We start from the raw sequence: 106410 nt of genomic DNA, 5'->3' as shown, positions 1-106410 counted from the left end.
GTCAGTCGCCAGCTTGCCAGTGGTCGCAAAAACACGACATTTGTATCTTGCTAGAACACGACATTCTCATGTTGCTCCTACATCAAAAACGCCGATAATAAAGCTTATGTAAAGTCAGTTAGAAAGGCGGCAGACGAAAGCTGCCGCACACACCGCCGAGGCGCCATGAAGAAAACCGGGATGAGCAGCGACGCTCGCACGGCCCTGCGAGATCGATCCGCCGCCTAGTGCCCGAATCGTCGCACGAAACGATAGAAGATCCACGGATGAATCTTCAGCATCGCCATGACCAGCGACAGCTTCGGCCGATGGTCCGAAACCATGCCGAGCAAGTGCCTGAGACGAAGCCTCTGCGCGACGCTATCCAGAATAGGCTCGGCTGACCGATACGTCGGCGCCTTGATCGCTGCCTGAAACGCGATGGTCCGAAAGCCATAGACATATTTCAGCCTGAAGAAAAGCTTCCGGTAATTTCTTATCGGCATGGACGCCGTGCTCTTCTCTACCCGATCCATGATCGCAAAGATGTCAATGATCTTCGGATTGAATCGTGTCGAGATGCCCGATTCGCGATACATGTACGAATACAAGGTATCGGGCATGAGACGAACGACGCTGGCTTTACCGAGCGTCTGGACCGAAACACAAATATCCTCGTAGATCAGCCCCGTCGGATGCTCGATCGCGAGGAAGATCGAGCGGCGTACTAACTTGTTGAAGCAATACGCCTGCAACGTCAAGTCGAGAATTTTCTCTACGGCTTCAACACCGCTCATGACGGTATCGCCGGCTTCGACGCGATAATTGATCTTGCCGTCCGGGCTAATATTCTCGGCGGCAAAAATTACGATATCCGCATTGAGCTTCTCCGCTTCTTCGGCGACCCGGCGTATGAGATCGTGATGAACGTGGTCATCGCTGTCCACGCAGAGCACATATTCGCCGCTCGCGGCGAGTGCCGCAATCCTGCGAGTCTCTGCGAGCCCCTTGTTTTCAGCGTTTTTGATGAACTTCCAGCGAATTCTGCTTTGCTGTTCGAGGATGCGTAAGGTCATTTCCCCGGAGCGGTCAGGACTGCTGTCGTCGACGGCGATGATTTCGAAATCGGTGGAAGTCTGCGACAGTAGTGAGTCGAGGCATTCTTCGATATACGGCTCGACTTTGTACACGGGCACCAGCACACTGATTTTCGGCGGTTCTGACATGAAGTTTCGTCCCTATAACTGCACGTGAGTGCTTTATTCAGGAAAACGACTAGTGCCAGAGGAGTTTACCCGATGAGCGGCGTGAATGTGCGGCTTTGGGCGAAGACAGATCGGAGGCTCGAACGTCTCACGTGCCGAGAAGTCGCCTGCACCACGCGCGCGCATGATGTGAAAAAGGGCGCTTTCGCGCCCTTCTTATCCGATGAAGGGCAAATGCTCGCTTACTTCGCCCCCAGCAAATGCGGCAAAAACTGCGGGATATGCGGGAAGAAGATGATCAGCAGCAGGTCGATCACCAGCGCGAAGATGAAGGGAAGAATCGCGCGTGTCGCCTTCTCTACCGACACGCCGCCGATCGAAGCCGCCGTGAAGAGACAGAAACCTATCGGCGGCAGATTGATGCCGATGGCCGAGTTGATCAGCACGATCACGCCGAAGACGACCGGATCGATGTGCATCTGCACGACGAGCGGCAGGAACACCGGAATCACGACGGCAATGCTCGAGATCGTTTCCAGCACGGTATGCGCGGCGATGAGAAACAGGTTGATGAGGATCAGCAGCACGATCGCGCTCGTGGTGATCGCGAGAAAACTATTCGCGACGTGCAGCGGAATCTGCGCTTCGATCAGATAGCGCCCAAGCACGAACGCGAGCCCGAGCAGGAACGAGACACGCGTGGTGTTCACTGAAGTTCGCACCAGAATGTCCTTGAAATGCGAGAGCTTCAGCGTCTGAAAGATAAACGCGCTCACCAGCGTCACATAGACGGCCGCGACCACGCCCGCCTCCACCGGCGTGAAGATGCCGCCGAGGATGCCGCCCAGAATGATGACCGGCGTGAGCAGCGCCCAGAACGCTTCGCGGAAGGTCGTCCACAGCTTGCGCCTATCGAACGGCTCGACGGCGCTGTAGCCCTTCTTCACCGCGGTCACGTAATTGACGATCATGAACGACGCGACCACCAGCAGCATCGGAATGATACCGGCGATGAACATCGTGCCGACCGACACGTTGGCCGTATAGGCATAGACGAGCATGCTCATCGACACGGGCGAGAGCAGCCCGAGCGAGCCCGCCGCCGATTGCAGCGCCACCGCGAACGCGCGGTTATAGCCCTTCTTCACCATGCCGGGAATCATCACCGAGCCGATGGCTGCCGTGTCGGCCGTCGCCGAGCCGGAAAGGTCCGCGAAGAACATGCTCGCAACGATCGTCACCTGGCCGATGCCACCGCGCATGAAGCCCACCAGTGCCTGCGAAAATTCGATGATGCGCTTCGACACGCCGCCCGAATCCATGATCGCGCCCGTCAGCATGAAGAACGGAATGGCGAGCAGGCCGACGTTGTTGAGGTTCGAAAAAAGCTGCTGCGGAATCACGAGCAGCGACGTGCCGTTGATCGACAGCGCGAGCGTCGCCGCAATGCCGATGCAGATGGCCACCGGCACGCCGAGCCCGAGCAGCCCTGCTCCAAATGCGATTGCCCACATGATGTTTTTCCTAGAGATGTTCGGACACGCCCTCGACGAGCGTGGCGTCGGTCTGCGTCTGCGGCGCGAGATGCGAGACCGCGATCCGCACCAGCGAATGAAACGCGAGCAGCGCGCCGCACACCGGAATCGAGAGATACGGATAGACCATCGAGATCGGAATCGACGCGGCGGTTTCGGTGCCCATCAGCGCGAGCATGTCCGTGCCGTACAAGACGAACACCGCGCCGAGCGCCAGGATCGCGCAGTCGGTGAAGTCCTTGAGCAGCGGCGCGAACGCAGCCGGCACGCGATCGGCCAGCACGCGCACTTCCGGATGCGCGCGCAGCTTCACGCCGGCCGCGGCGCCGAGGCACGTCAGCCACACGAACAGATACGCCGACACTTCGTCGGACCACGACAGCGAATCGTGCAGCACGAAGCGGAAGATCACCCCGAGCCCCGCGACGATCACCGCCCCGAGCAAAAGGCAGCTACAGACGAACAGATTGATCTTCAGCACGATGCCGTCAACGAACATCAAGCCGCGCGCGAGCTTTTCCATGCGTGTCGCCTCCCGTGATGCCTGGGTTGTGCGGTGGCCGTCGTTCGCATCCGTCATTTCGATGCGACCGCCGGCGCCTGCTTGGCCGAATTGATCTCCTGATACAGCGCCGGGCCGTCCGGAATCTTGCCGATCAGTTCGTCGCGCGCGGTCTTGGTCGCTTGCGCCCACGGCGCGGTATCGACCGTCGTGACCTGAATGCCCTTCGCTTTCATCGCGGCGATCGCGGCGTCGTATTCGCGCTTGTACTCCTTGAGATCGAAGTCCGCCGCGATCTTCGCCGAGTCCTGGAACGCCTTCTGATCGGCGGGCGAAAGCTTGTCCCACGCGCTCTTGCTCATCGCCAGCACGACCGGCAGATAGTTCACATGCGTCACGTAGAAGTGCTTGGCGACGTCGGAGAACTTGTCCTGAACGAACTGCTCGGGCGAAGTATCGGCGCCATCGACGAGACCTTGCGACAGCGCGAGAAACAACTGGTTGTAGGCGAGCGGCGTCGGATTCGCGCCGAGTGCCTTGTAGCCCGCGATATAGCCGGGGCTCTGCATCACGCGCACCTTGAGGTCCTTCATGTCCGCGAGCGACGTGACCGGACGTTTGGTCGTGAACAGGTTGCGTTCGCCGACCGCGAGCCACGTCAGGCCGATCATGTTCACCGGCTTCATCATGTCGAGATACTTTCGCCCGACCGGGCCTTGCAGCACGCCGTTCGCCTCGTCCATGCTGGAGAAGAGATACGGCATATCGAAGATCTGCCATTGCTTGATCGTGTTGTCGATCGGCGCCTGCGCGGAGATCATCAACTCCTGCGTGCCGGTGCGCAGCGCCTGCGTCATCTGCACTTCGCCGCCGAGCTGCGATTGCGGGAACAGTTGAATCTCGATGTGACCGTGCGTGCGCGCGGCGACTTCCTTCGCGAAGACCTGCGCGGTCAACTGATAGTGATTGTCCGGCGCCAGCGTGTGACCGAGCTTCATCACGACCTTGTCCTGCGCGCTCGCGCCAGACGACGCCGCCACGCACATCGCGGCGAGCGCCGCGCTCATCGCCATGCGCAGCATGCTCTGCGCTCTGAAAAGCGAACTCATGTTGTCTCCTTGCTCGATATGGATACCGCCCGGCGAGTGCGCCGCATCGTTCGGTGCGAGTGCCCGGTGCGAATGCGGAGCCGGCGGGTTGACGCAAGTATTTGTGATCGCGGCGAGGGTGCGTTAGGACCAGTCGTCGAATTTCTTGGACTTTTTTACGCTGCCCTTTCGCATCGCCGGGTCCGATGCAAAAAAGTCCAAAAGATCGCGCGAACCGTCCTACCGGTTGCCTGTAACGCGTCTTTAAAGTGACTTCCAAGCCGGCGATGCAACATCAGCACGCATCGTTCAGGCGTTAACCCCAACTCATCCGAGAAGAAACATCGACATGGCCAAACGCCCTCATATGGATTGCTATGCAATCGGCGACACCGCCGATTTCGCCAAGACGGTCTCCGAATACGATATCTACGGCTTTGCCGGCATCGTCGGCGATTTCTACGCCGTGCATCTCAACGAGGAATACGCGAAGGGCACGCGCTTCGAAAAGCGCATCGCGCAGGGCTGCCTGTCGGTCGGCTTCCTTTCCACGGTGATGGGATACATGGCGGCGAAAGCGCCGAGCCCCGGCGCCGTATCGTATCGCTACGACATCACCTTTAACGCGCCGGTGTTCATCGGCGACACGGTGAGCGCGCGTCTCACGCTCGAAGAAAAGGATGAAGAGCGCAACGTGTGCATCTTCGCCGCCGACGTGACGCGCCAGGACGGCGTGGTCGTGGCATCGGGCAAGACCTATCTGAAAGTGCTGTGACGCCATGACGAACGACACGCTTCCCGTTCTCGCGTCGCAGCATGGCGCGCTGCGCCTCCTGACGCTCAATCGCGCCGACAAGCTCAACGCGTTCACGCCCGACATGCTCGCGGCGCTCGAAGCCGAAATCGCCGATGCGCTCGCCGACGACGCGACGCGCGTGATCGCGCTCACCGGCAGCGGCGCAAAGGCGTTCGCCGCGGGCAACGACATCGAGCGGCTCGTGTCGCTCGACGGCGTCTCGGCTTATCGCGACATGGTGGCCGGACAGCGCGCGCTGTTGCGTCTGCATGAAAGCGCGAAGCCGACCATCGCGATGGTCAACGGCTACGCGCTCGGCGGCGGCTTCGAACTGGCGCTCGCGTGCGACTTCATCGTGGCATCGAGCGAGGCGAGCTTCGCATTTCCCGAGATCACCCTGAACACCATGCCCGGCTGGGGCGGCACGCAACTCGCCGTCGCCAAGATGGGGCTCGCGTGCGCGAAACGCTTCGTGATGAGCGGCAGGCGCTTTTCCGCGCGCGAATGCGAGGCGTTCGGCTTCATCCACGAAATCGCCGCGCCCGCGAAACTGTTCGACGCCGTGCGCGCGCTGGCCGACACCCTCGCCTCCTACGATCCGTTCGCGGCCGAGATGGCGAAGCGCGCGCTGAATCGCGCGAGCGACATGCCCTTGTCCGCCGGACTCGACTTCGAGGCCGCGCAATACGCGGTGAATTTTTCGAGCGAAGGCGCGCGCGCGGGCCTGCGCCACTTCGTGGAACGCAAACGCGCACGCCGCGCCGCGCAAGCCGACACCGCACCGGTCACGCCATGACGACAACCTTCAATCAACCTCACTGGCTCGGCGAAGAGCACACGATGATGCGCGAGGCCGTGCGCCGTTTCGCCGAGAAGGAAATCGCACCGCAATCGGAGACGCTCTGGGAGCAGGAAGCGTTTCCCTACGCGATCTGGCGGCAGGCCGGCGAACTCGGCTTCACGGGCTTGCCGTATCCCGACGAATTCGGCGGCGGTGGCGGCGACTGGCTGTCGTTCGTGATCGTGCTCGAAGAACTCGCGCGCGTGGACTGCGCCGTCGCCAATGCGCTCATGGCGAACTCGACCGTCGCGAGCCTGTTGAACAACTACGGCACGCCGCAGCAGAAAGCGCGTTTCTTGCGCCCCATTCTCGACGGCACGCAGATCGGCGCGATCGGATTCTCCGAGCCCGACGCCGGTTCCGATGCGGCGAATATCGGCACGCGCGCGGTCTTCGACGGCGAACGCTGGATCATCGACGGTGCGAAGACGTTCATCAGCAATTCGGGTACGGAGATCGGCGGGCCGACCGTGATCGCGGCTGTCACCGGCACGCGACCCGACGGCCGCAAGGAGATCTCCAACTTCATCGTGCCGCAAGGAACGCCCGGCTATGGCAAGGGCAGAAAGCTGCGCAAGATCGGCTGGCGCGCATCGATCACGCACGAACTGTTCTTCGAGCAATGCGCGATTCCCGCCGATCAACTGCTGGGCGAACGCGGCGCGGGCTTGCGTCAGACGCTCGCGCAGATCAGCACGGGGCGCATTCTGATCGGCGCGCTCGCGCTCGGCATCCTGCAGGGCTCGCTGGATCGCTCGGTCGCGTACATGAAGGAGCGCCGCGCGTTCGGACGCGCGATCGCCGAGTTCCAGGCGCTGCAATTCAAGATCGCCGACATGGCGGCCGATGCGCACGCCGCGCGTCTGATGCTCTACGACGCCGCCGCGTCGAAAGATGCCGGCGCGCCCTTCGATGTGCAGGCGTCGCAAGCCAAGCTGTTCGCCACCGAGCACGCGATGAAAGCCGCGCATCAGGCATTGCAGATTCACGGCGGCTACGGCGTCATGGCCGAGTTTCCCGTCGCGCGCGCATTCGGCGATGCGAAGGTGCTGGAGATCGTCGAAGGCACGTCGGAGATCCAACGCATGATCATCGCGCGCACGCTGCTCGCGTGATCGCGCGCTGAAACCGAGAGGAGAATGTTCATGCTGGAAGGCATCAAGGTGCTGAGTTTCACGCATTTCCTGCAAGGCCCCGCCGCCGTGCAGATGCTCGCCGATGTCGGCGCGGATGTCATCAAGATCGAACCGCCCGGCGGCGCGTTCGAACGTAGCTGGACCGGCGCGGACGCGTTCATCGAAGGCGTGAGCGTGTTCTTTCTGCTCGGCAACCGCAATCAGCGCAGCATCTCGCTCGATCTGCGCGACGAAGCCGCGCGCGAGATCGTGTGGCGTCTGATACGCGAAGCCGACGTGCTCGTCGAGAACTATCGTCCCGGCGTGCTCGACAAGATGGGCTTCGGCTACGCGCAGGTGCACGAAGTCAATCCGCGTCTCGTGTATTGCTCGTGTACCGGCTACGGTTCGTCCGGGCCTTATCTGAAACGTCCGGGCCAGGATCTGCTCTTGCAGGCGATGAGCGGACTGACCATGCTGTCCGGCGATGCCGAATCGCCGCCCACGCCGGTCGGTTCCGCCATCGTCGATCAGCATGCCGCCGTGCTCGCCGCATTCGGCGTGGTGGCCGCGTTGCAGGCGCGCGAGCGCACGGGCGTCGGCACGCGCATCGAGAGCAATCTGCTCAACGCCGCGCTCGATCTGCAAATCGAGCCGTTCACGTATTACATGAACAAGGGGCCGTTGTGGGCACGCACGCATCCGCCGATGGGCAGCCGTTTTCATCCCGCGCCGTATGGCGTGTACCGGACGCGTGACGGTTATATCGCGATGTCGCTCACGCCGACGCAGAAGCTCGCGAATGCGCTGTCGTGTCCCGCGCTCGCCGAATTCACGCATCCGAAGGACAACGTGCGAAGGCGCGACGAGATCAATCGCCTTGTCTATGACACGCTGAAAACGCGCACGACCGAGGACTGGATGCGCACCTTCGAGGAACACGATATCTGGTTCGCGCCCGTCAACGACTACGAGCAGGTGGAGCAGGACCCGCAAGTCGCCCACAACGAAATGATCCTGTCGTTCGATCACGAGGAAGCGGGACCGGTGCGCGTGCTCGCGCATCCAGTGCGCTACGACGGCGCGGCGCCGCCCTTGCGGCGGCATCCGCCGAAACAGGGACAACATACCCGCGAAGTGCTCGCGGAACTGGGCTACACGCCGCAGGAAATCGACGGCTATGTCGAACGCGGCATCGCATTGACATCGAGGAGAGAAGCATGAGCGCACAACCGAACAACTGGCCGGCGCTCTTGCGCTTCGACGACGTCGAGATCGGCCGTACGCAGGTGAACGTGCACACGGTCACCGAGGCCGAAGTGGACGCGTTCGGGCACCTGTCCGGCGATCTGAACCCGCTGCACATGCAGCACGCCTTCGCCGAATGCTCGCCGTTCGGACGGCGCGTGGTGCATGGCCTGTTGACGGCCGCGCTGGTGTCGGCGGCGCACACCGAACTGACAGGGCCAGGCTTCGTGTATGTCGGACAGGAGCTGCGTTTTCTGGGGCCGGTGTATATCGGCGATACGGTGACGATCGGCGTATGCGTCGTCGAAAAGAAGCCCGCGAAACACATTCTCGTGATGGACACCACCGTGCGCAATCAACAAGGGCACGTCGTGCTGAGCGGACTTTCCGCGCTGAAGGAACTGCGCTTCGATCATGCGCTGATGGCGCGCAGCGCGGCGGCGTGACATCGCCGCGCGGGCCGCATGGTGTAAATGCCAGTTAACCGGCGGGCGCGGGCACGGCTACACTCGTGCAGTCGCCCGCGCAGCGCGGGCATGCAGGCGGGCGCGAAGACACTCGCCGCCGACGGAGGAGACAGTTGGATACCGCATGTTGCTGTCACGTTCCGGTGATCCGGATCGAGGACTACGAATACGGCGCACACGTCAAGACGCCGGACTTTCATCTCGCGCCGATCGAGGCGCTCAAGTCGACGCTGGTCTATCCGCATCGGCACGACTTCTATCACATGATGTGGGTGCTCGCGGGCAGCGGCTCGCATGTGATCGATTCGGTGCGCTACGACGTGCGTCCAAACACGCTCTACTTCATGGCGCCGGGACAGATTCACGATCTGGATCTTTCGGCCGATACGCTCGGCTATTCGCTCAGCTTTTCGTCGGAGTTTTTCGCGTTCCGCGTGCAGAACCGCCATACCGAAACCGAAGTGCCCGTCTACAACTTCGAGCAGCTCGCGCCGTGCGTCAATCTGAGCGACGCGCAGGTGCGCGAACTGGCGCGCGTGATGGACGGCATTCGCCATGAGTATCAGGAGGAACAGGTCGGCTACACCGACGCGATCTGGGCCTACTTGCACGTTTTCCTGATCAAGGTCGCGCGCATGTGCGACGCCGCCGCCATGCGAGATGCCGCCGCGACGCGCAGCGTGCTGCTGTCGCGCCGCTTCAAGAGTCTGCTGGAGAAGCATTTTCGCTCGGTCAACGAGGCGGCCGATTACGCGCGCCTGCTCAACGTCACGGAGCGCGCGCTCAACGAGGCGACGCGTCAGGCGCTCGGCAGCACCGCGCCCAAGCTGATCCGCGAGCGCGTGATGCTGGAGGCCAAACGGCTGCTGCTGCACTCCGAAGTGAATGTCGCGGAGATCGCCGCGATGCTCTCGTTCGACGATCCCGCCTACTTCAGCCGATGCTTTCGCAAGCACACGGGCCGCTCGCCGATCGACTATCGGCGCAGCCTCGACAAGCTGCACATCTGAGCGTCGTCATGTGCCGCTTCGGTGCGGAAATGTCCAACAGTTCATGCGTTTCATCCTAACGCGCTCGCGCGGGCGCTTCTTAGAATCGTCCTGCGAATGACGAACTCAAGGAGACGCCGTGTCGAACGCAATGAACCCGCTGTCACTCAGCGAGAACCAGGCAAAGCTGTTTCGCGAAACACTCGATAAAACCGCGCAGAAGGTCGCTTCCGACGAGCTGACCTTCGGCGTCGAATTCCCGCAAGTCACCGGTCCCGATGGTCAATGGGTGCGTCTGCCCGCGTCGCTCTCTGCGGGCTACGACGGCGACGCATGGAGCCACGGCAACTGGTTCTGCGGCTTCTGGGTCGGCTTGCTGCTGAGTTCGTATCTGCACACCGGCGAGGCGCGCTTTCTCGAATGGGCGCGTGCCCGCATGCTGCTCGTGCGCCAGCGCGCGCAGGATCCGAACACGCATGACATCGGCTTTATCTTCGATAGCAGCGCGGTGCCGGGGCATCACATCACCGGCGACGCGTGGTTCGCCGATATCGCGCTCGAAGCCGCGGACAAGCTGCGCGCCCGGCTCGTGACCACGCGCGGCGGCGCCTATCTCGCGTCCTGGGGGCCGATCTCCGATCCGCGCGGCCGCAGCGCCTCCGCGATCGACACGATGGCCAATCTGTCGCTGCTCTACTGGGCCGCCAATCACGCCGACGACGGCAGCTACCGGCACGCCGCGGACGCGCACGCCGAGATGACCGCGCGCGCCTTCGTGCGCGCCGACGACTCGACCTATCACGCCGTCGAATACGACGTGGAGAGCGGCGCGCGCAAACGCGGCTACACGTTCCAGGGCGCGTTCGACGAATCCGCATGGAGCCGCGGCCAGGCCTGGGCGATCTACGGATATGTGAACTCCGCGCGGGAAACCGGCAAGCGCGGCTATCTGGACCTCGCCGAGCGTCTCGCCGATTACTACCTGCGCCGCCTCGAAGGGCGTCAGGTGCCGCCGTGGGACTTCGATGCGACCGGCCGCGACGCCGAGATCAAGGACACGGCCGCTGCCGCCGTGGTGGCGTCGGCCTTGCTGGAGATGGCACGCGTGCATCCCGATGCGCACGCTGCGGGCAAATGGCAAGGCCACGGCCTCGCGATGCTCGAAGCGCTCTGCCGCGACGAATTCACACGCGACGGTCAGCACGGGCTGCTGCATAACTCGTGTTACTCGAAGCCGCACAATATCGGCGTCGACGGTGCGACCATGTTCGGCGACTTCTACTTCGTCGAGGCGCTATGCCGCGCCGTGCATCCCGGCAAGCTGCGCCCGCTCGACGACACGCGCATTGCGCTCGCCTGAGGGTGTCACGAAGCCATCGCCGGCAACGCGGCGCGCGCAATCGATAACCCGCGCGCGCCGGATTGCCGATCTGCGTGGGCAACTGCTCCTCACATTGCAAAGCTAGCGCGCATTTTCATCGAGCACGAGAAGGTTGTCGTGAGAAAACCCGAGCGCTACCGGCTGCCCGCGCTCCGGCAGGGTCCTGTTGGGATCGTTGAAGACATCGAGCGATACGACCGCGTTGCTGACCCGCGCACGAATGCGCACCACGGCGCCGAGAAAGCTGATCTGCTCGACGGTGGCCGCGAGCGAATTCCGTCCGTTCGACGGCGGCTCCAGGATGATCGCTTCGGGGCGCAGCGCCAGCAATCGTTCCTTGCCGGCATCATCCGGCGGCAGTGGGCGCGACGTCACGAGCTCCTGACCATCGACCGCGATGCGCCCGCTTCCGGGATCGATCACGCGCCCGGCGAGAATGTTCAGCGTCCCGACGAACGATGCGACGAAGCGCGTGCGCGGAAAATTGTAGATGTCGAGCGGCGAGCCGATCTGTTCCACGCGCCCGTCGTTCATCACGACGATGCGGTCGGAGATCGACAACGCCTCTTCCTGATCGTGCGTCACGAAAATCGATGTAATGCCGAGCTCGCGCTGCAGCGCCCGAATGTCCTCGCGTAATGACACGCGGATTTTCGCGTCGAGCGCGGACAGCGGTTCGTCGAGCAACAGCACCTGCGGCTTGCTCGCGAGCGCGCGCGCCAGCGCCACGCGCTGTTGCTGTCCGCCCGACAATTGCCACGGATAACGCGCGGCGAGTTGCGGCAGCTTGATGAGTTCGAGCATCTCGGCGACGCGCGCGTCGATCTCCTTCTGCGAACGCTTCGCGACCTTCAACGCGAAGCCGATGTTCTGCGCCACCGTCATGTTCGGGAAAAGCGCATAGGCCTGAAACACCATGCCGACGGCGCGGTCGCGCGTACGCATGTGCGTGACGTTGCGTCCATTCAGACGGATCGTGCCGCGCGTGGGCGTTTCGAATCCGGCGATCATGCGCAGCACCGTCGTCTTGCCGCAACCCGACGGACCGAGAAACGTGATGAATTCGCCCTGCTCGATCGTCATGTCGAACCGATGCAGCGCGACGTTCGGCCCGAACGTTTTGTGAAGATCGTCGATTTCGAGAAATGGCATAAGTCGCGGCCTCGTCGGCTCAGGTTTTATGGCCGGCCAGTGCGCGCGCCGATCCGAACACCTGGATCAGGCCCATCGATGCCCATGTGACGACGAACGCGATGATCGCCAGCGCCGAGGGCTCGTATGCGCGATTCGCGCCGATCAGTTGCAGATAAGGTCCGAACGCCGGACGGTCCAGCAGGCTCGCGATCGTGAATTCGCCGATCACGACGGCGAACGTCAGGAACGCGCCGGACAGAATGCCCGAGCGCACGTTGGGAAAGATCACGCGGAAAAGGATCGTCGTCCAGCCGGCGCCGAGACATTCGGCGGCTTCGGTCAGCGAGCGGACGTCGACGGCGCGCATGCCCGCATCGACGGCGCGGTACATGTACGGTAACGACAGCGTGACGTAGCCGAAGACGAGCAGCAGATCGGTCGCGCGCTCGTTGCCGGTGAGCGGCAGGATGGAACTGCTGTTATAGATGCGCAGATAACCGAACACGATCACGATGGCCGGTATCACGAGCGGCAGCAAAGTGATGAACTCTACGACGGGCCGCAGCTTCGGCAGACGCAATTGCACCCAGTACGCGGTCGGCACGACGAGCAGCACGCCGATCACGATGGTGAGCAGGCCCATGAGCACCGAGTAGCCGAACGAAGCCTGAAAACGCGGATCGCCGAGAACGACGCGATACGCGTCGAAGCTGTAAGCGTCGCGGCGCATCCGCAGGCTGAATTCGAAGGTGGCGGCGAGCGGAATCACAAAATACATCGTGCCGACGATCATCGCGATCCAGGCGCCCGCGCGCGATTGCGTCTTCATGCGCGTCTTCATGCGCGTCCCCTTTCGGCCCTCGCGCGCAACCAGATGTAGCCGCCGTTCGACAAGCCCGTGACCACGATCATGCCGAGCGCGAGCGCATAGCCGAGGTTCTGGTTATGCAGCACGTCGCCGCGAATCTGCGCATACAGCAGAATCGGCACGATGTTGAGCGAGCTGCCCGTCAGCGCATAGGCCGTGGCCACTGCGCCGAACGCGTTGGCGAAGAGCAGCAGCGCCGCGCCGAGCACGCTCGGCCACAGGACCGGCAAACCGACGTATCGCCAGTACTGCGCGGCCGTGCCGCCGAGACAGTCGCACGCTTCGCGCCACTCGCGCTTGAGACCGTCGAGCGCGGGCGTGATGATGAGGACCATCAACGGAATCTGGAAGTACAGGTAGGTAATGGTCAGCCCGACGAAGCTGAGGATGCTGAAGCCGGTGGAATACAGATTGACGCCGAGGTATTTGCGCGCCAGCACCGTGACGAGGCCCACGCGTCCCAACGTGCAGATGAATGCGAACGCGAGCGGCACGCCCGCGAAGTTGGACGCGACGCCCGAGAACGTCATGAGCGTCGGACGGATCCACGCCGGCAGCCGGCCATGCACCGCTGCCCAGGCGAGCAACGCGCCGAACAGCGTCCCGCCGGCGGCGGATGCCACGCTCACCTTCACGCTGATCCAGTAGGCATCGAGCACGGCGGGCTGAAACAGTTCGCGAAGATTCGCCAGCGTGAAGCGTCCCTGCGCATCCTGAAACGCGCCGATCATCAGAAAGGCGGTGGGCAACAACAGAAACAGCAGCGCGAACGCAAAGAATGGCGCGACGCCCGCATACGTGAGCCAGCCCGCGCCGCGGCTCGCGCGGGCGGGGCCGGACTGCGGCGCGGGCGCGGCCGGCGTCAGCAGATCCGGGCCCGAAGCGCCTGGCTGCGGAGATGCGCTCATTCCGGCGAACTCGCGGCTACTTCACGTTCGCGCCGACGACCTGATCCCAGCCTTTGGTGACGGCGTCCTTCGTGGCGTTTTGCTGTTCGAGCGTCGGGAACACGGCGTTGCTGTAAGCCGATGCCGGCGGCAGTTTGGCAAGCAGCGCCTGCGGCACTTTCTTCTGCGCGACCAGCTCGTTATAGCGCATCGGATGGCAGTATCCGGCCAGCCAGCCGAGTTGCCCTTCGTCGGAGTAAAGGAATTCCATCCACAATTTCGCGGCGTTCGGATGCGGTGCGTAGGCGCTGATCGCCTGCACATAGACGCCCGCGACGACGCCCGTCTTCGGCACGATCACCTGCACTTTCGGATTGCCTTTGAGCGTGTCGCGATCGGCAAGCGCGTTGTAATCCCAGCGCACGATGATCGGCGTCGTCCCCTGCGCGAGCGACGCGGCCTTGCCGATCACCGGCACGAAGTTGCCGCTCTTGTTCAGATCGGCGAAGAACTTGAGGCCCGCCTGGTCGGCCTTCGACGCGTCACCCTTCGTCTGCGAAAGGCCCGCCGCATGGACAGCCTGAATCGCCTGATTGGCCGAACGCGGGTCGCCCGCGAGCGAGACCGCGTTGCGATAGTCGGACTTGAGCAGATCGCCCCAATCGGACGGCGGCTTGTCGATCATGTCCGCGTTGACTTCGAACGCGAGCACGCCGTAGTAGTCGCCGTACCAGTAGCCTTCCGCATCCTTCGACGCAGCCGGGATCGAATCCCACGTCGACACCTTGTAAGGCTGCAACAAGCCTTCCTTCTTCGCGGACGGACCGAACGACAGGCCGACATCGATCACATCCGGCGCTTGCGGACCCTTGTTGCCCTTGTTGGCCTTGATCGCTTCGATCTCGTCGCCCGAGCCCGCATCCGGATTCAGCTCGTTGACGTGGATGCCGTACTTCTTCTGGAACGTGTCGATCAGCGCGCCGTATCCGCACCAGTCGTGCGGCAACGCGATCGTGGTCAACTGTCCTTCCTGCTTCGCGGCGGCCACGAGCGCCTCGGATGGCGCGGCCGATGCGGCGTCGATGCCGCCCGCCGCGAGTCCCGCTGCCGTGGAGATCGAAAGGAGACGGCCCGCCCAGATACGCTTCATCGTCATCGCTGTTCCCGAAAGGAAGGTAGTGCGTTGAAGAGAACCGCCGATTGCTGATGCAGGCTAGTTTCAAATCCTCAAATTTGCAAGCTGCCAAAAAAGTACAACTTTCGCTTATGACGGATGTAAGCTGAACAACAGCGTGCCAGCGCAATTCTCATTGTTGCTTCCACCATCGAGCATTCCCTATGTGGCAGAAAGACCGTCATCAGCGCATACGCGCGCTCCTGTCGATGCTCGGCCGTGTCTCGAACGAGAGGATCATGGCGGAGCTTTCCGTGTCGCGCGAAACGGTGCGCCGCGACTTGCTCGATCTGGAGCAGGCGGGTGCGCTGCGGCGCGTGCATGGCGGCGCCGTCCCGTCGAGCGACGAGGCGCCCATCGCCGAACGCGCCCGCGCGAACGTGCGCGCGAAGTCGGCCATCGCGCGGGCGGCAATCGGCATCGTTCACGCCGGGCAAACCGTATTCGTCGATGCCGGAACCACGACCGCCATCCTCGCGGACGAGCTTGCGAAGCTCGCCAATCTCACCATCGTCACGAATTCGGTCGATGTCGCGCTGCGGTTGCGCGGCACATCGGGACCGCATGAGCGCGTGCGCGCGATGAACGAGGTCATCCTGCTCGGCGGCATGCTCAGCGAGCGCGCGGCGGCCACGACGGGCGCGACGACCGTGCTCGACATCCGGCGATACCGCGCCGATCTGGCGATGCTCTCGCCCGTCGGCATCGATCAGCGGCACGGGGCGAGCAACTTCGATCGTGCAGAAGCCGAGATTGCCCGGGCGATGGTCGAGAATGCGGACCGCGTCGCGATCCTCGCCGATCACAGCAAGATCGGCCAGCGCAGCCGCATCACGTTTTGCGCGCCTCGCGACATCGACGTTCTCGTGACCGATCGCAAGTCCGGCGAGGCCGCGGATTTGCGCGCGCTCAAGAAGACAGTGGGCGACCTGGTGCTTGCGTGAGCTGCGTCATTCCTTGACGTGCAGCGTGTCGAGCGAGCGCTTGCGCAGACGCGTGTCATGCAGCGCGCCCGCCGCATCGAGCACGGGATACGCCGTCGAACAGAAGAGCGAGTTCAGCCGTTTCATATTGCCGATGAGATCCAGGTGCAGCGCGCTGGTTTCCACGCTGCGCGAGCTTTGTCCCGCCAGCCGGTCCAGATGCTTGTGCGAGTAGGCGCGCTCCAGATCGCGAAAGCGTTCCTTCTCGGCCAGCAACTGCTCGGCGCATCGCAGATCGTTGTTGAGAAACACCGACAATCCGAGCCGCAGGTTACTGATGAGCCGCGCATGCAGATCGTCGAGTTCGCCCAGGCCCTGTTCCGAGAACGCGAGCCGTTGCGAGATTTTCTTCTCTTCGATATCACTGACGATTCGCTCGATGATGTCTCCCGCATGCTCGAGATTGATCGTCAGCGAAATGATGTCCGTCCAGCGACGGCTTTCCGCCTCGTCGAGCTGCTCGCGGGAGATCAGCGTCAGATAGCTTTTCACTTCCGCGTAGAGCTGGTCGACGTCGTCGTCCATGCGCATGGTTTCGCGGGCGACGGCGAGATCATTGCGTCTCAGCAGATCGGCGACGTTATCGAGCATGACGCGCACGATGTCGCCGATGCGAAGCACTTCACGCGAAGCATTCGCCAGCGCGAGGCTCGGCGTCACGAGGCCTGCCGGATCGAGGTACAGCGGGCGCAACTCGCCGGTCGCGACCGTGCGATCCGGCAGCAAACGCCGGCTGATCGCAGCGACCCGTTCGACGAGGGCGAGACACGCGCAGCAGCGCACGGTGTTGTAGATCACATGGAAACCGACTACGGCTTCGCGCGGATTGGCGATCAGAACCGGCAATCCGCGTGCGAGCAGCGATGCGAAAGGCAGAATGATGATCGCGCCGGCCAGTTTGAATGCGAAGCTGCCAGCGGAAAGACGCCGTGCTGCCGCGTTCTGCGGCAGCGCGTTCAAGAGCGCCAGGAGCCCGCTGCCCAGATTCGCGCCGACGACGAGGCACAAGGCGACCTTCAGCGAGATGACGCCCGACGACGCCAGTGTCGCCGTCAACAGGACTGCGGCGAGGCTCGAATACGAGAGCATCGCGAAGCCCGCGCCCACGAGGGCGTCGAGCATCGTGTCGCCTGTGAGCGCGCCGAACATGACCCTGACGCCGGCGCCCTGCATCATCGGCTGAGCCGCTTCGACGATGAGATGCAGCGCCAGCAGAATCAATCCGAGTCCGATGATGGTTCGGCCCACCTGCCCCGCCCGCGTCTGCTTGCGGGTCAGGAAAAGCGGCACGCCGAACAGGATCAGGATCGGCGAAAGCCATGACAGGTCGAGCGTCAGCACTCGCGCCATTAACGCGGTGCCGACATCCGCGCCGAGCAGAACCGTTAGCCCGGCCGCGAGCGGCACCAGTCCCTGCGCGGCGAACGATGTAATGATGACGGCTGTGGCGTTGCTACTCTGCACGAGGCTCGTCACGCCGATGCCCGCCAGAAATGCGCGCGTCTTGCTGCCGGTGCTACGGCCCAAAATGGCGCGGAGATCGGCGCCGAGCACGCGGAGAATGCCGGTGCGAACGATATGAGAGCCCCAAACCAGGAGGGCGACGCCAGAGAGCAGATTGAGAAGAACCAGCACGGCGAATCGATTTCCCTTTGAATGGACGTGACGCTGACGCCAGGCTGTCGAAAATTGGATTGTGACAATAGTGTTACACAGTTCCCACGGCAATTGAGTGAAGTCAATCTTCCATGCAATGCGGCGTTGCGTGCATGCCGCAACTCGCGCATCCGCTTGGAACCAGCGTCTCGCGGGTTTCGCGTCCGCGGCTAGAATCGGCGCTGGCGCATGGAGACCTCGATGGGATACCTGATCGTATTGAGCGTGGGTTGGATGGCGGGTGTTTTGAGCGGCGTGATCGGCACCGGCTCGTCGATGCTGTTGATGCCCGTGCTCGTGCTCATCTACGGCCCGCAGCAGGCCGTTCCGATCATGGCCATCGCCGCGATCATGGGCAATCTCGGCAAGGTCCTGTCCTGGTGGCGCGAGATCGACTGGAAAGCTTCCATTGCCTATGGCGCGACAGCCGCGCCCGGCGCGATATTAGGGGTTCACACGCTGCTTGCGCTCCCGCCGCACGCGGTCGAGCTAGCGCTTGGTCTCTTCTTTATCGCGATGGTGCCCACGCGCCGATGGCTCGCCCGCCGGGCCATGCGCCTCTCGCTCTTCCAGCTCGCGCTGATTGGCGCACCGGTCGGCTTCCTGACGGGCATCGTCGTTTCGACCGGACCGATCACCGTGCCGGTTTTCATGAACTACGGCCTTGTGAAGGGCGCGTTTCTCGCGACCGAAGCTACCGGTTCGCTGATCGTCTACGGAGCGAAAGTCGCGGCCTTTCAGCAGTTCGGCGCCCTGCCCGCTCAGGTGGTCGCTCAAGGGTTGATTACCGGCGCGGCGATCATGGCAGGCACGTTTTGCGCGCGCGGGATCGTCGCGCGCATGTCCGCTAACACCTTCCGGTTCATCGTCGATGCGCTGATGGTGTCGTCGGGTGTGTCATTGCTATGGGCCGCAGTCCGCTGAAGTGAAGTGCGTCGCTGTGAACCAGCGCCTGCGCCCGATGCAAATCCCATCGCATTCCCGCAAGTCATACGTCTCTCGTGCTCTGCTCCACTGACGCACGCTTCCCTCCCGCCGCGAAGTGACGCCCCGAGCAGGCGGATCCATCGATCAGATGGCGTCTGAATCACTCGCATTTACGCGCCGATTCAAAACTTGCGCGCGGCACAGCGCTTGCGCATCAGTGCCGCGCGCATCGACGCCGCAACTCTTCCTGGAGACATCATGAAACTGCTTACTACTCAAGAAGGCCTGCCGCGCCTGTCGTGGGGTTCGATCATCGCGGGCGTCATCCTTTCGATGATCGTCTATCTCATCATGAGCGTGCTCGGCACGGCGATCGGCGCATCGCTCCTCTCGCCGTTGTCGAAGCCCGATACGTTGCACGGCTTCGGTTTCGGCTCGGGCGTATGGGTAATCGTCACGACCGTGCTCGCGGTTTTCGTCGGCTCCTATTACGCCGGACGCTGCGCGCCCGTCCTCGGATGGCTCCACGGTCTGCTGTCATGGGCGGTGATGACGCTGCTCGTCGTGTTCGGCATGACCTCGCTGATTACGGGCGCGGTGAGCACGGCCGGCAGCATCGTCGCAACCACCGCGCAAGTCGGCGCACAAGCCGGCGCGACCGCCGCGAATCAGGCGGGCGGGAACAATCAGCTCATCGACTCCGCGAAGCAGCAAGTGCAGGCGGCGATGGCATCGGCGGCGTCGGCTGCATCCTCTCCGGATGCCGAACAGAACGCGCGCCAGGCCGCCGACACCGCCGCGCGTGGCGTCGCTCGCGCAAGCTGGTTCTCGTTCGCGGCGCTCGTCGTCGGCGCGATCATCGCGATCGTTTCGGGCGGCGCGGGCTTTCGTCATCAGCCGCCGGTCGAGGAAGGCGGCGGCTCCGCGCTGGATCGCAAGAACGCGGCCCCTCGCAATCGCACCGTGCAGGCAGGCGCCCGCCTTTGAGCGCGCCCGGCCGACGACCTGACCACGCTTCAACGGAGACGCCGATGAGCGCCGATGACAAGCCCACGACCCCGAACGCGACGAACGCGGACTCGTCCGGCACGTCCGACGAGCTCCGGCTTTCCGCCGTGCAGGAAGAATTGTCCGTCGACGTGAAGCGGACGGAGACCGGCGCCGTGCGCGTTCGCAAGGTGGTGCATGAAGAGATGCAGCCGGTCAGCATGCGCCTGAGCGCCGAAAAGGTGGAAGTCAGGCGCGTGGCCGTGAATCGTCCGGTCGAGGAACGTGCCGAGCCGCGTCGCGAAGGCGACACGCTCATCATTCCTGTGTACGAATACGTGCCGGTCGTTCGCATGCAGCTCACGTTGAAAGAAGAGGTGCATGTGACGACGCGAGAGACGCAACAGGACGTCGTCCACCAGGTTCTTCTGAACTCCGAAGAATTGGTGGTCGAACGTCGCGAAGGCACGAGCGGCAAGTGGAAGCCCGATCCGGATGCCGGCTAGATTCACCCGCACCCGAGGCGGGAACGGCCGTTGCGCATATGGACCGGCGCACCTCTCGATACCCGAATCACTCTCACGGAGATAATGCAATGAGCCAGACCATCATCGGTGTATTCAATACGCTTCAGGACGCGGAACTTGCTCAGACGCGCCTCGAAACGGAAGGCGTCGCCCGCACGAATATGAACGTGCATGCGAACGATATGAGCGCGTCCACGTCCGTGTCCGGCGATGCCACCGACCGTCCCGCCGGCGAGCATCACGAAGGCGCGATGGCGCGCATCGAGCACTTCTTCAAGAACCTGTTCGGCGATCACGATCAGCCCGAGGAAATCGGCCACTATCACGAAGCGGTCCGTCGCGGCGGCGCGCTGTTGACGGTGGATGTGATCGACGAATCGTCGATCGAACGCGTGCGCGACGCGCTCTATGCAGCCGGCGCCATCGACATCGACACGCGCGTCGAGCAATGGCGCAGCACGGGCTATAGCGGCTATGACCGCAATGCGCCGGCTTATACGGCCGATGAGATCGCCGCTGAACGGCAGGCCTTTCCCGTCGTGAAGGAATCCGTCGAAGTCGGCAAGCGCGAAGTGCAGACGGGCGGCGTGCGCGTCTATTCGCGGGTGACCGAAACGCCGGTGAGCGAATCGGTGAATCTGCGTGAAGAACACGCGAACATCGAGCGTCGGCCGGTGGATCGTCCGGCGACGGTGGCGGATCTGAAGGAAGGCTTCGTCGAGATCAGGGAAACGGCCGAGCAGCCCGTCGTGGCGAAGACGGCGCGCGTGGTCGAGGAAGTGGTCGTCGGCAAGGAAGAAACGAACCGCACCGAAACCATTCACGACACGGTGCGCGGTACCGAAGTGGAAGTCGAGCGGACGGCGGGCAACCGGGACGTCGCCGACGGCGCGGTTCCGCCGGCGAAAAAGACGCCGCTGTAACGCGTAGCGAGATCGGCCGCTCCCTGCGGAGCGGCTGATTCCGCACGTCTGCGTCCGCTACATTCCCGTTCGCTCAGTCGACGAAAGGCAGCTTGCGGTCGCGCGCTTCCGTCAGCATGGAAACGGTGATCTTGCGCACTTCCAGCTTGCTTTGCGTGATATGTGCGCGCAGCAGCATCGCCGCTTCGCCGCACTTGCCGCGATCGATGAAGCGCAGCATTTTCGCGTGCTCGTCGTAAGTTGCGCTAGTGCGATGCGGCTTCAAGAAATCCAGCCGCCGCACGATGCGGATGCGCTCCGTCACTTCGTTATGCACGCGCAGCATCTCGCCGTTGCCGCTTGCGCGCACGAGTCCGCGGTGAAAGTCCTCGTCCAGGCGAAACATCGCGACCGGATCGCTTTCCTGCGCATCGGGCGAAACGCACCACACCGACTTGAGCGCATCCACTTCCGGATGCGGTGGCGCGCTGCTCGCGAGTTTGTCGAGCGATGCGGTCTCCAGCACGATTCGCAAGTCATACAACTGATCCAGCCGCGCGAAGTTGATCTCCGACACCTTCCAGCCACGCCTGAAACCGACTTCGAGATAGCCTTCGCGCAGCAGGCGGAACAGCGCGTCGCGCATCGGCGTACGCGACACCCCGTAGTATTGCGCGATGTCGGTCTCCGAGAAGCGGTCGCCGGGAAACAGGCGAAAGCTGAAGATGTCCTGCTTCAACTGCTGATAAACCTGCTCGGCAAGCGGATTGGCGCTCTGAATGGCGCGCACGGCACTGCGCTCCGTGAGTTTGGGCGAGTTGATTCGATGTCTCCGTGTAATGCCTCTTCAGGGCGTTTCGATCAGGCTCACGTGCGCCGCGACGATGGTCCACCCCGCGAACGCATTCGATGCATGGCCGATGCGCGCCCACGTCTGCATCTGACGTCCGAGCAAAGGCGTGGCATCGCTCGTGAATTCGGTGCTGACCGAAGCGTAATCCGTGCCGAAAGTCGTCACCACCGTTCGATGCAAACGCCGCGAACGCGGCACCGGCGCGCACGTCTCGCGCCAGCGGCGAATTTCATCGCCGCCATGCTGCACTTCGGCGATGCCGTATCGTACCGTTTCCGGCGCGTGCCAGAAGAGCGCGTTCATGGTAGCCACATCGTTATCGACGAGCGCCTTCTCATAGGCGATGAACGCGCGCTCGACTTCAGCCACCGTTTCCGGACGATTCAGTTCCATCAATTCTCCAGCACATCGGCGAGCGTGGCCGTCCATCCGACGATGCCGCCCTGCGAGCGAATCATCTCGATGGTCGCAGTCTTGAACGACGGTATGTAGCTCGCCGTCGCGTCTTCTATCAGCACGCATTCGTAGCCGCGATCGTTCGCTTCGCGCATGCTCGTCTGCACGCATACTTCGGTCGTGACGCCTGCGAACACGAGATGCGTGATGCCGCATCGCGCAAGCTCTTCGCCGAGGCGCGTTGCGTAAAAGGCGCCTTTGCCGGGCTTGTCGATGACGATCTCGCCCGTAATGGGCGCGACCGCATCGACGATGGCGTTGCCCGGTTCGCCGCGAACGAGAATGCGGCCCATCGGTCCCATATCGCCGATGCGCGCTCGTGGCGCGCCGCGCAGCCGCTTCGCATCCGGACAATCGGAGAGATCGGGCGCGTGCGATTCGCGCGTATGCACGACGAGCCAGCCGCGATCGCGCGCATGTTCGATCAGCTGCGCGACGGTCGGCACGATCGACGTCAGCAGCGACACATCGTTGCCGAGCGCTTCGCCGAAGCCGCCCGGCTCCACGAAGTCGCGCTGCATGTCGATGACGATCAACGCCGTATGCGCTACATCGAACGTGAACGGAGACGGCCGGGCGCGGGTCAGGGTAGGCATGGCGTCAGCCCTCGTATCGGCGTTCGGGTTTCGAAAAACCGCATGACGTCCCGTCTTTCACGACGACTTCGTCCTCCCACGTCAGACGATATTCGCCACGCACCATGTCCTGCATGAACGTGTACGGACAATCCTGCGCGCCGCCCTTCACGGCGACATAGCCGCGATGTCCGAACTGATAGATGTTGTTTTCGACGCCCCAGTGAATGCGGGCTTCGCGCACGAGATCGGGGCGCATTTCACAGGTGATGATCTCATCCGGGCGATGACTGCCTTCGACCAACACCGTGCCGTCGAAATCGCAGAACATGCCTTCGCCCATCGAGTCGAACGTGCCGTCGCTGCCGCACAGACACACGCTCGCGGTCTGCGCGAGATTCTGGAATGCGTTCGACTGATTGGTGATTTGCCAGGCATGGCGAATGGGCGCGGTATAGCCCGCCGTGCGCAAGATGATTTCCGCGCCCTTGTAAGCGGCTTCGCGCGCCATCTCCGGAAACATGCCGTCATGACAGATGATGAGCGAGAGCTTCGCGCCCTTCGGCCCGATGCACACCGGCACGCCGAGATTGCCCGGCTCCCACGGCTCGACGGGCACCCACGGATGCATCTTGCGATAGTAGAGTCGCACCTCGCCCCGATCGTCGATGATGATCCCGCTGTTATAGGGATTGCCGCCTGGATTGCGCTCCATGATGGAGAAGCATCCCCAGATGCGATGCTCGATGCACGCCGCCTTGAACGCGGCCACTTCGGGACCGTCGAGCGAGCACATGATGGCATCGTTCGTATCCATCGACAGGCCGTGCAGCATGTATTCGGGAAACACGACCAGATCCATCGACGGATTGTTGCGGCGCGCCTTGCCGATCAGTTCGACGATGCGCCGTGTCTGCGCGGCCAGTTGCTCCGGGGTGGCGACAGCCGGATTCTGCAACTGCACGAGACCCACGACGATGCCTTGCGGCGACTTGTTCAATCCACCGAGACCGCTCGAACTCATTCTTCCTTGCTCCTTTATGCGTGAACGGCGAGCGGCTCCGACGCAGCGCGCGTGGCGCTTTCGACATGACCCGCCATGTGTCTTCCCAACGCGACGCGATCCGCGCCGCTCGCAGCCGTTTCGTGTACCAGCCGCCCTTCCGCGATCACCGCGATGCGATCCGCCAGTTCCAGCAGTTCATCGAGGTCTTCGCTGACGAGCAGCACTGCGGCGCCTGCATCGCGTGCGGCGAGAATGCGCGCGTGGATGTCCGCGACCGATGCGAAGTCCAGTCCGAATACGGGATTCGCGACGATCAGCACATCCACCGCTTGCCCGAGCTCGCGCGCGAGCACGGCGCGCTGCACGTTGCCGCCCGACAACGTGCCGATGGCGCGCGCCGGCACCGGCGGTTTGACGTTGAATTCGGCGATGAGACGTTCGGCGCGTTCGCGCATCGCACGGCGATCGAGACGCCAGCCGTGACGCTTCATCGGCGCACGGTCGAAGTCGCGCAAGGCGAGGTTGTCCGCGATGCTCATGTTCGCGACGCACGCATTGCGCAGCGGTTCTTCGGGGAGCGCAAATACGCGCAGCCGCGTCATCTCTTCACGCGTCGCGCGGTATGGCTCGCCATGCATGCGCATTTCACCGCTTTGCACGCGGCGCTGGCCGACGAGCGCTTCGATCAGTTCCTTCTGCCCGTTGCCCGATACGCCCGCGATGCCGAGTATCTCGCCCGACTTCACGCTGAGCGAAACATCGCGCACCGCCCGATGTCCACGATCATCGACGACGTTGAGACTGGACAGCGCGAGACGCACGGGCGAAGCCGCATCGAGCGGCTTGCGTCCGGGCTGCATTCCGGCGAGTTCGGGATCGTCCTGCTTCGCGGATTCACCGCCCATCATCCACGCGGCGAGCTTGTCGCGGCTCGTATCCGCGACCGCGCTCGTCCCGACGAGCCTGCCCTTGCGCAACACGGTCACGTCGTTGGCATACGCCATCACTTCGCGGAACTTGTGCGTGATCATCAACACGGTCAGCTCGCCGCGCGTGGCGAGATCGCGCATCAGGCCGAGCACTTCGTCTGCTTCCTGCGGCGTGAGCACGGACGTGGGTTCATCGAGAATGAGGAAACGCTGCTGCAAATAAAGCTGTTTCAGAATCTCGAGCTTCTGCTTTTCTCCTGCGGCGAGACCGGCGACGGGCGCATCGAGAGGCAGACGAAAGGGCATCGAACGCATGAAGGCATCGAGCGCGGCACGTTCCTTCGGCCAGTCGATCTTCCACGGCAATCGCCCGCGCGCGAGCAGCAAATTCTCTTCGACCGACAAGCCCGCCGCCAGCGTGAAATGCTGATACACCATGCCGATGCCGAGCGCCTGTGCATCGCGCGGCGACGCGATTCTCACCTGCCGCGCATCCGCGATGATCTCGCCGTGATCGAGCACGCCATAACCGACGAGCCCTTTCACGAGCGTACTCTTGCCCGCGCCGTTTTCGCCGAGCAGCGCATGCACGGTGCCCGCGCGCACTTTGAGCGTCACGTCGTCGAGCGCGGTGAAAGCGCCGAAACGCTTCGTCGCGCCGAGCACTTCCACGCTCATCGCTTTGGTCGGTGCGTTCATGGTCAGCGTCCCAGCGTCGCGAGCAAAGCCTTCGAATCCGATACCGTGCCGAATACGCCGCCCTGCATCAGCACCATGTTGAGCGCGGCGTCGTGATTGCCCTGATCGGTCGCGCCGCAACAATCCGCGAGAATGGTGCATTCGAAGCCGCGATCGTTCGCTTCGCGCATCGTCGTGTGAACGCAGACATCGGTCGTGATGCCCGTGAGCACCAGATTCACGATGCCGCGCGTGCGCAATACCATTTCGAGGTCCGTTGCGCAGAACGAGCCTTTGCCTGGCTTGTCGATGACGATCTCGCCTTCGATCGGCTTCAGTTCATCGATGATTTCCCAGCCCGGTTCGCCGCGCACGAGTATCTTGCCGCAGGGTCCTTCATCGCCGATGCCGATGCCGTTCGTGCCCGCGCGACGGCTTCTCCATCGCTTGTTGGCGGGCAAATCCGACAGATCGGGCCGGTGCCCTTCGCGCGTATGAATGATCGTGAAGCCTTGCTCGCGCATCAGCGTGAGTACGTTCCTGATCGGTTCGATGGGCGCGCGCGTCATCGAGAGGTCATAGCCCATCTTGTCGACATAACCGCCGATGCCGCAAAAGTCCGTCTGCATGTCGATGATGACGAGCGCGGTGTTCTCCGGCCGCAGATTGCCGTCGTAGGGCCACGGATAGGGACGTGCTTCGATGAAGCGGCTCATGTGTTCGACTCCATGAAAATAGGGTTCAACGCGTGAGACTCAGTTCGCCGGGCGCACCCGCGAGCGTGCGGTCGGGACGGCAATTGACGATCATGATGACGAGGGTGAGGACGTAAGGCGCCGCATTGAAAAGGTAGTAACCGCTCGTCACGCCGATGGCCTGCAACGCGGGTCCGAGCGCGCCCGCTGCGCCGAAGATCAGCGCGGCCCACAGGCATCGCAACGGCTGCCAGCGCGCGAAGATGACGAGCGCGACGGCCATCAGGCCTTGTCCGCTCGACAAGCCTTCGTTCCAGCTTCCCGGATACACCAGCGACAGATACGCGCCGCCTACGCCCGCGAAGAAGCCGCCGACCGTCGTCGCGAGAATGCGAACGCGCGTGATCGGATAACCCATCGCGCGGGCGCTTTCCGCGTTCTCGCCGACGAGACGCAAAGCCATGCCCCAACGCGTATGTCGCAAGCCCCATTGCAACGCGAACGCCAGCGCGACGCCGATGATGAAGAGCGGATTGACATGCAACGCGTTATGCAACTGCGGCGACGAAGCCCAAGCACCGAGATCGATCGATGACAACATCGGCGCTTGCGGCTCGATGAACGGCTTGCCGAGATAGAACGCGAGGCCGGTGCCGACCAGCATCAGCGCGATGCCGAACGCGATGTCCGACACGCGCGGCAACGAGCACACGAGACCGTGCAGGCAGCCGAGCAGCAACCCCGCGCAGCCGGCCGCGAGCACGCCGAGCCACGGCGAGCCGGACAGATACGCGGCCGCATAACCGGTCATCGCGCCGGATACGAGAATGCCTTCGAGGCCGAGATTGACGCGCCCGCCCTTCTCCGTCAGACATTCGCCGATGCTCACGAACAAATACGGCGTGCTCACGCGGATGGCGCCCGCGAACAACGACAGCAGCAGCACCGCGACGGGTGAATGTGCGTCAAACATGAGTGCCCTCCAGTCGAACCGACGAGCGCGCGACGGTCATCGCCTGCAGCCTGATGCGCCACGCCGCGAGACGACCGCCCATCGCTTCCCACGCGAGCAGGTTGGCAAAGAGCAGACCTTGCAGGACGAGCGTGGTGGCATCGGGCAGACCCAGGCGGCGTTGCAGAAGCGAACCGCTCGCTTCGATACCGCCGACGAGCACCGCGCACAGAATGATCGCCAACGGGTTCTGACGCGCCGCGAACGCCACGAGAATCCCCGCATAGCCGTAACCCGCCAGCAGCGATGCGTTCGCGCTGCCCTGCACCGCCGCGACTTCGAACATGCCCGCGAGACCGGCCGCCGCGCCGCCCATCGCGCAGGCCGCGATCGCGAGCTTGTTCACCGGCAGCCCGACGAGCTTCGCCGCATGGTTGTTGCCGCCCGCGATGCGCATCGCGAAGCCTTTGGTGCTGTGGCGCACGAAGACCCATGCCGCGACGCACGCGAGCGCGCCCCAGAACAAGCCCCAATGCACGTCGAGACCCGGCAACGAACCGATCGAGAAGGCGTCGGGAACGGGCGGCGTCGAAGGCTTGTTGAGACTCGCGGGATCGCGCAACGGTCCTTCGACGAGATGCTTGAACAATGCAATCGCGATGTACGACATCAACAGACTGCTGATCGTCTCGTTGACGCCGCGCAGTTGCCGCATTGCGCCGACCGCGCCGATCCACACGCCGCCCGCGATCATGCCGGCGAGCGCCATCAACGGAGCGACGACGAACCACGGCATCGCGGCAGGCACGACCGTCGCCACGACCGCCGATGCGAGTCCGCCGAGCGCGAGCGCGCCTTCGCCACCGATCACGATCAGCCCGACCTGCGCAGGCAACGCGACGCACAACGCGGTGAGCATCAGCGGCGCGGCGCGCAGCAACGTGCTCTGCCACGCGAACGACGAGCCGAATGCGCCTTGCGCGATCAGCACGAGCGCATCGTCGGCGGGCTGGCCCTGCACGAGCAGGAATAGCGAGAACAGCACCAGCGTGCCGATGAGCGCGCACAACGTCGGCAAAGCGGGCAATGCGCCCAGCGCCACGCGCGGTAACAGAGGATAGGAACGCATGCCGGCTCCGCGAAGGAATGAATCAGATCTGCCCGACGACGCCCGCGACGAGATAGTTCATGCTTTCCAGCTTGATATCCGTCTGCGCGTAAGCCGTGCCCGATGCGATGGCACTGCCGCCCTTGTTGTCCTTCATCGGGCCTTTGAAGATCACGTAATCGCCCGCGGCCATCTTCGTCTTGATGGCGTCGGCATTGGACTTCGCATCGGCCGTGACTTTCGCGCCGTAGGGCGACATCTTCACGAAGCCTTCCTTCAGGCCGCCGCGCAGAATGTTGGGCTGCGGCTTGCTGGTCTGCGCATCCGTGACGAGTTCCTTGAAAGGCGTCGCCCAGTCCCATTCCGCGCCCGTCAGATAACCCTTCGGCGCAAGCGCGGCCTGACTCGCGTGATAGCCGCAACTCATCGCGCCGCGCTTCTCCGCCGTTTCGATGACGACCTTCGGACCGTCGACGTGACAGGTCAGCACATCGCATCCCTGATCGACGAGACTGTTGGCCGCTTCGGCTTCCTTGACCGGCATCGACCAGTCGCCGGTGAAGATGACGTGCGTGGTGATAGACGGATCCACCGATTGCGCGCCGAGCGTGAACGCATTGATATTGCGCAGCACTTGTGGAATCGGCTTGGCGGCGACGAAACCGAGCTTCTTGCTCTTGCTCACGTGTCCAGCGACGACGCCGTTGAGGTACTGACATTCATCGATATAGCCAAAGTAGCTCGCGATATTCGGCGGATTGCCCTGCTTCCACAAACCGCCGCAATGCGCGAAGCGGACCTTCGGATACTTCGCGGCCATCTTCAGCACGTGCGGATCGAAATAGCCGAACGAAGTCGCGAAGATGAGCGTCGCGCCGTCCTGTTCGATCATCGCTTCCATCGTCTTTTGCACGGCCACGGTCTCGGGCACGTTCTCTTCCTCCACCACCTTCACACCCGGCATCTTCTTGATGATCGCGGCGGCCTGAGCCTGCGCCTGGTTATAGCCGTAATCGCCCTTCGCGCCGACATAGATCACGCCGACGGTGAGATTGCTTGCGCCGAAGGCGAGATCGAAGGGCAGCGCGCTGCCGAGCGCGAGCGCGCCCGCGCCTTGGATGAACTGGCGGCGATTGGTCATGATGTAGCTTCCTGTTTGAGTTGATCGCTGGATGAAGAGACGAGGCTGTGCCGATACGCGCGCCAGCCGCCGAAGGAAGTGATGTCGCGTGCGCCGCTGTCCGGCGCGACGGCGGCCGGTTCGCAGATGAAGCCTTTGACGATGCGGCCATCGGCGGTCGTGACCGTGCCGATACCGAGCGGCGCGGGAATCGCCGCGACGAATGCGCCGAAGGTCCGCATAGGCATCTCCCATATCTCGATGGCGATCGCGGCACCCTCGTTTTCGGTGCGCACGAGTCCGGGCTTCGGCGGCTGCGTATCGGCTAATGCGTAGAGCGTGTAGTGCGGCGACGTCATCGTTTCTTCGATGAACCGCGCGCCCGCCTGCTTCATCTGCCATTCGAGCGGCATGCCGCGCAGATGTGCGCCGACTACGGCGAGCTCGATGCTTGGCTCCTGGATCGGCAGCGGATCGATGCTGGCATCGGAAAGTGCCTGAATCTTCGCGCCCAATGCCGCGAGTCTCCGATCCGCGCCCGCTGGCCCGATGAGCGTGATGCCCGCGGGCAAGCCGTCGGCGCGCGGCGGTCCCGGCACGGCGAGCGCGCACAGGTCGAGCAGATTGACGAAGTTCGTATAGACGCCGAGACGGCTGTTCACTTCGACCGGGTTCGCCTGCACTTGCGCGATGGTCGGATGCGTCGGCGTCGTGGGAACGATCAGGATATCGAAACGTTCGAACAACGCTTCCGCCTCACGCTTCAGCAGCGTGAGTTCGTATTGCGCGTTGAATGCGTCGGCGGCGGAGAATGCGTCGGCCTTGCCGATCACTTTCGCTACGGCCGGATCGATGTCATCGCGGTTCGTGACGAAGAAATCGCCCAGCGCCGCGCGGCGTTCCGCGACCCACGGACCGTCGTACAGCAACGCGGCCGCGCGTTGCATCGGCGCGAAGGGAAACGTCGCGGGTTCGAGTTGCAGACGATCCAGCGTCGCCGCGAAGGCGTCGGCCGCGTGCGTGTCGCCGAAGAATTCCAGCGTGTCGGGAATCGCGACGCGCGGCGCATCCGGCAGCAAGCCGAGCGCTGCGACGCGGCGCGAATAACCGTCGAGCGCATCGAAAGTGACCATCTGCTGCAGCACGATCCAGGCATCGGCGACGTCGTGCGCGAAGATCGATAGCGTATCGAGACTCTTGCACGCGGGCACGACCCCGCGCTTGCTGACGAGCCCCAGCGACGGCTTCAATCCGACGATGCCGTTGAAACCCGCCGGCACGCGGCCCGAACCGGCGGTATCGGTGCCGAGCGAAAACGCGACGATGCCCTGCGCCACCGTCACCGCCGAACCGGAACTCGATCCGCCCGACACATATTCCGGATGACTAACTTGTCGCACGGCGCCATGCGGCGAGCGCGTGCCGACGAGACCGGTCGCGAACTGATCGAGATTCGTCTTGCCGATGAGCATCGCGCCCGCATCGATCAAGCGCTGCACGGCGAACGCCGTTTCGCCGTGCGTATAGGCGAACGCCGGACATGCGGCGGTCGTCGGCAAGCCCGCAATGTCGATGTTGTCCTTCACCGCGAACGGCACGCCGAATAAAGGCTTGCGCTCGAAGATCGCGGGTCCGGCTTCGGCGAGCTCGCGTGCAAGCGACGCTGCCGTCGTTTGCAGATCCGCTGCCGGAACGACGAGCGTCCATGCTTCCGGGCGATCACTCGCTTCGATGCGAGCAAGCGTCGCTACGGCGATTCGCTGCGGGTCGGTATCGCCGCGCGCGTACGCATCGAGAAGTGCGCGAACGGTGAGCGGTGCGTGATCGTCGGCAGATGCGGTCGCGTTCATGAGTTCAATCTTGAATACAAGTTGAACGCACAATGCACTGTCCGTGCCAGTGACAGATTCCGCCGTTAAATCAACGATTTGGCATCAGCGTCGCGACTTGCGGCGACCGGGCGTGATCCACGCCGGTTCAGCAATGACCCAGCCGTGGTGCGATAAATCCCGCTGACGGTGCAGCGGTCCACGGCTCCGGGCCGACAGAGTCCGCGTTACTGCGTGTCGCCGATTTCCGGCGCGATGGCCGCATGGTTGACGATCGCGACCATCGATATCCCGCCGATCATGTTCCCGAGAAGCGTCGGCAGCAGGAACACGCCGAAGTAATCGCCGATGCTCGCGGCGTGCGTCATCACGGCATACGCGGCCTCGGCCGAACTGGCGATGACGTGCGTCAGCTTGCTCACGCCGACGGTGTAAGTCACGAGCAGGATGGTGAGCAGGCGCGCGGACCGCGCGCTCGGCAAGAGCCAGACCATCAGCGCGATCAGCCAGCCGGCGAAGACGGCGCGTACCAGTGTGACGCCGAAGCCGGCGCTGAAAGGCGCACGCGCGACCTCCGCGAGCGCCGCGTTGACGTCGGGATCGAACACGTCCTTGAACTGCAGAAGCGCGGCGAATACGGCCGTTCCGACGAGATTGGATAACAACACGATCGACCATAGGCGCAGCGTTTTACCCACTGTGCGCAAGTCACGCCGCGTGAGCACGGGCAGCACCGCTGTCAGCGTGCTCTCGGTGAAAAGCTGCTGACGCCCGAGGATGACGAACACGAAGCCGATCGTATATCCCAGGCTTGCAATCAGATGCTGCGATTTGGATGCAGGCAGCTCGCTTTGCAAGATCGCCTGAACGAGAAAGGAGAAACCCATCGAAAGACCGGCCGCGAGCCCGGACCATATGAGCGCCGAGGCCGTGCGCTCCATCGCGGTTTCGCCCTCTTCGCGCACGATTTCGTGGATGACGAGCGCATGCGGCGTCGAATGATCCGCGGCTTGCTCGCGCTGATCGTGATCGAGGTGGGGCGACTCGGCGCCTGCTTGCGATTCGGACATTGACTCTTCTCCTGAGGCCGCTGCTGCGTGGGTCGTGCACGATGCGATGCGTGCTTACAGCAGATTCGATGCCTGTCGGGCATAGGGCCTGCTGCTGCGACCTCGTTCACCCGAAACAACCGATCCAACCGATACAAGACCGACGATGAAAACCGAGACCTTTTCCCTTGGCGGCTACGACGTCGAGGTATCGACGAAACAAACGCCAACCGGCGACTGGACACCCGAGCTGCGCGTCACCCGCAACGGACGGCCGGTCGCTCTGCCTCGAGTCGAGACGGTCGAACCCAACTGGCTGACGAGCGCGGAAGCGCTGCGCGGCGGCGTCGAGCAGGCGCGCCGGCTGATCGATCGATATCTCGCCGGCCACGACAATCAGCACACCGGCGGCGCAATCGGCCATCCGGCGAAGCCCGGCGTCCAGGACAAATGATCTGAATCGCGGCGGCGACGTGCCTGCTTCGAGCGCGACCCGCGATCGTCGCGCGTGTGGCCCTTCGATTGCTCGGCGAGCTTATCCGTCATCCGCAAGCAATCGGGCTTGCAGCGAACGGCCCGCAAGGACCGCAAAATGAAGATCGCACAAGTTGCACCGCTCTATGAAAGCGTTCCCCCCAAAGCCTATGGCGCGACCGAACGCGTCGTTTCCGCGCTGACGGAACAACTCGTCGCGTGGGGTCACGACGTCACATTGTTCGCTGCGGGCGACTCCAAGACCCAGGCGCGCCTTCGCGCGACACATCCGGTGGGACTCTGGCGTGACGAACGCGTGTGGGATACGACGAGCCATCATCTGCGTCAGCTCGACGCCGTCGTGCGCCGCTCCGCGCAGTTCGACCTCGTTCACTTCCACGGCGAGCCGTTTCATCTGCCATTGCAGCGGTATATGTCGTGTCCGTCGCTTACGACCGTGCACGGCCGACTGCTCGTGCCCGATCACGGTCCGCTCTACGAGGCTTATCCCGATGCGCCGCTCGTTTCCATCTCGGACAGCCAGCGCAAGGACACACCGCACGCCAACTGGATCGGCACCGTGCATCATGGCCTGCCGCTCGATGCCATGCGCTTCTCTCCGAACGGCGGCGACTATCTGCTTTTCGTGGGCCGCATGATGCCCGAGAAGGGAATCGAGCGCGCCGTCGATATCGCGCGGCGCGCGGGGCTGCCACTCAAGATCGCCGCGGCCGTGCATCCCGGCGAACGCGCGTGGTTCAGGGAAGAGATTTATCCGATGCTGGAGGCCTCGCAATCGTTCGTCGAATATCTCGGCGAAGTGGGCGGCGAGACGCGCCTCGAACTCTTCTCCCATGCGCGTGCGTTGATGTTTCCGATCGGCTGGGAGGAGCCCTTCGGCCTCGTGCTCATCGAGGCGATGGCTTCCGGCACGCCCGCGATCGCTTTCCGGCGCGGTGCGGTGCCGGAGATCGTCGAGCATGGCGTGACGGGTTTCATCGTCGACGATGTCGAACAGGCCGTGCGTGCAGTGCAGAAACTCGGCACCATTCGTCGCAACGATTGCCGGCGCAGCTTCGAGCGGCGCTTCAGCGCCGAGCGCATGACGCGCGATTACCTCGCGATTTATCGCACGCTGCTCGCGGATCCAGCGCGAGGCGGCGAGGAATGGGCACCCGGCGACCCGATGCAGGCATGACGATTGCCGTTTCCGGTTGCATTCACTCGCGTAATTGGCCATGCGCATCGCCCAGGTTTCCACTCTTTATGAGAGCGTGCCGCCGCGACGTTACGGCGGCATAGAGCGCGTCGTGTCCTGGCTCACGGAAGAACTCGTGAAGATGGGACACGACGTCACGCTCTTTGCAAGCGCCGACTCGCGCACACGCGCGAAGCTCGTCGCGAGTTCGGACTGCGCCGTGAGACTGCTCGAAGACACCGCCGATCCGCAAGCCTTCCACTTCGCGATGCTCGAGGACGTCGTGCGCGCGTCCGGCGATTTCGACATCGTGCATTTTCATACGGACTACATGAGCTTTCCGTACGCGCGCCGGCTCGATGCCGCGCACGTTACGACGCTTCACTGGCGGCTCGACGTGCCCGGCCTCGACGCGCTTTACCGGCGTTTCGCCGATGTGCCGCTCGTGTCCATCTCCGATGCGCAGCGCGAGCCGATGCCGTGGGCCGGCTGGACCGCGACCGTGCATCACGGCATGCCCGCGGCGTTGCTGCCGTTTCAGGCGCGGGCGGAACAGCATCTCGCGTTCGTCGGACGTATCGCGCCATCGAAGGGACCGGACGCGGCCATCCGCATCGCGCGGCGGGCGAACGTGCCGCTCAGGATCGCGGCGAAGATCGACGAAGCGGATCGCCCCTACTTCATTCGCGATGTCGAACCGCTCATCGAGGCGCCGCACGTCGAATTCGTCGGCGAACTCGACGATCACGGCAAGCGCGGACTGCTCGGCCATGCCCGCGCGATGCTCTTTCCGATCGCCTGGCCGGAGCCCTTCGGCATCGCGATGATCGAAGCGCTCGCGTGCGGCACGCCGGTCATCGCGTTCGGGCGCGGTTCGGTGCCGGAGATCATCGAGCATGGCGTGAGCGGGTTCATCGTGCGCGACGAGGACGAGGCGGTCGAAGCCGTCGCGCGATTGCCGGAGATCGACCGGCGCGCATGCCGCGCGCGCTTCGAGCAGTTTTTCACGGCGGAGCGCATGGGGCGTGCTTATGTCGAGGTCTACGAGCGGCTCGTGCGCGAGCGCACCGCGCGGCTCACATTGACGGAGGTTTGAATGCGCTGCATGGTGCTTGCAAGCGATTACGACGGCACGCTGGCGCAGCATGGCCGCGTCGATGAAGCGACGTGGCGCGCCGTCGACCGGCTGCGCGAATCCGGCCGCCATATGGTGCTCGTCACCGGCCGCGAACTCGACGATCTGCTGAGTCTGTGCGACGGCATCGACCGGTTTTCGTATGTGGTCGCGGAGAACGGCGGCGTGCTCTATCACCCGGCGACGCGCGAACGCACGCTTCTCGCGCCGCCGCCGCCCGCCGCGTTCGTCGAAGCGATGCGGCAACGCGGCGTGAAGCACCTGAGCGTGAGCGAGACGCTCGTCGCCACATCGCGCCCGTACGACGAACAGGCGCACGAAGCGATCCGCGAACTCGGCCTCGATCTGCACGTCGTGTTCAACGGCGACGCGGTGATGATTCTCGCGCCCGGCATCAGCAAGGCGACGGGGCTCGATGCCGCCCTCGATGCGATGGCGCTCTCGCCGCGCAATGCCGTCGGCGTCGGCGATGCGCAGAACGATCATCCGCTGCTGGACGCGTGCGAGTTCGGCGCCGCGGTCGGCAACGCGCTCGATGTGCTGAAGGCGCACGCGGATATCTGTCTCGAAGGCGTCGCCGGGGCGGCCGTCGCGGAACTCATCGACAAGATTCTGGCCGACGACCTCGCACACCTGAGCCGACGCGACGCGCGGCACAACCTGCTGATCGGGCATCGCACCGTAAGCGGCGATGGCGGCGATGAAGACACCGCCGAAACGCTCGAACAGCAAGGCACCGTCGCGCTGCTCGCCGGGCAGTCGGGCGGCGGCAAGTCGACCTTGTTGACCGGACTCATGGAGCGTCTGTGCGCGGCGGGATATCAGTTCTGCGCGCTCGATCCGGAAGGCGATTTCGACAACCTCGAAAAGACGCTCGCCATCGGCAATGCGGAGCACGCGCCCAAAGGCGACGACATCATGAAGTTGCTGCGCCAGCCGCGCCAGCCTGTCGTCGCGAATCTGATGCACGTTGCGTTCGCCGAGCGGCCTTCGTACTGCGCCGAACTGCTCGCCGAGCTGCAATCGACGCGCGCGCTCAACGGGCGGCCGCACTGGATATTGTTCGACGAGGCACATCAGCTTTTCCCGAACGCCGCGAACGCCGCCGACGAAACCCTGCCGGAGCAACTCGGCCCGGCCATCTTCGCGACGGTGCATCCGAACGCGATCTCGCAGCGCGTGCTCGAACGCGTCAACGTGTTCATCGGCGCAGGTCCCGGCGCCTGGGAAGCGCTCGAGGAGTTCGCGCGCGCCGCGGGCATCGCGATGCCGCGCCGGCTATCGGGCGCGCCGGAAGTCGGTCAGGCGCTCGTCTGGCGGCGCGAGCCGCTCAGCGGCGACGCCTGGGGCGATCCGCGCATCGTTCGCGTGGAGCCGGCCAAAACGCAGCGTCGCCGTCATGTGCGCAAATATGCGGCGGGCATGCTTATCCCCGAGCGCAGTTTCTACTTTCGCGGGCCGGAGAATCGGCTCAAGCTGCGCGCGCACAACCTCACGCTTTTCCTCGAACTGGCCGATGGCGTCGATGAAGACACATGGCTCTTTCATCTGCGGCGCGGCGACTATTCGACATGGTTCCGCGATGTAATCGGCGACGCCGAACTCGCCGACGAAACCGCCGCCGTCGAGCGCGAACATCGGGATTCCGCCGAGGAGAGCCTCGCTGCGATCACCCGTCTCGTGCAGGTGCGCTATACGCAGCCCGAGAATCCGGTGTTGCCGAACGTGCTCGCGCCTGGCGCGAAGGGCGGCGAACGAACGCCGCCATGAGAACCGGCTTGCAAGCGTCGCTCCCTTCGAGCGCGCGACCGCATCGCACGATCAGTCTTCTTCGAAGAGATGCCGGTACTGATGCGGCTGCGAGCGCAGATACTGCTTCGGCGCGCGCACCTGTGCGCCCAGCTCCGCCGCGGCGTGCCACGGCCAGCGCGGGTCGTACAGGGCCGTGCGCGCGAGCGCGATCATGTCGGCATCGCCGGTTCCGACGATGGCCTCCGCCTGTTCGATGCCCGTGATCAGCCCGACCGCGATGACCGGCATCCCGACCGCCTGCTTCACGGCGCGCGCGAGCGGCACCTGATAGCTCGGCCCGACCGGAATCTTCTGCGCCGGATGAAGCCCGCCGCTCGATACGTGAACGGCATCGCAGCCGCGCGCTTCGAGCGCTTTGGCGAATGCGACGGTCTGCTCGATGTCCCAGCCGCCGTCGACCCAATCGGTGCCGGACACGCGGATCGTCACCGGCCGCTCGGCGGGAAATGCGGCGCGCACGGCGTCGAACACTTCGAGCGGAAAACGCATGCGGTTCTCGAGCGAACCGCCGTATTCATCGTCGCGCCGGTTCGACAACGGCGACAAGAACTGATGCAGCAAGTAGCCATGCGCCGCGTGGATCTGAACGAGATCGATGCCGAGACGCGCCGCGCGCGTGGCGGCCGCCGTGAACGCATCGCGGATGCGCGCGAGTCCGGCCGCATCGAGCGCGACCGGCGGCGCTTCACCGTCCTCATAGGCGACGCTCGAAGGCGCTTCGGTCTGCCAGCCATGCGCGTGATCGGTTGGAATCTGGGCGCCGCCTTCCCACGGCACATCGGTCGATGCCTTGCGTCCCGCGTGACTCAACTGGATCGCGACCGGCATGTCCGACCATCGCCGGATGCCGTCGAGCGTGCGCTTCAGCGCCGCTTCGGTTTCGTCGTTCCAGAGACCGACATCCGCATATGTGATGCGTCCCTCCGGCAGCACGGCCGTTGCTTCGATGGTGAGCAAGGCCGCGCCGGACAGCGCGAGCTGACCGAGATGAATCAGATGCCAGTCGTTCGTGCAGCCGTCTTCGGCGGAGTACTGGCACATCGGCGCGATCACGATGCGATTGGCGAGGGTCAGATTGCGCAAGCGCGCAGGTTGGAACAGTGCAGGCTGTGACATGGACAGGTTCCTTGGCGGTTGTGACGTCGCGAGGGGCGCGACCCATGCCGTCGTCGCCAGCAATGGCTATTCCGTGCGACATTCAAGCCGGGCGCGCGGACATCACAGCAGCGTCGACAACACAGGCAGCAGAACGGGCACGACGAACGCGGTAAACACGCCGTTCAGCCCCATGCCGAGGCCGGCGAACGCGCCCATCTCTTCGCTGACCTGAAAGGCGCGCGCCGTGCCGATGCCATGCGACGCCACGCCGAGCGCGAAGCCGCGCGCCTCGACGTCGGAAACGCGCAGCACATTGAGGATACCCCGCGCGGTGACGGCGCCGAACACGCCCGTCGTGATGACGAGCACCGCCGTCAGCGAAGGCACGCCGCCGATCTCCTTCGCCACGGCCATCGCGATGGGCGTCGTCGCGGACTTCGGCGCGAGCGATGCAATCGACTGACGCGACGCCCCGAGCAAGGCCGCCACGGACACGGCGGATACGATCGCGGTCAGCGAGCCGGCGGCGAGACTCACGAGAATCGGCCACGCGAGCCGCTTCAGATTCGCCCACTGCCGATAAAGCGGCAACGCCAGCGCGACCGTGGCCGGCCCGAGCAGAAAATGCACGAACTGCGCGCCGTCGAAATACGTTTCGTAGGCCGTGCCGCTCGTCTTGAGCACCACGACGACGATGGCCACCGAAATCAGCACCGGATTGGCGAGCGGATTGAAGCGGCACGCCGCGTAGATGCGCTGCGCGATGAGGTACGCGAGCAGCGTGATGGTAAGGCCGAGCAGCGGCGTGGCCGCCAGATAGACCCAGATCGCTCCGAAGTGCGGCACCGGGATCATGTGCGGTCTCCGTGTTCATGGGCGACGCGGCGGCGGCCGCGCAGCATCGCACGCATGACGAGCGCGGTGACGGCGATCGCGAGTGTGGTACTGACTGCAACGGAGAACACGACGGCAAGCACGTCGCCGCGCAGCGCATGCGCCGACACCATGACGCCGACGCCCGCCGGCACGAACAGCAGAGACAGGTGCCGGAGCAGTTCGAGCGCCGTGGGTTCGAGCGTGGCCGCGGCGGCCGGACGCAATGCGCAGTATCCGGCGAGCAGAAGCATGCCGATGACCGGGCCGGGCACCGGCAGGCTGAAGAGATAGGAAAGCCCTTCTCCGAGACACTGGAAAACGAGCAATGTAGCAATTGCGGCGAGCATGGGAAAAACTCCTGGTGCGTGCGATGTTCATGCCTTCTTTCGGCAGCGGACGAAGCGTACCCCAGATGCTCGGGAAGCGCGTGACTCGCCCGCACATCGGGCACGGGCTGGTCGATCCATCTGCCCCGCTCGATGCGACTTTGTGCAAAAAAAGGCCCGCCTGAAAACGGCGGGCTGAAGCCACGGAAGATAACGCGCCATTCAAGGCGCGCTTAAAGTATCGCGCTTTATTTTCATGTCGCAACAGTACGAAGGGCATCCTAACTATTCGTCGTCATGCCACGAACATGCGCGGCATGACGATTGCGAGTCATCGGGCAGCGCGAAGCGCGATTGCTTCGCTCATCCGTTCACATCGATCCGGGAGACACCATGGCTCAACCGACCGAACACCTGCTCGACTGGCTTCGCGACGCGCACGCGATGGAACAGCAAGCCGAGCAAATGCTGCGCGCGCAGTCCGGGCGCCTCGAGCACTATCCGCAACTGAAGGCGCGTATCGATCAGCATCTGGAAGAAACGCTGGACCAGCAGAAGATCGTCGCCGCGTGCATCGAGCGGCTCGGCGGCAGCACATCGACGGTCAAGGATCTTGCCGCCAAGATGATGGCCTTCGCGCAAGCGGCGGGCGGCATGACCATGACCGACGAAGTCGTGAAAGGCGCCATCATGAGCTATGTGTTCGAGAACATGGAGATCGCGTCCTACACCTCGCTGATTGCGGCAGCGACGCGCTGCGGCGATGCCGAAACCCGGGCCGCGTGCGAACGGATCCTGCCTCAGGAGCAGGCAATGGCGCAATGGCTGCTCGAACACATCCCTTCCATCTCGACCGAATATCTCGACCGCTCGGCATCCGGTCAGGAAGCGAAGAAATAAGCCTTGCAGAAGGCTTCGACATGTTCGTTCATCCAGTCGTCATACCTAGCCGGAACACACCATGAGCCAGTATCCCGCGACCGACAACCAGCAAGCGAAGGGCCACTCGCTTGCCCGTGGACTCGCATTCTTCAGTCTCGCATTGGGAACCGCCCAACTGCTTGCGCCCCGTACCGTCGCACGCATGTCCGGCCTGCGCGTCAGCCCTGGCCTCGTCAGGCTGTATGGGCTGAGAGAGATTGCCTGCGGCATCGGCATACTTTCGTCGCGCGATCCGTCTCCGTATCTGATGGCGCGCATCGGCGGCGACGCGCTCGATCTGATGACCGTGGCGACGGCGCCACGCGAACGCCGGCAAGGCGCGCACACGCGTGCGCTCGGCGCCTTGCTCAACGTCGCGGGCGTCACCGCGCTCGATGCGCGCGCGGTGACTTCCCTGTCCGATGACCGGGCGCGGCAGCGCAGCGAACGCTCGGAGCATTACGCCCAGCTTTATCTTGACCGCACGGGCTTTCCGCGTCCGGCGGACGAGATGCGCGGCGCAGCGCGAAGCGATGGCAACGGCGCCTGAGTGCGGAGTCGGCAATGCATGCGCTCGTCACGCTGATGGAATAACGCTTGCTCGATCTCACTACCTTCAGCCAATCGAGCGATCACCATGACCCACTTCTTCTTGCCTGCATCGCAGTACACAGCGCGTCTGCCGCTGCTTCAATGGTTGTCGGCTCCCGACGAGGATGCCGACGACGATCTCGACGACGTCCTCGACGAAACCGGCGAGATCACCAACCGCAGCAATGGCAAGAGCGGCACCGATACCACGGCGGAACCCGATCCCAAGCCGGACAACCATCAGGCATCGACGAGGCAATCATGACCGACGAACAGACGCCGCAGCATATCGAAGGGCAGCCGGTGCCGGGACACACCGAGAACATCCCGGCGAACCCGAAGGAGCCGGCGCCGCGCGGCCCCAACGAGGATCGCGCGCCGGACGCCGGTCCCGCTACCAAGCCGGGAACACCGCCGGGCACGCAAAGCGAAGGCGACCGCCTGAAGTCACCCGACTGACATCGGCGCTGCCGGTCGAACGCAGCGCCATTTGACTCGATAAGTCCATGAGGAGCACGCCATGAACCGAACCATCACGATCAGGGCCATGTTGATCGCCGCAGTGACGGCGTCCGTCTGCTTGACGTCGGGCTGCAACCGCAATACGAGCGGCGGAAGCACCGCGGCAAGCGACAGCGCAGGGTCATCCGCGCCGGCTGCCGCCAGCTTCCCGGCGACCGCCGCCAGCGACGCACCCGCCGGTGCGAGCCAGTAAGCGAACAGGTACGACTGGCGAGGCGGCGTCGCGCCGCGCATTGCCAGGTCGGCTTCGCCCGCGCCGGGGTTGACCGGCTTTGCCGTCGGTCGGATGCGGTGCGGGTAAGTCGTCGATTGCTGGGTAATTGCATCGGCATCCGAAACATTCACATCGCGAGAACGTCGCCGCCCTCTTCCAGTCGATTACCCGATACCCTATTCTCCCGGTGCCATCGACATATCGGGCGTACCCGCCGACGTCGAACGCGCTTTGGCATCCGTCGGTGGAGCATGGGAGTTCTCCAATCTTGTTCAAATTCAAGTAAGTTTTACGGCGTCGGCCACAAATCTAGCGACGTATCAGTCAATACGAACGCTCGCCAAACAAAGACGCACGGCTTCGAGAAAATCGTGCGAGCAAAAAAAGATTCCATGACGCCGTATCTATCCGGCCCTTAAACACGTCGACGACCACCGCGCCAACGGTAAGTTTGACGTCGTACGAACATCTGAATAGACTTCGCCTTCGCGCCCCGCCCCGAAGTCCCATGATTGCCCATCAGGAAACATCTGTCCCGGACAGCACTGCGCTCGATATCCCCGTTCCGCCACGCGACTTTGGCGTGACCCGGCGCATGCTGCTCGCGGTGCTTGCAGCATCAATCATCACACCATTGCTTTTTCTCGCCACGTACGGTTATTTCGGTTTTCAAACCAGAATCGCGGATTCGACTGAAGGAATCGACAGACTCTCGCGAGTTGCCGAGGAGCAGGCCGTAAAAGTCCTCGACGTGAATCAGGAGGTATCGCTTCGAATAATGGCCTTTCTCGGTGACGACGGGGATGTCGCACTTCGCGCGCGACAGCAATCTGCTCATCGCTTTCTGAGGCAAACCGCCGAGCGGGTGCCATCGGTTTTCTCGATTGCTGTCTTTGGCCGGAAAGGAAATTTGCTTGCCAGCAGCAGCACCTATCCGGTCGGCCTTCAATCGATTGGAGACCGCTCGGATATCTGGTCTGCACGCCATGCCGCTTCTGCGGCAGTTGGCATGCTGCGGCCCGAACAAATATCCGACCCGGCTCGGGACGTTTTCGATGTGACGTTCCCTCGATACGACTCGAGTGGCCAGTATCTCGGTGTCTTGGCCATATCCCTTCGACGCGATTATTTCTCGTCGTTCTACGACCGGCTGACCGCACATGACCGGGCTTTGACGGTGGGCCTTTTCCGAAGCGACGGTACTACGCTCGTTCGATTTCCCGAGCCAAAAGCGCGACGCGCACCGACAAGCAGTCAACCCTTGCTGGAAGCTATTCAGGCTAATCGGCAAAGCGGACGTCTCAGGGGTTTCTCGACGCTCGACGGCGTCGAGAAGCTCCTGGTGTATCGAGAGGTCGGCTCATACCCGCTTTACGTGACCTCCGGAATCCCTGTCTCGACGGTTACATACAGATGGTTGCGACACGACGGTCTGATTGCCATCGCGACGCTGGTTCCATGCGTAGGCATCTGGTTTCTGGTCGTGTTCAGTTTGAGCCGTCTGAAACGTGAACGAACGGCGTGGGACAGATGGAAAGCCGAGTTCGGGATGCGCGTTTCCGCGGAAGCAACAAGCCGTCAGATGAAGCGTATGGGCGCACTCGGCAATCTCGTGGCAAACGTCGCGCATGACTTCAACAATCTCCTCATGGTGGTCAAGGCGAACATGGAACTGGCCCGTCGCAAGCACTTCAACGGACTGGAGAAAGAAGTCATCGCAGTGGAACGGGCTTCCGCTTCGGCGGAGGTCCTGGCAAGGCGGCTACTCAGCGTCGCTCGCAAGCAACCGCTGCGTGAGGAGTTCGTGGATGTCAAAGATTGGCTCGAACGGGAAGCCTCTCTGATTCAGATGTCGCTCAATGAGCGCATCCGCTTTCACATCAGGTCTTCTGACGAAATCTGGCCAATCTACGTTGACCAAACCGAACTTCAATCGGCGCTGATAAACCTTGCGGTGAATGCCAGGGATGCAATGCCCGGCGGCGGCGACTTTACCATTCGCACCAGGAACATCACGCTCGATACTTCGAAAGGAAGCCTGAAGCCCGGTGACTATGTTGTCATCGCTTGTTCCGATACCGGCGTCGGCATGCCGGCATCAGTGATGCAACGCGCATTCGAGCCGCTTTTTACGACCAAAGCCGCGAACGCTGGCACGGGGCTCGGCCTTGCGCAGGTCATCGCGATGTGCGAGCAGGCGCGCGGAACAGCACGTATCGAGAGCGAGGAAGGTAAAGGAACGACCGTGTCGCTCATTCTTCCCCGTGGCTCCGGGCAGGCCGAAGCCAAAGCCAAAGCGACGACCGTGTCTCCCTCACCACCCGTCACGGTGACGGAGGCGACCAAGGGTTCCATTTTGCTGGTCGAAGACAACGAGGAAGTGGCCGCGGGACTTTCGGCCGTACTGGAGGTGTTCGGCTGGCAATCCCGACACGAACTCACCGGAGATGCAGCGCTAGGTCTGCTGGAGGACGGCGCGAAGTTCGATCTCATTCTCTCCGACATTCAAATGCCTGGGCTCAACAACGGAATCGATGTTGCGGAAAAAGTGCGGCGGAAATGGCCGAAGCAGGCTATTGCGCTGATGACCGGCTATGCCGACGAGTTCGAACGAGCAAAAAACGCCGGTGTAACGATTCTTTCCAAGCCCTTCAACATCGACGACCTTCAGGCTTTGCTGCAGAGCGTAGCACCCGCGATCAGGTGATTCGTCACTCTCGCCCATCGCCGCCAACGCGATGAACATCGTCGCTGCCGCAGCAAATGGAAGCGGAGTCATCCGCTTCGCCGACTTAAGCCGTCACCGCCGTGCGCTGACGACTGACAAGCTGATTGTCCTTGCCTTCGACGAGGCGAGTCAGCGCGATATCGAACTGAATTTCCTTGTAAGCGTCCGCCTTTAGACCGAGCGCAAAGCCGCCCTTCTTTTCGACGACATGAGGAATCAATTCCTCGCGCGTGGCATACGCGAAGTCATCCCAAATGAGCGGATCGCCCTCGATGTTGATCTGCGTGGTCAGCTTGCGGAAGTTATCGCTGGTCACGAAGAAATGAACGTGTGCAGGACGATTGCCATGCCGTGCAAGCGCGTTCAGCAATTCTTGCGTCGAACCGTGAGGCGGGCATCCATAGCCTACGGGCATGAGCGTGCGGAACTCGTACTTGCCGTCTTGTCCTGTTCTCACCGCGCCACGCAAGTTGAAGTCACTCTGTGCGCCGGTCGGATCGAAATGCGAGTAGAAGCCTTTGGAGTTTGCATGCCAGCACTCCACGACGGCATCCGCGACAGGCTTGCCGTCGGGACCGGTTACGGTGCCGCGAATGACAAGCGGCCCGGCGTCATCGTCCGGATTGAGGTCGATCTTCGCCACACCATCGCGCAACGGTGCGCCCGCCACATACAGCGGACCTTCGATGGTGCGCGGTGTGCCGCCGTGAATGTCCGCGTGACGGTCCTGCGCATCCATGCGAATGTCGAGAAACTTCTCGAGACCGAGACCCGCCGCGAGCAAGGCCGCTTCCCCGTCGCGACCGAGCCGGTTGAAGTAGTTCACGCCTGCCCAGATTTCATCGGGCGTCATATCGAGGTCGTCGATGGCCTTGAACAGGTCGCTTAGCAGCCGATGCGTGATCTGCTTCGCACGTGCATTGCCGTTATCGCTGTTGAGATTGGCGGCGGCCGAAAGCAGGCCCTGAACTTCCTTCGTATCGAATACTTTGACGCTCACGATGTTGTCTCCATAGGTATGGGGGTACGACACAGGTCTTCCGTTCCGCGGTACCACGCGCGGACTCACGCGTCGTCTCGACGACAAATTAGGCCGCACCCGCATATCCGTCAAATAGATCAAATGTGGTTGATGCCATCCGTGAAATGGATGACATCCCGGCGCGAATGTCGGCTGGCTTCAAAACTTGTGGCGGATGCCCACGCGGACCGTGCTTTGACGATCGCTCGTCGACGGCGTGAGGTTGTTGATCGCCGCAACCGCCGCTGTGCCGGTGGAATCGATGCCGGATGCCTTCTGGTACACGCCGATCAGATAGACATCGGTGCGCTTAGACAGGAAGTAATCGGCGCCGAGCGCGCCTTGGTAATACTTGGCGCCGGGATTGTTGCCGGTGGCCGAATCGACGTCACCGCCCTTCGTGTAGTCGAATGCCGCGCCGAGCAGGAGCGCCGGCGTGAGCTGATACCTGAAGTTGACTTCGACGTTATTGAAGTTCGCATTGCCGGAATAGCCGCGCGGATTGGGACCGGAGTTCGCGGTATCGCCGAGGTTCTTGAACTGCACGTTGGAATACGTTGCACCCACCGTGGCCGCGCCGAATGCATAAGCAGCGCCTGCCGCGACCACCTGATAGGTACGAGCCGATGCATAGCCGCTATAGACGGGCGAAGAGATGAAGTTCGCGCTCGCAGCGGGCGGCGTGCTTGCGCCGTTGTCGCCGAAGAAGCCGACGTTCGGATTGCGCGCGTTCAGGTAACCGACGCCCAACGTCAGCGGGCCGTTCGCATAGCCCGCACCGAGCGACCACAATTGGTTGCGCGAGACCGCACCCGCGACGCCGCCCAGACTGTAGACGCCGCCGAAGGTAACGCCGTAGTAAGCCTTACTGACGAACTTGATCGCGTTGTTCACGCGATACGCGTTGTTGAGGTTATCCAGATCGCCTGGATGGGCGCCGATATATCCCGCCCACTGGGTACCGGACTCGAACGGGCCCACATAATCCACGACCGAATCGTATTGCCGCCCGAGCAACACGGTGCCGTAAGCACTGGACAAGCCCACGTACGCCTGCCGGCCGAACATCAGACCTTGCGTGCTGCCGCGGTTCTTCTGCGCAAGCGAGCCGTTATTCAGGTCGAAGCCGTTCTCGAGTACGAACAGCGCAGCAAGCCCGCCGCCAAGCTCTTCCCTGCCCCTCAATCCCCAGCGGCTGGCCTGCATGACGCCGCTCGACAGGTTGTAGAGATTGTGGCCGCCGGCGTTCGATGTCCAGTTGAAGCCATCGTCGACGATGCCGTACAGCGTCACCGCACTTTGTGCGTGCGCCGTGCCTGCAACTGCAAGCAGCGCCAGAGAAGTTCCCAAGGCGAGTTTCATACGTGCGTGTTCCATGCGAGTCGTTCTGTTGATTGACGCAATGAAGGCTCATTGCGGTGATGAATGCGATGCGCCACGCAGTCTGCGGCCGCTCGTTTCACGCGGCAAATAAGCCAAAAGCATGACCGGCGATAAGCGCTATCGATATGTCATGCGAGGCAAGGGCTATTCCGTACGACATGCAACGGCACATGCACCAGATTCATGTCGCGCATTTTTGTCTCGAATTTGACCGCGATTATCGAGGCTCATATCGTGGGCCCATCGCATCGCATCGCATCGCATCGATACGACTCGCACCGCTTCTTGAGCATCAGGGAAGCGGGAACCATCACCTCATGTCTTCCCCAACCATGAACCCTGAAGCTCTGAATTCCGACCTGAGCGCGCTCGCTCAAACCCGATCGGCTCGTCGCCCAAGCAACGTGCGCCGTGCAGTCACGACGGCAGTGCTCGGCCAGATCCTCGAGTGGTATGACTTCTTTCTGTACGGCACCGCCGCCGCGCTCGTCTTCGGCAAGCTGTTCTTTCCGGTCGGCACCGATCCGCTCACGGGCACCATCGCCGCATTCGGCGGCTTCACGGTCGGCTTCATCGCGCGACCCATCGGCGGCGTGCTATGCGGACATATCGGCGACCGTTACGGCCGCAAGGTCGTGATGATGCTGACCCTTCTCACGATGGGCACCGCCACGGTCCTGATGGGCGTTTTGCCGACCTATCAGCAGGTCGGCATTGCGGCGCCCGCGATGCTCGTTCTGTTGCGCATTCTTCAGGGACTGGCCGCCGGCGGCGAATGGAGCGGCAGTATCCTGCTGATCCACGAGAACGCGCCGCAATCGAAGCGCGGCGCGCTCGCGGCGTGGAGCCCGTGTGGCGCGGCACTCGGCTTCGTCCTGTCCACCGGTGCGTTCCTGCTGGTGCAGAACTTGCCGGCGGGCGACTTCCAGAGTTGGGGATGGCGCCTTCCGTTTCTCGCGAGCGCCGCACTCGTTCTTCTCGGCTTGTGGATGCGCCGCTCCGTCGGAGAAAGTGCCGCATTCGCCGAAGTCAAGGCGACGCGCCACGAAAGCCGGATGCCTGTCATCGAAGTGCTGCGCCAATGTCCGCGCGAAGTGCTGACCGTGTTCGGCCTGCGCTTCGGCGAGGGCGCGGCGTCCTACCTCTTCTTCGCATTTTCGATCGCCTACGGGCAGTTTCTGGGCATCAAGTCGAGTTGGGTTCTGAGCGGCCTGTGCATTTCGATGCTGCTGATGATCCCCGTTTCGCTCTTCTTCGGCTGGGTGACCGACAAGGTCGGACGCAAGCCGGTGTATCTCGCCGGCGCAATCGCCATCGTGCTGGTCGCGTGGCCGTACTTCGCGCTGCTCGGCTCGGGCGAGTACTGGAAGGTGGTTGCGGCGCTCGTCCTCGCGAACAGCATCACGCTTGGCATTCTCGAAGGCGCGCAGCCCGCGTTCATCAGCGAGATGTTGCCGGTGCACCTGCGTTTCTCGGGACTCGGCATTGGCCGGGAAGTCTCTTCCGTACTCGGCGGCGGCCTCTCGCCGATGATCGCCACCGCGTTGCTCGCCCACTATCACAGCGCCGTGCCGGTCGCCATTTATCTGGGCGTACTGGGCCTGATCACCGTCGTCGCCACGCTGCTCGCACGCGAGACGTATCCCAAAGCGATGCGCGCCGCTGCACGCCGTCAGCCCGAATGACATCGACACACATCGACCGAGAGGTATCACCTATGCAAGCCCTTCGAAGCGAAGCCATCATCGATTCGCAAAACGACTATCCCGAGTACGCCGGACCGCTGCACCTCGATACGCTGATCGAGGAAGTCGAGCGCCGCCGCGACGGGTTCGACGCCCTGTCCCACGTGCCGCGCGATATGGTCGGCAAGATGAAGCGCGCGGGGATTTTCCGCGCGAGCACGCCCGAACGTTTCGGCGGCGATGCGCTGCCGCCCGCGCGCTTCCTCGAGATGCTCGAACGTATCGCGATCGCGGACGGATCGGCCGCCTGGGTCGCGGCGTTCGGCTCCGCGAACACGTACCTGGCTTCACTGCCTGTGGAGACCCAGGCGCGAATCTATGCGGCCGGTCCCGATCAGGTCTTCGCGGGCGGCTTGTATCCGCTGCAAAAGGCCGAGCGCGCGCCCGGCGGATTCCTCGTGTCGGGACAGTGGCGCTTTGCGAGCGGCTGCAAGGGCGCGGACTGGATCGGCGTGGGAATCGGCGGGGCGCCGGCCGGCACCGACGACAAGAACGCCGGCAAGCCTTTTACTGCGGTTTTCCCGGCGAGCGAAGTGGAGATCGTCGATAACTGGAACGTGGTCGGCATGCAGGGCACGGGCAGCCATGATCTGCGCCTGAAGGACAAATACGTCGAGGAACAATGGACCTTCGTGCGCGGCGGCACGCCGCTGATCGATGAACCGCTGTACCGGTATCCCGCCGTCGCGTATCAGGCGCAGGTGCATGCGGCAGTGAACATCGGCCTGGCGCGCGCGGCGCTCGACCTGCTGGCGGGGATGTCCGGCGTGACGAAAACCACGACCGGTGCGCCGCGTCTCGCCGATCGCGCCTACTATCGTTCCGGGCTCGCGCAGGCGGAAGCACAACTGCGCAGCGCGCGGGCGTTCTTCTTCGAGTGCGCGGAAGCATCGTGGCGCACGGTGCTCGCGGGCGACCCGGTGTTGCCTGCCGAAGCAAACTTGCTGCGTCTGTCGGCGACGCACGCGGCCCACACCTGCGCCGATATCGTGATGCAGGCGTACAAGATGGCGGGCATCGGCGCGATCTATCGCGAGAACCGGATGCAGCGTCTGGTACGCGATTCGATCGTCGTCACGCAACACGCCTTTCTCGGCGAAGGCAATTACGACGCATCGGGCGCGATCTTCGTCGGCATTCCGCCCGTTACGCCGTATCCCTGAACCCGCGAATCCTGAAAGGACATCTGCCATGACACACGATCAAGCGCGCACACAGTTTCGCAACGCGATGGCCTCGCTCGGCGCCGCCGTCAACGTCATTACCACCGACGGCCCGCACGGACGCTGCGGTATCACGGCAAGCGCCGTGTGCTCCGTGACCGATACGCCACCCACGATGCTCGTCTGCATCAATCAGTCGAGTTACGTTCACGATGTGTTGCTTGCTAACGGCCGGGCGTGCATCAACGTGCTGGGCGCGCACGCGCAGGAACTGGCGCGCGCGTTCGCGGGCATGGACGGAGGCTCGATGGACGAACGCTTTGCGCGCTGCGGTTCGCGGCCTGGCGCATTGCAACTTCCCGTGCTCGACGATGCAATCGCGAGTCTCGAAGGCCGTATCGTCGACAGCAAGCAGGTCGGTTCGCATTCAGTGCTTTTCGTACAGGCAGAACACATCGGCTCGCGCGAAGACGGCGATGGGCTTGTGTACTTCGGCCGGCAGTTTCATCGGCTCGCGCGCGCGGCTGCTTCCTGCGAGGCGGCGTAAGCATGCAAATCTGCCTGTTTCTGATCGGTGCGGGCGGACAGCGCCCGCTGGTCGATATTGCGCCATTGCAGCGCATCGACGGCTTACGCAGTCTGGTCGTGCACGAGCCGATGGCGCAACACGTCGATCCGCGCATTCCGCCCGCGGCCGATGCGCCATCGTGCGTGCTTCAACTGTATTTCGATGAACTCGCCGCGCTCGAAGCTGCCGCGAGACTCGATGGCCCGATCCATCGCGCGCTTCGAGAACCTTTGATCGCCGGGCGCTTCATGCAGCAAGTCATGGCCGTGCGCGCGCTGGCCTCGCACGCGCCATCCACCCAAGCGCGCATTCAGCGCTGCACCTATCTCGTCGCGTACGAAGGGCCGGCCGAGGACTTCGACACATGGCTCGCGCATTACCTGCGGCATCACGCGCCGTTGATGTCCACCTTGCCGCGATTGCGCGAGCTGGAGATCTACACGCGCATCGATTGCACCATCGGCCTGCCTTGCACGCGCGCGAGTGCGATGCAACGCAACAAGGTCGTCTTCGACGATGCGTCCGCGCTCGCCGACGCACTCGCCTCGCCGGTGCGCGAATCGATGCGGCGCGATTTCCATACCTTGCCGCCCTATCGCGGAGCCACGCCGCATTTTGCAATGCACAGCACATACGGTAATCTCGCCACACATTGATGGCCGCATGGCGCGACCAGCGCTCGTTCGTGAGTCAACCGTGTATGACGAAGCTCAACTCCGGTATCGCCGATCTCAATCTGCTGCGCGTGTTCCTCGCCATCTGGGATTTGCGCAGCCTGACCGCCGCCGGCGAACGTCTCGAACTGACGCAGCCCGCGGTCAGTCATGCGCTACGGCGCTTGCGCACGATCTTCGGTGATCCGCTTTTCGTGCGCACGCCCGCCGGCATGGTGCCGACCGATGCCGCGCATCGGCTGTATCCGCCGCTCGCGCAGGCGTTGTCGATCATCAACGAGGCGGTCCAGCAACTCGCCAGCTTCGATCCCGCGACCGCCCGGCGCGTGTTTCGCATTTCGATGTCGGACATGTCGGAATTCTTTTTTCTGCCGCCGCTCGTCGCGCTGCTCGACCGCGAGGCGCGCGGCATTCGAATCGAAGCGGTCAATGTTCCGGTGGAATCCGTAAGCAGCGCCATGCGCGCCGGAGAAATCGATCTTGCGCTAGGCTATGTGCCGGGTCTCGACGCGGGATGCGTGAGCGAGACGCTATTCGTCGACGAGCATGTATGCGTCGTGCGCGCCAATCATCCGTTACGCAAGTCGCGGCCGACACGCGACGACCTGACCGCCTTGCGCTACGTCTACGCGAGCACCAACGCGACGGGCCATCGCATGGTCGAGCAATGGCTCGACGAGCTGAATTTCAAGCGCGATGTCGCGGTCCGGCTGCCGCATTTCGTCGTGGCGCCCGAAATCGTGATGAACACGGACCTTGCCGTGCTCTTCCCCAAGAGCATCGCGCTGCGCTTCAATCGTAGTAAGGCCTTTCGCATTCTGCCATTGCCTTTTGCGCTGCCGCCCATCGAGATTCAGGTGCACTCGCACACGCAATTCACGAGCGATCCGGGCGTGGCGTGGCTGCGCAATACGATCCATTCGATGTTTCGCCAGCCCGACGCGTGACGCTCATTTGCTGGGCTGATATCACGCGTTCTTTTCGGCGAATTTGACCGGGGTGAGTGTCGCCACGACACTGTTTGTCATGCGAAGCCTCAAGAAGGCTGCAGCCCTTCTCATTCAATGCGAGCAGACATGGCAACAGTTCATACCTCGACCGCCGAAACCAGCGCAGCAATGCCGGATCGCACGCTCAGACGTATCGTCATTGCGTCGGTCGCGGGCAACGCGATGGAGTGGTACGACTTCTTCGTCTACGGAACGGCGGCCGCACTCGTGTTCGGCAGTTTGTTTTTTCCGGCCAATGCGGACCCGCTGATCGGCACGCTCGGCGCGTTCGCGGCATTCGCGATGGGCTTCGTCGCACGGCCGCTCGGCGGTATCGTGTTCGGCCATATCGGCGACCGTTATGGACGGCGCGCGTCGCTCGTCTGGACATTGCTCATCATGGGCTTCGCGACGTTCGGCATCGGCCTGTTGCCGACTTACGATCACGTCGGTCTGTGGGCGCCTGTTGCGCTCGTCGCACTTCGCCTGCTGCAAGGCATCGCGTCCGGCGGCGAATGGGGCGGCGGCGTGCTGATGATCAGCGAGAACGCGCCGCCTGAAAAGCGCGGCTATTACGCGGCGTGGAGTCAGCTCGGCGTCGGCGGCGGTTTCGTTCTTTCCTCGGCGGCGTTTCTCGCGGTGCAGGCCTTGCCGCACGATCAGTTCATCTCGTGGGGATGGCGCCTGCCGTTTCTCGCGAGCATCGTGATCTTCGCGCTCGGCGTCTACATTCGTCATAGCCTGCCTGAGAGTCGCGACTTCGCGAACGCGGAAGAAGCGGGCAAGACGTCGCATATGCCGGTGCTCGAAGCGATCAAGCGTCATCCGAAGGAAATACTGATGGCGATGGGCCTGCGCGTCGCGGAGAACGGCGGCGCGTACATCTTTCTCGCGTTTTCGCTGGTGTACGGGAAGTTCATCGGCATTCCGAATTCGACGATGCTCACCGGCGTCATGCTCGCGATGGTCGTCGAAATGATCGCGATGCTGCTGTGGGGCAAGCTCTCCGATCGCATCGGACGCAAGCCCGTGTATATGATCGGCGCCGCATCGCTCGCGGCGATGGCCTTCCCGTTCTTCTGGCTGCTGGACACGCATTCGACACCGCTCATCTGGCTTGCGCTGGTGCTTGGCACGGCCGTCTGTCACGGCGCGATGATCGGCACCTTGCCTGCGCTCGTCGGCGAATTGTTCAGCACGGAAGTGCGCTACTCGGGCGTTGCGCTCGGGCATGAAGTGGCTTCGATTTTCGCTGGCGGTCTGTCGCCGCTCCTCGCGACCGCGTTGCTTTCGCACTATCACGCGTCCTGGCCCGTCGCGGTGTTTCTCATCGCGCTCAGTCTCGTGACGGTCGTCACGCTGCGCTTCACGCACGAAACGCGTCATCAGTCACATTGATGCGATACACGATTTTTAGCCTATTTTTCTTATTCGGCGTGCGGCTCTAAGATCGATGCATGGTTGTGGGAAACACATCGAAAGGAAGGCGATCATGCAAGCTCAAACCGTGAAAGTCCGAGTCGACGCGTTGCGCGAGGAAGCGCACGGCGTGCGCTCGTTCAGCGTCTCGCGAATCGACGGCGCGCCCTTCGAACCCTATGAGCCCGGCGCGCATATCGATGTGACCGGCCCCTCGGGTGTCACGCGTCAGTACTCGCTCTGCGGCGATCCGGCATGTCTCCGGACGCAGATCTTCGCGGTCAAGAAGGAAGCGCAATCGCGCGGCGGTTCACGCTCGCTTCACGAGGAAGTGACCGTGGGCTCCGAGCTTTCCGTCGGCGCGCCGCGCAGTCTGTTCCAGCTTCACGCGGCCGCAAGCGAGCACATTCTGATCGGCGCGGGCATCGGCATCACGCCCTTGCTGTCGATGGCTTATCGGCTCGTCGCGAGCAATGCGCGCTTCACGCTGCATTACTTCGCGCGCAGCGAGGCGCATGCGGCATTCATGACCTTGCTGACGCGTGCCCCGTTCAACGCGTACGTGAAGCTGCATTTCGGCGTCGAGCGGCACGAGCAGCGCGACAAGCTCGACGAATGTATCCGCGATGCCGGTCCGAACGCACATGTCTACACATGCGGGCCGAGCGCCTTCATGGATGCCGTGGTCGAGACGGCGCAAGCTCGCCTGCCCGCGGATGCGATCCATCTGGAGCGCTTCAAAGCCGAGCCGATTGCCACGGCCGAAGCCTCGTTGGACAGCTTCGAGGTGCAACTCGCAAGCAGCGGACAAACGGTTCGCGTGGACAAGAGCACGTCGATCGTCGATGCGCTCGCCTCCATCGGCATAGAAGTCGATACCTCGTGCGGCGAAGGCGTTTGCGGTACGTGCATGGTGGATGTCGTGAGCGGCGAGCCCGAGCATCGCGATCACTGTTTGAGCAAAGCGGAACGCGCGAGCAACAGCGTGATTTGCTGCTGCGTGTCGCGTTCCCGTTCGCCCGTGCTGGTGCTCGATCTCTGAGCGAAATCACATCGTCTTGAAGCTCGCGAGGGTGTCGGTCATCAGGGCGCGCATCCACGCGTTGCCTTCGTCGTCGTGAAAGTGTTCGTGCCAGTGCATCGTCACGGCCACTCTCGGCAACGGTACAGGCAGCGCGTAAATGTTGAACGCCTCGCCTCTGTTGAGGATATGCGCGAGCTTTTCCGGCAGCGTGGCGAACAGATCCGTTGCAGCCAGCACGCCGGGCACCGCCACGAAATGCGGCAACGCCAGCGCGATATTGCGTCCGACGCCTCGTCCGCGCAGCGCATCGTCGAGCGCGTCATGGCTGTGTTCGAGCGAGCGAACCTGAACGTGCGACGCGGCAAGGAACTGCGCGAGTTTCAGCTTCGTGCCTTCGGGCAGATCGTCGCGCTTGCGGGTCATGCATACATACGATTCCTCGAAGAGCACGCAATGGCGCGTGCGCGGCAATAGCGACGGCAAGTTGCCGATCGCGAAATCCAGCCGGCTCGCGCGCAATGCTTCTTCGATTTCTTCGACCGGCAACGGCTCGACCACCAGCTTCGCGCGCGGCGCGGCATCGTGCAACGCGGCGCAGATCGCCGGCAGATACGCCATCTCCCCCGCATCCGAGAGCGACAGGCGAAAGGTACGCGTGCTCGTCGCCGGATCGAAACGCTCGGCGTAACGCAACGCCTGGCGCACGGTGTCGAGCGCGCGCCCGACGATCTCGGCCAATTCCAGCGCGACGGGCGTGGGCTGCATGCCCGTGCGCGTGCGGATGAATAGCGCGTCGTCGAACAAGGTGCGTAATCGCCCGAGCGAATAGCTGACCGCCGGTTGAGAGAGCGCGAGACGCTCGCCTGCGCGCGTCAGGCTGCGCTCTTCCACGATAGCCTGGAAAACGCGCAGCAGATTCAGATCGATATGGTCGATGGATGTCATGACGGGCCGTCCGAGATATAGGCCGCACTGATTGAACGACCTGTTTTTAATCGATTTGACGCATGATCCTCGAAAAGCGAGACTGATGTCAACGAGAGGATTTGCCGAGCGCCCAGCCAAGCTCGCGTCAGTCGTTCGATCAGCCACTCAACTTCTCCGAGGAATACGATGAGTACGCCGACCTATCAGACCATCGACACCAGCGCGCTAGCCAGGCGCGCGGAGTCCGATCGCATTGCGCCTTCGCTTTACTACGATCCGGAGTTGTTCGAGGCCGAACTCGAACGCATCTTCTACAAGACGTGGGTGTGGGTTGCGCATGACAGCGAGTTGCCGAAGCCCGGCGACTTCGTGACGACGACCATCGGCCGTCAGCCGGTCATCGTCGTGCGCGACAAGACCGGAACCGTGAACGTGTTGCAGAACCGTTGCCGTCATCGGGGCGCGACCGTCTGCGAAGAGCACAAGGGCAACGCCAAGGGTTTCACATGCCCGTATCACAGCTGGTCCTATGCGCTCGACGGCACGCTGCGCGCCCTGCCCTACGGCGATGGTTATGAAGGCGTGTGCGAGAAAGGCGATCTGCCGCTCAAGAAGCTGCGCGTGGGCGTTTATCAAGGGCTGATTTTCGCGAGCTTCGATGAATCTATCGAACCGCTCGAGGACTTCCTCGGCGGCGCCAAACCGTGGATCGATCTTTTCATGAAGCAGGGCGCGGGCTACCCCATCAAGGCGAATGGCGAGCACAAGTTCAGGTTCAAGGGCAACTGGAAGATCCAGCTCGAGAACACGACGGACCTGTATCACTTTCCCGTCGTCCATAAGTCATGGATGAAGTCCATCGACGATGAAACGGCCGCCGTCATCACGAGCTTCATGACGAGCGACAAGGCGTTCTGCCGATCGCTCGGCAATGGTCACAGCCTTGCCGTGCTGATGCCGGAATTCGTCGATCTCGATCAGGACGACGGCGCGCCGCTGCCCGAACGTTTCAATGAACTCGCCGCGCAACTCGCAGAGAAACACACGCCAGAAGAAGTGCGCCGCATCGTGCGTTCGCTGATGGGCGTCGGCTTCAACCTCAATCTGTTTCCGAACCTCGCGCTTTCGATGGCGTTCTTCCGCGTGCTGCGCCCGATCTCCGCGGTGGAAACGGAAATCCGCCATGTCGCGCTGGGAATGGACGGCGGCCCCGAGGAAGCCAATCGCGCGCGCTTGCGCATGCACGAGCACTTCCAGGGCCCGTTGGGCTTCGGCAGCCCTGACGACGCCGAAGCGTGGGAGCGCGTGCAGCGCGGCTCATACGCCGGCCCTGACGTACCTATCCTCGTGAACCGCGGCCTCAACCGCGAAACGACCGCACCGAACGGTGAGAAGACCGCGCATTCGACCGACGAAACCGGCATGCGCGAAGCCTACAGACAATGGCGCGCGATGATGGAGCAAGCATGATGGACGAACGCAACGCACTCTTCACGGACCAGACCTTGGCGCGCGCGATCGCATTCATCTGGCGGGAAGCGGAACTGCTCGACCGCCGGGACTATCGCGCCTGGCTGGATCTGTGGGACCCGAAAGGCCATTACGTCGTGCCGATCGATCCGCGGACGACCGACTACGCGTCCACGCTCAACTACGCATACGATGACCATCACATGCGCGAGTTGCGCGTGCAGCGTATGACGTCCGGCTTTTCGGCGTCGGCCTCCGATGCGGCGCGCACGGTACGCACGGTGTCGCGCTTCACGCTCTCTGGCGACAGCGCGGACCTCGTCGAGGTCAAGTCCTCGCAGATCGTGATTGCCTACAAGCGCGGTCTGTCCACGATCTTTGCTGCCGACCTGACGCACAAGATCGATATGTCGAGCGGCGAGCCGCGTCTGTCGGAGAAGGTGATCCGCCTGATCGACTCGACCGAGGCGCTGAGCGCCATCGGCTTTCTGCTTTGAAGTCATGCGCGCGTCGTGTCGATGTCGGTCGTCCGGCATTGCTTTCAGCGATGCGCGCGCTATCCATTCGCTACGTTCATGCCAACACTCGAAGTCTATTTGCCTCAAGGTCACGCCGACGAACGCAAGGCATCGCTCATTCAAGGGCTCACGCAAGCGACCGTCGACGCGATCGGTGCGCCGGCCGAATCCGTGCGTATTCTGCTGTCGGAGTTGCCCGCATCCAATAGCGGCTTTGGCGGCAAAGTCAGCGCGGCGGGATTGCCCGTCATCATCGCGATCCTGATTGCTGGCCGCACGCAGACGCAGAAAGAAGCGCTGATCGCGCATCTGTCGGAGACCGGCGCTTCCGTGCTGAATGTGCCCTTGCAGTCCACGCGCGTGTTGATCAAAGACATTCCGAATACCGATTTCGGCCTGGGCGGAAAGACCGCTCGCGCCTTGGGCCGATAAGAATACGTGAAGCCATGACGGACAAAATCATCGAGAGCCTGCAGGCGCGCTTGCGCGTGCTCGAAGCGCAGAACGCGGTGCGCAAGACCATCGCCCGATACATGGCGCTCTGCGATGTGCCGGCACGCGCGCTCGAAGGGGAATCGCTGACGGCACTCTTCAGCGATGACGCCGTGTGGGAAGGCATCGGTCCACAGTATGCGGACAAGTTCGGCCGCTTGGCGGGGCCGAACGCTATCGTCGCGATGCTGCAACGCTACCTGCCGCCCACGCCGCACTTCGCGACCAACGTCCACTTCCTGACGAGCGAGCATATCGAAGTACAAGGCGATACGGCGAAGGGCCGCTGGATCATGTTGCAGGCATCCGGATATGTCGATGCACACGCCGAGCTCATCTCGGCGCGGCTCGATGTGGATTTCACTCCGTCGCCTCACGATGAAGACGTTTGGCTGATTCGCCACTTCCGCACCGAACGCCTTTTCGACGCGCCCTGGCAACTCAACCCCGCGCAAGGAGTCCGTGCATGAGCGCCTTTTTGCAGCAATTCGATCTCGCGACGCATGCCGCCGCGGATGCACCGACCATCGCGATCAAGGACAGTATCGACATAGCCGGCTATCCGACGACCGCGGCCAGCCGCGCACTCGCCGATGCGCCGCCCGCACCGCGCCACGCGCAAGTCGTGCAGCGGCTGCTCGATGCGGGCTGGCGCATTACAGGCAAGGCGAACATGCACGAACTGGCGTTCGGCATGACAGGCCTCAACGACTTCAGCGGCACGCCCGTCAATCCCGAAGATCCGGCGCGCATTCCCGGCGGATCGTCGAGCGGCTCGGCATCGGCGGTGGGGCTCGGGCTCGTCGATGCCGCCCTCGGCACCGATACCGGCGGCTCCGTGCGTTGCCCCGCGGCATGCTGCGGCGTGATCGGCCTGAAGCCGACTTTCGGGCGCGTGTCGCGTGAAGGTGTCGCGCCGCGCCAGACGTCGCTCGACTGTGTCGGCCCGTTTGCACGGGAGATGAACACGGTCATCGACGTAATGCTCGCAATCGATCCGTCATTTCAGGGCGGCCGTGCGCGCCGCGACGTGACAGCGATACGCGTCGCGTTGCCCGATGTGCAAGCCGAAGGTCGGATCCGCGACGCGGTGGCGAGCGCGGTCGCGCGCAGCGGACTCGCGTCGCGCGCCGTGCAGCTCGAATCCATTCAGGATGCGTTCACGGCCGGTCTCGCCGTCATCAACGCCGAGACGTGGCGCGCGTTCGGTCATCTCGTCGGCAGCGGAAAGCTTGGCCCGGATATCCTGGCGCGGTTGAGCGCCGCCGCGAACACGCCGGTATCCGAGCTCGATGCAGCCGAGCGCATACGTCGCGACTTCACGGACGAGGTCGATCGCGTGCTGGCGGACGCCGACGTCCTCATTCTTCCGACCATGCCATCGCTGCCGATCACGATCGAGGCCGCGCGCGCGGGCACTCCGGTGATCGCAATGTCGTCGCTTATCCGGCCTTTCAACCTGAGCGGACATCCGGCGCTTACGTTACCGGTTCCGGTTGAAGGGGCGTCGCTCAAGGCGGGATTGCAGATTGTCGGCCGCAAAGGCGATGACGAGACGGTGTGCGCGGTGGCCGCATACATCGAAGCGATGCTCGCTCCGCATGCGTAACGAGCCGACGAGCCGTGCGCCTCTCAACGCAAGTTCGAGTCGAGCGGCAGACGCACGGTGAAAGTCGCGCCCTGCCCGCGTCCGGCGCTCGCAACATCGACCGTTCCGCCGTGCAGGCTCAGGATGTTCTTGACGAGCCACAGTCCGAGCCCCAGGCCGCCGACGCGTCCGCTCGACTGCGGCGCGATCTGCTGAAAGCGGTCGAAGACGTCCGGCAGCGCATCGGGTGCAATGCCGCGCCCCGTGTCCTGAACGGTCAGCACCGCCTGGCCGTCCGATGTGCTCACGGAAATGGACACGCTGCCCGCGTCCGTGAATTTCACCGCGTTCGTGAGCAGATTCCAGACGACTTGCTCGAGGCGGCTTTCATCCGCCATGACGATGCACGGCTCGACGTGCGGCGTCTGCAATCGCAGGCCCTTGTGCTCCGCGGTCTTGCGGATGTCTTCGACGACGTTGAGCGCGAGCGCACCGATATCCACCGGCTGCAGATGAACCGAGAGCTTGCCGGTAACGACCGCGCCGCTATCGAGCAGATCGTCGACCATATGCGACAGCTGGCGGCCGTTGCGGCGGATCGCTTCGCCCGCCCGCGCGACGTGTGAAGGATCGGCGACGACCTGCAGCAGTTCCGCCCACGAGACGATCGCGTTCAAAGGCGAACGCAACTCGTGACTGACGGCCGCGATGAAATGATCCATTGTCTTGGCGAGCGCTTCGCTGCGCTCGCGCCCCGAACGTTCCTCGCCGGCCGTCGCGGACAGCTCGAGCTCACGTTCCTTGCGCGACGTGATGTCGAGCGTGAAGCCCATCACCGACTGCATGGTGCCGTCGTCCGCGAACTGCCCTGTGCCGCGAATCAGGACCCAGCGCCGGCCACGCGCTCCATCGATGCATCGTTCGCACTCGAAGCTTCGTTTGGCTTGCAGCGCCTGCCAGTGCTCCGCAACCGGATCGGGCTGCTCGATGAACAGCTTTTGCCGATCCAGCCCGGCGATGTCCGGCAAGCCGAGATCTTCGACGCATTGTTCGCTGCAATGCACCGCGCCCGTTCCGACGTCGAGCTCCCACGCGCCGACGCCAGCGAAAGCCAACGCCCGTTCGAACCGAACGCGATGATCGTGCAGGCGCTGCTCGGCTTCTCTCGCAAGAATCTGCCGGAGCCGCGCGTGCGAGCGCAGTCGCGCTTTCTCTCGCCGTTCCGTGCGCGTCGCCAGCGTGTGCATCGTGACGTCATCGAAGCGCAGCAGGATGAGCGGCGGTTCATCGGCGGTCGCGGGAAGATGCGAGACGTGGATCTGCCAGTACCGCGACGGCTGTTCGTGCGTGGCGGCGCGATCCGGCGTGTCCAGGCTGAAAGCGGGCGAGAGGCGGCGCTGACCCGCGTGCAGATTCGCGACGAGCGCGCGGATCAGATGTTCGCATTGCCCCAAAGCCGCTTCGGTCTCGCCGAACATCGCAAGCCATGCCCGGTTCGCGAACACGACTCTCAGGCCCGGATCGAGCATGAGATACGGCTCGATCAAGCGGTCGAAGATCGCCCGGTCGGCCGTGCCGACAGCGCTCGCTTCCGCCGAACGGGAAGTCGAGTCGGTCATCGGAAGAGCCGTGGTGATGTTGCCAGAGGACGCTTCGTCACGATCGATCCTCTCCTTGTCCAAATCCCTGCGTGAGTTCGGCAACGGTCTTCAGGAACTGGTCCATCGAGGCCGGTTTTCTGAGCAAGGCGTTCCAGAGAACGATGCCGCTTGGCCGAGCCACATGGGCGGACGTATGCAGCACGATGGGAATCGCCGCCCATTCCGGCCGCTCGCGAACGGCCCGGCACAATGCCTCTCCGTCCATGCCGGGCATCATCAGGTCTGTGATGAGCAGGTCGGGCACCGAGCGTTGCATCGCGGCAATGGCCTCTCGTCCATCGCGCGCGCGCTCCACCTCGTAGCCGGAATATTCGAGCGCGAAGCTCCACGCTTCGAGCAGATCAGGTTCGTCATCAACGAGAAGGACACGCGTCATGGACCGCTCACAGCCATACAAAAACGGTTGGAATCCCGGCGCGGGACTGAGTCGAATCCTCAGTATCCTGCTTGTTCGTCACTACGGCTGGCCGCGCAATCCGGCGCCGCCTCTTTCAACATGCAATGTCACCAGTTCGATCAGACGATACGGCGGATAAGGCTTTTGCAGTATTGCCGCGAACAACGCCCGATCGGCCGGATCGATCGCGTGCGGGGCGGCGCTGCACAGGACGATCGGAATCCGCCGGAAGTCATCGTCGCCGCTGAGCGCTCGCGCAAGGTCCACGCCTGAACTGACGGGCATCATGAAATCCGTCACCACGAGCGACGGTCTGATGCGCTGGATCGTCTGCAACCCGTCCGCGCCGTTCGAAGCAGCATGCACGACGTGCCCCAAGTCCTGCAGCAGGAACTTCAGGAAATCGGTAACGAGAGGTTCATCGTCCACGACGACAAGATTAGCCATGCGCGCAGCCTGGCTATCGTCCGCTCGCGTCGTCGCCCATTGCGCCTCGCGCCGTGGACATCGTTCCCGTGACGTGCAGCCCATCGCCGAGTCCGGAAATCTGCACTTCCGCGGTCGATGTATCGAAGAGGCTGTCGCGCACCTTGAGCACCGTGATGCTGCGTCGCAAAGGACCACCCGCCGCCTGATGGCGCATCTCGATCACATTGTCGATCTGCGACAGGATTTCCGGCGATGGATTGGTGCGCCACGGCCCCGACAGTTCCTTCGTTTCCCAGGTGCACACCGTCGTCACGCCGATCGCGCGCAGCTCGTTGCTCAACGCGGCGAAGAATTCGACCATGCGATGCGGATCGACGGTCGCGCGTTCGAAACCGGCGAGGCCGTCGATGAACAGACGTTCTGCGCGCGTCGTGCGAACCGCGTCGAGCAGCTCGTAGGCGAGCTTGTCGAGAAGATTTTCGGTGAGCGGGCGCCACAACATGCACAGCGCCTTCTTTTCGACGAGCGTTTGCAGATCGAGACCCAGTGCCTTCGCTTTCGCGTACAGCCGCTCCGGCGTTTCATAGAAACCGAAATGCACGGCAGGCCGCTCGACGGTCGCGCAGTTGAGATAGCCGATTCCGAAGGTCGTCTTGCCGCTGCCGGCTGGCCCCACCACGACGGACATCGAGGCGGCAGGCAAACCGCCGCCGAGCCGTTCGTCGAGCCCGCCCGTACCCGTGGCGACCTTCGTCAACCCGACGGTCTCTTGCGTGGACGGTCGAGCGAGAGCGGCTTCGAGGCGAGGGAATACGGCGATGCCGCGCTCCGAAATTTCATAGAGATGCAAGCCGCTCAGCGCACGGCTGCCGCGCGATTTCGCAACGCGAATGTGCCGTACGGTGCGCGACCCGAACAGGTTCTCCTCGAGGTGCAGCACGCCATCGACCATCGTGTGTTCGGGACTGGATTCGTCGATCCGGGCACTGGTCAGGAAGAGAACCGTGCAACCGGTGAACGCAGCATGACCTTGCAATTCCGCGACGAAGGTCTTGATGTCCAGATTGGTTTCGCTGCTTTCGCGGGCATTGAGCAATCCGTCGAGCACGAGAATGCTGGCCTGCGTGCGCGCGAGCTCGGAGCGCAGCAATGCGACCAGCGCATCGAGTCCCTTCTCGCGAAGCGTGCGAAAAAGACTGAGGTAAGTCAGATCCTTGCCGAGGCGGCTCGCATCGTAGAAACTCAGCGCCGATAGCGACTGGAACAGCCGGTCGTGCGATTCCGCGAGCAGCGTGATGTAGAGAACCTTGTGTCCCTGACGGGCTTGCGCAAAGGCAATCTGATTGGCGAGGATGGTTTTTCCCGCTCCCGGCCGTCCCTGCACGATATAAGACGAGCCCGCTATCAGTCCGCCGTCGCAGATATCGTCAAGTCCCGGAACTTCGCTGCGTAGCCGCGCGAGTTTGTCCATTGCGTCGATCCATTATGTTGGGTGGCAAGCCGGGCATCGCTACCCATTTGCCGCCGCCGTTCCGTACCTGTCGGTTCCGATCCCGCCACTTCAGGTCGGCAGTGTACTCGAAATGACAGGGCAAGACGACGCTCCGGCGTTCCCGTCTCGCAGGCTCGACGTCGAGCGCGTCAGTCTTCTGCGTCGATCATGTCGTTGATTTTCAGCACGAGCTCTTCGATCGCAAACGGCTTCGTCAGCAGGTGCGCGCCCTCTTCGACCCTGCCGTTGCCGAACACCGATTTCTCCGCATATCCCGTCATGAAAAGGACCGGCAAGGCAGGCCGCCTGAATCGCGCCCGGTCCACCATCTCCTTCCCGTTCATGCCCGGCATGCCGATGTCGCTGACCAGGATGTCGATCTCCGCGTTCGAATTGAGGATGTCGAGCCCGGACGGACCGTCGCTGGCTTCGATGACATTGAAACCCGCATCCTTCAGCACTTCGGTGCAGCCCAGGCGAATATCGGCTTCGTCATCGACGACGAGCACCGTGCGCTGCTTTCCGACAGCAGGCAGGACGATCGTCGCCGGCAAATCTTCCGTTTCCGGTGTCGAATCCGTCAGTCGCGGCAGATAGATGCTCACCGTCGTGCCCTTGCCGACCTGCGACTCGATCGACACTTTGCCCCCCGACTGACGCGAAAATCCGTACACCATGGACAAGCCCAGGCCCGTGCCCTGCCCCAAGGGCTTCGTGGTGAAGAACGGATCGAACGCCTTGTCGATGATTTCCGCTGCCATGCCGTATCCCGTGTCGGCGACCGCGATCACGACGTAATCGCCATCGCTCAAACCGTGCAGGCGCGCAAGGCGTCCCTTGAAGGAGACGTTGTTCGTGCGGATCGTCAGCGTGCCGCCCGCGGGCATGGCGTCGCGTGCGTTGATGCACAGGTTGAGCACGGCGTTCTCCAGTTGCACCGGGTCGCTCAACGTCGTGTGGAGGGTTTCTTCGAGCCGCGCATTCACTTCGACGGACGGTCCCAAGGTGCGCCTTATCAGATCGAGCATGCCGTCGATCAGGCGGTTCGGCGAGATCGCCTTGGGGTCGAGCGTTTGTCTGCGTGCGAAGGCAAGCAGCCGATGCGTCAGCGCGCCGGCTCGCTGCGTCGCATCGTGCGCGCTTTGGACGAAGCGTTCGATGTCGGCGAAACGGCCCTGGCGCATGCGCAGCTTGGTCAACTCCATGTTGGTGTTGATGACCTGCAGCAGGTTGTTGAAGTCGTGCGCGATGCCGCCCGTGAGCTGACCGATCGCCTCCATCTTTTGTGCTTGCCGAAGCGTTTCTTCGGCCGTCATCAGCTCTTCGGTGCGCTCGGCGACCCGCCGTTCCAGAAGCTGCGCGGCGTCCTTGAGCTCGTCGAGATGCCGTTTCGTCTGAAGCTGCCGTGCGCGCGCGCGAATCAGACCGCGCGCCACGCTTTGAAGCACTTCCGCGGTCAACGGGCGTGCGAGCAACGTGACATTGCCGAGCGCTTCGAAGAGACGCCAGCGTTGCACCGTGCTCGGACGATCGCCCGGCACCGTCAGAATGCAGATAGGAATGTCCGACCACGGCGGCTGTTTTTCGAGGCAGTCGGCAAAATCGCCCGACGGCGCCAGCTCGGAAAGCGACTCTTCGGTCAACAGCAGCCCCGCGATGCTCATGCCGTCGTTTTGCCGAAGCTGTTTGCAGATATCGGCCAATGTGCCGATTTCGAGCGCATCGATGCCGCCGGCGCGCAGCGTCTCGACGATGATCCGCGCATCCTGTCCGACCGGCGCGAGCACCTGCACCGTCGTCGGCGCTTCGTCACGCATCATGACGCGTCAGCCGGTTGGTCGCCCTCGCCGATCAATTCTTCGCGGGCGCCTTCGTAGGTCGGAACGCCGGTGAAAATGCCGCGCAAGGTTTCGAGCGGTGGCCCGACTTCCACGCCAATCGACGAAAGCTGATATTCGTGGATCGCGTTGTCGTGCAGTCCCGTTCGCTGTTTGATGACCGAAAGTGCGCGCCGCAAACGGCCCGCGGCTTCGAAAAAGCGCAGAAGCAACACGGTGTCGCTGAGGAAACTGAGGTCGATCGGGTTCTGGACATCGCCGACCACGCCCTGTTGAGCGAGCACGATGATCGTCACGACGCCGCGCCGATTCAGATAGGTGAGCAACTCATGCAGATGCAGCACGAGCGAACGCTCTTCCGGCATCGTGCTCAGATACGAATTGATGCTATCGATGACGACCACGCGAGCGTTGCGGTCTTCGACATCGCGGCGCACGGCCCACACGAATTCGCCCGGCGAGAGACGCGACGGGTTCATCCGCCGCCACGAGAATCGCTCGCTCGCCATGGCCTCGTCCGCGCTCAGGCCCAGGCTGTGGCCGCGTCGCAGGAATGTCTCGTAGGTCTCATCGAACGAGAAGTAGGACGCAAACTCGCCGTTGTTCGCGCTCGACAGCGCATAGCTCAAGGCGATCGACGATTTTCCCGCACCCGATGGACCGATCATCATCGTGGTCGTCCCGCGATCGAGTCCGTGGCCGAGAATGCGATCGAGGTCCGCGAAGCCGCTTTCGAGCGGCGCTCCGCCGGGAAGACTCGCATGTTCGTCGGCGATCAGGCTCGGAAACACGAGCACTTCTCCCGGCACGAGCATGTAGTCATGCCATCCGCTCTGGAAGTTCATGCCGCGCATTTTTGCGACCCGCAGCCGCCTGCGCGCGGCGCCGTAGTCGCGCTCGATCAGTTGGAGCGTGATAACGCCATGGACAAAACTATGAAGTTCTCCGTCCTCTCCGCTCAGAAGGTCGTCGAGAAGGATGGCGGTGACCTCCCTTCCCTGCATGAAGCGCTTGAGTTCGAGCATCTGCCGCCGGTAGGCGAGCTTGTTTTGCGCGAGCATGTGCAACTCCGACACGCTGTCGATGACGACCCTCTCGGCGCCTGTCTCCTCCACGCGGCGGATGATCCGTTCGATGGTCCTGTCGAACTCGACCTCCGACGGAAAGAGCACCGTTTGCTGACGCGATGCGTTGGCCTCGTCCGGTATCAGTTCGAAGATATCGATACCGGACATGTCCCAGCCATGCGTGGCTGCGGCGCTTCGAAGCTCCTGCTCCGACTCCGAAAAGGTGACATACAGGCACTTCGCAGCTTTCTCGACGCCCGCAATGAGGAAGCGCATGCCGATGGTGGTTTTTCCAGTGCCGGGCGCCCCTTCGACGAGATGCAGCCGATGCGTCGGCAGCCCGCCGCGCAGAACGACATCGAGTTCGGGGATTCCTGTCTTCGTGAGCGGCAGTGGAACGATCTCTGGCATAACCGACCTTTGAGTGGTGTTTTTTACCTCCTAGCAATTTTTCGGCCTTGAAGAGTTTGGTCGCCAAGTCAGCTTGCTTTGCGAAAAGCACGGCTGAAACGGCAATTTCGCGCGCTCAGGACTGGACTGTCCAGTCTTCGGTCGGCGCGGGCAGAGAGCGAAACGCGGGCTTCGCGAAGAAATATCCCTGCATCAGCGTGACGCCCTGCGCGAAGAAGAAGTCCCGCTCGCCACGGGTTTCGATGCCTTCGGCGATCACGCGGATGCCGAGATCGCCGCACATGGACAACACGCCCCGCACGATGCTCTGCCGCACCGAATCCGTGTCGATTCCGCGCACCAGTTCCATGTCGAGTTTGATGAAATCTGGCTGGAATTCGGCGAGCAGCGTGAGCCCGGAGTAGCCGGCGCCGAAATCGTCGATGGCGGTCTGAAAGCCGAAGCGTCTGTACGCACGAAATATCTCGACCAGATGCGAGCGGCTGATGACGCTCTCGCCCTCTACGGTCTCGAAGATGATGCGATCGGTCGCGAACTTGAATTTCTTGGCCGCCTCGAACGTGCTGCGGATACACGCTTCAGGCTGATAAACCGCGTTCGGCATGAAATTGATCGACAGGAATCCGCTCATGTCGAGCGACGCGGCCTGTTCGATCGCCACGGTGCGGCAGCGTTGATCGAAATGGTAGCGATTGGCTTCGTCGACCCGCGCGAGCACCGATCCCGCCGATTCGCCGTTCGGGCCGCGCACCAGCGCCTCATGGGCATACGCGACGCCATTGCGCGTATCGACGATAGGCTGGAACGCGAAGGCCAGATCGATGACGTCGCTATCGGGGACGCGGCAACCCGTGCACTTGTGCGACGCATCGCCGTGCGCGAGCTGGATGGCTGGCTTATCTTTCATGAATTTTTCGGATCGCGCACGCGGCGCACGTTTTGACTAGTCTTTATCGACACGAATCGACATGGGCTTTACACCCCGGACGAGAAACCGTGCGCTGCACAGTCGCGCGCCATGTCGCGGCGCGCTCCCGCTTTACTCAGTTCTTCCACCCGCCGAACTGCGCGATGTCGACCACCGGCAGCCGCTTGCGCGGCGCTTGCTCCCGTTCGGCCAACGCGTCGGACAGCACGCCTACATCGCCATGATGCGCAACCGAGATCACGGCGAGCGGCGTGTAGCGCTCCGCGATGCCGAACGCGTCCCGCAAGGCCTTCGCGTCGAAGCCGCTCATCGAATGGGCGGCGAGGCCGCGCGCATGCGCCTCGAGCAGCAGCGCCAGCGCCGCGGCGCCGGTATCGTAGCTCGCGTTCGGATTGACCTCGCCCTTGGCGTTGAGCGTATCCGCGAGCACCGCGATCAGCACTTGCGCGTTCCGGTTCCACGTCTGGTTGAACGGAACCAGCGTGGCGAAGGCGTCCTCGAATGCGGCAGCGTTCCGGGTCTTCTCGAACACGAGAAAGCGCCAGGGCTGCACGTTATACGCCGATGGCGCCCAGCGCGCCGCTTCGAGCAGCGCAAGCACATCGGCGTGCGCGACGGGCTGTTCGCCATAGGCGCGCGGACTCCATCGTCCGGCGAGCAAAGGATGAATGTCGATATCGGTCGGTGCGGGTCGGTGCGTCATGGATTCTGGCGATCGAAATAAAAAAGGGCTTCCAGCATAAGCCGTGCGGCGCGAACGCGATATGACTTCCCGTGCTGATTAAATCGGCGCCGACGATAAGCCGCCTTCCCGCGCCGCGGGCATGTACACGCATATCCTTAGCTCGATTCGTGCTTTCCGCTTGGCGATCCGGGCGACTATCATGGTCAGTCTTAGCCGCCCGCTGAATAGTCGCTGCGCGCTGTTGCGCCTTATCCGGAGTTGTTATCTTGTCCCGTATTGAACCCATTCGCCGGCCGCTCGTGGTCGGCATCGGCGGCACTACGCGCCCTGCATCGTCCACCGAACGCGCGCTGGGCTTCGCGCTCAAAGGCGCGGAAGAATCCGGCGCTCGCGTGCGCCTGTTCGGCGGCGCATTTCTGCACAGCCTGCCCCACTACGCGCCCGAAACGCGCGATCTCACCGACGCCCAGCGCGAACTGATCGAAGCCGTGCGCGACGCCGATGCGCTCGTCATCGCGACGCCCGGTTATCACGGCGGTATCTCCGGGCTCGTGAAGAACGCGCTCGACACACTCGAAGAACTGCGCAACGACGAGCGCCCTTATCTCGACGGCCGCGCGGTCGGCAGCATCGTCACCGCTTATGGCTGGCAGGCGGCGGGCACGGTGCTGACCTCGCTGCGCTCGATCGTGCATGCGCTGCGCGGCTGGCCGACGCCCTTCGGCGCCGCCGTCAACACGCTGGAAACGCGCTTCGAAAGCGCCGACCATTGTTCCGATCCGAAGGTCGTCGAGCAGTTGTTTACCGTCGGACAGCAGGCGTCGAACTTCGCACTCGCGTTCGCTTCGCACCGGCCGGATGCGTGGCATGCAGTGACTCGCGAAGTCGCGCTCGCACAGCGCTGAGGCAGGCAAGACGTCGAAAGCATACGGTCGATCCGTGCGCTTCGACCATGGACGATGCTTGGTATCCCGACGCACGTTCCGCGCGATGCCGCGCGCATCAGCCGCGCGCGAAGAAACGGTTGGCCGGCCTCGGCAAGCCGAGATGCTCACGCAGTGTCGAACCCTCGTAAGCGCGACGGAAAATGCCGCGCCGCTGCAACTCCGGCACCACCTTGGCGACGAAATCATCCAGGCCCGCGGGCAGATACGGGAACATCACGTTGAAGCCGTCGCTGCCTTCCTCGACGAGCCACTGTTCCATTTCGTCGGCGATATCCGTCGCGGTGCCGACCATCTGCAAGCCGGGATAGCCGCCGACACGCTGCGCCAGTTGCCGCACGGTGAGCCCCTCCGCGCGCGCCATGTCGATGACGCGTTCGCGCGCACTTCTGCTCGCGTTGGTTTCGGGAATCTCGGGCAACGGGCCGTCCGGATCGAACGACGAGACATCGTGGCCGAGCGCGATCGACAGCGACGCGAAACCGCTGTCGTCATGCACGAAAGTGTCGAGCAATGCGCGCTTTTCCTGCGCTTCGTCACGCGAGTCGCCCACTACGACGAACGCGCCCGGCAGTATCTTCAGATGCTCGCGCGCGCGGCCTGCGCGCTCCATCCGGCCTTTGACATCGGCATAAAAGCGCTTGCCCGCGGCGAGATTCGGCTGCGCGGTGAAGACGGCATCGGCGGTTTCGGCGGCGAGCTGCCTGCCCGCTTCGGACGATCCCGCCTGCACCACGACCGGCCAGCCCTGCACCGGCCGCGCGATGTTCAGCGGCCCGCGCACCGACAGATATTCGCCCTTGTGATCGAGCACGTGCAGCTTCGCGGGATCGAAGAAGAGGCCGCGTTGCGTGTCCTGCACGAAGGCGTCGTCGGCCCAGCTATCCCAGAGACCGGTAACGACATCGTAGAACTCGTGCGCGCGCCGATAGCGCTCGTCGTGCTCCACGTGTTCGTCGCGGCCGAAATTCAGCGCGGCATCCGGGTTCGACGTGGTGACGAGATTCCAGCCCGCGCGCCCTTCGCTCAGATGATCGAGCGATGCGAACCGCCGCGCGATGTGATACGGCTCGTCGAACGTCGTCGATGCAGTAGCGATCAGGCCGATGCGCTCGGTCACCGAAGCGAGCGCGGACAGCAGCGTGAACGGCTCGAACGATGTCGCCGTGTGGCTGCGCTTGAGCGCGTTGACCGGCATGTTCAGCACGGCAAGATGATCGGCCATGAAGAACGCATCGAAACATGCTTTCTCCAGCGTCTGAACGAACCGCTTCAGATGTCGAAAGTTGAAGTTCGCATCGGGATACGCGCCGGGATAGCGCCACGCGCCGGTGTGCAGGCTCACCGGACGCATGAATGCGCCGAGATGGAGTTGTCGGGACTGTGGCATCGCGTCGATGAATGAAGGAGTGGCGAACCGCGTCAACTTACTCCAACTCGCGCAAACACGCTCGATCGCGCTGACCATTTGCAAATCATGCGACGGGACATATCCATAGCGCCCGATATTATTTGCCGCGCACGCGCCGCGCCTCTAGCATCGGCTTCTTTCAACCAGCCTGCCTGTCCATTCGTGAAGATCAAGCATTCATTCAAGACTGTCCTGTTCCCGGTCCTGCTCGCGTGCGCCGTCGTGAGCGCGCAGCCGTCGTTCGCGGCGAACCAGACCGTGCGGGTCGGCATCATGTCCGGCGAGGACGAGGATGTCTGGCGCACCGTCGCGGCCAACGCCGCGAAGCGCGGCATCACGGTCAAGGTCACGACCTTCTCCGACTATACGCAGCCCAACGAGGCGCTCGCGCAGCACGATCTCGACGCCAACTCGTTCCAGCACAAGCCTTATCTCGATGCGCAGATCCAGGCGCGCCATTACGACATCGTGCCGGTCGGCTTCACCTATGTGCAGCCGATCGGCCTCTACTCGCGCAAGGTGAAGTCGGTGGACGCGCTGCCGCAGAACGCGTCGATCGGCGTGCCGAACGACCCGAGCAACGAAGGCCGCGCCCTGCTGCTCCTGCAGGCGAACGGCGTCATCAAGCTGCGCGAGAACGTCGGCCTGCTGCCGACCGCTCGTGACATTGCGAGCAACCCGAAGCATGTGCAGATCAAGGAACTGGACGCGGGTATCGTCGGCCGCGCGATCGGCGATGTCGACGCCGCGGTCGTCAATACCGATTGGGCGATCAAGGCGGGCATCCAGATTCCGCAGGAGCGCATCGCGCAGGAAAAGGTGACGAACAATCCGTATCGCAACTTCATCGCGGTGAACGCGAAAGATGCGCAGGCGCCGTGGGTCAAGGCACTGGTCGAGAGCTATCAGCAGGCGAATGTCGCGTCGTCGATTCTTTCCGTGTATCACGGGGCGACGTTGCCGGCGTGGGAAGACGCGCCGCAGCATTGAACGCGACGGCGAAGCATCGCCGATCATCGGGACGCGGGGCCTGTTTTCGGAAGGAAACAGGCCCCGGCTTCATAGTGTCGCCGGATCGCGGCCCGCAAAGAACTGTTCGTCCGGCACCACATTCAACGCGATGGTCAGCCGGTTCGCATAGTTGAAGAACGCCGATATCTCCAGCACTTCGGTCACCGCCTGCTGCGTGAAGCCGATCGAGCGCAGCCATTGCAGATGCTCATCGCGAATGCTGCCCGGCTCGCGCGTGAGGCGCTCCGCGATCTCCGCGAGCGCCGCCTCCTTCACGGACAGCCGCACATGGCGAAAGCCCTGCGCGATGCGCTGCGCACGCACGGTATCGCCCGAGACGGCCGCCAGCGCCTGCGTGTGATTGAAAACGCAATAGCTGCATTCGTTCACGGCCGACGTGACCACCGCGATCAACTCGCGCTCGGCTGCCGTGAGATGGCTGCGGTGCGGATCGAATAGATGCTCGTAGAACGTGACGAGCCGGTACGCGGTATCGGGGTTGACGGAAAGCGCCGCAAGCCAGTTGGGCACGAAGCCATACTGACGGCGAAACTTCGCGTGGATCGCCGCGACGTGCGGCGGCAAGCGGGCCTCGTCGGGCAAGCCGAAACGGGAAACCGGTTCGCGTATTGCATCGGCATCCGAATTCAGCTGATCGGCGAACGGATCTGAAGGTGCAAGAGTGGACATCGTATGGAGTCTCCTGGCGCTATGTTCGGGCATCCAAATTAACGCACTCGCCGACGAGCGGTGTGACTGATTTTTCATAAGCTAATCGGTGTTTGGACACATCGCGCTCGCCGAATTGCAAATCGCAAATCGATATTGGATCGCACGAAAGATCGCTGCGCATAATGAGCCGCAGCTTCTCTTCACTCCTTCCAGGCGAGGCATGTGACATGGCAGAAGTTCTGAGCACTGAGACGCACGTCATCGGACGGCTCGATGTTCCGACGCACGATGCGCTGAGCGACGATCTCCGGCAACTGGTCGAGCAGCACGGCGGCGACAACTGGATTCGGGCGCTGTCCCTGAATGCCGATACCGCGCGCCGCTTCACGCAGTACTTCGAGAAACTTTTCAGCGCGACGGGCGGACGACTGCCGCTCGACGAGCGCGAGCTGATCGCGGTGATCGTGTCGCGCACGAACGGCTGCGGGCTGTGCGCAATCCATCACGCGCATGCGCTCGGCGAGGCGCTCGGCGACCGCGTGCAGGCCCGGCGCATTGCGCTCGACTATCACCTCGCGGATCTGTCCGCGCGGCAACTGGCGCTCGCCGAAATCGCCGAGACCATCACGACATCGCCGCGCGCGATTACCCGGAAGGACTTCGACCGCCTGCGCGCGCTCGGCCTCGACGACGCCGATATCCTCGAAGCGATCGAGACCGCGTCGTGGTTCAACCATACGAACCGCATCTTCATCGCGGCCGGCGTCGTGCCCGACGAGAAGTATTTCTCGGCGCTCGCGTAATGCCGATCCCGCATCCGCACACAGGAGAGTTTCGATGAGCGCCGTACTCGAACCCGTCATCGCGTCGCCCGCGCCGGGTGATGCCTCGCATCTGCTGTCCGACGCGCTGCTCGATGCGATCGGCCAGCGCGCCGCCGGTTATGACCGCGAGAATCGCTTCTTCTCCGACGACCTGCGCGATCTTCACGAAGCCGGTTTCCTGCGCGCCACGGTGCCGATCGAATTCGGCGGACTCGGCCTCACGCTGCCGCAACTGCTGCGCGAGCAGGTGCGGCTCGCGGCCCGCGCGCCATCGACGGCGCTTGCGCTGAACATGCATTTGTACTGGGTCGGCGCGGCGCTGCATCTGTATCGGCGCGGCGACAAGTCCGCGCAATGGATTCTCGAGGAAGCGGGCGCGGGCAAGGTGTTCGCGGCAGGCCATGGCGAGCCGGGCAACGATCTCGGTCTCGCGTGGTCGTCGGTGAAGGCGACGCCGTTGCCGGACGGCGGCTATCGCTTCGACGGCCGCAAGATCTTCACCTCGCTCGCGCCCGCATGGGACTGGCTCGGCGTGCATGGCATCGACGACTCCGATCCGCAGGCGCCGAAGATCGTGCATGCGTTCATCCGGCGTGACGCGGCGGGACATCGCACGGTGCAGACCTGGGATGCGCTCGGCCTGCGCGCGACGCGCAGCGACGATACCTGGCTCGAAGGCGTCATCGCGCCGCGCGACAAGGTGATCCGCGTGCTGCCCGCGGGCATTCCCGACGATCCTTTCGTCGATGGCATTCTCGGCGCGGTGCTGCCCGGTCTCGGCGCGGTCTATTACGGCATCGCGAAGCGCGCGTTCGACATCGCGGTGGAATCGGCGAAGCAGCGTGCATCGCCGGCCATCGGCGGCAAGACTTATGCGTACAAGCCGCTGACGCAGCAGGCGGTCGCGCAGGCGGCCATCGAGCTTGCGAGCATCGAGGCGCTCGTCGAGCGCGCGGCCGAGCGCTGGTGGACGGGTTACGGCGAAAGCGAACCGTGGATCGCGCACTTGCTTGCGGCGAAACAGCATGCCGTCGATGGCGCGTTGCGCGTGGTGAACCTCGCGCTGAAGATCGCAGGCGCGGCTTCGCTGTCGCGTCATAGCGAGCTGGAACGGCTGTATCGCGATGTGCGCGCGGGCGCGTTTCATCCGCCGAACGCGGATGCGGCGCATGAAGTCATCGGTCAGGCTTGGCTCGGGGTGCTCGGTCAGGCGTGAGCGTCGCGGCGCATGGTTGACTTTTCCATGCGTTGCGCGCTTGAACTTCTGCATTCAGGCTTGCGCTTCGCGAATCACAGTGCTTACCGCGCAACCTCCACTGCGGACGCACGCGCGCCTTCCTCACCGCTTTGCGAAAGCGCCTGCGTCACCGAAGCACCGGGCGCGACGTCGTGCGTGAGCCATACGTTGCCGCCGATCACCGCGCCGCGTCCGAGCGTCACGCGTCCGAGGATCGTCGCGCCCGCATAGATGACGACATCGTCCTCGACGATCGGATGACGCGCGAGGCCCTTCTCCAGATGACCTTCCGCGTCGCGCGGGAAGCGTTTCGCTCCGAGCGTCACCGCCTGATAGACGCGCACGCGATTGCCGATGACCGCCGTCTCGCCGATCACCACGCCCGTGCCGTGATCGATGAAAAAGCCCGAGCCGATGCGCGCGCCCGGATGAATGTCGATGCCCGTTTCCCCATGCGCGAGTTCCGCGACGATGCGCGCGAGCAGCGGCAACCCGAGCCGGTAGAGCTCGTGCGCGACGCGATGGTGAATCATCACGAGAATGCCGGGATAGCAGAGCAGCACTTCATCGACGCTGCCCGCCGCCGGGTCGCCCTGATAGGCCGCGAGGATGTCGCTGTCGAGCAGACTGCGAATGCGCGGCAGGGTTTTCGCGAACGCGCGTATCGCATCGCTCGCGCGCGTTTCGACGGCGTGATCGTCGCGCGGCAGATGACGCGCCTTGTATTGCAGTTCGAGCTTCGCCTGCACGAGCAGCCCTTGCAGCGCGAAGTCGAGCGCGTGGCCGACGTAGAAGTTTTCGCTTTCCTGTCGCAGGTCGGGCGGTCCGAGCCGCATCGGAAAGAGCGCGCCTTTCAGTGCGCCGATGATGTCGCCAAGCGCCTCGCGTGCGGGAAGCTCGCGCCCGCCCGGTTCGAGCGAGCGCTTCTGGGCTTCGCGCCACTGCTGGCGGACTGTCTGAAGCGATTGGACGATGTCGTCGATGTCGAATACAGCCACAGTGCAGTCCTTTCTATGTAATGGGTCAGCTCGCGTGGGCGCACGATGCGCGAGCGGTAAATTCGTCGCGCGCGCTCATCGATGGGAGCGAGCGGTCGACGCGCCGCCTGCATCGCAGCGAAACAGCGGCGGTTCGACCGGCGGCTGAAACATGTCGACCGCATTGCCCATGTTGAAGTAGCCCGCCTGCGCGAATAACGCGATGTGTTCAAGCCGCTCCGCGCGGCTCGCCTCTCCGTCGCCGCGCGTAGAAGTGCGCGGCGCTTCGCACCCGCACGCATTCATCGCGCGTCTGGCTTCACGCAGAAAGCGGCGCTCGCGCGACCGTTCGAAACGGTTGGACAGCATGTGCCAGCAAGACGTCAGGATATGCGCCATGACTCGCTACCTTCGAATGACGATGACATCAATCTAGGCCCGCGCGACGCGTTTCACAAACGAGCTTTTCTGCGTTGCATTGCAGGCATCGTGCGGACCCGGCTGCGCTCTGCGGAGCGGCGCGAGAGCAGTGCGTGCGCGAGCGCTTGCAGCGCACCGCACAGCATCAGATAGACGAAGCCGACGAACAGGAAGATCTGCGCCGGATAGACCATCAACCGGTTGTTGAGCTGATTGGCGAGGAACGTGAATTCCGGCACGCCGACGATATAGGCAAGCGACGTATCCTTGATGAGCGAGACCCATTGATTGACGAACGACGGCATCATCACGCGCACGGCCTGCGGCAGCACGACTTCGCGCAGCGCCTGCCAGCGCGTGAGGCCGAGCGACATCGCCGCCTGCCACTGCCCGTTGCCGATCGACACGATGCCCGCATGGACCGAATGCGACAGATACGCGCCGCCGATCAGCGCGAGCGCGCATACGACGGTCGCGAGGCCCGGCACATTGACGTGCAGCAGAATCGGCATCAGAAAGAAGGTCCAGAAAATCAGCATCAGCACGGGAATCGCGCGAAAGGACGCAACGAGCGCGGTCAGCAGGATCTGCGCGACGCCGCGTGTCATCGAAAGCGCGATGCCGCCCGCGAGCCCGATGATCGCCGCAAGAATCGCGGAGGAAATGGAAAGCGCGAGCGTCAGCGCAACGCCGCCGAGCGGTCCGGAAGGAAACGCGCCCAGCAGGAGATAGCGAAGCGACGCGAACCAGTCGACCTCGTTCATGCGTGGACTCGCCGCAGCGCGCGCACGCCGGTGCGCTGCCACACGACCAGCGCCGCTTCAATGACCGCGATGGTCAGCACATAGAACACCGTGGCCGTGCCGAATGCCTGAAATGTCCTGAAGGACTCGGTATCGACCTGACGCGACATGTACGAAAGCTCCGCGACGCCTATCGCCATCGTCAGCGACGAGTTCTTCACCACGTTCATGTATTGCCCGGCGAGCGGCGGCGTCGCGATGCGCAGCGCCTGCGGCAGGATCACGTAGCGCAGCGCGGCATAGCGGCTCATGCCGAGCGCGGCCGCCGCCTGCTCTTGCGCCGCACTCACGCCACGCATACCCGCACGAAACTCCTCGCCGATGAACGCCGTCGTGTAGCAGGTCAATCCGATCCAGCCCGCGAACAGCTCGAAACTCGGCCAACGCAAAACGAACGGCCCGAACGTCGCGGCATGCGGCGTGTTGAGCCACGTCATCCATTCGGACGGCAGCAACGCGGCCGCCCCGAAATACCAGAACAGCAACTGGACGAGCAGCGGCGAATTGCGAAAGACGAAGACATACGATGCCGCGACGCGTGCGAGCGCCGCATTGCCCGACGTGCGCGCGACGGCCAGCGCGAAGCCGAGCAGCGTCGCGCAGATCGCCGCGCAGGCGGACAACATCAGCGTGACGGCGAAGCCCTGCTCCAGCCACGCGAGATATTTCGGATCGAGCCAGCTATGCATGATCGACGGCGATCAACCGTTCTTCTGCGGATCGCCGATCTTGAAGAGGCGCGGCAGCGGCGCGGCGCTCTTCGGGCCGAACCACTTGTCGTAGATGCGCGTCGCTTCGCCGTCCGTTTCGAGTTTGGTGAGCGTGCCGTTCACGGCGTCGAGCAGGCGCGTCTCGCCCTTCGGCACGCCGACGCCTTCGTAATCGTTGGAGATCGTGAAGGCCGGAATTTCGTAGCTGGCCTTGTCCGGCACGCGCGCGAGCAACGCAACGAGCTTCGGTCCGTCCTGCGTGATCGCCTGCACGTTGCCCGTGCGCAGCGCGGCGAAAGCGAACGGCGTGTCGTCATAGGCGACGATGGTCGCGTTCGGGAATTTCGCCCGCACCTGCTGTTCGTTCGTCGTTCCCTTGTCCGCGCCGATGCGCAGGCTGTTGATCTGATCGGGCGATTTCAGCACGCCCTTCTTCGCGATGAACTGCGTGCCCGATGCGAAGTACGGCGTGCTGAAATCGACTTCCTTTTTGCGCTCGTCGGTGATCGTGAAGTTGGCGAAGACGAGATCGACCTTGCCCGACTTCAGAAACGCGATGCGGTTGGCCGGATTGGTCGGCTGCACTTCCAGCTTGACGCCCAGGCTCTTCGCCACCGCGCGCGCATAGTCGACATCGAGACCGACGATCTGATTGTCCTTCGGATCGACGAAGCCGAACGGCGGATTGCTGTCGAACGCCGCGACGCGCAGCACGCCGGCTTTCCTGATGTCGTCGAGCCTGTCCGCATGCGCGGCATTCGAAGCCACTGCCAGCAGTGCAGCGAGCACCGCGCCCCAGGTCCTGATTTTCATTGGTGAGTTCCTTGTTCGTTGCGCCGGTGTGCGTCGCCGGGCGGCGGCACGATGGCGAGGCTGGCACTCTATCGGTGCCGCCGCTCCGACGGAACGAAGTTTTTGTCACGAAGAAAGCAGGCGTGGAGATTTGGCGCGACGCCCGCATTGCCGTCGCGTGCACATGCTTATGACTTCCGTTGCGATAGCGATATGTGCATCGCTACGTTGGTCGGAGTGGGCGCTCGTCTTAGCATCGGAAGCTCTCGCCAACCAGAGCTTCCGCCATGTCGAAAACAAAAACCACCGATCGCCGCGCTTTTCTCTCCCTGACCGCGCGGGCCGCGACGGGCGCCGCCGCGCTCGCGGTCACGCCGGCATCGTTCGCCCAGCAAGCCGCGCAAGCGCAGCCGCGCGTGTTGCGCATCGGCAATCAGAAAGGCTATCTGAACCTGCTCAAGGGACGTGCAACGCTGGAGAAGCGTCTGGCTCCGCTCAACGTATCCGTGAGCTGGACGGAGTTCTCCGCGGGTCTGGTGCAGCTCGAAGCGCTCAATGTCGGCTCGATCGATTTCGGCGACGTGGGCGAAGCGCCGCCGATCTTCGCGCAGGCGGCCGGCGCGCCGCTCGCCTACGTCGCCGCCACGCCGACGCGGCCGCATTCCGAAGCCGTGCTGGTGCCGGCGCAATCGTCCGTCAAAACGGTGGCGGATTTGAAAGGCAAGCGTATCGCGTTGAACAAGGGCAGCAATGTCCATTACTTCCTCGTGAAGCTGCTGCGCCAACATGGCCTTCAGTATCGCGACGTCGAACTCGCCTATCTCGCGCCCGCCGACGCGCGCGCCGCCTTCGAGCGCGGCTCGATCGATGCGTGGGTCATCTGGGACCCGTACTTCGCCGCCGCGCAGCAGTCGCTGAATGCGCGCGTCGTGGCGGACGCGAGCGGCGTCGTGGGCAACCGCGCCTACTATTTTTCGTCGCAAGACTATGTGGCGAAGAATGCCGACGTGATCCGCATCGTCATCGAGGAGATCAAGGCCGTCGATCAATGGGGCAAGCAGCATCCGGACGAACTCGCGAGCGAACTCGCGCGGCTTTGGGGCCTGCCCAAACCTGTCGTCGATCTCGCGGTGAGCCGGCAGGTCTTCGGTACGGAAGCCATCACGCGGGCGATCATCGCGGAGCAGCAGCAGATCGCCGACACCTTCGTCGAGCTCGGGCTGGTGCCGAAACATGTCGACGTGCTGAGGGCCGCGCCGCCCGGTCTTGCCTGACGGCCGTCGATGCCTCGCGCGCCGCGCCTGAAAGCCGCGGCATCGTGTAGCGATCCGCGCAAGACGTCAGAACACGCGCCCTTCGGTCAGATGCGTCGTCACGCCGTTGAGCGCGTAATCGCCGATCACGCGCGCCTTATGCATCAGCGGATTGTGGCTGAAGATCGTGCGCAGATTGCGCCAGTGGCGATCGAAGTTATGCGCGCGCGCCGTCGCCGATGCGCCGCCCGCTTCGAACATGCGCTCCGCCGCGCTCAACGCGAGCTTGCTGACGACGATCTGCGTGCGCGCCGTCGCGAGCGCGCCTTCCAGCACGAGCGCGTCGGCGTCGGCATCGCCGTTGCGGATCGCTTGCGACGATCGTTCGAGCACGCGCGCGTTGTCGCGCACGAGCGCATCGATCGCGTGACTGTTCGCGCTCAATTCGCCCACGACCTGCTGAATGAACGCATCTTCGCGGGCCGACGGCGCCGCGCTATGCAGCACGGGGCGTCCGTGTTTCAGCACATAGCGCTCCGCATCCGCGACGACGTTGCGTACGATGCCCGCCGCCACCGCCACCAGATGCAACTGACGCAGCGCGCCACCGTGACGGCCCGTGAGCGTCGTCTGCACGCGCGGCGTGACTTCGTCCGCGTACACGATCAGATCGTCGAACTCGAGACTGCCGCTCGCGGTCATGCGCTGCCCCATGCCGTCCCAGTCGTCGAGCACGCGCAGCCCCTCGCGTTGAACCGGCACGACGGCTATGGCGGCCTCGCCGTGTTCGTCCTGCACGTTCAGGCGCGCGTAGTCGGAGAACGCGGTGCCCGTCGCGTAGTACTTGCGGCCGCTCAGACGAAAGTGATCGCCTTCGCGCCGAAGTTGCGTCGTGATTTCGCCGGGGCGCGACGTGCCCGCTTCGGTCGATGCGCCGCCGAAGATCGCGCCTTCCGCCACGCGCTTGATCTGCAATGCATTGAACGGCGTGCGCGGCGCAAGCAGCAGCGCTTCGGTCTGGTCGAAGTGAATGCGCAACGCGTGCGCGACGTTGCTTTCGTGCGCGGCAAGCGTTGCGATCACGTCGAAGACGTCTTCGAGCGAGCCGCCGAGTCCGCCCCATTCGAGCGGAAAGCGCAACGTCCCGAGGCCCGATCGACGAAACAGCGCAAAGGCATCGAACGGCAGTTCGCGGCGCGCCTCGCGCGCGGCCGCATCTTCGCCGATGGCCTGTGCCAGCTCAGGCAGCGCGGCGAGCGCGGCTTCGAGTTTCTGATTTTTATTCGACATATGACGTGACGTTCCTATGGTATTGATGCGTGCTCTACGCGGCCTGCGCGTCGAATCGTTTGCCGGGAATCGCTTCGAGCAGCGTGCGCGTGTACGCATGCTTCGGCGCGCGCCATATCTCGCGATGATCGCCGCTTTCGACGATGCGCCCGCCATGCATCACATGGACGCGGTCGGCGATATAGCGCACCACCGAGAGATCGTGCGAGATGAAGAGATAAGCGAGCCCGAGGTCGCGTTTCAGCTCGACGAGCAGATTGAGTATCTGCGCCTGAATGGACACATCGAGCGCGGAGACGGGTTCGTCGCAGATCAGCAGCGCGGGCTCGAGCACGAGCGCGCGCGCAATGCCGATGCGCTGCCGCTGACCGCCCGAAAACTCGTGCGGATAGCGATCAAGCGCGGCGCTCGGCAAACCGACGCGATCGAGCATCGCGCTTGCGCGTCGGCGGCGTTCGCGCGCATCGGCGATGCCGTTCACGATCATCACCGTATCGAGGATGTCGCCGACGCTGCGGCGCGGATTCAGCGACGCATACGGGTCCTGAAACACCATCTGCACCTGCGCCCGCAGCGGGCGCAACGCGCGTTCGCTCAGGGGCGCGAGATCGACGCCGCGCAGCCGGATCGCGCCACCCGACGCCGGCACGAGACGCAGGATCGCTTTCGACAGGGTCGACTTGCCGCAGCCGGATTCGCCGACGAGACCCACGGTTTCGCCGCGCGCGATATCGAACGACACGTCGTCGACGGCGCGCAACGCGCCCCTGCCATGCCGATGCACATAATCGACCGTCAGATGTTGCACCGAGAGCAGCGGCGCGTCGTTGTCGAATCGCGTTTCCGGCGCGCTGACGGGCGCAAGCGGCGTCACGTTGAACGCGGGCTTGTCATCGGCGCCTTGCACGTGACGAATCTCCGGCAGCTTCCAGTCGCGGTAATGCAACTCCGTCGCCACGTTCAGCGATGCGCCCAGCAGCCCGCGCGTGTACGCATGCCGCGGCCGCTCGAAGAGTTGACGCACCGGCGCTTCCTCGACCTTTTCGCCCGCGAGCATCACGGCGACGCGATCCGCATGTTCGGCGACGACGCCGAGATCGTGCGTGATGAGCAGCAGCGACATCGACAGATCGCGCCGCAATTCGGCAAGCAGTTCGAGAATGCGCGCCTGAATCGTGACGTCGAGCGCGGTGGTCGGTTCATCCGCGATCAGCAGACGCGGACGGCATGCGACGGCCATCGCGATCATCACGCGCTGGCGCTGTCCGCCCGACAGCTCGTGCGGATAGTCGAAGACGCGTCGATGCGGCTCCGGAATACGCACGAGATCGAGCAGTTCGACGGCGCGCTTCATCGCCGCTGGCTTCGACAGCGCTTCGTGCCGTCGCAAGGTCTCGACGATCTGCGCGCCGACCGTGAGCACCGGATTGAGCGATGTCATCGGCTCCTGAAAGATCATCGAGATGTCGCGGCCGCGCACATCGCGCATTTCACGCGGGCTCAGCGCGAGCACGTCGCGTCCGTCGAAGCGGACGCTGCCCGTCACGCGGCCCGGCTCCGGCACGAGCCGCATGAGCGACAGCGCGGTCGCCGATTTGCCGCAGCCGGACTCGCCGACGAGCGCGAGCGTCTCGCCTTCGGCTATGTCCAGATCGATGCCGCGCACCGCGCGATGCGCGCCGAAACTCACGCGCAGATCGCGCACTTCAAGAAGATTCGCCACGGACAGGTCTCGGGTCAGGAACGTTCGCGCATGCGCGGGTTGAGTGCGTCGTTGAGGCCGTCGCCGAGCAGATTGAGCGCGAGCACCGCGAGCACGATCGCCGCGCCCGGCACGGCGGTCAGATACCACGCGGTGCGCAAGGAATCGCGCCCCGCGCCGATCATGCCGCCCCATGTGACGACGTTCGGGTCGCCCATGCCCAGAAACGACAGCGAAGACTCGATCAGGATCGCGCTCGCGACCATCACCGATGCGGTCACGATCACCGGCGGCAGTGCGTTCGGCAAGATCTCGCCGAAGATGATGCGCGCGTCGGAAAACCCCTGACTGCGCGCGGCGAGCACGAAGTCCGACGAACGCAGCGTGCGGAACTCGGCGCGCACGATACGCGCGACCGTCGGCCACGAAGCGATGCCGATGGCCAGCGCGATCACCGTCACGTTCGGCCGCCCTATCGCGACGATCACGATCACGAGCAGAAACGACGGCACGGTTTGAAACAGCTCGGTGACGCGCACGAGAAGATCGTCGATGACGCCGCCGAAGAAGCCGCCCATCGCGCCGACGAGCGTGCCGATGACGAGCCCGATCGCCGCCGCCGATGCGCCGATCACCAGCGACACGCGTGTGCCGTGCGCGATGCCGGCGGCGACATCGCGGCCGAGCGAATCGGTGCCGAGGCGATACAGCGGGTCGCTGCCCGGCCATTCGAAGGGCGCGGCGACCATATCGAGCGGATCGCCGGGAAAAAGATACGGCGCACTCAGCGCAAGCGCGATGAACGCAGTCAGCAGCACGATGCCCGCGAGCGCGGACGGATTGCGCAGCAGCGCGCGCCACACGCCGCGCGAGGCGCGAGCGTAAGGCGCACGTTGAGCGCGCCGCGCGCCGAACAGCGCACCGGCGAGCTGGCGCCGCCACGCCGAGCCGTGGCCGGATGAAGCGAGTTCGGTGGAATCGGAAGCCATGCGTTTTCAGGTTCGATGAGTCAGACGATGCGTGGATCGAGCCACGCCTGCAGCAGATCGACCGTCACGTTGGCGACGATCACGAGCAGCGACGAAAGCAGCAACACGCCGAGCAGCACGCTGAAATCGCGCGCCATGACGGCATCGAGCGCAAGACGCCCGAGGCCCGGCCAACTGAACACGGTTTCCGTGACGGCCGCGCCGCCGAGCAGCGTGCCGAAGTGAATGCCGACCATCGTCGTGAGCGGCATCAGCGCGTTGCGCAGCACATGACGCACGGTGACGCGCAGCGGATGCAGCCCCTTCGCGTGCGCGGTACGCACGAAGTCCTGGCGCTTCACTTCGAGCATCGCGGCGCGCGTGAGACGCGCGTAGATGGCGACGAAGAAAGTCGCGAGCGTCACGGCCGGCAGCAGCACATGTTTCGCGACATCGGCGGCATACGCGAAGCCGTGCAAGGACGCGCCGACGGTGATATCGCCGCCGCTCGGCAGCCAGCCGAGATGCACCGAGAACAGCACGATGGCGAGCAGGCCGATCCAGAAGCCGGGCGTCGAATACAGCACGAGCGCGAGCACGGACAGCACGCGATCCGGCCACTTGCCCGCCCAATGCGCCATGACCGCGCCGAGCACGATGCCCGCGACGATCGCGAGGGCGAGCGCCGTGCCCATCAGCAGCAAGGTGTTCGGCAGCCGCGACAGAATCAGCTGCATGACGGGCGCGTCGTAACGCGGCGAATAGCCGAGACTGCCGTGCGCGAGATGCGACAGATACGCGCCGAGCTGATGCAGCACCGGCTGGTCGAGGCCGAACTTCGCGCGCAATGCCTGCAGCGTTTCGGCGGTCGCGGAGCCCGCTTCGCCCGCGAGCACATCGGCGGCGTCGCCTGGCATCAGCTTCAGCAGGAAGAAGTTCAGGACCACGATGGCGAGCATCGTCGGCAAGGCCTGCCATGCGGTGCGCCGCGCGATGGCGGCGAAGCGCGTGCGTCGGTTCATCGGCGTCCGTCCTCAGGCGCTCAGCCACACATCGGCGAGATTGCCTTCCAGCCCCTGCGCCGACACCGTGTGATTGCGCACGCGCCGGTTCGCGAGCGTGACCATGCGCGGCGCGACGAGATTCAGGATCGGCAGGTCGCGATACACGATCTGCTGAAACTGCTGATAGAGCGCCACGCGCTTCTTCTCATCCGTTTCGATCGATGCCGATTCGAGCAGCGTATCGACTTCCGCATTGCTGTAGTGCGGCGCGTTCGAGAACGGCACGCCGGGCCGGATGTTCTTCGACCAGTAGAGACGCTGCACGCCCACGCTCGGATCGAACAACGTATTCACGCCGATGCTCGTGAAGTCGAACTGACGGTCCGCATACACGCGCTTGAGGAACGAAGGCAGATCCTGCGAACGCACGGTCACGTCGATGCCCACACGCGCGAGCGCCGACTTCACGTAATCGGCCTGACGCCGGTACATGTCGCCATAAGGCAGGAAATCGTGCGTCAACTGGAAGCGCGGGCCGCCGTTCTTGCGCGGATAACCCGCGGCATCGAGCAGCTTTTCCGCGTTCGCGATATCGAATGCGTAAGGCGCGAGCTTCCCGTCGTGATACGGCGAGGCGGGCGTGATCGGCGTCGGAGAAATGTCGGCGTAACCGTAGGCGATCGTCTTCTGCACGATCTGCGGATTGATCGCATGGGCGATCGCCTGACGCACGCGCACGTCCTTCAGGATCGGATGCGCGAGATTGAAATCGATCTCCGAGAGCGGTTCCAGAAAGCGATAACCGCGCGTTTCCACGGCGAGCTGCGGCAATTGCGTGAGACGCGGCAGATCCGAAAGCGGCACCGGATTCTCGCCGCCGAGATCGAGCGCGCCGGTTTCGAACGCGGCGGAGCGCGCGGCGGCATCGGGAATCACTTTGAACACGAGCGAATCGATATACGGCTTGCCCGCGTCCCAGTAATCCGGGTTGCGCTCGTAGACGATGCTCGCGCCCCGCGTCCACGACTTGAAGCGGAACGGCCCGGTGCCGATGGGCGCGTTGTTATGCGGGTTCGTCAGCGGATCGCCGTTCGCGTAGAGATGCTTCGGCACGATCGGCGATTCGCCCGCCGACAGCGCCTTCAGCAGATACGGCGCGGGCTTCGACAATTCGATGATCGCGGTGCGCGCATCGGGCGTCGACACGCGCGTCACGTTGGCGAAGGTGCTGCGCCCGCGCGGATGGATCGACTTCAACAAGTCGATGGAAAACGCCACATCCGCCGATGTGAAAGGCTCGCCGTCGTGCCACTTCACGTTCTGGCGCAGCGTGAACGTGTACTTGAGACCGTCCGGGCTCACGTTCCACGCGGTCGCGAGCTGCGCCTTCGGCTTCAGATCGAAGTCATAGGCGAGCAGACCTTCGAGCACCTTCGAACTCGCGACGAGCGCGGGGCCCGTCGTCTGGAAGATCGATACGAGCACGGGCGGCTCGGGATTGATCAGCATGTTGAGCGTGCCGCCACGCCTGGGTGCCGCTTCCTGCGCGAAAGCGAGCGAAGACAGGCCGGCGGACGCGAGCGCCGCGCCTGATGAGACCAGAAAATCGCGTCGGTTGAAGCCTGCCATGTGATGCCATTCCTCTCTGTTCGTTGTTCGACGGCCGAATATGACGCGCCGCGGCGATCACGATAAAACGGCTGCGCGCGCGCGTGAACGAACGGTTATGCATATGGAAAGCATGGCGGCGCGAAAAGCATGTGACGTTGGGTGCAATGCCGAGAGGCGATCGCTACGCCACGCGCACCGCTCCCCCACCACCCGCCTAATGCATGTCGAGCACCGCGCCCTCGGGCACCGACAACCCCAGATGGCTGCGCAAGGTCTTGCCCTCATACGCGCGACGGAAAATGCCGCGCCGCTGAAGTATCGGCACGACGCCTTCCGTGAAGGCTTCGAGACCATCGGGCAGCACGTCGGGCATCAGATTGAAGCCGTCGGCGGCGCCGTTCCTGAACCAGTGCTCGATGTCATCCGCGACTTGCTCGGGCGTGCCGACGATCACGCGATGTCCGCCGCCGCCCGCCAGCGCACGGATGAGCTCGCGCACCGTGTAGCCATGCGTGCGCGCCTGCGCGAGCGTCGCGTTGAAGAACGTGTGATTGCCGTTGCCGCCATTGGGCAGCGGCAAGTCGTCGGGCAAACGCCTGTCGAGCGAAAGCGAATCGACGGGCACGCCGAGCGTGCCAGCGATGCGGTTCAGGCTGTACTGCACCGGAATCAGATCGACGAGTTCGTCACGGCGTCGCAGCGCCTCGCTTTCCGTCGAACCGATGATCGTCGTCAGTCCCGCGAGCACTTTCACCGCGTTCGCGCCGCGTCCGTAACGCGCCGCGCGCGCGTTGAGATCTTCGCGATATGCACGCGATTCATCGAACGATTGCGAGGCCGAAAACACCGCTTCCGCGTGACGCGCGGCAAGCTCGCGTCCGTCGCCCGATGCGCCCGCCTGCACCAGAACCGGATGACCCTGTGCCGAGCGCGGCAGATTCAGCGCGCCGCGCACGCTGAAGAATCGCCCACGATGATCGGCCGGATGCACCTTGTCGAGATCGACGAACCGCCCGCTCGATTTGTCCGCGATGAATGCGTCGTCATCCCAGCTATTCCACAGCGTCTTGACGAGCGCCGCGAACTCGTCCGCGCGTGCATAGCGCGTTGCATGGTCGGGGACCGTGTCGTGACCGAAGTTGCGCGCAGACGGCAGGTCCGCGGTCGTCACGATGTTCCAGCCCGCGCGCCCGCCGCTGATCAGATCGAGCGTCGCGAATCGGCGTGCGATGTTATACGGCTCGTTGTAACTCGTCGATGCCGTCGCGATCAGCCCAAGATGCGTGGTCGCGGCTGCAATGCTCGTGAGGAGCATTGTCGGTTCGAGCGCCGTGATAGGGCGCATGTCGAGCTGATCGGAGATCGCGGCGCTATCGGCGAGAAAGATTGCATCGAGACACGCGCGTTCGGCCAGTTGCGCCAGGCGCACATAGTGGCTCACGTCGAGGAATACGTTCGGATCCGAATCCGGCAGACGCCATGCCGACGGCACGAATCCGGAATGAAGCGCGTTGATGTTCAGATGCAGTTGGCGCGGGGCATCGCCGCTCATGGAAAGCTCCACAGAAAGGGATAACTCTCCATCTTGTACGGGCGACGCGAACGACGCCACGAACGAATTCGACGAAGCATATGAAAAGCGGCGCTAAACGGATAAGGCTTGCGTAGCGCGCGCGTCGATCCTTACCTGATCTGCAACACCGCCTGGCGCACATCGATGCGGCGCGGAATCACCTTCGTATCGAAAGCCAGATTCGCCGAGTCCTGCTGCGCGCCAAGGACGTCGTCGGGAATCGGATAGCTCGCGCCCCACTCCAGGCGCGAGATCGCCCGGTTCCATACGGCGAGCGGCACGCCCGTATTGGCGGACAGAAAGCGCGCCGTATCCTGCGGATGCGCGAGGCTGTCGTTCGTCTGACGTGCAAGCTGATCGAACAGCAGACGCAGCGCGGCGGGATACTTTTGCGCGAAGTCGCGCGTCGCGATATAGAAGCCGTATTGCGGCACCGACAGATCCCCGATGGTGAGAATGGTCCGCGCGCCGGTGGTCAGTTCGGTGTCCGCGTAACGCGGATCGGGCACGGCCCACGCATCGATGAAGCCGCGCTCGAACGCCGAGCGCGCATCGCCATAGGACAGGTACGTGAACTGCGCGGCGTTCGGGTCCATGTGGGCATCCTGCATCGCCTTCAGCACGAACAGGTGCCCTTGCGAGCCCTTGGCGAAGGCGATCTTTCTGCCCTTCAGATCGCGCAGGTCCTTCACGGGCGAATCCTTCGGCACGACGATCGCATAGCTTTTGACGAGTCTCGGCGCATACGCCACATACACGACCGATGGCGCCGCGCCCGCCTGCGCCATGATCGGCGGCGTCGAGCCGACCGTGCCTACATCGACGTCGCCCGCATTGATGGCTTCGACGAGCGGCGCGCCATACACGAACTCGTGCCACGAAACCTTGACGTGATGCGAAGCGAAAGCCTGCTCCAGCTTGCCCGATGCCCGCAGCGCGACGAGACCGTCGCCCTTCTGGATTCCGATGTTGATCTGCGCGGGATAGCCCTCGTCAGCGTGCGCGGCAAACGCGGCGGCGAAGCAACCGGCGGCGATGATGGATTTCAGGAAGCGGATCGGCATCAAGACTTGAAATAAGGATTGGCGGGACGTGCGAGACCGTAGTGACCGCGCAGCGTGGCGGCTTCGTACTCGCGCCGGAACAGGCCGCGCCTTTGCAGAATCGGCACGACATGCTCGGTGAAGTGCTCGAGCTGCGCGGGCAGTATGGGCGGCATCACGTTGAAGCCATCGGCGGCACGGCTTTCGGTCCAGTCGGCAATGACATCTGCAATCTGTTCGGGCGTGCCGGACAGCGTGAAATGCCCGCGCGCCGCCGCGAGCTTCCTCAACAGGCTGCGCAAGGTCGGACGCTCGCGCGCCACCAGTTGCGTGATGACTGCCGCGCGGCTTTGCGCGGCCTGCACCGTCGACGGGTCCGGAAAGTCATCGACGGACAGCGGCTGATCGAGCGGCAGCGTCGAGAAATCGTAGCCGCCGAAGCGGTTCGACAGGCGGCCGAGTCCCACGCTGACATCGGTGATCGAGTCGAGTTCGTCGAGCAGAGCGCTGGCTTCCGCTTCGGTCGAACCGATCGCCGCGCTGATGCCCGGCAGGATCACGATGTCCTGCTCCGAGCGGCCCGCGGCCCTCGCGCCCGCCTTGAGCTCGGCATAAAAGTCGATCGCGGATTGCTTCGTCAGATGCGCGGTGAAGACGGCTTCCGCATGGCGCGCGGCGAACGCCTTGCCCGTCGCCGACGAGCCCGCCTGCACCAGCACCGGATGCCCCTGTGGCGGGCGCGGCAGATTCAGCGGCCCCGCCACGCGATGAAACTTCCCGCGATAGCCGATCTTGCGCACGCGCGCCGGATCGAGAAAGCGTCCGCTCGACGCGTCATCGATGATGGCGTCATCGGCCCAGCTATCCCACAGTTGCGTGACGACTTCGAGGAACTCGTGCGCGCGTGCGTAGCGCTCCGCATGCTCGATCTGCTGCTCGTAGCCGAAGTTCGGCCCCGCGCCGCCGACCCACGAGGTCACGATGTTCCAGCCGATGCGCCCGCGCGAAATGTGATCCAGCGAAGCGAACTGACGCGCGAGATTGAACGGCTCGGTGTACGTGGTCGATGCCGTCGCGATCAGTCCGATGCGCGAAGTCGCCTGCGAAAGCGCCGCGAGCGTGGTGATCGGTTCGAGCGCGCCGGACGCGACGAATTGCGCGCCATCGCCGAGCGCGAGGGCATCGGCGAAAAACACGGAATCGAACAGGCTTTGCTCCGCCCTGACGGCGAGATCGCGAAAATAGTCGATATCGGTCAGCGCCTGGCGCGTCGCGCCGGAATGACGCCAGCCTGCTTCATGATGGCCGCGTCCGTGAACGAAGAGATTCAGATGTATAGGTCGGGGCATGAGCGAATAGTCTCGTTTGCCGGATCAGTCATGCACTTTGGGAAAACCGTGGCGCTCTGCGAGCAACGCGAGAATGCGGCGCGTATCGGTGACGAAGCGTTTCTCGCCGACGGTTTGCGCGTCGGACGGCGCGGGGTACGCATCGCCCAGCACCAGCACCGGCAGACTTTGATGCGCCTCGCTCAGTGCTTCGACCGCGGCCTTGCGGGGACGCTCGAAGGGCACGCGGCGGATATCGAGGCGCGCGTTGCGCGCCGGATCGCTTGCGAGCAGACCTTCGATCGGCGCACCGTCCGGGCAGATGAACACTTCGCCCGGGCGCTTCGGATCGGTGAAGCCCGGTTCCAGCAGAATGAGTAGATCGCGTTGGGTCATGGTCAGCGTCATGCGTGGTTGAGAGCCGCCACAGCGTAACCATCCCGCGCGGAGATTGGAACGAATTGGATCTGCTAACCAAATCTGCGGCGCGCATGACGAAAGACGGATCGCGGGCGCCTTCCGGACCGACAGCTCATGCGGCTATCCGATGCTTCGTCGACGTTATCCGCGCTTCTTGCGCGCGCTGCGCTGATCGATCCACAGCCGCGCCCAGCGTGCCGCATAGGCGATCGCATGATCGCGCTCGAAGAAGTAATCGAGCGCATCGAAAGTGAAGCTTGCACCGTGCGCGTACCGGCGATGTTCGATCGTCAGGTTGGCCGCATACAAGCCGCTCGGCATGGCCTGAGCGGAGGGTGCAACCTCATAACCTTTGTATTGCATGGAGCGAGTCCTCGCGGCAAATTCAGGCAACATTGCCCGAACCGCTTCATGCTAGGGGCCGACGAACGCATGGCCAACCAATCCTTTTACGTTTGCAAATCACCGGCCGCATCGATTCGTCATTACGTCATGCTATGCATGTCAAAGGCGTCCCGGTCGCGGGTCCGGAACGAATCCATCGCGATTCGGCATGCGGATGGCGGCAAGCGAATGGGCATCGAGGCGGGCGTCGTCGGGAACGATGCCGTTCTGATTCAGGATCCACGCGCTCACGGCATACACCTCGTCCGCGCTCAGCGATTGCGGCGCGTTATAGGGCATCGCGCGGCGAATGTAATCGAACAGTGTCGTCGCGTACGGCCAGTAGCTTCCGACCGTGCGCACCGGCTTCTCGCTCGCGAGCGTGCCACGCCCGCCGATCAGCCGGTCGCCCAGCACGCCCTCGCCTTTCGCGCCGTGACACGAGGCGCACTTGGCCGCGAAGATCCGCGCACCGGTCACCACGTCGCCGCTGCCCGCGGGCAGGCCGCGACCGTCAGGCGCGACATCGATGTTCCACGCGGCGATGTCCGCCGCGCTCACGGGCGTGCCGATCGTGCCGATCGTGCCGACAGCCGCGCGATGCGTTGCATCGTCCAACCCGGCCTGCGACGCGCGCCCGTCCCGCCACGGCCCCGAGCAGGCGGTAAGACACAGCGCCGTCAGACCCACGATCAGCGGGCGCACGGCGCGAAGTTGTCGAGTTGATTCCCTATGCATTTTTCACGCTGCCATCGGCGTCGACGCGCCATTGCTGAATGCCGTTGTAGTGGTAGTTCGAGTTCAGCCCGCGCGCGGCGACGAGCGCCTCGCGCGTCGGCTGGATGTATCCGGTCGAATCCGTTGCCCGCGAGAGGATCGTGGCCGGTTCACCGTTCCACACCCATCCCGCATGAAAGCGCGTGAGCGCGCGATCGCCGGGCGCGCCATCGAGCCGCGCCGCTTGCCATGAACGGCCACCATCGACGGATACTTCGACCTGACGGATCGCACCGCGTCCCGACCAGGCGAGCCCCACGATCGGGTAGTAACCGTGAGTCGTCAACTTGTGCCCGGGCGATGGCCGCGTGATGACCGATTTCGCATCCATCTCGAACACGAACTGGCGCGCGCGACCATCGGCCAGCAAGTTCGTGTATTTCGACGTTTCCTCTCGCGTTTCGAGCGGCGCGTCGACGAGCTTCAGCCTGCGCAGCCACTTCACGTTGGTGTTGCCTTCGAAGCCGGGGACCAGAAGCCGCAGCGGATAGCCGTTCTCCGGCCGCAGCCGCTCGCCGTTCTGCGCATACACGACGAACGCGCGATCCAGCACGCGATCGAGCGGCAGGCTGCGCGTCATCGCGGCTGCATCGGCGCCCTCCGCGAGAATCCAGCGCGGCGCGTGGCCGTCGTTCGCAGCGAGCCCGCCGGCCGCCTCGATCAACGTCGAAAGCCGCACGCCGGTCCACTCGCAGCACGACAGAAGCCCGTGCGTGAGCTGAACGGGCAGCCCGCTCGGCCCTTTCCATTCGCTCGCGGTGTTGCCCGAACATTCGAGAAAGTGCACGCGCGACTCGGAAGGCAGCCGCAGCAAATCGTCCATCGTGAAGAGCTTCGGCTCGCGCACGAGGCCATGAATCACGAGCCGGTGCTGGTCCGGGTCGATATCCGGCACACCGGCGTGATGGCGTTCGTAGACAAGCCCGTTCGGTGTGATCGCGCCGTGCAGATCGGCGAGCGGCGTCAGCGACGAAGCCGCGCCCGGCACCGGCCACGCACGCGCCGCGCGACGCACGACCTCGGATTCGCGCGGGGATGGCAGGCCATAGGGATGATCGAGAATCGGCGCGCCAGGCATGCGCGTCCACGGCTCGACGCTGAGCGGCTGCAAGAGTCCGGACGCCGCATTCGCGTGAGGCGCCACGGCTGCCGACAGCGCGAGGCCGCCCAGCATCCGGCGTCGCGGCGACGCGGGAGCGTGTTGCTCCGGCTTCGCGGGATCGCCCGGCCGTGTGGCGGAAAACGATGAGAAACGCGGGATTTTCGGCATGCTCGATGAGTCGGGCAGAGAAGACAGGCAGTCGGGCGCCCGATTATAGGTCGCGGTTTCGGGATGCCCAATCGCGATTGCGACTATGCAAATGACAAGGGTTGCTTAAGCGCCATCGTCTAACGCGTTCCTGCGAATGCGATGACATCATGAGTCGCTCACGCCGACGACGGCGCGCAGGATCACCGGCTGCCCGCCGCGCAACGACACGGCGCCGAACACCGAGCGCGCGTGCACGCCGGCATCGCCCAGAACCTCGACCAGCAGATCCGATGCGCCGTCGAGCACCTTCGCGTGGTCTTCGAAGGCGGCGTCGGCGTTCACGAAGCCCTGCACGTCGAGCACCTGCTTCACGCGTTCGAGCGAGCCGAGTTCATCGCGCAGCACGAGCAGCAGTTCCACTGCCGCCTCGCGTGCGAACGAAACGCCGTCTTCGAGCGTGAGCGTGTCACCCAGCCTGCCTTTGGACGGCTTACCGTCGATGGCGGCGCCCGCCGACTTGCCCGACACGAACACGAGATCGCCCCAGCGCGTGGCATTGCGATAGTTAGCCTTCGGGTTGCTCGAAGTGCGTTCGGGGTCGATCAGACGGTCGAGTCTTTCGTCGGCGCTCATGGTGCTCCTGTCGGTATGAATGCGTGACATCACGCGCAGCCGCTCATGTTATGCAGCAACGGCCGGCGCGCTAACCAACGAAGCCTCATATCGATATGACCGGCCTCGCGCGGCGCGAAGCGTTCGTTGCGCGCCTGCTCGCGATTTCTGCATCGCTTCTCCGATGTAATCCGGAATCCAAATCAGACGCTCCGACCATTACAAACGAAAAATCCTTTGTTGGACTTCGGTAAGCACGACCGTAGTATCCGGCTTCCTCGAACTCATGGTTAATACCTAAGGAAGCGAATGAAACGAGTCGCACTCGCCGGCGCCGCTGGCTTACTGGCCGCCCTTCCGGGCATCGTTCAGGCACAGAGTTCCGTCACCTTGTACGGGATCACCGACGCCGGCCTCGCCTATACGAACAATCAGCGTGGCGCATCCAACGTGCAGGCGACGAGCGGCAAGCTCAACGGCAGCCGCTGGGGCCTCAAAGGCGTCGAAGATCTGGGCGGCGGCTACAAGGCGCTGTTCACGCTCGAGAGCGGCTATCGCGTCAACGACGGCACACTCGCTCAAGGCGGACGCGAATTCGGGCGGCAAGCTTATGTGGGCGTGGCGAAGACGGGCATCGGCACGCTGACGCTCGGGCGTCAGTACGATCCGAACACGGATCTCGTCGCGCTCTTCGCGGGGCCGGGATTCTGGTCGCCCGCCACGCACGTCGGCGATAACGACAATCTGAATCAGACCTTCCGCATCAACAATGCCGTGAAGTTCAAGAGCGATACCTTCGCGGGCGTGACTGTCGATGCGCTCTACGGGTTCAGCAATCAGGCGAGCAACGGCGCGGGCGCGGGCTTCGGCAACAACCGCGCTTGGGGCGTATCGGCGAGCTACGCCAGCGGGCCGTTGCAACTCGGCGCGGGCTATTTGCTGCTCGATCATCCGAATGTCGCGTCGAACACGAGCGGCGCGGTCGGCGGTGCATCGACCACGTCCGGCGACGACTACAGCGGCGCCTTCTTCTATGGCCTGAACGGCGGCGTCGCGCGGCAGCAAGTGGCGGTCGCGGGCGGCAACTACGCGATCGGATCGGTCGCGACAGTCGGCTTCGCATGGAGCCACACGCAGCTCGACTACAACGATGGCTCGTCGCGCAAGTTCAACAACTACGATGTGAACGGCCGCTACAACATTACGCCGGCGACGACGCTGATCGGCGTGTACACCTTCACCGATGGCCGCGCCAACAGTCTGCCCGGCACCGGCGGCGCGACACTCAAGCCGCGCTGGCATCAGTTCACGCTCGGCGTCGACTATGTATTGTCGAAGCGCACGGACCTCTATCTCTCCGGCGTCTATCAGCTCGCGGCGGGCGATGCCTCGACGCGCGTCGGCAACGGCTATCAGAAGATCGCGGCTATCGCCGACGCGGGCACGCCGTCGTCGACGAACCGGCAAGTGGCGGCGTTCGGCGGCGTGCGCGTGCGCTTCTGAGCTGCGAAGAACCGCATCGAACCGGTGAAAATCCCGCGGCGAAAGCGCGGAACGACACCCTCGATACGCTGCGCTCACACCGTTTCCCTACGCGCTTGCACGAATCGGGCGCATCCGGAAGGCACGCTCGAAGCCTCGTGCTTCGAGCGTCGCCGAGCGCATTCGCACGACGCGCAATCGCGGTTCTTTCAAATCTCTGAAGGCGACAAGCAAAGCAGAAATCGATCTTTGGCGGCCTTGAGCCGGTTGCTAAGATCGCCGCTCGCTTTCAACGGACCGCCATAACGACAATGACCTTGCACCGCTCGATCGCTACCCGCCGCGCCGCCGTTGCGCTCGCCGTCGCCAGCCTCTTCGCGCTGGCATCGTGCGGCTCTTCCAGCGACAGCTCGCCGACGACCGCGCCGGTCGCCGCCGCCAAACGGCCGAACATCCTGTACATCATGGCCGACGATCTCGGCTACTCGGATATCCACGCGTTCGGCGGCGAAATCAACACGCCGAATCTCGATGCGCTCGTCGCATCGGGCCGCATCCTCACGAACCATCACACCGGCACGGTCTGCGCGATCACGCGCGCCATGCTGATCTCAGGCACCGACCACCATCTCGTCGGCGAAGGCACGATGGGCACGCCGACCGACGAACGCAAGGGCCTGCCGGGATACGAAGGCTATCTGAACGACCGGGCGCTCTCGGTCGCGCAGTTGCTGAAGGATGGCGGTTATCACACGTACATGGCGGGCAAGTGGCACATCGGCTCGGGAATCGTAGGCAGCACCACGGGCGGCGGGCAAACGCCGGATCAGTGGGGCTTCGAGCATAGCTATGCGCTGCTCGGCGGCGCCGCGACGAATCACTTCGCGCACGAACCCGCAGGCTCGAAAAACTACACGGAAGACGGTCAATACGTTCAGCCGGGACAGCCCGGCCAGCCAGGCGGCGCAGGCGGCAGTCCGAGCGTCTTCTATTCGACCGACTTCTATACGCAGCGCTTGATCTCCTACATCGATTCGAACAAGGGCGACGGCAAGCCCTTCTTCGCCTACGCAGCCTACACGTCGCCGCACTGGCCTTTGCAGGTGCCCGAGCCTTACTTGCACAACTATGCGGGCAAGTACGACGCAGGTTACGACGTCATCCGCAATGCGCGGATCGCGCGGCAGAAGGCGCTCGGCATCATTCCCGCCGATTTCAATCCGTATCAGGGCGCGCCGGAAACGCTGACCTCGTCGCCCGCCACGGCGAACAATGGCAGCGCTGACGCGAAATACATCAGCGCCGTGCACAACGCCGCGCAAGGCTACAGCGACTATGGTCCCGGCACGGTCAACAAGTCGTGGAACAGCCTGTCCGCCGCCGAGAAGAAGGCGCAAGCGCGCTACATGGAAATCTATGCCGGCATGGTCGAGAATCTCGATCACAACATCGGCCTGCTGATCCAGCATCTGAAAGACATCGGCGAATACGACAACACGTTCATCCTGTTTCAGTCCGATAACGGCGCGGAAGGCTGGCCGATCGACTCGGGCGCGGATCCGACCGCGACCGATACCGCGAACGCATCCGATGCGGTCTATTCGACGCTCGGCACCGACAACGGTCAGCAGAACGCGCGGCGTCTGCAATACGGCCTGCGCTGGGCCGAAGTCAGCGCGACGCCGTTCCGCCTCACCAAGGGCTACGCGGGCGAAGGTGGCGTATCGACACCGCTCATCGCACATTTGCCCGGACAGACGGCGCAGTTGCCCACCTTGCGCGCCTTCACGCACGTCACCGACAACACCGCGACCTTCCTCGCCGTCGCACAGATCACGCCGCCGACGCAGCCCGCGCCGGCTTCGATCAATACGCTCACGGGCGTCGATTCGAACAAGGGCAAGGTGGTCTATAACAACCGCTACGTCTATCCGGTCACCGGACAGTCGCTGCTCCCGATTCTCAAGGGCGACGGCACCGCGGAAGTGCACACCGCCGCGTTCGGTGACGAAGCCTATGGACGCGGCTATCTGCGCAGCTCCGATGGCCGCTGGAAGGCGCTTTGGACCGAGCCGCCGACCGGTCCCGTCGACGGTCACTGGCAGCTCTTCGACCTGCAGGCCGATCGCGGCGAGAACAACGACGTATCGGCGCAGAATCCGTCCGTCATCGACAGTCTCGTGCAGCAGTGGAACAGCTACATGAGCACGGTGGGCGGCGTCGAACCGCTGCGGCCGCGCGGCTACTACTGAGCGCGCGATGAGTCGTAGATGGACATCCCTTGCAGGCGCCGGCGCCGTGACGCTCGCGTTGTTCGGCGCGGGCTTCGGCGGGGCGCTCGCCGTGAACGCGGAGCACGGCTTCGATCCGCGCAATCTCGCGCGCACGCTGGCGCCGCTCGGCTCCGAGCAGCAATGCGAACGCTATTCGGGCATTCCCGCCAAGTGGCGCGACGATCCGCGCGCGGGCATGGTGCACCTGCGCGGCGGCGAATTCGTCTTCGGCAGCACACAGGGTTATGAGGACGAGCGCCCGGTGGGCGATGGCAAGACGAAGGTCGGAGCCTTCTGGATCGACCAGACCGATGTAACCAACGCGCAGTTCGCCGCTTTCGTCGACGCGACGGGCTATGTGACCGAAGCCGAGCGTCAGGGCGGCGCTGTCGTGTTCCATGTCCCGACGCGCGAAGAAATGAACGCACGCGATCTCGCGTGGTGGTCGTGGGTGAAAGGTGCGTCGTGGAAGCATCCCACGGGATCGTCGAGCACATGGAAAGGGCACGAAAATCGTCCGGTGACGATGGTGACGCTCGCCGACGCCCTCGCCTACGCGCACTGGCTCGGCCGCGATCTGCCGACCGAGGCCGAGTGGGAATACGCGGGCAAGGCCGGGCGGGAAGGCGCGCAGCTCGACGCCGCTCCGCGCGATGCGCGCGGCAAGCCATCGGCGAATTACTGGCAAGGCGTGTTTCCCGTGCTCGACTCCGCCGAAGACGGCCATGCGGGTTTGGCGCCGGTCGGTTGCTATGCGGCGAACGATTTCAGGCTGTACGACATGATCGGCAACGCATGGGAATGGACGAAGGATCCTTACACCGGTCCGCGTCAGCCGCATTCGAACGGCGACACGGCGGCGGTGATCCCAGCGCGCAAGCACGACACGGCCATGGTCATCAAGGGCGGCTCGTTCCTGTGCGCGCAGGATTATTGCGTGCGCTACCGGGCGTCGTCGCGCGAGCAGCAGGAAGCGGATTTGCCCGCGTCGCATATCGGCTTTCGCACCGTGCTGAGGGACGGCTGATGCGCGCGCGATTCGTTTTCGCGCGGGCGGTTCTGGCAGCCTCTTTCGTGACGACGGCGCATGCCGCGGAGCAGACGGTTCGCATCGGCGTGATGCCGGGCGAGGAAGCGACGATCGTCGCGCATGTGCGTGAAGTCGCCGCGAAGCAGGGCTTGCCGCTCGCCGTCGTGGCTTTCGACGATGCCGCGCGCATCGACGCCGCGCTCGCAAACGGTACGATCGATGCCGCCAGTTTCGAGGACGAAGCCAGCCTCGCCGCCCGCAGCGCGCGCAACGGCTACGCGATCGAAAGCGTCGCCGCGACCGTGACCTTGCCGATGGCGCTCTACTCGCGCAAGCTCGCATCGATCGCCTACTTGCCGCGCGGCGCGACCGTCGCCGTTCCGGCCGATGCCGCCGGCACCGCGCACGCATTGATCCTCCTGCAGAACTATGCGCTCATCACGCTGAAGGACGGCGCGGGCCTTCATCCGACGCTCGGGGATATCGCCGGCAATCGCTTCGGTCTGAAGATCCGCCGGGTGGAACGCGCGAAGCTCTACGAAGCGCTCGACACGGCGAGCTTCGTCGCGATGAACGCCGACGACGCCGCGCGCAACAAGCTGAAGCCGGGCCGCGACAGCATCGGCATCGAAGATGCGCGCTCGCCTTATCAGCATGTTCTCGCCGTGCGTACGCGCGACGCGAAGGCCGCCTGGGTCGGGCGACTCGTTCGTGTCTTTCATTCCGACGACGTCGCGCATTTCATCCTCACGCAGTATCAGGATTCCGTGCGCCGGCCTTGGTGAATAGCTACTCGTTCGACTGCACCGCGTGCGGCAAATGCTGCAACAGTCCGCCGGCGATGTCGCTACGCGAACTGTTCGAACACCGCGACGTATTCGTCGGCTGCATCGCGCTCGGACGCATGCCGCGAGGCGCGGACACGCCACTGCACGCGTTTCCCGTCGATGAGGCCAGTGCCATCACCATCACGACGCTTGCGCTCGATTACCCGTCGCTCGGCCGCTGTTCCGCGCTCGCGCATGACGGGTTGTGCGGCCTTCATGCAAAGGGCAAGCCGGATCAGTGCATCGCGGTGCCGCTCGACCCGCTCGTGCCCGATCACCTGCAAAATGCGGTGCTTGCGCAGCGCTCGCGTGGCGCGGGATGGATCGGCGCGCAATGCATCCGCCCGGGCGAGCATCCGGGTGCGTTGCTCCTCAAGGCTGGCGAGATCGTGGATGAAGAGGCCAAGGCGGCCGTGCAACGCAGACGGCACGCGCTAGGCATCGAGCGCGAGCTATGGGCCGCGCCGTTGTTCGATGTCCTGAGACGCGACTTCGCCGATCCGCGCCGCGCGCTCGCGATGCTTCCTTCCGACGGTTATCGCACCATTGCGAGCGTGCCGGCGCTCATGGGTATCGGCACGTTATCGACGGCGCTCGCGCGCGCGTGCATCGCCTATATCGATGCGCAGACGGCGCTGATACACCGGAATGTCGCGCAGGCCGTGCAACGCCGCCGCCTCGACGACCGGCCGACGACGCAGACACTGCGCGGTTTCTCCGATGCACTTCAACATGCACGCGCGCATCTCCGCGCGCTGCCCGAACGCACCGCAGCCTCGCCGCTCGAGAAAGACGCCGAGGCGTGGTTTCTCTTCTGAGGCTCGGCGAATGCGCCGTTCGTGCCGACGGGCAGCATACGAATCCGCCTTTTTGCTACGCAGCAATCGGACCGTCCAACGTGCGTCTAAAGAAATTGAGTCAATGCTCTATTTCAACGTATCTCATGCCGATCGCCCCCAGCCCGCAGCCGATTTCCGGATCTCATCCTGTCGTAAGGTTTACCCCGATTTAAACGCAAACCAACAAAAGGGACATTCTGGCTGCTGCATGTAATCGAAGCGCAACCCAATTGACGTCATTCTGAAGCGCCAGCTCTGCGGCTGGCGTCGTGCATGCCGAGAGGAGAGCGATTTGGTCCTTGAACTGGAGCGGGTCAGTGTCGTTTCTGGCGGGCAGCCGTATCTGTACGGCGTGGATTTGCGCCTTGTCCCAGGCGCCATCAACGTGCTTCTCGGACCCACGCAGGCCGGCAAAACCACGCTGATGCGCGTGATGGCGGGTCTCGACAGGCCGAACGACGGCCGGGTGCTCGTCGACGGCCAGAACGTGACAGGCGTCAGCGTGCGCCAGCGCAATCTCGCGATGGTCTATCAGCAGTTCATCAACTACCCCGCGATGACGGTGTTCGAGAACATCGCCTCGCCTTTGCGTCTGCAAAAAACCGACCCTGCCGAAATCCGCCGGCGCGTGCACGAAGTCGCGGCCCGACTGCATATCGACCATTTGCTGGAGCGGCGGCCAGGCGAACTGTCGGGCGGACAGCAGCAGCGCTGCGCGCTCGCGCGTGCACTCGTGAAGCGCACGTCGCTGGTGCTGCTCGACGAACCGCTCGTCAATCTCGATTACAAGCTGCGCGAGGAATTGCGCCTCGAACTGGCCACGCTTTTCGCCGACGGCAAGACGACGGTCGTCTACGCGACCACCGAACCGCTCGAAGCGCTGCTGCTGGGCGGCCATACGGCAATCGTCGATAAAGGCCGGGTTCTGCAGTTCGGTCCCACGCTCGATGTCTATAACGCACCGGTCAACGTCGCGGCCGCAGCCGTCTTCAACGACCCGCCGATGAACATGCTGACGAGCGACTGCGGCAACGGCCGCGCGCGTCTGCCGATCGGCGTCGAGGTTCCGGTCCGGCACGGTCTCGCCGCGAACGGCGCATGCCGCATCGGCATCCGGCCGGGGCACGTGCGTCTCGAGGCGAAGGCCGCTCATGCGATCGCCGTTGCGTGCCGGCTCGAACTCGCTGAACTGAGCGGCTCGGAAACATACCTGCACTTGCGCACGCTGACCGGCGCGGTCGACCTGGTTGCGCAATTGCAGGGCGTGCATCAGATCGAGCTCGGCACGCAGCTCGATGTTTTCATCGACCCTGACGAACTGTTCGTGTTCGGCGCGGATACCCAACTGGTGTCCAGCCCGGAGGCAGCTCATGGCGTGCATTGAGTTCCAGAATCTCGGGCACGCGTACGGACCGGCCCCCGCGACGCTCGACGACTACGCGCTTCAACCCATGAGCATGGTCTGGGATGACGGCGGCGCTTACGCGTTGCTCGGGCCATCGGGTTGCGGCAAGACCACGCTGCTGAATATCGTGTCGGGGCTCGTCAAGCCGTCGGAGGGCAAGGTGCTGTTCGACGGACGCGACGTGACTGCGCTCGGCGCACGCGAGCGCAACATCGCGCAAGTGTTCCAGTTCCCCGTGGTCTACGACACGATGACCGTGTTCGACAACCTCGCGTTTCCGCTGCGCAATCGGATGATGTCGACCGCCGAGGTCACGAAGCGCGTGCACGAAGTCGCGGAAATCCTCGATATGACGCGCGACCTGCCGCTCAAGGCGAGCAATCTGGCCGCCGACGCCAAGCAGAAAATATCGCTCGGGCGCGGCCTCGTGCGCAAGGACGTGGCGGCGATTCTCTTCGACGAACCGCTCACCGTGATCGATCCCGCGATGAAGTGGATGCTGCGCCGGCAGTTGAAGAAGATCCATCAGCAACTCAAGCTCACGCTTATCTACGTGACGCACGATCAGGTAGAAGCGCTGACTTTCGCGGATGAAGTCGTGGTCATGACGAATGGCCGCGTCGTTCAGAAAGGCGGAGCCGATGCGCTTTTTCTGCGGCCGGATCACGCTTTTGTCGGCTACTTCATCGGCAGTCCGGGCATGAATCTCTGTCCGATCGAGCTCGACGCAGACGGCGCAAGAATCGGCTCGCAGCGCCTGCCGCTCGACGCGGGCACGCTCGCGACGCTACGGGCCGCGCATCAGCAGACAAACGGCGCGCTCAAGCTGGGGATTCGCCCGGAATTCGTACGGCTTTCGCATGAAGGCAGAGCGGGTGCGCTCAACGCGCGGGTGCTTCGCGCACAGCAACTCGGCAACTATCAACTGGTGACCGCGCAATGCGACGGCCATGTGTTCAATGCGAGGCTCGAACCGCATGTACGGATTGTCGACGGACCTGCCTGGCTGCATCTGGTTGCGCCTGAGACCGTATTCTTCTGCAACGACGAACGAATCGAAACACGCATCTCCGAAGAGGCCGCGCGATGAAGCCCGTCAATCAGAAAGCGTGGTTGCTGGTCGTTCCGGTGTTCATCTGCGTCGCGTTCTCCGCGATCCTGCCGCTGATGACCGTGGTCAACTATTCGGTGCAGGACATCATCGGCCCGACGCAGCATGTGTTCGTCGGTACGGAGTGGTTTCGCAACACCATGACCGATCCGGATTTGCGCCAGGCACTCGGCAGACAGGTCATTTTCTCTGCGTGCGTTCTGCTGTTCGAGATTCCATTGGGCGTGGGCCTCGCACTGTCGATGCCGGCTTCGGGATGGCGCGCATCGGCGACGCTCGTCGTGCTCGCCATGCCGTTGCTGATTCCATGGAACGTGGTGGGCACGATCTGGCAAATCTTCGGGCGCCCGGATATCGGACTGCTCGGCTACTGGCTCAATAGTCTCGGCTTCGACTACAACTACACGGCGAGTCCCACCGCCGCATGGCTCACGGTGCTGGTGATGGACATCTGGCACTGGACGCCGCTCGTCGCGCTGCTGTGCTATGCGGGCTTGCGCGCGATTCCGGACGCCTTCTATCAGGCCGCGGAGATAGATGGCGCGAGCCGCTTTGCGGTATTCCGCTACATCGAGTTGCCGAAGATGCGCGGCGTGCTGATGATCGCCGTGCTGCTGCGCTTCATGGACAGCTTCATGATCTACACGGAGCCGTTCGTACTGACAGGCGGCGGACCCGGCGATTCCACGACCTTCCTCAGTCAGTACCTGACGCAAAAAGCGGTCGGCCAGTTCGACCTCGGCCCGGCCGCGGCTTTTTCGCTGATCTATTTCCTGATCATTCTGCTGTTGTGCTTCATTCTCTATAACTGGATGAATCGCGTCGGCAGAGGCGGCCCCGCTGCGCAAGGAGACGACCATGCAGGATAAGCGCCGCTGGATGCGGACGTTGGTGCTCGTCGTCTATATGCTGTTCGCGCTGATTCCGCTTTACTGGATGTTGTCGATCTCCCTGCGCACGAACGAGGAGACCATGTCGACGTTCGCCACGCTGCCGCAGCACGTGACGTTCGACAACTACAAGGTGATCTTCACCGATCCCTCGTGGTACTGGGGCTACATCAATTCGATCATCTACGTGCTGATGAACACGGTGATGTCCGTGCTGGTCGCGCTGCCTGCCGCGTATGCGTTCTCGCGTTATCGCTTTCTCGGCGACAAGCACATGTTCTTCTGGCTGCTCACCAACCGCATGACGCCGCCCGCCGTGTTCCTGCTGCCGTTTTTCCAGCTCTATTCGAGCATCGGCCTGACCGACACGTACATTGCCGTCGCACTCGCGCACATGCTGTTCAACGTGCCGCTTGCCGTATGGATTCTCGAAGGCTTCATGTCGGGCGTCTCGCGCGAGATCGACGAAACCGCGTATATCGACGGTTATACGTTTCCCGCCTTCTTCGTGAAGATCTTTCTGCCGCTCATCAAGTCGGGCGTCGGTGTCACGGCTTTCTTCTGCTTCATGTTCAGCTGGGTCGAACTGCTGCTCGCGCGCACGCTGACTTCGGTCAACGCGAAACCTATCGCTGCCGTGATGACGCGCACCGTGTCGGCGGCCGGCATGGATTGGGGCGTGCTGTCGGCTGCGGGCGTGCTGACGATCGTTCCCGGCGCGCTCGTGATCTACTTCGTGCGCAACTACATCGCGAAGGGCTTCGCGATGGGGAGAGTGTGATGTTCACGTGGATGTACTGGACGCCCGAGGTGGCGATTTTTTTCGGCTGCATCGTCGTGATGCTGGGCGGCATGACGGTATGGGAACTGTGCTCGCCGACTCATGAACGCAAGGGTTTTCTGCCTATCGCGACGACTCGCGGCGATCGCCTTTTCATCGGCCTGTTGACTGCCGCTTATGTGAATCTCGCGTGGCTTGCGATCAGCGCGGAGGGCTCGAGTTCGTGGCCGGGCTTCATAGCCTCGGTGCTGGTGCTGCTCGCGATCATGTGGAAAGGCTAGCAAGCCGACGCATGCAGCGATGACTGACAACTGCCGGTTCCGCTGATGCCCCCAGCGGGCGCCGACAAGATCGAAGGGGCACGGAAGACACAGGAGAAGACCATGCATCAGAGGAGACGGATCGTCGCGCTGGCAGTGGCAAGTATCGTGTCGGGTGCCTTCGCGAACCAGGCTCTGGCGGGAACGCCCGAGGCGCAGAAATGGGTGGACAGCGAGTTTCAACCCAGCACGCTGTCGAAACAGCAGCAGATGGACGAGATGAAATGGTTCATCGATACCGCGGCGAAACTCAAGTCGCAGGGCGTCAAAGAGATTCATGTCGTGTCGGAAACCATCGACACGCACACCTACGAATCGAAAACGCTAGCGAAAGCGTTCAGCGAAATCACCGGCATTCAGGTGAAGCACGACATCATTCAGGAAGGGGACGTCGTCGAGAAATTGCAGACCTCGATGCAATCCGGCCAAAGCATTTACGACGGCTGGATTTCGGACTCGGACCTGATCGGCACGCACTATCGCTATGGCGTGATCGTTCCGCTATCCGATTACATGGCGGGCGAAGGCAAGGAATACACGAACCCTGGTCTTGACCTGAAAGATTTCATCGGCACGAGCTTTACGACCGCGCCGGACAAGAAGCTCTATCAGCTTCCCGACCAGCAGTTCGCGAACCTTTACTGGTTCCGCGCGGACTGGTTCGCACGCAAGGACTTGCAGGACAAGTTCAAGGCGAAATATGGCTACGAACTCGGCGTGCCGGTCAACTGGTCCGCGTATGAAGACATCGCCGAGTTCTTTACGAACGACGTGAAAACCATCGACGGAGAAAAGGTCTACGGCCATATGGATTACGGCAAGAAAGACCCGTCGCTCGGCTGGCGCTTCACGGACGCGTGGCTTTCCATGGCGGGCGAAGCCGACAAGGGCATTCCGAACGGCATGCCCGTCGACGAATGGGGCATCCGCGTGACGCCTGATGGCTGTCATCCGGTAGGCGCGTCGGTATCGCGCGGCGGCGGCACTAATAGCCCGGCAGCGGTCTACGCGACGACCAAATACATCGACTGGCTCAAGAAATATGCGCCACCGGAAGCGTCGGGCATGACCTTCAGCGAAGCGGGCCCGGTGCCCGCGCAGGGACGCATCGCGCAACAGGTGTTCTGGTACACCGCGTTCACGGCGTCGATGCTCAAGCCGGGCAACGTCACGAATGCGGATGGCACGCCGAAGTGGCGCATGGCGCCCTCCCCGCACGGCGCCTACTGGAAGGAGGGCATGCAAAACGGGTATCAGGACGTCGGCTCGTGGACCTTCTTCAAGTCGACGCCGCCGAATCAGCGCGCTGCCGCGTGGCTATACGCGCAGTTCGTGACGTCGAAGAGCGTGTCGCTCAAGAAGTCGATTGTCGGCCTCACGTTCATTCGCGACTCCGACATTCATAGCGACTACTTCACGAAGAACGCGGATAAATACGGCGGCTTGATCGAGTTCTATCGCAGCCCGGCGCGCGTCGCGTGGACGCCGACCGGCAACAACGTGCCCGACTATCCGAAGATGGCGCAACTCTGGTGGAAGAACGTCGGCACTGCTGTCGCCGGTGAGAAGACGCCGCAGGCTGCGATGGATAACCTGGCGAAGGAAATGGACCAGGTGTTGTCCCGTTTGCAGCGGGCGGGGATGAAGGTTTGCGCGCCGGAGCTGAATGCGCAGAGCGATCCGTCGAAGTGGCTGTCCGACCAGCACGCGCCGTGGAAGGCGCTTGCCAATGAGAAGCCGAAGGGGGAAACGGTGAAGTATGAGCAACTGCTGTCGGCGTGGAAGGCGGGTAAGGTGCGGTAGGGGTTTTGGTTTTTGGATTGGCGGCACTTGGTTGTGCCGCCTTTTTTGTGGGTTGCTGGACGGGCGCGGTGGGGCTGGAAGCGGCAGCGACGATTCGATGCGGATGCAATCTCTGACGGCCCTTGATGACCATCAGCCGAAATTCGCGGATTACCGCCTCGTTCTTCTGCTACGACCGTGGTCCGAAGGGCTGAAGCCGACCCCTTTCCGCCATTGAGACGGTTGTTCTATGACTGGCTGCTGATGGGCCGGGTACGGCCTATCGTGGAGACCTCGGGCGGGTCTTTCGCGCGCTCCTGACAAACGTTCGGGAGCGTCCGAACCTCTCCCAAGCACCTTCCCAGCGACGAGCGGCCATGTCGCCTTGATTGACGGCCTTGCGTCAGCCGCGTATACCGACTTCCGC

104 protein-coding genes are annotated in these 106410 nt (G+C 63.6%); 49 read left to right on the top strand and 55 right to left on the bottom strand.

Annotated features, from left to right (window positions below; translation table 11 throughout):
- Positions 1-224: 224 nt before the first annotated feature.
- The 4 genes from QCE58_RS32105 to QCE58_RS32090 all read right to left on the bottom strand — a co-directional run bounded on the left by QCE58_RS32105 (position 225) and on the right by QCE58_RS32090 (position 4330).
- Positions 225-1205, bottom strand: coding sequence for a glycosyltransferase family 2 protein (locus QCE58_RS32105; protein WP_008346637.1), 981 nt, complete (start codon positions 1203-1205; stop codon positions 225-227).
- 221 nt (positions 1206-1426) lie between these two features.
- Positions 1427-2698: a TRAP transporter large permease gene (locus QCE58_RS32100; protein WP_250522274.1), complete on the bottom strand. Its 1272-nt coding sequence runs from the start codon at positions 2696-2698 to the stop codon at positions 1427-1429.
- 10 nt (positions 2699-2708) lie between these two features.
- On the bottom strand, positions 2709-3242 hold the full coding sequence (locus QCE58_RS32095) for a TRAP transporter small permease (protein ID WP_008346641.1): 534 nt from the start codon (positions 3240-3242) through the stop codon (positions 2709-2711).
- A gap of 53 nt (positions 3243-3295) precedes the next feature.
- Entirely contained in the window at positions 3296-4330 is a 1035-nt protein-coding gene (locus tag QCE58_RS32090; protein WP_008346643.1) for a TRAP transporter substrate-binding protein, read from the bottom strand.
- Positions 4331-4658: 328 nt separating this feature from the next.
- On the opposite strand from QCE58_RS32090, the gene QCE58_RS32085 reads away from it, so the two are divergent.
- From QCE58_RS32085 to QCE58_RS32055, 7 genes are all read left to right on the top strand, one after another.
- Complete coding sequence (locus tag QCE58_RS32085) at positions 4659-5084, top strand: MaoC family dehydratase (protein WP_033535795.1); 426 nt, start codon at positions 4659-4661, stop codon at positions 5082-5084.
- A 4-nt stretch (positions 5085-5088) separates the two neighbouring features.
- Complete coding sequence (locus tag QCE58_RS32080; protein WP_175981676.1) at positions 5089-5901, top strand: enoyl-CoA hydratase/isomerase family protein; 813 nt, start codon at positions 5089-5091, stop codon at positions 5899-5901.
- Positions 5898-7061: an acyl-CoA dehydrogenase family protein gene (locus QCE58_RS32075; protein ID WP_309780920.1), complete on the top strand. Its 1164-nt coding sequence runs from the start codon at positions 5898-5900 to the stop codon at positions 7059-7061. Before QCE58_RS32080 ends, QCE58_RS32075 begins: the two co-directional genes overlap by 4 nt.
- A 30-nt stretch (positions 7062-7091) precedes the next feature.
- Complete coding sequence (locus tag QCE58_RS32070; protein ID WP_250456927.1) at positions 7092-8285, top strand: CaiB/BaiF CoA-transferase family protein; 1194 nt, start codon at positions 7092-7094, stop codon at positions 8283-8285.
- Complete coding sequence (locus QCE58_RS32065) at positions 8282-8755, top strand: MaoC family dehydratase (protein ID WP_175981670.1); 474 nt, start codon at positions 8282-8284, stop codon at positions 8753-8755. The genes QCE58_RS32070 and QCE58_RS32065 overlap by 4 nt, the downstream gene beginning before the upstream one ends.
- 134 nt (positions 8756-8889) lie before the next feature.
- Positions 8890-9786 carry a helix-turn-helix domain-containing protein gene (locus QCE58_RS32060; RefSeq protein ID WP_175981668.1) on the top strand — a complete coding sequence of 299 codons (897 nt, stop codon included), beginning with the start codon at positions 8890-8892 and terminating at the stop codon, positions 9784-9786.
- A 118-nt stretch (positions 9787-9904) separates the two neighbouring features.
- Positions 9905-11125: a glycoside hydrolase family 88 protein gene (locus tag QCE58_RS32055; protein ID WP_250456928.1), complete on the top strand. Its 1221-nt coding sequence runs from the start codon at positions 9905-9907 to the stop codon at positions 11123-11125.
- A gap of 102 nt (positions 11126-11227) precedes the next feature.
- Here QCE58_RS32055 and QCE58_RS32050 read toward each other — a convergent pair whose 3' ends face one another.
- From QCE58_RS32050 to QCE58_RS32035, 4 genes are read right to left on the bottom strand one after another with little or no spacing between them, the layout of a single operon-like run.
- Positions 11228-12298 (bottom strand): ABC transporter ATP-binding protein, encoded by a 1071-nt coding sequence (locus QCE58_RS32050; RefSeq protein ID WP_008346656.1) that lies wholly within the window; start codon positions 12296-12298, stop codon positions 11228-11230.
- A gap of 19 nt (positions 12299-12317) precedes the next feature.
- Entirely contained in the window at positions 12318-13109 is a 792-nt protein-coding gene (locus QCE58_RS32045; protein WP_250441451.1) for an ABC transporter permease, read from the bottom strand.
- An 8-nt stretch (positions 13110-13117) separates the two neighbouring features.
- Positions 13118-14056, bottom strand: a complete 939-nt coding sequence (locus tag QCE58_RS32040; RefSeq protein WP_175981666.1) for an ABC transporter permease subunit — start codon at positions 14054-14056, stop codon at positions 13118-13120.
- A 16-nt stretch (positions 14057-14072) separates the two neighbouring features.
- Positions 14073-15191, bottom strand: a complete 1119-nt coding sequence (locus QCE58_RS32035) for an ABC transporter substrate-binding protein (protein ID WP_175981664.1) — start codon at positions 15189-15191, stop codon at positions 14073-14075.
- Positions 15192-15373: 182 nt separating this feature from the next.
- On the opposite strand from QCE58_RS32035, the gene QCE58_RS32030 reads away from it, so the two are divergent.
- The gene (locus QCE58_RS32030; RefSeq protein WP_008346661.1) at positions 15374-16153 is read left to right on the top strand and encodes a DeoR/GlpR family DNA-binding transcription regulator; all 780 of its coding nucleotides are present in this window, start codon (positions 15374-15376) and stop codon (positions 16151-16153) included.
- A gap of 6 nt (positions 16154-16159) precedes the next feature.
- Here QCE58_RS32030 and QCE58_RS32025 read toward each other — a convergent pair whose 3' ends face one another.
- Entirely contained in the window at positions 16160-17827 is a 1668-nt protein-coding gene (locus tag QCE58_RS32025) for a Na/Pi cotransporter family protein (protein WP_008346662.1), read from the bottom strand.
- 222 nt (positions 17828-18049) lie between these two features.
- Between QCE58_RS32025 and QCE58_RS32020 the strand changes: the two genes are divergently transcribed.
- The 4 genes from QCE58_RS32020 to QCE58_RS32005 all read left to right on the top strand — a co-directional run bounded on the left by QCE58_RS32020 (position 18050) and on the right by QCE58_RS32005 (position 21212).
- Positions 18050-18772, top strand: a complete 723-nt coding sequence (locus tag QCE58_RS32020; RefSeq protein ID WP_008346663.1) for a sulfite exporter TauE/SafE family protein — start codon at positions 18050-18052, stop codon at positions 18770-18772.
- Positions 18773-19033: 261 nt separating this feature from the next.
- A complete protein-coding gene (locus QCE58_RS32015; RefSeq protein WP_250437261.1) occupies positions 19034-19762 on the top strand; it encodes a YrzE family protein in 729 nt (242 codons plus the stop codon).
- Positions 19763-19806: 44 nt separating this feature from the next.
- Positions 19807-20268 carry a YsnF/AvaK domain-containing protein gene (locus QCE58_RS32010; protein ID WP_175981660.1) on the top strand — a complete coding sequence of 154 codons (462 nt, stop codon included), beginning with the start codon at positions 19807-19809 and terminating at the stop codon, positions 20266-20268.
- Between the two features lie 89 nt (positions 20269-20357).
- Positions 20358-21212, top strand: coding sequence for a YsnF/AvaK domain-containing protein (locus QCE58_RS32005; protein WP_008346666.1), 855 nt, complete (start codon positions 20358-20360; stop codon positions 21210-21212).
- 73 nt (positions 21213-21285) lie between these two features.
- Here the strand turns inward: QCE58_RS32005 and QCE58_RS32000 are convergent, their stop codons facing one another.
- From QCE58_RS32000 to QCE58_RS31950, 11 genes are all read right to left on the bottom strand, one after another.
- Positions 21286-21981 (bottom strand): GntR family transcriptional regulator, encoded by a 696-nt coding sequence (locus QCE58_RS32000; RefSeq protein WP_250522275.1) that lies wholly within the window; start codon positions 21979-21981, stop codon positions 21286-21288.
- Positions 21982-22038: 57 nt separating this feature from the next.
- A complete protein-coding gene (gene hpxZ / locus QCE58_RS31995; protein WP_250441454.1) occupies positions 22039-22437 on the bottom strand; it encodes an oxalurate catabolism protein HpxZ in 399 nt (132 codons plus the stop codon).
- A complete protein-coding gene (locus QCE58_RS31990; RefSeq protein ID WP_033535797.1) occupies positions 22437-23096 on the bottom strand; it encodes a cysteine hydrolase family protein in 660 nt (219 codons plus the stop codon). Before QCE58_RS31990 ends, hpxZ begins: the two co-directional genes overlap by 1 nt.
- A gap of 4 nt (positions 23097-23100) precedes the next feature.
- On the bottom strand, positions 23101-24099 hold the full coding sequence (locus QCE58_RS31985) for a formamidase (protein WP_250522276.1): 999 nt from the start codon (positions 24097-24099) through the stop codon (positions 23101-23103).
- Between the two features lie 14 nt (positions 24100-24113).
- Entirely contained in the window at positions 24114-25709 is a 1596-nt protein-coding gene (locus tag QCE58_RS31980; protein WP_250522277.1) for an ABC transporter ATP-binding protein, read from the bottom strand.
- 2 nt (positions 25710-25711) lie between these two features.
- Entirely contained in the window at positions 25712-26404 is a 693-nt protein-coding gene (locus tag QCE58_RS31975) for a cysteine hydrolase family protein (RefSeq protein ID WP_008346673.1), read from the bottom strand.
- Positions 26405-26429: 25 nt separating this feature from the next.
- Positions 26430-27356, bottom strand: coding sequence for an ABC transporter permease (locus QCE58_RS31970; RefSeq protein WP_008346674.1), 927 nt, complete (start codon positions 27354-27356; stop codon positions 26430-26432).
- The gene (locus QCE58_RS31965; RefSeq protein ID WP_250522278.1) at positions 27349-28464 is read right to left on the bottom strand and encodes an ABC transporter permease; all 1116 of its coding nucleotides are present in this window, start codon (positions 28462-28464) and stop codon (positions 27349-27351) included. Before QCE58_RS31965 ends, QCE58_RS31970 begins: the two co-directional genes overlap by 8 nt.
- A gap of 22 nt (positions 28465-28486) precedes the next feature.
- Positions 28487-29584 (bottom strand): BMP family ABC transporter substrate-binding protein, encoded by a 1098-nt coding sequence (locus tag QCE58_RS31960; RefSeq protein WP_008346678.1) that lies wholly within the window; start codon positions 29582-29584, stop codon positions 28487-28489.
- Complete coding sequence (atzF, locus tag QCE58_RS31955) at positions 29581-31413, bottom strand: allophanate hydrolase (RefSeq protein ID WP_250522279.1); 1833 nt, start codon at positions 31411-31413, stop codon at positions 29581-29583. Before atzF ends, QCE58_RS31960 begins: the two co-directional genes overlap by 4 nt.
- Positions 31414-31619: 206 nt before the next feature.
- Positions 31620-32462 (bottom strand): formate/nitrite transporter family protein, encoded by an 843-nt coding sequence (locus QCE58_RS31950; RefSeq protein WP_008346682.1) that lies wholly within the window; start codon positions 32460-32462, stop codon positions 31620-31622.
- A 145-nt stretch (positions 32463-32607) separates the two neighbouring features.
- Between QCE58_RS31950 and QCE58_RS31945 the strand changes: the two genes are divergently transcribed.
- From QCE58_RS31945 to QCE58_RS31930, 4 genes are all read left to right on the top strand, one after another.
- Complete coding sequence (locus QCE58_RS31945) at positions 32608-32895, top strand: DUF6566 family protein (RefSeq protein ID WP_008346683.1); 288 nt, start codon at positions 32608-32610, stop codon at positions 32893-32895.
- Between the two features lie 138 nt (positions 32896-33033).
- Complete coding sequence (locus QCE58_RS31940) at positions 33034-34113, top strand: glycosyltransferase family 4 protein (RefSeq protein WP_250522280.1); 1080 nt, start codon at positions 33034-33036, stop codon at positions 34111-34113.
- Between the two features lie 40 nt (positions 34114-34153).
- Positions 34154-35209: a glycosyltransferase family 4 protein gene (locus QCE58_RS31935; protein ID WP_175981642.1), complete on the top strand. Its 1056-nt coding sequence runs from the start codon at positions 34154-34156 to the stop codon at positions 35207-35209.
- Positions 35210-37018, top strand: a complete 1809-nt coding sequence (locus QCE58_RS31930) for an HAD-IIB family hydrolase (protein ID WP_250522281.1) — start codon at positions 35210-35212, stop codon at positions 37016-37018.
- Positions 37019-37069: 51 nt separating this feature from the next.
- Here the strand turns inward: QCE58_RS31930 and QCE58_RS31925 are convergent, their stop codons facing one another.
- From QCE58_RS31925 to QCE58_RS31915, 3 genes are all read right to left on the bottom strand, one after another.
- The gene (locus QCE58_RS31925; RefSeq protein ID WP_250522282.1) at positions 37070-38176 is read right to left on the bottom strand and encodes an NADH:flavin oxidoreductase/NADH oxidase; all 1107 of its coding nucleotides are present in this window, start codon (positions 38174-38176) and stop codon (positions 37070-37072) included.
- Positions 38177-38278: 102 nt separating this feature from the next.
- A complete protein-coding gene (locus QCE58_RS31920) occupies positions 38279-39013 on the bottom strand; it encodes an LrgB family protein (RefSeq protein ID WP_250437277.1) in 735 nt (244 codons plus the stop codon).
- On the bottom strand, positions 39010-39381 hold the full coding sequence (locus QCE58_RS31915; protein ID WP_250522283.1) for a CidA/LrgA family protein: 372 nt from the start codon (positions 39379-39381) through the stop codon (positions 39010-39012). The genes QCE58_RS31920 and QCE58_RS31915 overlap by 4 nt, the downstream gene beginning before the upstream one ends.
- Before the next feature lie 372 nt (positions 39382-39753).
- On the opposite strand from QCE58_RS31915, the gene QCE58_RS31910 reads away from it, so the two are divergent.
- The 4 genes from QCE58_RS31910 (at position 39754) to QCE58_RS31895 (ending at position 41331) form a co-directional block, all read left to right on the top strand.
- The gene (locus tag QCE58_RS31910) at positions 39754-40260 is read left to right on the top strand and encodes a ferritin-like domain-containing protein (RefSeq protein WP_008346696.1); all 507 of its coding nucleotides are present in this window, start codon (positions 39754-39756) and stop codon (positions 40258-40260) included.
- A gap of 61 nt (positions 40261-40321) precedes the next feature.
- Positions 40322-40831 carry a hypothetical protein gene (locus QCE58_RS31905; RefSeq protein WP_008346698.1) on the top strand — a complete coding sequence of 170 codons (510 nt, stop codon included), beginning with the start codon at positions 40322-40324 and terminating at the stop codon, positions 40829-40831.
- An 87-nt stretch (positions 40832-40918) separates the two neighbouring features.
- Entirely contained in the window at positions 40919-41137 is a 219-nt protein-coding gene (locus QCE58_RS31900) for a hypothetical protein (RefSeq protein ID WP_008346700.1), read from the top strand.
- A complete protein-coding gene (locus tag QCE58_RS31895; RefSeq protein ID WP_008346702.1) occupies positions 41134-41331 on the top strand; it encodes a hypothetical protein in 198 nt (65 codons plus the stop codon). The genes QCE58_RS31900 and QCE58_RS31895 overlap by 4 nt, the downstream gene beginning before the upstream one ends.
- Here QCE58_RS31895 and QCE58_RS31890 read toward each other — a convergent pair.
- Positions 41320-41739 carry a hypothetical protein gene (locus QCE58_RS31890; protein WP_250522284.1) on the bottom strand — a complete coding sequence of 140 codons (420 nt, stop codon included), beginning with the start codon at positions 41737-41739 and terminating at the stop codon, positions 41320-41322. The two genes, QCE58_RS31895 and QCE58_RS31890, sit on opposite strands and share 12 nt — an antisense overlap.
- Positions 41740-42116: 377 nt before the next feature.
- On the opposite strand from QCE58_RS31890, the gene QCE58_RS31885 reads away from it, so the two are divergent.
- Positions 42117-44315: a hybrid sensor histidine kinase/response regulator gene (locus QCE58_RS31885; RefSeq protein WP_250522285.1), complete on the top strand. Its 2199-nt coding sequence runs from the start codon at positions 42117-42119 to the stop codon at positions 44313-44315.
- 85 nt (positions 44316-44400) lie between these two features.
- On the opposite strand, the gene catA is transcribed toward QCE58_RS31885, so the two are convergent.
- Positions 44401-45336: a catechol 1,2-dioxygenase gene (gene catA / locus QCE58_RS31880; protein ID WP_250522286.1), complete on the bottom strand. Its 936-nt coding sequence runs from the start codon at positions 45334-45336 to the stop codon at positions 44401-44403.
- A gap of 180 nt (positions 45337-45516) precedes the next feature.
- Positions 45517-46719, bottom strand: coding sequence for a porin (locus QCE58_RS31875; protein ID WP_008346709.1), 1203 nt, complete (start codon positions 46717-46719; stop codon positions 45517-45519).
- A 353-nt stretch (positions 46720-47072) separates the two neighbouring features.
- On the opposite strand from QCE58_RS31875, the gene QCE58_RS31870 reads away from it, so the two are divergent.
- From QCE58_RS31870 to QCE58_RS31840, 7 genes are all read left to right on the top strand, one after another.
- Entirely contained in the window at positions 47073-48425 is a 1353-nt protein-coding gene (locus QCE58_RS31870) for an MFS transporter (RefSeq protein ID WP_081851805.1), read from the top strand.
- 32 nt (positions 48426-48457) lie between these two features.
- Complete coding sequence (locus QCE58_RS31865; protein WP_309780904.1) at positions 48458-49648, top strand: acyl-CoA dehydrogenase family protein; 1191 nt, start codon at positions 48458-48460, stop codon at positions 49646-49648.
- A gap of 28 nt (positions 49649-49676) precedes the next feature.
- Complete coding sequence (locus QCE58_RS31860; protein ID WP_250522288.1) at positions 49677-50195, top strand: flavin reductase; 519 nt, start codon at positions 49677-49679, stop codon at positions 50193-50195.
- A 2-nt stretch (positions 50196-50197) separates the two neighbouring features.
- Complete coding sequence (locus tag QCE58_RS31855) at positions 50198-50872, top strand: ethyl tert-butyl ether degradation protein EthD (protein ID WP_250522289.1); 675 nt, start codon at positions 50198-50200, stop codon at positions 50870-50872.
- Between the two features lie 44 nt (positions 50873-50916).
- A complete protein-coding gene (locus QCE58_RS31850) occupies positions 50917-51837 on the top strand; it encodes a LysR family transcriptional regulator (protein WP_033535823.1) in 921 nt (306 codons plus the stop codon).
- 129 nt (positions 51838-51966) lie between these two features.
- On the top strand, positions 51967-53277 hold the full coding sequence (locus tag QCE58_RS31845) for an MFS transporter (RefSeq protein WP_175981621.1): 1311 nt from the start codon (positions 51967-51969) through the stop codon (positions 53275-53277).
- A 94-nt stretch (positions 53278-53371) separates the two neighbouring features.
- Complete coding sequence (locus tag QCE58_RS31840) at positions 53372-54340, top strand: PDR/VanB family oxidoreductase (protein ID WP_008346721.1); 969 nt, start codon at positions 53372-53374, stop codon at positions 54338-54340.
- A gap of 6 nt (positions 54341-54346) precedes the next feature.
- On the opposite strand, the gene QCE58_RS31835 is transcribed toward QCE58_RS31840, so the two are convergent.
- Positions 54347-55267: a LysR family transcriptional regulator gene (locus QCE58_RS31835; protein WP_008346723.1), complete on the bottom strand. Its 921-nt coding sequence runs from the start codon at positions 55265-55267 to the stop codon at positions 54347-54349.
- Positions 55268-55435: 168 nt separating this feature from the next.
- On the opposite strand from QCE58_RS31835, the gene QCE58_RS31830 reads away from it, so the two are divergent.
- The 5 genes from QCE58_RS31830 (at position 55436) to QCE58_RS31810 (ending at position 59338) form a co-directional block, all read left to right on the top strand.
- Complete coding sequence (locus QCE58_RS31830; protein WP_008346725.1) at positions 55436-56719, top strand: Rieske 2Fe-2S domain-containing protein; 1284 nt, start codon at positions 55436-55438, stop codon at positions 56717-56719.
- Positions 56716-57216, top strand: a complete 501-nt coding sequence (locus QCE58_RS31825; protein ID WP_175981619.1) for an aromatic-ring-hydroxylating dioxygenase subunit beta — start codon at positions 56716-56718, stop codon at positions 57214-57216. The genes QCE58_RS31830 and QCE58_RS31825 overlap by 4 nt, the downstream gene beginning before the upstream one ends.
- Positions 57217-57294: 78 nt before the next feature.
- Positions 57295-57669, top strand: coding sequence for a tautomerase family protein (locus QCE58_RS31820; RefSeq protein ID WP_250522290.1), 375 nt, complete (start codon positions 57295-57297; stop codon positions 57667-57669).
- A 14-nt stretch (positions 57670-57683) separates the two neighbouring features.
- Positions 57684-58199: a nuclear transport factor 2 family protein gene (locus QCE58_RS31815; RefSeq protein WP_175981615.1), complete on the top strand. Its 516-nt coding sequence runs from the start codon at positions 57684-57686 to the stop codon at positions 58197-58199.
- The gene (locus tag QCE58_RS31810) at positions 58196-59338 is read left to right on the top strand and encodes an amidase (RefSeq protein WP_250522291.1); all 1143 of its coding nucleotides are present in this window, start codon (positions 58196-58198) and stop codon (positions 59336-59338) included. The genes QCE58_RS31815 and QCE58_RS31810 overlap by 4 nt, the downstream gene beginning before the upstream one ends.
- Positions 59339-59361: 23 nt before the next feature.
- Here the strand turns inward: QCE58_RS31810 and QCE58_RS31805 are convergent, their stop codons facing one another.
- From QCE58_RS31805 to QCE58_RS31770, 8 genes are all read right to left on the bottom strand, one after another.
- Positions 59362-60936: a PAS domain-containing sensor histidine kinase gene (locus tag QCE58_RS31805; protein WP_250437290.1), complete on the bottom strand. Its 1575-nt coding sequence runs from the start codon at positions 60934-60936 to the stop codon at positions 59362-59364.
- A gap of 37 nt (positions 60937-60973) precedes the next feature.
- Positions 60974-61354: a response regulator gene (locus tag QCE58_RS31800; RefSeq protein WP_008346733.1), complete on the bottom strand. Its 381-nt coding sequence runs from the start codon at positions 61352-61354 to the stop codon at positions 60974-60976.
- Between the two features lie 81 nt (positions 61355-61435).
- Positions 61436-61822 (bottom strand): response regulator, encoded by a 387-nt coding sequence (locus tag QCE58_RS31795; protein ID WP_008346734.1) that lies wholly within the window; start codon positions 61820-61822, stop codon positions 61436-61438.
- 13 nt (positions 61823-61835) lie between these two features.
- On the bottom strand, positions 61836-63275 hold the full coding sequence (locus QCE58_RS31790) for an ATPase domain-containing protein (RefSeq protein WP_008346736.1): 1440 nt from the start codon (positions 63273-63275) through the stop codon (positions 61836-61838).
- A gap of 170 nt (positions 63276-63445) precedes the next feature.
- Positions 63446-65116 carry an ATP-binding protein gene (locus QCE58_RS31785; RefSeq protein WP_250522292.1) on the bottom strand — a complete coding sequence of 557 codons (1671 nt, stop codon included), beginning with the start codon at positions 65114-65116 and terminating at the stop codon, positions 63446-63448.
- On the bottom strand, positions 65113-66612 hold the full coding sequence (locus QCE58_RS31780; RefSeq protein ID WP_008346739.1) for an ATPase domain-containing protein: 1500 nt from the start codon (positions 66610-66612) through the stop codon (positions 65113-65115). The genes QCE58_RS31785 and QCE58_RS31780 overlap by 4 nt, the downstream gene beginning before the upstream one ends.
- A 115-nt stretch (positions 66613-66727) precedes the next feature.
- A complete protein-coding gene (locus tag QCE58_RS31775) occupies positions 66728-67519 on the bottom strand; it encodes an EAL domain-containing protein (RefSeq protein ID WP_250522293.1) in 792 nt (263 codons plus the stop codon).
- A gap of 136 nt (positions 67520-67655) precedes the next feature.
- A complete protein-coding gene (locus tag QCE58_RS31770; RefSeq protein WP_008346743.1) occupies positions 67656-68243 on the bottom strand; it encodes a nitroreductase family protein in 588 nt (195 codons plus the stop codon).
- 248 nt (positions 68244-68491) lie between these two features.
- Here QCE58_RS31770 and QCE58_RS31765 point away from each other — a divergent pair, with 248 nt between their 5' ends.
- Positions 68492-69130, top strand: a complete 639-nt coding sequence (locus tag QCE58_RS31765) for an NADPH-dependent FMN reductase (protein WP_033535800.1) — start codon at positions 68492-68494, stop codon at positions 69128-69130.
- A gap of 97 nt (positions 69131-69227) precedes the next feature.
- On the opposite strand, the gene QCE58_RS31760 is transcribed toward QCE58_RS31765, so the two are convergent.
- The gene (locus tag QCE58_RS31760; protein WP_250522294.1) at positions 69228-70559 is read right to left on the bottom strand and encodes an LLM class flavin-dependent oxidoreductase; all 1332 of its coding nucleotides are present in this window, start codon (positions 70557-70559) and stop codon (positions 69228-69230) included.
- Positions 70560-70742: 183 nt separating this feature from the next.
- Between QCE58_RS31760 and QCE58_RS31755 the strand changes: the two genes are divergently transcribed.
- Positions 70743-71570, top strand: coding sequence for a MetQ/NlpA family lipoprotein (locus QCE58_RS31755; protein ID WP_008346747.1), 828 nt, complete (start codon positions 70743-70745; stop codon positions 71568-71570).
- A 69-nt stretch (positions 71571-71639) separates the two neighbouring features.
- Here the strand turns inward: QCE58_RS31755 and QCE58_RS31750 are convergent, their stop codons facing one another.
- Positions 71640-72281: a peroxidase-related enzyme gene (locus tag QCE58_RS31750; protein WP_175981605.1), complete on the bottom strand. Its 642-nt coding sequence runs from the start codon at positions 72279-72281 to the stop codon at positions 71640-71642.
- A 209-nt stretch (positions 72282-72490) separates the two neighbouring features.
- On the opposite strand from QCE58_RS31750, the gene QCE58_RS31745 reads away from it, so the two are divergent.
- Together QCE58_RS31745 and QCE58_RS31740 are read left to right on the top strand one after the other, a co-directional pair.
- A complete protein-coding gene (locus tag QCE58_RS31745) occupies positions 72491-73066 on the top strand; it encodes a peroxidase-related enzyme (protein ID WP_250437294.1) in 576 nt (191 codons plus the stop codon).
- A 34-nt stretch (positions 73067-73100) separates the two neighbouring features.
- The gene (locus tag QCE58_RS31740; protein WP_250522295.1) at positions 73101-74303 is read left to right on the top strand and encodes an acyl-CoA dehydrogenase family protein; all 1203 of its coding nucleotides are present in this window, start codon (positions 73101-73103) and stop codon (positions 74301-74303) included.
- Positions 74304-74386: 83 nt separating this feature from the next.
- On the opposite strand, the gene epsC is transcribed toward QCE58_RS31740, so the two are convergent.
- The 5 genes from epsC to QCE58_RS31715 form a co-directional block, all read right to left on the bottom strand.
- The gene (epsC, locus tag QCE58_RS31735; RefSeq protein WP_008346756.1) at positions 74387-75322 is read right to left on the bottom strand and encodes a serine O-acetyltransferase EpsC; all 936 of its coding nucleotides are present in this window, start codon (positions 75320-75322) and stop codon (positions 74387-74389) included.
- 75 nt (positions 75323-75397) lie between these two features.
- Positions 75398-75700 carry a hypothetical protein gene (locus QCE58_RS31730; RefSeq protein ID WP_008346758.1) on the bottom strand — a complete coding sequence of 101 codons (303 nt, stop codon included), beginning with the start codon at positions 75698-75700 and terminating at the stop codon, positions 75398-75400.
- A gap of 53 nt (positions 75701-75753) precedes the next feature.
- Positions 75754-76485, bottom strand: a complete 732-nt coding sequence (locus QCE58_RS31725) for an amino acid ABC transporter permease (protein ID WP_250522296.1) — start codon at positions 76483-76485, stop codon at positions 75754-75756.
- On the bottom strand, positions 76482-77213 hold the full coding sequence (locus QCE58_RS31720; RefSeq protein WP_250522297.1) for an amino acid ABC transporter permease: 732 nt from the start codon (positions 77211-77213) through the stop codon (positions 76482-76484). The genes QCE58_RS31725 and QCE58_RS31720 overlap by 4 nt, the downstream gene beginning before the upstream one ends.
- 12 nt (positions 77214-77225) lie before the next feature.
- A complete protein-coding gene (locus QCE58_RS31715) occupies positions 77226-78047 on the bottom strand; it encodes an ABC transporter substrate-binding protein (protein WP_250522298.1) in 822 nt (273 codons plus the stop codon).
- 266 nt (positions 78048-78313) lie between these two features.
- Between QCE58_RS31715 and QCE58_RS31710 the strand changes: the two genes are divergently transcribed.
- Positions 78314-79300: a sulfonate ABC transporter substrate-binding protein gene (locus QCE58_RS31710; RefSeq protein ID WP_250522299.1), complete on the top strand. Its 987-nt coding sequence runs from the start codon at positions 78314-78316 to the stop codon at positions 79298-79300.
- A 66-nt stretch (positions 79301-79366) separates the two neighbouring features.
- Here QCE58_RS31710 and QCE58_RS31705 read toward each other — a convergent pair whose 3' ends face one another.
- The 13 genes from QCE58_RS31705 to QCE58_RS31645 form a co-directional block, all read right to left on the bottom strand.
- Entirely contained in the window at positions 79367-80569 is a 1203-nt protein-coding gene (locus QCE58_RS31705) for an acyl-CoA dehydrogenase family protein (protein WP_250456960.1), read from the bottom strand.
- A 34-nt stretch (positions 80570-80603) separates the two neighbouring features.
- Positions 80604-82292, bottom strand: coding sequence for an ABC transporter ATP-binding protein (locus QCE58_RS31700; RefSeq protein WP_250456961.1), 1689 nt, complete (start codon positions 82290-82292; stop codon positions 80604-80606).
- Between the two features lie 14 nt (positions 82293-82306).
- Positions 82307-83260, bottom strand: a complete 954-nt coding sequence (locus QCE58_RS31695; protein WP_250522300.1) for an ABC transporter permease — start codon at positions 83258-83260, stop codon at positions 82307-82309.
- A gap of 20 nt (positions 83261-83280) precedes the next feature.
- Positions 83281-84261 (bottom strand): ABC transporter permease, encoded by a 981-nt coding sequence (locus QCE58_RS31690; RefSeq protein WP_250437299.1) that lies wholly within the window; start codon positions 84259-84261, stop codon positions 83281-83283.
- Between the two features lie 12 nt (positions 84262-84273).
- Positions 84274-85872 (bottom strand): ABC transporter substrate-binding protein, encoded by a 1599-nt coding sequence (locus QCE58_RS31685; RefSeq protein WP_250437300.1) that lies wholly within the window; start codon positions 85870-85872, stop codon positions 84274-84276.
- Positions 85873-86068: 196 nt separating this feature from the next.
- Positions 86069-87406, bottom strand: a complete 1338-nt coding sequence (locus QCE58_RS31680; protein ID WP_008346778.1) for an LLM class flavin-dependent oxidoreductase — start codon at positions 87404-87406, stop codon at positions 86069-86071.
- Between the two features lie 131 nt (positions 87407-87537).
- On the bottom strand, positions 87538-88491 hold the full coding sequence (locus QCE58_RS31675; protein ID WP_008346779.1) for an aliphatic sulfonate ABC transporter substrate-binding protein: 954 nt from the start codon (positions 88489-88491) through the stop codon (positions 87538-87540).
- A complete protein-coding gene (locus QCE58_RS31670; RefSeq protein WP_175981585.1) occupies positions 88491-89819 on the bottom strand; it encodes an LLM class flavin-dependent oxidoreductase in 1329 nt (442 codons plus the stop codon). The genes QCE58_RS31675 and QCE58_RS31670 overlap by 1 nt, the downstream gene beginning before the upstream one ends.
- A gap of 24 nt (positions 89820-89843) precedes the next feature.
- Entirely contained in the window at positions 89844-90194 is a 351-nt protein-coding gene (locus QCE58_RS31665; RefSeq protein WP_033535827.1) for a DUF3088 domain-containing protein, read from the bottom strand.
- A 165-nt stretch (positions 90195-90359) separates the two neighbouring features.
- A complete protein-coding gene (locus QCE58_RS31660; RefSeq protein WP_033535802.1) occupies positions 90360-90581 on the bottom strand; it encodes a hypothetical protein in 222 nt (73 codons plus the stop codon).
- A 141-nt stretch (positions 90582-90722) separates the two neighbouring features.
- Positions 90723-91307, bottom strand: a complete 585-nt coding sequence (locus QCE58_RS31655; RefSeq protein WP_250437310.1) for a cytochrome c — start codon at positions 91305-91307, stop codon at positions 90723-90725.
- A gap of 25 nt (positions 91308-91332) precedes the next feature.
- Positions 91333-92553 carry a sulfite dehydrogenase gene (gene soxC, locus QCE58_RS31650; RefSeq protein WP_250522322.1) on the bottom strand — a complete coding sequence of 407 codons (1221 nt, stop codon included), beginning with the start codon at positions 92551-92553 and terminating at the stop codon, positions 91333-91335.
- Between the two features lie 243 nt (positions 92554-92796).
- Positions 92797-93264 carry a RidA family protein gene (locus QCE58_RS31645; RefSeq protein ID WP_250522301.1) on the bottom strand — a complete coding sequence of 156 codons (468 nt, stop codon included), beginning with the start codon at positions 93262-93264 and terminating at the stop codon, positions 92797-92799.
- Positions 93265-93552: 288 nt separating this feature from the next.
- Between QCE58_RS31645 and QCE58_RS31640 the strand changes: the two genes are divergently transcribed.
- The 11 genes from QCE58_RS31640 to QCE58_RS31590 all read left to right on the top strand — a co-directional run bounded on the left by QCE58_RS31640 (position 93553) and on the right by QCE58_RS31590 (position 106004).
- The gene (locus QCE58_RS31640; protein WP_250522302.1) at positions 93553-94746 is read left to right on the top strand and encodes a porin; all 1194 of its coding nucleotides are present in this window, start codon (positions 93553-93555) and stop codon (positions 94744-94746) included.
- Between the two features lie 290 nt (positions 94747-95036).
- Positions 95037-96977, top strand: a complete 1941-nt coding sequence (locus tag QCE58_RS31635; protein ID WP_250482025.1) for an arylsulfatase — start codon at positions 95037-95039, stop codon at positions 96975-96977.
- A gap of 7 nt (positions 96978-96984) precedes the next feature.
- Positions 96985-98025: a formylglycine-generating enzyme family protein gene (locus QCE58_RS31630; RefSeq protein ID WP_250522303.1), complete on the top strand. Its 1041-nt coding sequence runs from the start codon at positions 96985-96987 to the stop codon at positions 98023-98025.
- Positions 98025-98813, top strand: coding sequence for a MetQ/NlpA family ABC transporter substrate-binding protein (locus QCE58_RS31625; RefSeq protein WP_250522304.1), 789 nt, complete (start codon positions 98025-98027; stop codon positions 98811-98813). The genes QCE58_RS31630 and QCE58_RS31625 overlap by 1 nt, the downstream gene beginning before the upstream one ends.
- Positions 98810-99673, top strand: coding sequence for a hypothetical protein (locus QCE58_RS31620; RefSeq protein WP_309780888.1), 864 nt, complete (start codon positions 98810-98812; stop codon positions 99671-99673). Before QCE58_RS31625 ends, QCE58_RS31620 begins: the two co-directional genes overlap by 4 nt.
- A gap of 313 nt (positions 99674-99986) precedes the next feature.
- Complete coding sequence (locus QCE58_RS31615; RefSeq protein WP_250437321.1) at positions 99987-101078, top strand: ABC transporter ATP-binding protein; 1092 nt, start codon at positions 99987-99989, stop codon at positions 101076-101078.
- On the top strand, positions 101065-102189 hold the full coding sequence (locus QCE58_RS31610) for an ABC transporter ATP-binding protein (protein ID WP_250522306.1): 1125 nt from the start codon (positions 101065-101067) through the stop codon (positions 102187-102189). Before QCE58_RS31615 ends, QCE58_RS31610 begins: the two co-directional genes overlap by 14 nt.
- Entirely contained in the window at positions 102186-103079 is an 894-nt protein-coding gene (locus QCE58_RS31605) for a carbohydrate ABC transporter permease (RefSeq protein ID WP_008346800.1), read from the top strand. The genes QCE58_RS31610 and QCE58_RS31605 overlap by 4 nt, the downstream gene beginning before the upstream one ends.
- Positions 103069-103881, top strand: coding sequence for a carbohydrate ABC transporter permease (locus tag QCE58_RS31600; protein WP_008346802.1), 813 nt, complete (start codon positions 103069-103071; stop codon positions 103879-103881). The genes QCE58_RS31605 and QCE58_RS31600 overlap by 11 nt, the downstream gene beginning before the upstream one ends.
- Complete coding sequence (locus QCE58_RS31595; RefSeq protein ID WP_008346804.1) at positions 103881-104162, top strand: DUF2160 domain-containing protein; 282 nt, start codon at positions 103881-103883, stop codon at positions 104160-104162. Before QCE58_RS31600 ends, QCE58_RS31595 begins: the two co-directional genes overlap by 1 nt.
- Before the next feature lie 102 nt (positions 104163-104264).
- Positions 104265-106004: an ABC transporter substrate-binding protein gene (locus tag QCE58_RS31590; protein ID WP_008346806.1), complete on the top strand. Its 1740-nt coding sequence runs from the start codon at positions 104265-104267 to the stop codon at positions 106002-106004.
- Positions 106005-106410: the final 406 nt, after the last annotated feature.

The sequence above is a fragment of the Caballeronia sp. LZ028 genome, from assembly GCF_031451415.1.
Taxonomy (GTDB): Bacteria; Pseudomonadota; Gammaproteobacteria; order Burkholderiales; family Burkholderiaceae; genus Caballeronia; species Caballeronia zhejiangensis.
Note: the sequence above shows the minus strand (reverse complement) of the source record. Positions and strands in the feature narration are given on the sequence as shown.

Coding starts and splice junctions, on each gene's coding strand:
- QCE58_RS32075 (WP_309780920.1), top strand. CDS start 5,898: ATGACGACAACCTTCAATCAACCTCACTGGCTCGGCGAAGAGCACACG.
- QCE58_RS31860 (WP_250522288.1), top strand. CDS start 49,677: ATGACACACGATCAAGCGCGCACACAGTTTCGCAACGCGATGGCCTCG.
- QCE58_RS32020 (WP_008346663.1), top strand. CDS start 18,050: ATGGGATACCTGATCGTATTGAGCGTGGGTTGGATGGCGGGTGTTTTG.
- QCE58_RS31985 (WP_250522276.1), bottom strand. CDS start 24,099: ATGAGTTCGAGCGGTCTCGGTGGATTGAACAAGTCGCCGCAAGGCATC.
- QCE58_RS32005 (WP_008346666.1), top strand. CDS start 20,358: ATGAGCCAGACCATCATCGGTGTATTCAATACGCTTCAGGACGCGGAA.
- QCE58_RS31855 (WP_250522289.1), top strand. CDS start 50,198: ATGCAAATCTGCCTGTTTCTGATCGGTGCGGGCGGACAGCGCCCGCTG.
- QCE58_RS31665 (WP_033535827.1), bottom strand. CDS start 90,194: ATGACCCAACGCGATCTACTCATTCTGCTGGAACCGGGCTTCACCGAT.
- QCE58_RS31920 (WP_250437277.1), bottom strand. CDS start 39,013: ATGATCCCGGTGCCGCACTTCGGAGCGATCTGGGTCTATCTGGCGGCC.
- QCE58_RS31820 (WP_250522290.1), top strand. CDS start 57,295: ATGCCAACACTCGAAGTCTATTTGCCTCAAGGTCACGCCGACGAACGC.
- QCE58_RS31600 (WP_008346802.1), top strand. CDS start 103,069: ATGCAGGATAAGCGCCGCTGGATGCGGACGTTGGTGCTCGTCGTCTAT.
- QCE58_RS31940 (WP_250522280.1), top strand. CDS start 33,034: ATGAAGATCGCACAAGTTGCACCGCTCTATGAAAGCGTTCCCCCCAAA.
- QCE58_RS31810 (WP_250522291.1), top strand. CDS start 58,196: ATGAGCGCCTTTTTGCAGCAATTCGATCTCGCGACGCATGCCGCCGCG.
- QCE58_RS31965 (WP_250522278.1), bottom strand. CDS start 28,464: ATGCGTTCCTATCCTCTGTTACCGCGCGTGGCGCTGGGCGCATTGCCC.
- QCE58_RS31760 (WP_250522294.1), bottom strand. CDS start 70,559: ATGCCACAGTCCCGACAACTCCATCTCGGCGCATTCATGCGTCCGGTG.
- QCE58_RS31690 (WP_250437299.1), bottom strand. CDS start 84,261: ATGAACCGACGCACGCGCTTCGCCGCCATCGCGCGGCGCACCGCATGG.
- QCE58_RS31610 (WP_250522306.1), top strand. CDS start 101,065: ATGGCGTGCATTGAGTTCCAGAATCTCGGGCACGCGTACGGACCGGCC.
- QCE58_RS31975 (WP_008346673.1), bottom strand. CDS start 26,404: ATGAGCCGCTTCATCGAAGCACGTCCCTATCCGTGGCCCTACGACGGC.
- QCE58_RS31675 (WP_008346779.1), bottom strand. CDS start 88,491: ATGCCGATCCGCTTCCTGAAATCCATCATCGCCGCCGGTTGCTTCGCC.
- QCE58_RS32040 (WP_175981666.1), bottom strand. CDS start 14,056: ATGAGCGCATCTCCGCAGCCAGGCGCTTCGGGCCCGGATCTGCTGACG.
- QCE58_RS31825 (WP_175981619.1), top strand. CDS start 56,716: ATGATGGACGAACGCAACGCACTCTTCACGGACCAGACCTTGGCGCGC.
- QCE58_RS31900 (WP_008346700.1), top strand. CDS start 40,919: ATGACCCACTTCTTCTTGCCTGCATCGCAGTACACAGCGCGTCTGCCG.
- QCE58_RS31710 (WP_250522299.1), top strand. CDS start 78,314: ATGTCGAAAACAAAAACCACCGATCGCCGCGCTTTTCTCTCCCTGACC.
- QCE58_RS31705 (WP_250456960.1), bottom strand. CDS start 80,569: ATGTCGAATAAAAATCAGAAACTCGAAGCCGCGCTCGCCGCGCTGCCT.
- QCE58_RS32070 (WP_250456927.1), top strand. CDS start 7,092: ATGCTGGAAGGCATCAAGGTGCTGAGTTTCACGCATTTCCTGCAAGGC.
- QCE58_RS31660 (WP_033535802.1), bottom strand. CDS start 90,581: ATGCAATACAAAGGTTATGAGGTTGCACCCTCCGCTCAGGCCATGCCG.
- soxC (WP_250522322.1), bottom strand. CDS start 92,553: ATGCTGGGCGGCCTCGCGCTGTCGGCAGCCGTGGCGCCTCACGCGAAT.
- QCE58_RS31945 (WP_008346683.1), top strand. CDS start 32,608: ATGAAAACCGAGACCTTTTCCCTTGGCGGCTACGACGTCGAGGTATCG.
- QCE58_RS32015 (WP_250437261.1), top strand. CDS start 19,034: ATGAAACTGCTTACTACTCAAGAAGGCCTGCCGCGCCTGTCGTGGGGT.
- QCE58_RS31740 (WP_250522295.1), top strand. CDS start 73,101: ATGAGCGCCGTACTCGAACCCGTCATCGCGTCGCCCGCGCCGGGTGAT.
- QCE58_RS31950 (WP_008346682.1), bottom strand. CDS start 32,462: ATGTCCGAATCGCAAGCAGGCGCCGAGTCGCCCCACCTCGATCACGAT.
- QCE58_RS31990 (WP_033535797.1), bottom strand. CDS start 23,096: ATGCCTACCCTGACCCGCGCCCGGCCGTCTCCGTTCACGTTCGATGTA.
- QCE58_RS31625 (WP_250522304.1), top strand. CDS start 98,025: ATGCGCGCGCGATTCGTTTTCGCGCGGGCGGTTCTGGCAGCCTCTTTC.
- QCE58_RS31870 (WP_081851805.1), top strand. CDS start 47,073: ATGAACCCTGAAGCTCTGAATTCCGACCTGAGCGCGCTCGCTCAAACC.
- QCE58_RS31930 (WP_250522281.1), top strand. CDS start 35,210: ATGCGCTGCATGGTGCTTGCAAGCGATTACGACGGCACGCTGGCGCAG.
- QCE58_RS31925 (WP_250522282.1), bottom strand. CDS start 38,176: ATGTCACAGCCTGCACTGTTCCAACCTGCGCGCTTGCGCAATCTGACC.
- QCE58_RS32035 (WP_175981664.1), bottom strand. CDS start 15,191: ATGACGATGAAGCGTATCTGGGCGGGCCGTCTCCTTTCGATCTCCACG.
- QCE58_RS31815 (WP_175981615.1), top strand. CDS start 57,684: ATGACGGACAAAATCATCGAGAGCCTGCAGGCGCGCTTGCGCGTGCTC.
- QCE58_RS31830 (WP_008346725.1), top strand. CDS start 55,436: ATGAGTACGCCGACCTATCAGACCATCGACACCAGCGCGCTAGCCAGG.
- QCE58_RS31750 (WP_175981605.1), bottom strand. CDS start 72,281: ATGTCCACTCTTGCACCTTCAGATCCGTTCGCCGATCAGCTGAATTCG.
- QCE58_RS31605 (WP_008346800.1), top strand. CDS start 102,186: ATGAAGCCCGTCAATCAGAAAGCGTGGTTGCTGGTCGTTCCGGTGTTC.
- QCE58_RS32010 (WP_175981660.1), top strand. CDS start 19,807: ATGAGCGCCGATGACAAGCCCACGACCCCGAACGCGACGAACGCGGAC.
- QCE58_RS32065 (WP_175981670.1), top strand. CDS start 8,282: ATGAGCGCACAACCGAACAACTGGCCGGCGCTCTTGCGCTTCGACGAC.
- QCE58_RS31670 (WP_175981585.1), bottom strand. CDS start 89,819: ATGCCCCGACCTATACATCTGAATCTCTTCGTTCACGGACGCGGCCAT.
- QCE58_RS32050 (WP_008346656.1), bottom strand. CDS start 12,298: ATGCCATTTCTCGAAATCGACGATCTTCACAAAACGTTCGGGCCGAAC.
- QCE58_RS31850 (WP_033535823.1), top strand. CDS start 50,917: ATGACGAAGCTCAACTCCGGTATCGCCGATCTCAATCTGCTGCGCGTG.
- QCE58_RS31915 (WP_250522283.1), bottom strand. CDS start 39,381: ATGCTCGCCGCAATTGCTACATTGCTCGTTTTCCAGTGTCTCGGAGAA.
- QCE58_RS31720 (WP_250522297.1), bottom strand. CDS start 77,213: ATGCATAGCTGGCTCGATCCGAAATATCTCGCGTGGCTGGAGCAGGGC.
- QCE58_RS32095 (WP_008346641.1), bottom strand. CDS start 3,242: ATGGAAAAGCTCGCGCGCGGCTTGATGTTCGTTGACGGCATCGTGCTG.
- QCE58_RS31980 (WP_250522277.1), bottom strand. CDS start 25,709: ATGAACGCACCGACCAAAGCGATGAGCGTGGAAGTGCTCGGCGCGACG.
- QCE58_RS31960 (WP_008346678.1), bottom strand. CDS start 29,584: ATGACCAATCGCCGCCAGTTCATCCAAGGCGCGGGCGCGCTCGCGCTC.
- QCE58_RS31780 (WP_008346739.1), bottom strand. CDS start 66,612: ATGCCAGAGATCGTTCCACTGCCGCTCACGAAGACAGGAATCCCCGAA.
- QCE58_RS31845 (WP_175981621.1), top strand. CDS start 51,967: ATGGCAACAGTTCATACCTCGACCGCCGAAACCAGCGCAGCAATGCCG.
- QCE58_RS31590 (WP_008346806.1), top strand. CDS start 104,265: ATGCATCAGAGGAGACGGATCGTCGCGCTGGCAGTGGCAAGTATCGTG.
- QCE58_RS32030 (WP_008346661.1), top strand. CDS start 15,374: ATGTGGCAGAAAGACCGTCATCAGCGCATACGCGCGCTCCTGTCGATG.
- QCE58_RS31685 (WP_250437300.1), bottom strand. CDS start 85,872: ATGGCAGGCTTCAACCGACGCGATTTTCTGGTCTCATCAGGCGCGGCG.
- QCE58_RS31640 (WP_250522302.1), top strand. CDS start 93,553: ATGAAACGAGTCGCACTCGCCGGCGCCGCTGGCTTACTGGCCGCCCTT.
- QCE58_RS31770 (WP_008346743.1), bottom strand. CDS start 68,243: ATGACGCACCGACCCGCACCGACCGATATCGACATTCATCCTTTGCTC.
- QCE58_RS32085 (WP_033535795.1), top strand. CDS start 4,659: ATGGCCAAACGCCCTCATATGGATTGCTATGCAATCGGCGACACCGCC.
- QCE58_RS32105 (WP_008346637.1), bottom strand. CDS start 1,205: ATGTCAGAACCGCCGAAAATCAGTGTGCTGGTGCCCGTGTACAAAGTC.
- QCE58_RS31635 (WP_250482025.1), top strand. CDS start 95,037: ATGACCTTGCACCGCTCGATCGCTACCCGCCGCGCCGCCGTTGCGCTC.
- hpxZ (WP_250441454.1), bottom strand. CDS start 22,437: ATGGAACTGAATCGTCCGGAAACGGTGGCTGAAGTCGAGCGCGCGTTC.
- QCE58_RS31630 (WP_250522303.1), top strand. CDS start 96,985: ATGAGTCGTAGATGGACATCCCTTGCAGGCGCCGGCGCCGTGACGCTC.
- QCE58_RS31775 (WP_250522293.1), bottom strand. CDS start 67,519: ATGAAAGATAAGCCAGCCATCCAGCTCGCGCACGGCGATGCGTCGCAC.
- QCE58_RS32090 (WP_008346643.1), bottom strand. CDS start 4,330: ATGAGTTCGCTTTTCAGAGCGCAGAGCATGCTGCGCATGGCGATGAGC.
- QCE58_RS31795 (WP_008346734.1), bottom strand. CDS start 61,822: ATGGCTAATCTTGTCGTCGTGGACGATGAACCTCTCGTTACCGATTTC.
- QCE58_RS31865 (WP_309780904.1), top strand. CDS start 48,458: ATGCAAGCCCTTCGAAGCGAAGCCATCATCGATTCGCAAAACGACTAT.
- QCE58_RS31730 (WP_008346758.1), bottom strand. CDS start 75,700: ATGGCGCATATCCTGACGTCTTGCTGGCACATGCTGTCCAACCGTTTC.
- QCE58_RS31680 (WP_008346778.1), bottom strand. CDS start 87,406: ATGAGCGGCGATGCCCCGCGCCAACTGCATCTGAACATCAACGCGCTT.
- QCE58_RS31935 (WP_175981642.1), top strand. CDS start 34,154: ATGCGCATCGCCCAGGTTTCCACTCTTTATGAGAGCGTGCCGCCGCGA.
- QCE58_RS31790 (WP_008346736.1), bottom strand. CDS start 63,275: ATGGACAAACTCGCGCGGCTACGCAGCGAAGTTCCGGGACTTGACGAT.
- QCE58_RS31835 (WP_008346723.1), bottom strand. CDS start 55,267: ATGACATCCATCGACCATATCGATCTGAATCTGCTGCGCGTTTTCCAG.
- QCE58_RS32080 (WP_175981676.1), top strand. CDS start 5,089: ATGACGAACGACACGCTTCCCGTTCTCGCGTCGCAGCATGGCGCGCTG.
- QCE58_RS32100 (WP_250522274.1), bottom strand. CDS start 2,698: ATGTGGGCAATCGCATTTGGAGCAGGGCTGCTCGGGCTCGGCGTGCCG.
- QCE58_RS31905 (WP_008346698.1), top strand. CDS start 40,322: ATGAGCCAGTATCCCGCGACCGACAACCAGCAAGCGAAGGGCCACTCG.
- atzF (WP_250522279.1), bottom strand. CDS start 31,413: ATGAACGCGACCGCATCTGCCGACGATCACGCACCGCTCACCGTTCGC.
- QCE58_RS31970 (WP_008346674.1), bottom strand. CDS start 27,356: ATGTTTGACGCACATTCACCCGTCGCGGTGCTGCTGCTGTCGTTGTTC.
- QCE58_RS31895 (WP_008346702.1), top strand. CDS start 41,134: ATGACCGACGAACAGACGCCGCAGCATATCGAAGGGCAGCCGGTGCCG.
- QCE58_RS31805 (WP_250437290.1), bottom strand. CDS start 60,936: ATGACCGACTCGACTTCCCGTTCGGCGGAAGCGAGCGCTGTCGGCACG.
- QCE58_RS31725 (WP_250522296.1), bottom strand. CDS start 76,485: ATGAACGAGGTCGACTGGTTCGCGTCGCTTCGCTATCTCCTGCTGGGC.
- QCE58_RS31875 (WP_008346709.1), bottom strand. CDS start 46,719: ATGAAACTCGCCTTGGGAACTTCTCTGGCGCTGCTTGCAGTTGCAGGC.
- QCE58_RS31840 (WP_008346721.1), top strand. CDS start 53,372: ATGCAAGCTCAAACCGTGAAAGTCCGAGTCGACGCGTTGCGCGAGGAA.
- QCE58_RS31595 (WP_008346804.1), top strand. CDS start 103,881: ATGTTCACGTGGATGTACTGGACGCCCGAGGTGGCGATTTTTTTCGGC.
- QCE58_RS31645 (WP_250522301.1), bottom strand. CDS start 93,264: ATGAGCGCCGACGAAAGACTCGACCGTCTGATCGACCCCGAACGCACT.
- QCE58_RS31885 (WP_250522285.1), top strand. CDS start 42,117: ATGATTGCCCATCAGGAAACATCTGTCCCGGACAGCACTGCGCTCGAT.
- QCE58_RS31715 (WP_250522298.1), bottom strand. CDS start 78,047: ATGAAAATCAGGACCTGGGGCGCGGTGCTCGCTGCACTGCTGGCAGTG.
- QCE58_RS31910 (WP_008346696.1), top strand. CDS start 39,754: ATGGCTCAACCGACCGAACACCTGCTCGACTGGCTTCGCGACGCGCAC.
- QCE58_RS32045 (WP_250441451.1), bottom strand. CDS start 13,109: ATGAAGACGCAATCGCGCGCGGGCGCCTGGATCGCGATGATCGTCGGC.
- QCE58_RS31695 (WP_250522300.1), bottom strand. CDS start 83,260: ATGGCTTCCGATTCCACCGAACTCGCTTCATCCGGCCACGGCTCGGCG.
- QCE58_RS31785 (WP_250522292.1), bottom strand. CDS start 65,116: ATGATGCGTGACGAAGCGCCGACGACGGTGCAGGTGCTCGCGCCGGTC.
- QCE58_RS31745 (WP_250437294.1), top strand. CDS start 72,491: ATGGCAGAAGTTCTGAGCACTGAGACGCACGTCATCGGACGGCTCGAT.
- QCE58_RS31800 (WP_008346733.1), bottom strand. CDS start 61,354: ATGACGCGTGTCCTTCTCGTTGATGACGAACCTGATCTGCTCGAAGCG.